Below are 115,343 nucleotides of genomic sequence, written 5' to 3'. Positions count from 1 at the left end.
ATTTCTGCTACTAAACATCAACATAGTGTTAATATCACAGGTTTTGGTTCGTTTGGAATACAAAGCAGAAAATCAAGAGAAGGTCGTAATCCAAAAACAGGAGCAAAAATGACTATACCTGCTTATAAGCAACCTGTATTTAAAGCTGGAAGTAAACTTAAAGAAGCTTGTAATAATAAGTAACTTATATTTTTTTCCTATAGTACCGCAGTTAAGCCTGAGGTACAGTCGTGGGACTGTTAGCAGTCCTATAGCTTTAGTAGTATAATTATGCTTCAAGAATCATGGCATTAAAGGAAGCCTTAACTATATAGTTTATATGATAATTGAGCATCTAGAATTTAGTTTAAAACATAAAAAGCTACATAATAGCTGGCTTATTGAAGCAGAAAATATAGAGCAAGCTTTAAAAGATATAGAGAAATTTATATGTTCAAAGCTTTTAAAGAATAGTATTCCTCTTGAAAATAATCCAGATTATCATCTTATTGCTAGAGAAGTTTCTGCTACGTCTAATGCTAAGAATATCTCTATCGAGCAAATAAGAAAATTACAGGAGTTCTTAAGTAAAACCTCTGCAATTTCAGGCTGTAAGGTTGCCGTAATTTATTCGGCAGATCTTATGAATCTGAATGCTGCAAATTCATGTTTAAAGATTTTAGAAGACACCCCTAAAAATAGTTATATATTTCTAATTACTTCAAGAGCTTCAAGTATAATTTCTACCATCAGATCTAGATGTTTTAAAATTAGTACTAAATCGTCTGAAAGAATTTCTGAAGAAGAATTATATTATAAATTTATTCAGCCTATAGCAGATAATGAAAACTTAAATTCTAAATTAGAGTTTATTAAGCAATTTAATGCTAAAGATAGAGAGTTATGGTTAGATTTTACTGATAATATACTCTTATTAATGAATAGAATTCTAAAAAAATCTTCAAATATTGATGTTGAGTTTTCTGATTTAGAAAATAAAATATTTCATGCATTACCGAATCGTAACCTTTCTTATCTAATTCAAAAATTTGCTGACATAAAAAAGCTAATATATAATACAATCGATTATGATTTAGATTTAAAAGCTAGTTATATATTAGTGATGAGTGAGTTTTCTTAAGAAGATCATTCATCAAAGATGGAGTTACTAAGTACAGTGTTACCTATTACTTCTATATATTTAATATCATCTGTAGTAACTTCAATTGATACTTTAAAATTCCTAGTACAACTAATAATATCCGAGGTATTATTGTTAAGTAATTCACATATTAATAATACTGTATCTTGAACAGCTAGCTTTGCTATTTGATCGTTTATAGATTTAGGATTAGATTCGGGATTTATTATTTTTTTCAAATTTTTAATAAGTTTTCTTTACTTAGTTATTTGCAAGTTCTTTAGATTCTTGTTTTTTGGTAATTTCAGCAATTTAATATTTTTGTAAATTTTTATCTCATTTTAAGACATTTTTGCATAATATTGCTTTAATTTATAAGGTTTTTTAAAATATATATTTTTTAGCATAAAACTAATATGTTGTATAAAAGTCACAAATATTGTTGTTGCTAAAATGCAAAGAGAGAAATATATTAGACAAAGACTTTATTTAATTATTTATCTTTATGTTTAAAACTTTAACACAAAATTTAACGAAGATTTTTGATCGGCTAGTAAGCTCAGGGCTTTTAACTGAAGAGCAAATAGATGCTGCTTTAAGAGATATAAGAGTTGCTCTTTTAGAGTCGGATGTTGCTCTGCCTGTAATAAAAAATTTCGTAGCAGAAGTTAAACAAAAAGCCTTAGGACAGGAAGTTATCAAATCCGTTTCACCCGGGCAGATGATAATTAAAATTATTCATGAAGAGATGATAAATATTTTATCCTCTAGTGAAGATGAGATAAAACTAAATTTAAATGCAAAACCGCCGGTAAATCTTTTAATGGTAGGCTTGCAAGGTAGCGGTAAAACTACAGCAAGTGGTAAGCTAGCGTTGCGTCTTAAAAATCAGAATAAAAAAGTTTTATTAGTCTCTCTTGATACTTATAGACCGGCAGCACAAGAGCAGCTAGAAATACTTGCAAATTCGGTAAAAATTAATTCACTGCCGATTATTAAAGGTGAAAAGCCTCTTGATATAGTTAAAAGAGCAATGGCTGAAGCCAGATTATCGGCATATGATGTAGTTATTTATGATACTGCCGGAAGAACGCAAATTGATCAAGAAATGATGAATGAGGCGATAGCTATTAAGAAGCTAGTAGAGCCAACCGAAACGTTGTTAGTAATCGACAGCATGACAGGGCAAGATGCGGTAGTTACGGCTAGTAGCTTTAATGAGCAGCTAGAAATTTCAGGATTAATTTTGTCAAGAATTGATGGTGACTCTAAGGGTGGTGCGGCATTAAGCGTAAAATATATTACGCAAAGACCAATTAAGTTTTTAAGCAGTGGCGAGAAACTAACCGATTTAGAAGAGTTCGATGCTAAACGTATAGCGTCTAGAATACTTGATATGGGGGATATTATCTCTTTCGTTGAAAAAGCAGCAAGTATAGTAGATAGAGAACAAGCAGAAAAAACAGCAGCTAAATTAAAAAAAGGTAAGTTTGATTTAAATGATTACCTACAACAAATGAAAAGTATAAAAAAGATGGGTGGTTTTGGTAGTATACTTAGTATGCTTCCTGGTAGCGGTAAGATTATGGATCAGATAGATCAATCGAAGTTAAACAGTAAAATAATCGAGCATCAAGAAGCAATCATTTTATCTATGACCCCAAAGGAAAGAAGAAATCCCGATATTATTAATGCTTCTCGCAGAAAACGTATAGCTTTGGGTGCTGGAACTACAGTACAGAAAGTAAATATTCTATTAAAACAATTCAAGCAAATAAGTGACATGATGAAAAAAGCAAGCAACATGAATCCTAAAAACTTGCTTCGCAGTGGACTTGGAAAGTTGTTTTCCTAAAAGCAAATCACCACTTTTAATTAAAAAAATAATATTATTATACCATTAGTAGAAATACATATAATTCCTTTTATATTAACAGTGTATCAATAATTAAGTGTCTACAAAGCCTAAGCACGACGAAATTATCCGAAGTGCGTTTGAGAATCCAATAGTTGCCAAAGAATTTTTTGAGATGCACTTATACTCGATGAACTTCAAAAATTGGCGTTGTCGTTCTATAAGATCTGCGGTACTCACGTATTAAGTAACTGCTTCCGTTCCTCGCCTTATAAACTCCTAGCTCTTTTTCAAATAAAACGAGTATACAGCTGATCTTTTGCCTAAATTCGCTAAAATTGATATCGGTATTGATCATATAGAACTAATTTTATACTACACTTTGACCAAGATTAAGCAAAGTGATATAATAGAAGTAGAAAAACTACTTAAATCAAAATTAAATCCTAAAAAAAGAGAAAACGTTATGAAAAGTATAGCTCACCACTGGATGCAACAAGGTAAAGAAGAAGCAAGAGAAGAAGCAAAAGCTATTATGGCAGAGAAAATGCAGGAAGAGAAGATTGCTATAGCTAGAAATTTAATTAAAGCAGGTCTAAAAATTGATTTAATTGCTACCTCAACTGGTTTAAATGAAGACGAAATCAAAAAACTTAAATAAGCCAATCGTCAAAATTAAATCCTAAAAAAAGAGAGAACATTATGGGAAGCATAACTCATCATTGGATACAACAAGGTAGAAAAGAAGAAAAAATTATTATGGCAAAAGAAATGATGAAAGAAAGACTTACCTTAGAGTCGGTTATAAAAATTACGAAATTATCTAAAGCAGAAATTGAGTAGTTAAAGTAAGTTATATTTATGAAAGAAGTTAAGGCGAATGATTTAAGCATATATATTCATTGGTCTTTTTGTTTGTCTAAATGTCCTTATTGTGATTTTAATTCCCATATAGCGAATAGTATAGATGATGATAATTGGCTTAAATCTTATGAGAAAGAAATAGAATATTTTAAAGATATTATTCAAAATAAATATATAAAATCTATTTTTTTCGGCGGAGGCACTCCTTCTTTGATGAATCCTAAAATTGTTGAGGGAATAATAAATAAAATTAGTGAACTCGCAAGAATAGATAAGCAAACTGAAATAACACTAGAGGCTAACCCAACTTCATTTGAGACAGAAAAATTTAAGGCGTTTAAAGCCGCCGGTATTAATCGTGTTTCGATTGGAGTACAATCTTTAAGAGAGGATGACTTAAAAAAGCTTGGCAGAACTCATGATTCATTGCAGGCTATTAAAACGATTGAATCCGCTAATAAAATTTTTTCTAGAGTTTCGTTTGATCTGATATATGCTCGTAGCGGTCAGGAATTAAAAGATTGGCAGCAAGAACTAAAGCAAGCAATGGAACTTGTTACGGGGCATATTTCTCTTTATCAGCTTACCATTGAAAAAGGTACACCGTTTTATAAGTTGTTTCATGATGGTAATTTGATCCTTCCAAGTTCTGATATAGCAGCTGAAATGTATGAGTGGACGAATGATTATCTAGAATCTCAAAATTATTTTAGATATGAAATATCTAATTATGCTAGAAAAGGACAAGAATGTGTGCATAATTTAACCTATTGGAATTATAATGATTATTTAGGTATAGGTCCTGGTGCTCACAGTAGAATAATTGAAAATCCTAGTTCAGTATCGGCAATTATGATGTGGCATAAGCCGGAAAAATGGTTAGAAGCAGTTAATAATAAAAATAATGGTATTCAAACTAATTCTAAGTTAACCAAGCAAGAGATAATTGAAGAAATTTTGATGATGGGATTACGCCTTAAAAATGGCATAAATATTTCTGCATTGGAGCAGAAAATAGATGCAAAATTAGAGAATATTTTAGATATTAGCAGCCTTAACCACTATCAAGAATTAGATTTAATTAGGTTAGATGAAAATATCTATCTAACCTATAAGGGTTTAATGCTGCATAGTTATATAGTTCCAAGGCTTTTACAAATCTGAAATAGAGAGTATACTCGTTTTATTTGAAAAATTGGCTATGTAGTATTTGCAAATCCTCAGATGCTCACGTACTTATTGTATGCTCCGCTCCTCGTCTTACAGACTCCATGCTCTTTTCCAAATTGATACTATCGTCTATCCAACTCTTCATTTATTAGATGTATACCTTTAATACTTCAAGATTTAGCAAGCCAAATTTCGGGATTCGTCTTTGCTCACGTAGTCTATCTACGTTCCGCAGACTCACCGCTTATTTGACTTACCAACTTTTGAAGTATTTGCGGTATATACTAACTCTGTACTCTCCTTATTTTCTTAGTTAATCGTTAAGTTGCTTTTCTATCCATTTTTTATGTTTTTGTTCATCCTTAAAACCCTGTTCTAAAACCTTTTCTGCATCATGCCATTTATCAGCATGATTATTTAGCCTTTCATAAGCAGTGTTAGTATCTTCTTCATTTGAAAGCATAGCATGTAATATAGCTCTATCGCCAATCTGTGTAGCAAGTACTACTTTGCCTTTTGTTAGCCATTGTTTACTGCTAGGACCATTTACTTTTTCTTCTTTATGTTTTAATAACAGTTCATTTAATTCTTTTACATGTCTTTCGTGATCTTCCTTAAACCTTTGTAATTGTATTTTATAATTCTCATCGGTAATTCTATTAATGGTCATATGCTTCTATAGCATCATAATCAAGTTCAATCAGTTCCTTTATTGCATCTACAAAATTATTTTGGATTCCTACTAAAGTTGTCATTTTATCCTCCTTAATTATTTTATTGCAACTATAAGGTTACACCTTAATATTTTTCAAGTCAAGGTTAAAAAACAACAGTTAAACAAAATTTTTATATGTAAATAAAAAATAGTTTTTATTTAATAATAATAACGATTTATAATTATTTATTTTTATAATATTTTTAGATATCAACTCCTTAACAATTCATTAATACTAACTTTAGCTCTCGTATTTTTATCAACCTGTTTTACGATAACAGCACAATAAAGTCCTGGTTTATCTGTTTCTTTATTAGGTAATACTCCTGGCACTACTACAGAGTAGGGAGGTACTCTACCATAGATAATCTCACCACTATCTCTATAAACTATTTTTGTAGAAGCTCCGATAAAGACACCCATACTAACTACCGCTCCTTCTTCTACTATAACCCCTTCAGCAATTTCCGATCTTGCCCCAATAAAACAATTATCTTCAATAATAACAGGCTTTGCTTGAAGTGGTTCAAGCACGCCACCGATTCCAGTACCGCCTGAAATATGGCAATTTTTACCGATTTGAGCACATGAACCAATAGTAGCCCATGTATCAATCATTGTTCCCTCATCTATATAAGCACCGATATTGATAAAAGACGGCATAATGACAACATTTTTAGCAATATATGTGCCGGTTCTAACAAACGATCCTGGGACTTTGCGTATGCCGGCTTCTTTAAACTTGTCAAGCTCAGCATCAAAAGGAAATTTAGGGGCAACTTTGTCATACCAACTATTATAATTATTATTATAAAGCTGTGATTCAGTCGTCATAAAATATAAAAGAATTGCTTTTTTTACCCATTCATTAACTTGCCAACTATTTTCTTGTCTTTCACAAACACGAATAGTACCTTTATTTAGGCTTTCTATAACATCGTGCAGTATTTTTTTTAATGCTGAAAGTTTTACGGAGTCTTGTAATAGCTTGTCCTTTATTTGCCAAGCTTCTTCAATTTCTTTGATATATGGGAGCATAATTTTTAACTGTTATATTGCTAAAAATCATAAATAACTTTATCATGAAGTCAAATATAAAAAAATTTACTATGTATATTAGTTGTCCTAATTGTCAAACAAAATTTATTGTCTCAAATAATCAAATAGGTATTAACGGACGACGTGTTAAATGCTCTAAATGTAGGCATATCTGGTATCAAAAATTAGATTATAATACCAGTAAATTAAGTGATTTTGATGAAGATAAATTCGAAGCCGTTAAAACACCTGTTAAAAATGGATATGGTAATCAATTTTCTGCAAACGTACCAGTGATTTTGCCATATATTCCACCTAAGCGAAAATATAACGTCTTTCCATTCTTGTGGACTAGCTTTATAATTTTTTGTTTAGCTATATTACTGCTAGATAGCTTTAAATACTTGAGCAAGTATGATCAGCTAAAAATAGAGGAAATTAAATTAGGAAGTTCGCATAATGCTGGTACTATAAAAATGTTTTATAAAATATCTAATAACTCTGATTATTTAATATCTAATCCTTTAATTAAAGTTAGGGCGATGGATCATAATAATAGAGTTCTGGATGAATATGTATCTATTACAAAGCTCAAAGCAAAAATCCCTCCAAAGCAAGATACGTATGTAGAAATGGAAATCAAAGGGCTTCCAGCTGCTGCAAAATATATTGATGTTACTGTGGGAAATAAGCTTGGGTTGTTATTAACGCCAGTTTAGGATAAGGAGGTCTGAGGATAAGCAAGTAGTGTTAGAAATTTTTTAGATTTATTGAAATTAAAAGCATTTACGCAAGAAAGTATATGAACTAAGAAATTAATAGGGGAGCGATGTCTTGAATGTTCAAGGTTCATGCTGTTTTTTAGTACATTAAATACTGATTCAATTATTGATCTGCTTTTTAAGAGTATTTTATCTTCTATATCTAATAAATGATTTTTCATATCCTTGCGAATCCCAGTAAATAACCGTAGCCCACGACTAAATAATTTAGCGGACATTTCCTTAGAAATATAAGCCTTGTCTCCAAATAATTTACCCCATAATCCTTTGGTAATTGAGTCTACAGCAGATAAATCACTAGCATTACCCTTTGTTATTTTAATTGCCATAATCTGACCTTTATTATTAATTACAATATGTAATTTAAATCCCATAAACCATCCGTAACTACTCATACCTATTTTAGCAATGCCACTAAACACTTTATTATTATTTGTACGTTTTGCATGACATATCGATAATTTGGTTGAATCAACAAAATATATACCAGTCTCATCTCCTGTAAATAATTGTAACATTATAGTTAAAGGTAATACTAATCTTGGCCACAACTGGATTATCCGACTGTAACTAGGAAGACTAAAATATCCTCTATATTTACATGATAGATGATATAAATAATAATTCTTAAAATCTTTGCATGGAGATATATAAAAATATAATACTATAGTTATATAGTTCTGAAAGCCTTAAACTCCCTGATCTCCTACGCTTCCTAACGCTGGGTATTAATTTGCTTTCTTCCCATTCTTCGTAAACTTTACAATAATTATCTATTATACAAAATAGAGTTATGATACATCTTTTCATTGTTGAGTGCATATTTTTTTGATTCAAAATCTATGTAACTCAACACTCCTCTCTTGTAAATACCCTGCTTTATTATCTTTATTCCTTACACTCTTATCCTAAACTGGCGTTTAAAGAACTGTGGCAGTATTTATATAAAACACAATTTACTTCTGCTATTAACCCACCAATTAAATACCTGACATAATAGTTGCAAATACTAAAATATAATGTTAGAATGAAATAATGCTAAAAAAAGAAGATTTTAGGACATTATCAACGAGTGCACAAGCAGCTTTAAGAAAAGTTGCATTAAGAGCAATTGATAAAGGAGAAAAACAATCAGATGTATCAAATCTTATAGGAGTAACACGTCAGACTATTAGTAACTGGGTTAACAAAAGAAGAAGAGGTGATAAATATGCAATAACTGGCAAGTCTAGAGGAAGAAAGACAGGAGAGAAAAGAATAGTTAACCACCCTGCATTGCAAATGCAGGGCTTAAGATTATGGCATCAATGCCTTAGCTATAGCTAGTTTTCAACTTGAAAGTTTCCAAACTTATCATCTCTCGATTCATGTTTATCAATATAATCCTTGATCATTTGGTCAGTCACATTGCCTGTGGTTCTGACAAAATATCCAACAGCCCATAAGTGTTTACCCCAATACTGTTTCCGTAATTCTGGAAATTCCTGCTGAATCTTCCTTGAACTCTTTCCTTTTAGATACTGTACCACCTTACTAATACTTTGATAAGGTGGCACAGATACATAGATATGTACGTGATTTGAAGCTATCTTCCCTCTTAATATCTCTACTCCATTATCCTTACATATCTCTTGGGTTAGGTCCTTGACTCTCCTACCAATATCACCAACCAATATATTATATCGATATTTAGTCACCCATACTATATGATAAGTGCAATCGTAAACTGTGTGGCTTATCTTCTTGTAATACTGCATCTCTACATTCTATATGTTAAAACGACGCACTGCAAGTGCGGGGTTTTTCTCCCAAATTTGGGACAATAAATGAAATGCTGGGTAAAAAAATACAAGATTATATAAATCACTCTAGACCAGAAGATCACAATATCAAATCTGCACTATGGTCAAGAAAAGCTATTAATGCCCTGATTAAAAAATGCTGTGGTTTCTTTTTGCCATTAAGTACGATTGGAGAATATTTAAGAAGATGGGGATATACTGCACAAAAACCAAAGAAATTAGCTTATGAGCAACAGCCAAAACAAGTTCAAGTATGGCTAGATGAAGAATATCCCGCAATAGTAAAACAAGCACAAATGGAACAAGCTGAAATACACTGGTGTGATGAAGTGGGTATAAAATCAGAATGTCAGGTGTTACAGAGCTATTCTTTAAAAGGCAAAACACCCGTAGTTATTCATAAATCAAAACGATTTACTATAAATATGATATCAACTGTTACGAACAATGGTAAACTAAGGTTCATGTTATATGAAGATACACTAAAAACAGATATATTTATAGAATTTCTAAGAAGATTAGTGAAATCTGCAAGAAGGAAGATCTTTTTAATATTAGACAATTTAAAAGTACATCATAGTAAAAAAGTATACAGCTGGACAAATAAGCATAAAGATAAAATTTCTTTGTTTTTTTTTGCCTCCTTATACTCCACAACATAATCCAGATGAATACTTAAATAATGACTTAAAAAGAAATGTAAATAGAAAACATATACCTCTTACAAAAGATGAGTTAAAATACAATCTTAAATCTTATTTACGTTGCTTACAGAACAATCCTAAACATATACAAAAATTGTTCCAAGCCGATGATGTTAAATATGCCTCTTAAGTCAGGTATTTAATTGGTGGGTTAATAGATATCAAAACATACAGTAGAGTTATTAATAGATTAGTTCGTTTAGAATATGGAATTTATGGTGATTATAAAAATATACAAGGAAAATTATATGAGCTAAGATTTTTCTTTGGCAGGGGTTATAGAATATATTTTACTGAAAAAAATAACGAAATTATACTTTTGTTAAATGCAGGTGATAAAGAGATACACAAAGTAAAGATATTAAAAAAGCCTTAGAAATAATGGAAGAGATTTATAAATAAAGGGTTTAGATGGAAAAATTTACAGATTATTTAAAAGAAAAATTACAAAATGAAGAAACATTGGTAGCTTATATTAATGAGGCTTTAGAGCAATATTCTCTAGACCATAATAAGGAGTTATTTCTTGTTACTTTAAAAGAAGCTATTATAGCAAAAGGAGGAGTCGCCAAAATATCTAGAGAGGCTCATATAAATAGGCAGCATTTATATAAAATGTTATCTAGTAAAGGAAACCCAAGTTTTGATAATGTTGGAACTTTATTGAGTGTTTTGGGATTACAATTGAAAGTAGAGGTCTGCACACTTTAAATGTAATATTCCCAAATATCTAAATTAGTAACTTTAACAAGCCTTAGAAAATAGATAGTAATATTTTTTTTATGCAACAAGCGGCATAAATTTAAGGGGAATATTGCTTTTAGATTATATCTAATTTCTTTAATAATTTTTCTTCGTCTATTTCATTAAATTTTTTTGCCATTTTTACTAATTCTTGCTCGTTTGTTAAATTGGCATTTCTAACCAAATATTTTTTGATATTTTTATATTTTGCTGATTCTACTGAATTCCATGTCAAATTAAGAAAAATAAGAGTTGTATTTGCTTTTAAAGCTTTCTCGATCTCGCTTGCTCCTGTTTTATCTATATCGTTATTCCCAAGGTCAAGACCAATAAGAGTTTTATTAAGCTTAAGCAGTTTCGCAAGCTCTATAGCTCCGTCTGTACTTATATTATTACCAAACAAATCAAGCTGGATAATATTATTATCGCTTGCTAGCAATTTAGAGATTTCTTTAACATCTTTATCAGTTAATCTTTTTTTCGAAAGATTAAGAATATCACCGCCTTTTTTTAAATTTATTGCTTCTTCTGTAAAATCTTTTTCTTCTAAAAACTTTATTAAATTATCCATATATTTTGAGTTATATTATTATATTTACATCTTTTTTGTTATTAATTTAAATTTTAAATTGCATCCGTTAAATTCCTATTCTTGAAGCTATTATAGCTATTTATATTGTATTTGCAATGATATTAATATAATTTTTTCTACTTTTGGTTTGCAGTTGAATAGAATATCAAAAATTATAAATTATCTTATAAATAGTGAGATAAAACAGGAAACTAAAAAAGACTTACAAATAAAGAATTTAGGGGGAAGTTTACAAGTTAAAAGTGGAGATCTTCTATGTACTTTAACATGTGGTACCCGCGGCCGGACTTGAACCGGCAAGAGCTTACGCTCCACGGATTTTAAGTCCGTTATGTCTACCATTCCATCACGCGGGCAATTAAAAATACAATACTGTATTTTGCTAAGTGGACAGATTAATGAAAAAAAGAAAAAAAAGCAAGCACTTTTATTTATTAATTACATAATAATAAAAGTCTAATGTAGGCAAATCAAATTCTGCCTATAATATATTAACTAAAATAGTGACAAAATAGTAATAATATGATATAATTAACCTTAGAAAGTAATACTTTCTTTTGCATGTTATTGACAAATGCCGCAAGGTAAGATAGTTTTGCATAGTGAATTTTTTATTAATCTTAATATTAAATGTAAGTCTGACTTTAATTTTTTATTAAGCATAATTTAAATTCCAATAAGCAATTTCTATCTAAAAAGGTTTTTATGACTACAAATATAGTAGGTAAAGTTAAATGGTTTAATCCGACGAAAAATTTTGGATTTATTGAACAGGAAAATGGCGGCAAAGATGTGTTTGTACACAGATCTGCCGTAGATGCAGCAGGTCTTGCAGGTCTTAACGAAGGACAAGATGTAATTTTTGATCTTGAAGACAAGAATGGTAAAATTTCTGCAGTTAACCTCAGAATTAAATAAATATATTTGTACCAAAAACAGCTATCCAAAGTTTTCAAATTTTGGATAGCCTCGTCACCTTTTACAACAAAATATTAGATATTTTGTTTTGTCTTATAATAACCTTATACATGTCTTAAGCATTGGAATGGTTTAATGCTTAAAAGTAAAAAAATATCATAATTATGGTAATATTAACAAATAATTTTAAAGCTAATTAAAATCTTTATTTGCTGTAAATTATAAGATTTTTTTGAAATAGGTTCGCTATTACTTCGAATCAATTAAGGCTATTTTGTTAATATGCTATAGATAATTTAATGGCTGCTATTAGTGTATTCTTATAATACAAAAATAGTAAAGTCATTATTTTTTGCTGTGAGTTATTTTTATACAATCAATAATGTGCATATTTTAACTTAAACTTTATTGGATTATATAATGAAAAATTTTAATTTACCTGAAGAATTAACTACTACGCTTGAAGCGATGAAGATAACAGAGCCAACCGAAATACAAAAGCAATCGATTCCGGTTGCTATTGCAGGTTCTGATATACTTGCTTCTAGCCAAACTGGTTCAGGCAAGACTTTAGCTTACTTGTTACCAGTAATTAATGCATTTATTAAAGATAAAACTACTACTTTAATATTAGTACCGACAAGAGAGCTTGCAACACAAATCTGTTCTACCTTAAATAAAGTAACTACATCTTTCAAAATAAATAATGCAGTTTTGATAGGTGGTGAACCTATGCCTAAGCAATTTACGCAATTAAAGAAAAATCCTAAAGTAATTATAGGAACTCCTGGGCGTATTATTGATCATTTAAATCGTGGAAGCTTAAAAATTGATCGTATAGGTATAACTGTGCTTGACGAAATGGATAGAATGCTAGACATGGGCATGAAAGAGCAGTTAGAAGAAATCAATAAATTCTTGCCCGAAAAAAGACAAGTTTTAATGTTTTCTGCTACTATGCCAAAACATATTATTTCTCTTTCACAAAAATATTTAAATAATCCTGTACGTATTACAGTTGGTGCTACTAATAAAGCAGCAGCAGAAATAAAACAAGAGTCAGTACATATTACAGATAAAGAAAAATTTACTGAATTAAATAAGCAGCTTGGTGATAGAGAGGGATCGGTAATTATTTTTGTAAAAACAAAACGTTCTGCTGATCAATTAGCTAAAATGTTAAGATATGAAAATCATAAAGCAGAAGCTATACATGGCGATTTAAGTCAGCGTCAACGTGATAGAGTAATTTTATCATTCCGTAAGTCAAACCATAGAATAATGGTAGCAACTGATGTGGCTGCTCGTGGGCTTGATATTCCGCATACTCAACACGTAATTAATTATGATTTACCGATGTGTCCGGAAGATTACCTGCACAGAATAGGTAGAACTGGTAGAGCTGGTGCTAAAGGTAATGCATTATCATTTATTTCACCTGATGATGTTGTTAGATGGCGTGCTATTGATCGTTTAATAAATCAAGGCGAATCTACTCCTAGAAAAAGCTTTAGAAGTAACAAAAATAATCGTAAAAGATCATTTGGTAATAATAGAAGAGGCGATAACTCTAATAAAAGATTCGGTGCTGGCAATAAAAGAAGTTCTGAGAGTAATAGTAATAATTACAGTCAAAAAAGAAGTAAAGTATCTTAAGAGGAAAGTATGTCATCCCGCGACTTGTTTGCGGGATCTTGCAGACCATGAGATGCTGTGATCAAGGAATGAGCATGACGTTTCCAATCAATGCAATGGCACATAATTATAGGAGGATAAATTCATAATTTCTAATTTTTCACGATTACAAAATATATATAGTATTTTATTTATATTATTTATTTCGCTCCCTGGTGGTTTAATTTATTTACTTACCGGTTCGACGCTTTCTTTTTGGCTTCGAGAATCCGGTTTTGATAAAATTACCATCGGTCTTTTTAGTCTGGTTAACTTCATTCACATATTTAAATTTCTATGGGGACCGCTACTTGAAAAAATAAGCTTTATACCCTCAAATAGTCGTGGATATAAATATTGTTTAATCTTTTCACTGCTTAGCTATATTTGTTGCGTATATATTCTAACTGGCTTTAATCTCACTACTAATTTTATATCTTTCTCTTTGTGTTTGATAATTCTGGCATTTTTTTCCTCTATTTATGACATGCTTTTACAATCTTCCCAAATGCTACTTATTAATAATAAAAATTGGGGAATAAGTGAGGCAGCTTGCACTAGTGGGTTCAGAATCGGCATACTCATATCAGGTTCTGGTGCATTATATTTATCAACTATCATATCTTGGCAAGAAGTTTATCGTGTAATGGCGATTTTATGTGTACCATCATTATTACTAATTATTTTCTATCCGCTAAAGTTTAAAGAAAAAATAGCCGTTAATGATTTTGATAGATTTTGGCACGCTTTTTATGATTTTATCAAAAAACCTAAATGGCTAATAATTGTTGGCTTTATGCTTCTATATCGCTTGCAGGATAACTTTCTTTCGGTTATGCCAAATATGTTTTATCTTGATATCGGCTATACGAAAAAAGATTTAGCTCTTGGATATAAGGCTTTTGGTATGTGTGCTACTATAGCTGGAGGATTTATAGGTGGTTTTCTATGCCGAAAATATGAATATGCTTATATCTTTAGAAGAGTATTAGTTTATCATGCTTTATCTAGTATAACTTTTTTATTGCTCTATTCTTATAGTCAAACTATTACAACTCTTTATATAGCAGTGTTTCTTCAGGAATTTACCAAAGGGTTAACTATGTCGCCGTTTTTTTCTTACCAATTAAGATGTTGTAGCTCTAAATATTGCATAACGCAGATCGCCTTGATTACTTCTATTGCTTATATTAGCACTGTATTGTTTGGTAGTATTTCCGGTTACGCCGCTACTTATTTAGGTTGGGGATACTTTTTTGCTATTGCAGGCTTCTGCTTTATACCGGCATATATTCTAATCAGATATTTACCTAGAGTATAACTTTGTTAAAAATTCTTTTTTTGCTTTTCTACTAGGGTATAAAGTTTTAAGGAAAATAGTACCGTCATCTTCTTTTACATAAGGTACTACATATACTTGATCAGTTATTCTAACATAGAAAATTTTTTGTCCCTTATATTTAGCTTGATTATAATGTAATCTAATTCCTAACAGGTTACCGTCATTAAGTGACTGAATTATCTCGTCAAAGCCTATATTCCGCTCAAGTAATAATTTAGCATTTTTTTCATGATTATATCTAAATTTGGGCATAGTATTTTAGAGTTTAGTAGCGTCTGAGTGAATTAGCATGTTAAGATAAGTTTGATAAGGCAAGCCGTGCTTAGAAGCTTTGATTTTTATTGCTTCGATATCATGTTCTGCAACCCTAATAGTAATAGATCGCTTGTTATTAAGATGTGCCTTTGCAGCTTTTCGAAGCAAAGCTATTTCATTTTTATCATCAAATTTTTGATGCTTTTCAAAATTATCTTCAATATCTTGTTCGTAAGAATCTAATTTACTGCTCATATATTTACCCTACTTATATATATTATCATTTTATATTATGTAAATACTTTGTCAATACTTAAAATTTATTGCTCACATATTATATTGTAAAAATAGCCCTAGTAAGTTATAATAACAAGCAAATTTATTAAAGTAATTTTACTATGTTTATTCAAACTGAAGATACCCCAAATCCTGATGCGATAAAGTTTTTTCCTGGACAGGAAATAAGTACTCAGCCTATATTTTTTAGTGAGCGTGCTGAAGTAAAAGGAAAAAGCAAACTTGCAGAATCGCTATTTAATATCAATAATGTTAAATCAATATTTTTTGGTAGTGATTTTATAACTGTTACTAAAGAAGCTGAAAGTGATTGGCAAGTGATAAAGCCAGAAGTTTTAATGGTTATTATGGATCATTTCGTTGCGGGCTTTCCAGTATTTGAAGAAAGTGCTAAAGTAGATGATGTAAACCTTGAGGGGTTTTCAGACATAGAGAAGCAAATTATCGAGATTATTGAGACAAGAGTTCGTCCCTCTGTTGCACAAGATGGGGGTGATATAATTTATAAAGGTTTTGAAAATGGTGTAGTAAAGTTAGCATTACGTGGTGCATGTCTTGGCTGCCCTAGCTCTACTATTACCTTAAAAAACGGTATTGAATCGATGCTGAAACATTTCGTACCGGAAGTTATAGAAGTTGAAGCTGTTGAAGAGGAGTAAATTTCTTTTCTTTGAAGAATCGTATTTATACGATTCTTCAAAGAAACTTTAAAATAATGAATATTCAAGGTGGAAAGCGGTTCCCACCTTGAATATAAATTTAGTTTTATCTATTCTTCTTTTGCGTCATTAATTGTATCATCTTGACTCCAAATAACGTACTGTAACTTAACATCTTTTGGAGCATAAACTACGATAGGTAATTTGCTGTTATACCTTATAAATGCTTTATCACCCAAATATACATTTACAGGCTGCATAGTTGCTTTTACACCCGGGCATCCCATTAATGTAGTAATAGGATGGTCACCAACTTGATCTATTACGTAATAATTATATCCCCATCCATCTAAAGTTTTTTCCTCTAGCTTACCGCCAAACCTCATATTATTACAATCTTTCATTGCCTCTTTTGTAGCTTGTAATTTTACTTTTAAATTTTCCTCATTAGACTTGTTAGGTAAATGAATTACATAACGTTTTTGATCGCTGAGAGGTTCAGGGTAGGGTACAATATCCTTTAGTGATCTATTATTATCGGCTAATAAATTAATGCTGAAAAAACATAATATAAAGAATAGTGCAATTTTATTGTCCCAAATTTGGGAGAAAAACCCCGCACTTGCAGTGCGTCGTTTTAACATATAGAATGTAGAGATGCAGTATTACAAGAAGATAAGCCACACAGTTTACGATTGCACTTATCATATTGTCATTGTCAAATAAAAAGGGACCACTAAATTACGTAAAAAAGGGACCACTTTATTTAAAATTTTTTATGTCATATTACCTCCAGATTTATAGTTATTAATACGATAACTTTTACCTGTGATGTTTAGTATATGTGCATGATGTACTACTCGATCAATAATTGCATGAGTTAATAACTCATCAGCAAATATTTCATTCCATCTTTCAAAATCCTTGTTTGTGGTGATAATGGTAGATTTATTTTCATATCGTTTAGCAATAATATTAAAAAAATCATCTACTGAATGTTTTGGTAATTGCTTAAAACCTAACTCATCAAGAATTAATAAGTCAAATGATAAGAGTAATTTAACTTTTTTGTGATAGCTATTATCTGCTCTTGCAATATGTAAATTATAAAGCATATCCGATACCGTAGTAAAATATACAGAGTATTCTCGTGTTAAAGCTTTTAATGCTAATCCAATAGCAAGATGAGTTTTGCCAGTTCCAGAATTACCTATGAATATGACATTGCCCTTAGTATTAATATAATCACAAGTAGATAAATCACTTATTACTTTGGTATCAATACTTGGTTGGAACTGAAAATCAAAGTCTTCTAAATTTTTAGTTACCGGTAATTTAGCAGCATTTTTACGACGACGGTAATTATTATACTTACGGTGAGATTTTTCATCTTCACATAATAGTGAGAGAAATTCTTTAAATCCTAGTTTATTATTTTGAGCATAAATAATCCTTTCATTTAAGCTATTGACTATACCTGATAATCTAAAACTACGTAGGTCATTAAGCAAGTTCTGCATTCTGACCTCCAAACTCTGGCAATGGTAAGTTTACTGCATTACTATTTAAGATATTCTTAATTTTAGAGTAAGAACTTATACCGTAATGTAATGCTCTATGACAGGCTTTATCTATTAACTCATCATTGTAAACCTTACGTAAAGAAATAATACCTCTGGCACAACGTTGCCAATCATTTACTCGTGTTTGTTGTAATAACTCTAATAATAAACTGCAATTATTGCCTATCTGCTGCATTTGTTGTTGATAATGTTCGCTATATTCTATAAAACCTGGGCATAGACGTTTATATTTGGCATAATGAGACGGATTAGTGGTAAATATTCCTTTGCCATCTACTCTAACGTGCCTTGCTATTAAATCATTTTGTATAGAAAATATTTGAACAAGGTTTGGTGATAATTGTACCAATACTTCACTGTATATATATTTTGCTGGTACGGAATAATAATTATTATCTATGGTGATATGACAATCTTTTGCTACTTTTCGATTATGCCACGATGATAAATCAAACGTTTCTAATGGTAAGGGCATTAAATTATTACTTTCTTCTTGCTCAAATAGTTCCTGAGGAATTTTTTTAGTAGTACCATGTATTCGGTTATTTGCTTTATTTAACCAGTTTGCAAGATCGTGTATTAATTCTTCATATCTATGAAATTTACGTCCAGCAAAAAAATTATTTTTGACATACTTTATGCCTGATTCTACTTTGCCTTTTTCTTGAGGTTGATATATACGACAAGGAGAAAGTAAAATCCCATAATGATCAGCTAAACGTTTGTATTCCTTCTGATATACAGGCTCATAGAAATTGCTATCTACCACCCCAGCTTTAAGATTATCAAGTTTTATTACTTTTGGACTACCAGCAAAATAATTAAATGCATTGATATGACATTGTATCCATGTTTTACAACTTTGATCAAACACTACTTCATAATAATCAAGGCGACTATAGCTTAAACGCATATTAAACACATATGCTTTAACTCTACGCCCTTGGGCATTATACTGTAAGCCTATGTCACCAAAATCTACTTGTGCTTCCTCTCCTGCTAAAGTATGAAAACGAATGCAACTGTTATTCTGAATCTTATATTTTTTGATATAACGGGTTAGCGAACCATAACTTTTTGTATAACCTTGAATTTTTAACTCTTCAAAAATTCTTATGTAACTTAGATTCTTTTCTAATAACTCAATTATAGCTAACACGGGAAGGTTTGTACCATTGCTGCTGTTATTGCATCACGAAAATCTTTAAAGTTTTTAATAATTTTTCTCAGGTAATTTTTAAAATTAGCCCAACAGTGTTCGATAGAATTTAAATCTGGAGAATAGACCGGTAGATAAATAAGAGTACAACCCGCTTTTTCTATTAATTCCTTTACCAACAGTGACTTATGAATACTCGCATTATCCATTATTACAAATTGTCCAGGTTTGAGTGATGGGCATAATAGCTCACCTACCCACTGATTAAATAATTGCTTATCAATATAACCGGAATGCTCTAATGGAGCAATTAATTCTTTGGTGCCCTCATTATAACCAGCAACTATATTTACTCTCTCAGTAGCAAAACCTCCTTGCTCTGCGTAAGATCTGGCTCCTCTCTCTGACCATCCGTACAACATGGTTATATTATTACTTACCCCCATTTCATCACAATACACAAGTTTGTCAGATGCTATTTTATCAATATATTCTACAAATTGTTTTCTGGCTTCTTCATTCCTGCCTTTGTATTTTGGCTCTTTTTTTTATATGTAATCTTCATTCTATGAAGCGTGTCATAAAATGTGCTCATTGGTAGCTCGGGTGCTACTGCATCTCTTATATCTATAGCTCGGCTATCAGGATTCTTTGCTAAAAATTCAATTATATGCTCCTTATTAGTAAACCTAGCATCACGTCCACTTTGCATATGTTGTCTTGAGCTGTAGTCTCCATTTTCTTTATAACGTCTAATCCAATTTGATATCGTATGACGCTCTATACCCAATAAGTCTGATATTGCTTTTATTCTATATTTAGAAGTATTGTGCAGACTGATTACCCTATCTCTTAAATCCTGACTGTATGCTTTCATCTCTACCATAATTAAAAGCTTTATCTTATATGATTCTAAGGAATAATGCTAGTCGCGTTAGCTATATTTGTTCGTGCCAAGAATCCAGTGCTGAAGATCGTTCATAGGGTGCAGGATATTCTGTACCAGACTCTACGTAACGATTTATTATTTTTCTTACTGTTTTACGGTCTATCCTTGTTAGTTTGGCAATATTTCTTTGACTGTTGCCTTGCTTATAAAGGGTGATAATTGTTGTGTACATATTTATTCTTATCATTGTATCACTAGATATTTATTTTAATTAATTATCTAGTGAATATTGCACATTATAACCTTATTAGGTTACACCAAATTCTCTGGTCCCTTTTTCGTGCAATTTAGTGGTCCCCTTTACTTTAGCAATGACATCATATAGTATGGGTGACTAAATATCGATATAATATATTGGTTGGTGATATTGGTAGGAGAGTCAAGGACCTAACCCAAGAGATATGTAAGGATAATGGAGTAGAGATATTAAGAGGGAAGATAGCTTCAAATCACGTACATATCTATGTATCTGTGCCACCTTATCAAAGTATTAGTAAGGTGGTACAGTATCTAAAAGGAAAGAGTTCAAGGAAGATTCAGCAGGAATTTCCAGAATTACGGAAACAGTATTGGGGTAAACACTTATGGGCTGTTGGATATTTTGTCAGAACCACAGGCAATGTGACTGACCAAATGATCAAGGATTATATTGATAAACATGAATCGAGAGATGATAAGTTTGGAAACTTTCAAGTTGAAAACTAGCTATAGCTAAGGCATTGATGCCATAATCTTAAGCCCTGCATTTGCAATGCAGGGTGGTTAACTTGTCATAGTTAGTACCTCAATCTATGATGTCAAAAGTATGCTGATAAATTTCATTAATTGGGAGACCTATAGCATTAATATCAAATTTAAGTGACGGTTCAACTTTACTGCTTGCATTATGAATTCTAAAATTAATACTGAAACCCCGATTAAACACTATAGTTTTAGAATAAATTCCTCCATTTTTAGTATTTATAGTATTAATACAACTAGGATAGTTAGTTTTTTTAGTGCTAAGGGTATTATTAAAATTATATGCTTGAATAATAGTTTTATTTGAGTTGTAAGATATTATTTTATAAAAATCATATCGTCCTATTAAATAAGATACTAAATCTTTACAAACATTTCTAGTTTTTTCTTCATTAATAGAGCAAAGCCTTATGATCTCATTAGACCAAGCGTTAAGTATAGGCCAATAATATTTGTCAACCTTATCAGGTAAATCTTCCCATAAAGCAGTCTTATTTGAAAAAGTTCTAATTTGCCTTAAATCTTCAAACAACGGCTTTATAATTTTCCAATATTCAGTACTACATCCATTATCATCAAGACCCCATCTTTTTACAAAGTCAATTGAACCAGAAAGTCTAGAATGCTTTAATGCTTGATGGTTTGTTTTACAAGATATTCCTATAGTAATATTTTTAGCTTTAATCAGAATATCTCTAACATCTCCTTTTGCTCCCGCTGAACCATTATTAAATTCAATTATTCCACCATATTCAATTGTTAAAGACTTTGTTTCTTTTTTATAATGTGATCAATAGATATTTGAGCTGCTTTGATAAACTCTAATTGTTTTTTAAAGCTAATGGAATTATAAGCTTTTTGAGCGACATTTGAAGCAGTATCATTTTTAATTGTAAATCCTGTTAATTTAGATATTTCAGATATAACTGCCCATTCAAAGGCTAATCCATTATTAGTTTGTATTGACATCAATTATATATAATTATTTAAAGTAAATAATTATATTACAAAGATAATACAAAAATACAACTCAAAGTTTAATCGTTTCTAATAGTAACTAAATCTTTTTTTATTGCTTTAGCTATATGATATGCAAGTTCAACCGGAACAGCATTGCCTATCATCTTATAACCATCTTTAATATTAGTATAAATAAATTTATAATCATCAGGGAATGTTTGGATTCTTGCACATTCACGTATGGTCAAACGACGATATTTATGTTCTTGTCCTTTAACAAATTCTCGTTTTTCTTGACCGGCAATTTTAATCATTTTTGGTGCTTGTGGATGAAAAGGAATATGTCTATAAGTAGCAAGAATTGTAAAAGATTGCTCGTCCCAATTTCTAACACGGTTTCTTGACATAAAAATAGGAGAGTAACCTAGTTCTAAAAATTCATGATTATCTATTGTATTAACCGCTCCAATTTCTAAATGAGCTAAATCACCTATAGCTTGATCTAACGTAATTTTAGTTTTTAGAGTTTCGGGAAATTGAAATTTTTTATTTAATGATTGATGATAACCAACAATAAAAACTCGTTCCCGATCTTGTGGTACTCCATAATCACTTGCTTTTAATAATTTCCAGCTTATTTCATACCCTTCTTTTTGGAACATTTCTATTATATTCATAAAAGATTTTATATTTCTTGAATGAATTATGCCGTGAACATTTTCTGCCACAAAGAATTTAGGTCTTGTATGACGGATGACTCTAATTTGTTCATGAAATAACATGCCTCTGGGATCTTGTAATCCACGTTTTGCTCCTGCTTCTGACCATGATTGACAAGGTGGACCACCGATCACTCCTGTGATTTTATTAGGTATTTCTTGGTTTGGTACATTTAAAATAGAACGTTTGTCAAGTTGAGTATCAGGAAAATAGTTTTGATAAGACGGAGTAATAGTTTTATCATATTCATTTGCCCAAATAGTTTTAAAGCCTATATCCATCCCACCAGCACCTGCAAATAATGAAATTAATGTAAAATTAGATGTACCTTTCATTCCAATTAGTTTTAGTTTTAATCCCTTTTCTTTCTTAGGAAAGCTGGTATATCGTGAATGTCAGATTCTTTAGTCTCTTCATCGGACATACCAACTACAACATTTTTTCGTTCCGGGATTTGATTATTATTCTGTGTTCGCAGAGATCCCCACATCCTTACAAAGAAAGATGATTTAGGAGTTTCTCCAACATCATTAGTAAGACTTACCCTTGGTTCCATATCATCGTTGGTTGGATTAGGATTTTGGTCTAGAGAGTCAGCAATTTCTGCTTCGTCGTTACTATAGCTGTTAAAATTAGGAATTTCTTCAATATGAACAGGTTGATCTCCTTGAGTAGATTGAGCTCTAAGTTTTGTATCCTCATCTTCTTCGGTAGATAAATCGGTAGCACTAGAATTAACAGGTTTATAAAGTGGTATTTTATCTGCATCAATGCCTGTTGCAACAACTGAAACTCTAATAATCCCTTTTAGCTCAGGATTAAATGTTGAACCAAAAATAATATTAGCATCTTTATTATTTACTTCTTCTCTAATTCTATTAGCAGCGTTATCGACTTCAAATAAAGTCATATCTGGTCCGCCTGTAATATTAATTAATACACCTCTAGCACCGCACATTGAACTATGATCAAGTAATGGATTAGAGATTGCAGATTCTGCTGCTTTAGTAGCTCTATCTTCACCACTAGCCTCGCCTGTACCCATCATAGCTTTGCCCATTTCACTCATAACAGCTTTAATATCAGCAAAGTCAAGGTTGATAAGACCTGGCATAATCATTAAATCCGTGACACCTCTGACCCCTGCGTGCAGTACATCATCTGCCATTTTAAAAGCATCAGCAAAAGTAGTTTGCTCGTTGGCAATACGAAATAAGTTTTGATTTGGTATCACGATTAAAGTATCAACAAATTGTTGTAAATCTATAATTCCTTTATCGGCAGTTTTCATACGATGCCCGCCCTCAAAATGAAAAGGCTTAGTTACTACTCCAACTGTTAAAATTCCAAGTTCCTTAGCAATTCGTGCAATAACTGGTGCAGAGCCAGTACCAGTACCGCCGCCCATACCTGCCGTAATAAACACCATGTTACTATTTTCTAGATAATTGCGAATTTCGTTTTCTGATTCTTGTGCAGCTTCTGCTCCAACTTCAGGGGCAGCTCCAGCACCAAGACCTCTAGTTGTGGAGACGCCCAGCTGTATTTTGTTTTCACAGCGAGAATATTCTAATGATTGTGCATCAGTATTAGCTACTACAAAATTAGCTCCTTGTAGGTTAGCACCAATCATATTATTTACTGCATTACTACCTGCACCCCCAACGCCAAAAACTGTAATACGCGGTTTTAATATTATATTTTCTGGTGCTTTTATGTTTATTAAAGCCATGATAATCGTTTATTTATATTATTATGATTTAAGTATAATAGAAGATTTAGAAATTTCCATAATCTTTTAAGAAAATTTATGAATGCTACCAGTCAAGATTAGTTTTTGCAGCAAGTTCTATCGCTTGTTCTATAGTAAAATCTTGACCTAAAGGAAAAACAGCATAAGGATTTTCTATATTTCCGTTAAATCCTAGTTCTCCTAAAACTAAAGCTGATGCATCACAAGAAAAATCACTAGCCTCACCTTTTACGCTATTCGCAGCATCGTTAAGGGCGAGATTTGTAGGCCATTGATACCATATTGTAGTATGTGGGTTATATAATTCTTTAACACCTGAAACGCCATATTTTTCAATTTGCTTAGCTATTTTCAAGGCATTTTCGTCTTGTGCTTCAATTTTGGGCTTAAGTGTTTCGAGAGTATTGCTTGCTCTTTCAAGTGGATGCTTGTGATATTCATTAAATGTATCAACTACTTTATTGTGCAAATCACATATTGCTTCATAATCTTTCTTGACCTTATCATTTTCATCAAAACGCTTAATATTTATATCAATCCATCTATCAGGTCCGGTAACTACTATTTCATTCTTAAAATTTAATGTGATATTTTTTGTGTTATAAGCTATATCTGCTAATTTAGCGGAGATTTTTGGTAAATCCAGAAAGTTATATACACCATGGTACAATGTAACATGGCATTTATTATGTTTATGCTCAAGACCTTGCGGTCCTAGTTGTTTAGCAAGTTTTGTATTTATATCTGTAAATTTTTGTGCTACTTCAGAGCTTGGTAAGATAGCTATCGCATATTCAACATAAGGATCTGTCATTAATTAACTCCATATAACATTATATCTTTAATGTAATAGGTTTTATTTAGATTAGCAACTTTTGTTTGAAATGTTTAATGGTGGAACACCATTATGATGTTATTGTGTGGATCGAAAGTCGTCTTCAATTTAGCGTTGTTGTATGGCTTGAAAAATACCCACTATGTCATTCCAGAGTGAGTCTTGCTTGCGTGGATACCAAATCGTCTGAGCTACGCGACTGCAAGGAGCGTGACAATCCAGAAAAAATAATAAAAAATGTTATAAAGTTAGCATTTTTTTACTTCCTTGCTTCGTCAATTACTTCGTAATTTCCTCGCAATGACGACTCTCGATCCACGCAACAATGCCTGCCGTGGCTTGGGAACTAGGTCCAGAAAAATAACTAAAAATATCAATATTATTGATATTTTTAACTGGATCCCGTGAATAAATCACGGGATGACAGGGCTGTAATGCCGACTCTCGATCCATAAAAAAGATAACCATTATTGTAGTATATTCTGAGTTTTTTTAATTCATCTTCTACTTTCGTCTCTAAGTTCTTTTATAGTATATAGTGCTAGTGTTTTATCTTTATTAAATTCCATTATTTGTTCAACTATATCTTCTGTTTTTATTTTGGGTTTTTTAGTTATTGGTGAAAGTACAGCAACCAGTGTATTATGCTTACAAATAGTAATTTGTTCTCTTCCTTTTATATTTCTAGTAAATGAAAAGTTAATAGACGAAGTTTTATTTGAAAAAGAGCTAGGAGTCTGTAGACTGAGGAACGGAGTGTACAAAAGTACATGAGTACCGAAAGGGCTACAAAGACGACTCAGCCAATTTTTCAAATAAAACGAGTATACACGTTGTATTAGATTAGAAAAATGTGTTTTTGCTTCTAACAGATTAATTTGATTAGATAAATTTTGCTTCATATAAGTGATATTATAAATAGACTAGCTTATACTAGCCTATTTATGATACCTTGTAAAGAGAAATTAATGTTGTTTATACAACCTAAGATTGTCTAACCATTTTTTCAGGTACTACTATTTTGTTAAATTCTTCTTCCGATAAAAGATTAAGTTTTTTTGCGGCTTCTTTTAAAGTAATTTCGTGCTTATGAGCTTCTTTAGCAATTTTGGCGGCATTATCATAGCCAATATGCGGATTAAGAGCGGTGACAAGCATTAAAGATTTATCACGTAAATCGTTAATACGGGTTATATTAGGCTCTATCCCGTCCACACAGTGAGTGACAAAGCTATTTGCGGCATCCGATAGTAGCTCGATAGATTGCAAAATATTATATATTATTACTGGTTTAAAGACGTTAAGTTCAAGATGTCCGTTTGAGCCGGCAATAGTAACTGTAACATGATTTCCCATAACTTGAGTGCAAACCATTGTTAAAGCTTCGACTTGTGTAGGGTTTACCTTACCTGGCATAATTGAAGAACCAGGCTCATTTTCTGGTAAATGCAACTCACCAAGACCACATCTTGGACCTGATCCGAGCAATCTTATATCATTGGCTATTTTCATCAAACTAACGGCTATAGTATTAAGAGTGCCAGAAAATTCTACAAGTGCATCATGGCTAGCCAAGCTTTCAAATTTATTAGGTGCTGTTTTAAAAGGTTGTTTTGTAAATTCTGCTACTTTTTCAGCAAATTTTATATCGAATCCTTTACGTGAATTGATGCCTGTTCCAACTGCTGTTCCTCCTTGGGCAAGTAGATAAACTTTTTTTAATGCGTCTTCTATTCTTTCTAAAGCATATTCTATTTGTGTAATATATCCGGAAAATTCTTGCTTAAGTGTTAGAGGAGTTGCGTCTTGTAAATGGGTGCGTCCAATTTTTATAATGCTGTCCCAATCTTTCGATTTATCTTGTAAAGCTGTGAGTAAATTATTTAAAGCCGGTATTAGCTTTTCTTTAGTTGCAAGCACGGTTGCTATATGCATAGCCGTTGGGAATGAATCATTTGATGATTGTCCTTTATTGACATGATCATTAGGATGTACAGGAGATTTACCACCTTTCATGCCGGTTAACTCCTCATTTGCAATAGAGGCGATTACCTCATTCATATTCATATTTGTTTGCGTTCCAGAGCCTGTTTGCCAAACTACTAAAGGAAAATTATTGCTAAATTCACCATTCAAAATTCTGCTTGCAGCTTTATCTATACTTTCAGCTATTTTAGGTTCTAGATCACCAAATTCGAGGTTAACTTTTGCAGCACATTTTTTTAATATAGCAAGGGAGCGGATTAGAATTTCTGGCATTTTTTGTTTGCCTATTTTGAAATTTTCTAATGATCTTTGTGTTTGTGCTCCCCAATAAAATTTGTCTTCTATTTGAATTTCCCCAAAAGAGTCGCTTTCTGTTCTATAGTTTGTCATAAATCGTTAAATGTTATATAATTATTTATTTTATTCATAAAATGATCACTGATGGCATTTAAATCTAATTGCTCGGATAATTTAGCAAAACTATAGTATAATTTGTCTTTAATGGAAGCTTTTTTTAGATTTTTGGCAATAAAACCGATTGTGTTTTCTATCATGATTAAAACTATAAAATTTTTGCCAATTTTCGTCATGTGCTTGTTCGGGTGATTGAGGGTAATCTGTATGTAACGGTTTAGCAATTACTGCTTTGCCTTGATATACTTCAAATAGTGTATCACTAATTAATTTTTCATGTTTTAAATTATTAATTACTTTGTCGAGAAAATTACTTAGAACAATATTTGTAATTTCTCTTTCTTTATACTCATCTAAGAATATATTAAGTTGCTTTTCAAAGCTCTTAAACGCCAGTTTAGGATAAGAGTGTAAGGAATAAAGATAATAAAGCAGGGTATTTACAAGAGAGGAGTGTTGAGTTACATAGATTTTGAATCAAAAAAATATGCACTCAACAATGAAAAGATGTATCATAACTCTATTTTGTATAATAGATAATTATTGTAAAGTTTACGAAGAATGGGAAGAAAGCAAATTAATACCCAGCGTTAGGAAGCGTAGGAGATCAGGGAGTTTAAGGCTTTCAGAACTATATAACTATAGTATTATATTTTTATATATCTCCATGCAAAGATTTTAAGAATTATTATTTATATCATCTATCATGTAAATATAGAGGATATTTTAGTCTTCCTAGTTACAGTCGGATAATCCAGTTGTGGCCAAGATTAGTATTACCTTTAACTATAATGTTACAATTATTTACAGGAGATGAGACTGGTATATATTTTGTTGATTCAACCAAATTATCGATATGTCATGCAAAACGTACAAATAATAATAAAGTGTTTAGTGGCATTGCTAAAATAGGTATGAGTAGTTACGGATGGTTTATGGGATTTAAATTACATATTGTAATTAATAATAAAGGTCAGATTATGGCAATTAAAATAACAAAGGGTAATGCTAGTGATTTATCTGCTGTAGACTCAATTACCAAAGGATTATGGGGTAAATTATTTGGAGACAAGGCTTATATTTCTAAGGAAATGTCCGCTAAATTATTTAGTCGTGGGCTACGGTTATTTACTGGGATTCGCAAGGATATGAAAAATCATTTATTAGATATAGAAGATAAAATACTCTTAAAAAGCAGATCAATAATTGAATCAGTATTTAATGTACTAAAAAACAGCATGAACCTTGAACATTCAAGACATCGCTCCCCTATTAATTTCTTAGTTCATATACTTTCTTGCGTAAATGCTTTTAATTTCAATAAATCTAAAAAATTTCTAACACTACTTGCTTATCCTCAGACCTCCTTATCCTAAACTGGCGTCTTAATAATTTGTTTGTTTTGTAATATATTTTGTGACATAACGCTACCGATTAGAACTAAATTAATAATAGTAACGTGATAGAATAAATCTTATCTAATACTGAAAAAATAAAGAACAATGATAACGCAAATAGTAGTTTACGTTATCATTTTAATAAACATATATTTAAGTAGACTAAATATTTATAAGGAAGTAAATAAAAAACAATATTTGATTTGTTAAAAATATTTCAACTTTGTTAATGATCCCATAGTGAGTGAAAAATTATAGAAGCGGCATTTGATACATTAAGGCTTTCTACTTTATCAGAAATAGGAATTTTGGCTAAATGATCACAATTTTCTTGAACCAATCTTCGCATGCCTTTATCTTCCGAGCCGAATATTAAAGCTATTTTATCTGAAATTAATTTATCGGTAAAATAATCATTGGCTTCCCCAGTTAGCCCTATAACCCAAAAACCATGTTTTTTTAGGTAATTTATACAAGAGTTTAGATTGGTTACTTTAATAATTTTTATTAATTCTAAAGTTCCACAAGCTGCTTTAGCTATAGTGCCATTTTCATTAGGTGAATTATCTAGTGGTAAGATTATAGCATCTATATTAAAAGCTGCTGCACTTCGAATAATTGCCCCAATATTTTGTGGATCAGTTATTTGATCAAGAATTGCAATCTTACATTTTGGATTTTTTATGTTGATATCTTCTATATTATAGGAAAAAATTGGCTTAACTTTAGCAGCTATTCCTTGATGGGTTTGGTTTTCTAACAATTTAGATAAAACATCATTATTAACAATTTTATAAGGCTTGGAGCTTATTAATTTTTTATTTGTATCAAAGATCATTTGAGTGCATAAAATATCCTCAATTTGACGTTTTGGATTGTTAAGAGCTGAAAATACAGGATGTTTGCCATAAATATAGTAGTAATTTTTAGAATCCAGCTTTTTATTTTGCATGTTATTGAAAACCTTTGGTAATTTGTTCTTGACAGAAACTACTATTTATTATAGAAAGTTACAACTAAATAAATGTGCAAGCTGCTATTTGTTTATTTGATGATTCGGCGAGAAGTTTTATTAAGTCCTAATACTAATTTATATTGTCTTTTAAAGTGAATTAGTCTATTTAATACAGTAAAGTTCTTTAGGAGGGGTGGTCGAGTGGTCAATGGCAGCAGACTGTAAATCTGCCCGCGTAAGCGTTCGAAGGTTCGAATCCTTCTCCCTCCACCACTTGAATGGTTCAGGGAAGCATATCATTTTTTAAACTTATCATTTTATATTATAAATTATATTTAAAAATAAAATATAATCGTGTATAATTGTAAGTCTGAATAAAATTGGTGTTAGTTGCGGGTGTAGCTCAATGGTAGAGTTCCAGCCTTCCAAGCTGGCTGTGTGGGTTCGATTCCCATCACCCGCTCCATTAAATATAGTGGTGACAAATAAATTTAGCAAAAAACGCACTTTAAATTAACTTGTATTAAACTTAAAAAATTGTAAGAGAGTAAAAATATGGCAAAAGCAAAGTTTGAAAGAACCAAACCGCATGTTAATATCGGTACTATCGGTCACGTGGATCATGGGAAAACTTCTTTGACAGCAGCAATAACAATGGTGCTTGGAAAAGATAATAAAGATATCAAAGTTAAAAAATATGATGAAATTGATGCCGCTCCTGAGGAAAAGGAAAGAGGTATAACAATATCAACTGCTCACGTAGAATATGAGACTAAGAGTAGGCACTATGCACACGTAGACTGCCCAGGACATGCTGACTATGTAAAGAACATGATCACAGGTGCTGCTCAAATGGACGGTGCTATACTAGTTGTTTCTGCTGCTGATGGTCCAATGCCACAAACTAGAGAACATATATTATTAGCAAAGCAAGTTGGCGTACCTAAAATGGTAGTGTTCTTAAACAAAGTTGATATGGTTGATGATCCTGATCTACTAGAATTAGTGGAAATGGAAGTAAGAGAATTATTATCAAAATATGATTTCCCTGGTGATGAGATACCAATAATTAGAGGTTCTGCTCTTCAAGCTTTAGAAGGAAAGCCTGAAGGTGAGAAAGCTATTCATGAATTAATGGATGCAGTAGATAGTTATATACCACAACCTACTAGAGAAACTGAAAAGCCTTTCTTAATGCCTATCGAGGATGTGTTCTCTATTTCAGGAAGAGGAACAGTTGTAACAGGTAGAATTGAAGCTGGTAAAGTTAAAGTGGGTGAAGCTGTTGAAATAGTTGGAATAAAAGCAACTCAAACTTCTACATGTACCGGTGTTGAAATGTTTAGAAAGCTTCTTGATAGTGGTGAGGCTGGGGATAATGTTGGTATATTATTACGTGGTATAGATAGAGAAGCTGTACAAAGAGGACAAGTTCTTGCAAAACCTAGTAGTATAACACCTCACGATGAATTTGAAGCTGAAGTATACGTGCTTAGTAAAGATGAAGGTGGACGTCATACTCCATTTACCAATAACTATCGTCCACAATTCTATTTTAGAACAACAGACGTTACAGGTACAATAGAATTACCGGCTGATAAACAAATGGTTATGCCTGGTGATAATGCTACTTTCAAAGTTAAGTTAATTTCTCCTATTGCTATGCAGCAAGGTTTAAAATTCTCGATTCGTGAAGGTGGTAGAACAGTAGGTGCTGGTGTAGTTTCTAAAGTAATTAATTAGTCTATTTTATAAATACCTATTATTTTTTAATAATAGGTATTTATGTTTTAAGATGTAAAAACATCTTGCTGTTTATAATTAAGGTTTGTTAAATGAAAAATAAAATCAAAATTCGTTTAAAGTCATTTGATCATCGTAGTCTTGATCAGGCTACTAAAGAGATAGTTAGTGCTGTTAAAAGAACATTTGCTAATATTAGTGGTCCTATTCCTTTACCTAGAAAAATTCAAAGATTTACCGTAAATAGATCTCCCCACGTCCATATAAAATCAAGGGAGCAATACGAAATTAGAACACAAAAAAGATTATTGGTTATAGATGATCCAAATCCAGCAGTTGTTGACGCTTTAAGTAAAGTTGATTTAGCAGCAGGTGTTGATGTAGTGATTGAATTAGAGAGTGGGGAGTAATGAGAACCGGAATAATTGCTCAAAAAGTTGGGATGACTAGTGTTTTTAATAATAATGGGAAGAGAGTTCCATTAACACTAGTGAAAGTTGATGATTGCCAAGTAGTAGGACATAAAATTGCTGAAAAACATGGTTATAATGCTTTAGTTATAGGAATAAAAGATAAAAAAATATCTAGAGTAACTAAGCCTATGAAGCAAGTTTTTGCTAATGCTAAAGTGTCTCCTAAAACTAAATTAAAAGAATTTAGAATCTCTGAAGATAACTTTATCGATATAGCAGCAAGTTTAGAAGTAGATCATTTTACGGCAGGACAATTTATAGATGTAACAGCTACTACTATAGGTAAAGGATTTGCTGGTAGTATGAAGAGACATAATTTTAGAGGGCTTGAAGCTTCTCACGGTGTTTCAATATCACATCGTTCACACGGTTCTACTGGTCAAAGACAAGATCCAGGAAAAGTCTTTAAAGGTAAAAAAATGGCTGGACATATGGGGTGTAGTCAAGTTACTATCCAAAATTTAAAAATATTTGCAATCGATAAAGAGCAAGGGCTTATTATGATTCAGGGAAGTATACCGGGACATAAAGGTTCATATATTTCAATAAAAGATGCAATAAAAAAGATTTCAATAACTGCATAAAAATAACTATTTGTATAAAAGATTTTATATAAGACTGTATAGGTTGAAAAAAAATGAAAACTAAAATGTTAAATCTTGCTAATGAAGAAGTTGGTGAGATTAGTTTAAACGAAGATATATTTGCTGTAGAGTTTATTAGGGATGATATAATAAAGCAAGTTGTTGATTGGCAACGAGCTAAAGCAATGTCTGGTACACATAAAACTAAAACTGTATCAGAAGTATCCGGTACTACAAAAAAACCTTTTAAGCAAAAAGGTACAGGGAATGCAAGACAAGGTTCTTTAAGATCTGTACAGATGCGTGGAGGTGGTGTAATTCATGGTCCTGTAGTACGTAGCCATGCAACTAAATTACCTAAAAAAGTACGAAAACTTGGTTTAATTCATGCTTTATCCGAAAAATTTTCTGAAGGAAAATTACTAGTCATAGATTCTTTAAAATTAGAAACGCCTAAAACCTCTAATCTTGTTAATATATTAAATAAGTTTCAAGGTAAAAGCTTCTTTGTAATAGATGGCAATGAAGTGGATGTTAATTTTTCTTTAGCAGCACAAAATATTTATAATACAGTAGTTGTTCCGCAAATAGGTGCAAATGTCTATGACATAATAAGACACGAATATGTATTGTTATCACAAGAAGCAGTGAATGTTTTAGAAGAGAGGTTAAAATGAGTTCTTATAAATATTACGATTTAATTAGAAGACCTGTTATTACAGAAAAAACTACGCTTCTTTCAGAACAAAATAAATACACTTTTTATGTAGATAAACTTGCTGAGAAGCTTGTCGTTAAAAAAGCCATAGAAGAAATATTTAAAGTAAAAGTAAAAAAAGTAAATATCTTAAATGTCAAAGGTAAGAAAAAGAGATTTAAGGGAGTTATCGGACGTCAAGTTGATAGAAAAAAAGCTGTGGTAACATTAGAAAAAGATCATAATATTGATTTTGCCGGAGGAATTAAATAAATGGCTTTAAAAAGTTTTAATCCAATTACCCCTTCTTTGAGAGAGTTAGTTCAAGTTGATAGAACTAGTTTATGGAAAGGTAGACCTTTTAAGGCTCTAACTAAAGGGATATCTAAAACAGGTGGAAGAAATAATCAGGGTAGAATCACTTCTTGGCAAAGAGGTGGAGGTCATAAAAGACTATATCGTGTTATTGACTTTAAAAGAAATAAATTAGATATTTCTGCTATAGTTGAAAGAATAGAATATGATCCTAACAGAACTGCTTTTATTGCTTTAATTAAATATGAAGATGGTGAGCATGCTTATATTCTAGCTCCACAAAAATTAGTAGTAGGAGATAAGATAATATCAAGCAAAGATGCAGATATAAAAATTGGTAATTGTTTGCCTTTAAGATATATCCCTATCGGTACTACTTTACATAATGTTGAAATGAAAGTTGGTAAAGGTGGTCAAATTGCAAGATCAGCAGGTACGTCGGTAGATTTAGTAGGTAAAGATTCAGGATATGCACAAATTAAATTAAAGTCAGGTGAATTTAGATTAGTACCTTTAGATTGTATGGCTACGATAGGTACAGTATCTAATCCTGATCAAAAAAATATTAACTTAGGTAAAGCTGGTAGAAATAGATGGCTTGGTTGGAGACCTCATGTAAGAGGTGTGGCAATGAACCCTGTAGATCACCCGCATGGTGGTGGTGAGGGTAAAACCTCTGGTGGGCGTCATCCAGTTACTCCTTGGGGATTCCCGACGAAAGGTAAAAAGACGCGTAAAAATAAGCGTACTTCTAAGTTTATTATAAAGAAAAGAAAATAAATTTTTAAATTAATTAGGTATTAATTATGGCACGTTCGGTGTGGAAAGGGCCTTTCGTAGATGGTTATTTAATAAAAAAAGTTCAAAAATTAATGGAATCTGGTAAGTCAGAAATGATTAAAACCTGGTCTAGAAGATCAACCATTTTGCCTATTTTTGTTGGTTTTACGTTTTCTGTTCACAATGGAAATAAATTTATTCCAGTTTCTGTAAATGAAGAAATGGTTGGTAGAAAACTAGGGGAATTCTCTCCTACTAGAACATTTCATGGGCATGGAGCAGATAAAAAAGTTAAAAGAAAATAAAATCATATGGTACAGGAAAACAAAAATTTTGCCACGGCAAAAGCTAAATCAATTAGAGTTAGTCCAAGGAAATTAAACTTAGTTGCAGCTTTCATTAGAAACATGAAAGTTTCTGAAGCATTAGTGCAATTAACTTTTTCGCCAAAAAGAATTTCAAAAGTTGTAAAAGCTTGTCTGCAATCTGCTGTAGCAAATGCTGAAAATAATCTAGGTTTAGATATAGATAGATTAGTTATAACTAACGCAACAGTAGGCAAGGCTTTAGTAATGAAAAGAGTTATGCCAAGAGCAAAAGGAAGAGCTACTAGAATAAATAAGTTTTTTAGTAATCTTTATATAACTGTTACAGAAAAAGAGGATAATTAAGATGGGGCAGAAAGTTTGTGCACATGGTTTTAGGGTTGGACCGACTTTAATTAAAGGTTGGGATTCTGTATTTTATGCAGAAAAGCAGTATAAAACTCTTTTTATACAAGATTTAAAGATTAGAGAATTAGTTAATAAAAGTTTTACTCAAGCTCAAGTTAGCAGAATTTTAATTGAACGCCCTTCTAACAAAAGTATTATTATCAATATTAATGCAAAAAAACCGAATATAATTATCGGTAAAAACGGTAGTGAAATTGATAAGCTAAAAAAAGCCATTGAAAAAATGACTTCTTTAAGTGAAGTTTATATAAATATTCATGAAGTTAGAAAGTTTAATATAGATGCAGCTATAGTAGCTCAGACAATAGCATCGCAGCTTGAAAAAAGAGTATCCTTTAGAAAAGCAATGAAGACAGCAATTCAAGCTTCATTTAAACAAGGTGGACAAGGCATAAGAGTTAGTTGCTCAGGACGTCTTGGTGGAGCTGAGATTGCTAGAACAGAATGGTATATAGAAGGGAGAATGCCATTGCATACTTTAAGAGCAGATATTGATTATTCGACTGCAGAAGCTATAACTACTTATGGGGTTATAGGAGTTAAAGTTTGGATTTACAAAGGCGAGTATACCGAAAATAAAAGATATAATTAATTTTTAAGTATTAAAATGTTAGCTCCAAAAAAACAAAAATTTAGAAAAGCTCATAAAGGTAGAGTTGTTTCAAAATCAAAAGCAGGTACAACACTTGACTTTGGATCATTTGGTTTAAAATCTATAGATGGTTGGCGTGTTACTGCTAGACAAATAGAAGCAGGAAGAAAAGCGGCTACTAGATGTATGAAACGTCAAGGAAGATTATGGATACGAATCTTTCCTGATCTTCCGGTTTCTAAGAAGCCTGCTGAAGTAAGAATGGGTAAAGGTAAAGGAAATCCTGAATTTTTTGCAGTAAGGGTATCACCTGGAAGAATTATGTTTGAAATTGAAGGGGTTGAGGAAGATGTTGCAGTTAAAGCTTTAGAGCTTGCAAGTGCAAAATTACCTGTTAGAACAAGGATAGTGAGGCGTTATGAATGATTTAAAATCATTAAGAAGTGAATTAACAAGTAAAACAATTGAAGATCTTTTTAAGCATCTTAATCTTTTAAAAAAAGAACTATTTAATTTAAGATTTCAGCAAACTTTGGGTGAATTAAAAAATACTAGTAGGTTTTCATTAGTTAAAAAGTCTATAGCACGTATTAAAACTGAATTAACAAAAAGATCTAGTAGTGGAGAGTAATTAAAATGCCTAAAAGAGTCCTACAAGGAGTAGTTATAAGTTCAAAAGCTGATAAAACAGTTACAGTAAAAGTAGAAAGAAGATTTAAGCATCCTATTTATAAAAAATTTATAAAAGTATCTAAAAAATACGCAGCTCATGATCCAAATAACAAGTTTCAAGAAGGCGATAAAGTTAATATAATTGAAAGTCATCCTATTTCAAAAACTAAAACATGGGTAGTAATAAATGAAGAGTAAAGGTTTTATCCTTTGACTTTATTGGGAAAATTGTTTATTTTGTCTTTCGTGAATAAAATTGGAAGTGATATATGATTCAAATGCAAAGCATTTTGGAAGTGGCAGATAATTCCGGTGCCAAAAAAGTTATGTGTATTAAAGTTCTAGGTGGCTCCCATCATATGGTAGCAAAGCTAGGCGATGTTATAGTTGTATCTATTAAGGAAGCTATACCTGGTGGTAAAGTAAAAAAAGGTGACGTTTATAAAGGCGTTATTGTCCGCACAAAAACAGGGGTTGTAAGAGCTGACGGTAGTACAATAAAGTTTGACAAAAACGCATTAGTGCTTTTAAACAAACAAGATGAGCCTATAGGTACTAGGGTTTTTGGTCCTGTGACAAGAGAACTTAGAGCAAAAAAATATGTTAGAATTATGTCGCTCGCAGAGGAAGTGTTATAAATGATAAAATTAAAAGTAAAAAAAGGTGATGAAGTTATTATTATTACTGGAAAATACAAAGGGAAAAAAGGAAAAATATTAAAGGTTTTTCCTGAGCAAAATAAAATAGTTGTTTCAGGAATAAATTTAGTTAAAAAACATACTAAACCTACCCAAGTAAGCGAAGGCGGCATAATAACTAAAGAATTACCTATAGATATTTCAAATGTTGCACATGTTGATCCTAAAACTGGTAATCCTACTAAGGTAGCTTTTAAATTTTTAGAAGATGGTTCTAAAGTTAGAATAGCAAAAAAATCCGGAGAAATTATTGGTAAGGAAGGCAAATAATGTTAAGATTTAAAGAACTATATCAAAAGGAAATTATTAGCAATTTGCAAAAGGAATTTTCTTATAAAAATAAACATGAAATTCCAGCTATTGAAAAAATTGTTATAAATATGGGTGTAGGGGAAGCAATAGCTGATTCAAAAGTGATTGATAAAGCAGTAAATGATTTAACTTTAATCTCTGGTCAAAAACCTTTTGTAACTTCAGCAAGAAAATCTATTGCAACATTTAAGTTACGTGATGGTATGAAAATAGGTTGCAAAGTTACTTTACGTAAAGATAGAATGTATGATTTCTTAGAAAGGTTAGTAATTGTTGCATTACCTCGTGTTAAAGAGTTTCGTGGTTTTTCTTACAAAAGTTTTGATGGTAAAGGTAATTTTACTTTTGGACTAAAAGAACAGATAGTTTTTCCTGAGATTAATTACGATAAAATTGACACTATAAGAGGAATGGATATTACAATCGTTACATCTGCTAAAACAGATAAAGAAGGTAAATCCTTGTTATCAGGATTCAATTTACCTTTTTATAATTAAGTTTAAGGTATATAATGGCAAAAGTAAGTTCTATAAAGAAGAATGAAAAAAGAAAAAAATTATCACAAAGCTTACATAATAAGCGTGAGAAATTAAAAAATAAAATTTACGATAAGAATATTTCATTAGAAGAGCGTTTTTCTTTGGTAATGTCATTAGCACAATTATCTAGAAATTCATCAGTCACTAGAATTAGAAATAGATGTGAGCTTACAGGTAGACCAAGAGGGGTTATAAGAAAATTTGGCATATCAAGAAATAAACTCAGAGAATTAAGTGGCAGAGGTTTAGTTCCAGGGATAATTAAGTCAAGTTGGTAAAAATAATAGGTGAATAAATATGTCAATGACAGATAATGTAGCAGATATGTTAACTAGAATTAGAAATGCTTATAAAAGCAAACTAATAAATGTTTCTTTTCCTAGTTCTAAAATTAAAACTTCAATTTTAGAAGTGCTACAAAAAGAAGGTTATATAAAAAATTATACAAGTACTCCAAAAGGTAACATTAGCTATACTGAGGTAACCTTAAAATATTCTGCTAATGGTGATGCTTCTATATGCGAGATTCATAGAGTGTCAAAGCCAGGAAAAAGGGTGTATTCTGCAATTAAGGACTTAAAAGGATACTATAATAATATGGGAATATATATTCTATCTACTCCTTATGGTGTTATGTCTGATAGAGAAGCTCATATTAAAAATGTTGGCGGTGAAGTAATTTGTAAAGTATTTTAAGGTAAAAAAATGTCACGCGTTGGAAAGTTACCGATTATTATACCTGAAGGTGTAAAAGTCGGGTTAAATGATTTAGAAGTAAAAATATCAGGACCTAAAGGTGAGTTATCAAAAAGCTTTAAAGGTAGCATAGGAATTTCATTAGCAGAAAATAAGCTTTTAGTAAAGCCATTATCTTCAAGTAAAAGTGCACGTGCTATGTGGGGTACAGCTAGAAGCATAATATCAAATATGGTTACCGGAGTTAAAGAAGGCTTTAAGTTAAAGCTTGAAATTAATGGCGTAGGGTATAGGGCAATGATGAAAGGTAAGTATTTAAATCTAATGCTTGCTAAAAGTCATAATACAAAAATTGAAATACCTTCACATATTAAAGTTGAAGTACCTAAGCAGAATATAATTATTCTTGAGGGTACAGATAAAGAAAAATTAGGGCAATTTGCTTCAATTATTATAAAACAAAGACCACCTGAACCTTATAAAGGAAAAGGAATTAAATTTGAAGATCAATTTATACCACGCAAAGAAGGTAAGAAAAATTAATTTAAGAGTTAAATATGCGTAGTGCTAAGCTAAAATTTGAAAAGAGAAGAAGTAGAATAAGACATAAAATAGCTAAAACAGCTAATAGAGCTAGATTGTCAATATTTAAATCAGGTAGACATATTTATGCACAGATTATTGATGATACTAAATCAGTAACAATTGCTTCTGCTTCAACTTTAGACGAAAAGATTAAAAAATTAAAAAAATCTCATTGTAATGTTGAAAATGCTACAAAAATAGGTGAATTAATAGCTGAGAAAGCTGTATCTTGTGGTGTAGAAGAGGTAGTATTTGATAGAAGTGGATATAAGTATCATGGTGTTGTAAAAGCTCTTGCTGATGCTGCTAGAAAAAAAATAAGATTTTAGTTTAAGGTTTAAAATATGTCTAAAGTTAGAAAAAACGAAGAAGCTTTAAGTGAAGTTTTAGTTGATGTAAATAGAGTTACAAAAGTAGTAAAAGGTGGTAGAAGATTTGCTTTTTCTGCTTATGTAGTAGTCGGTGATAAAGCTGGAAGAGTTGGAGCAGGTCACGGTAAAGCAAAAGAAGTAAATGAAGCAAGAGAAAAAGCAAAACAAGCTGCTAAAAAGAAAATGATGAAAGTATCTTTATATCAAAATAGAACAATTCATCACGATGTTATAGGCAGAAGTGGAGCAGCTAAGGTGGTCTTAAGAAGAGCTAAAGCAGGTACAGGCGTTATAGCAGGGGGGTCTATGAGAGCAATTTTTGATTCTTTAGGTGTTCATGATATTGTTGCTAAGTCGATAGGCTCAACAAATGTTTATACAATGATAGCTGCAACGTTTGATGCATTAAAAAAACTTTCGTCCCCAAAATCTATTGCTGCAAGAAGAGATAAAAAAATGAATGAAATTTTTATAAAATCTTCTGATATCCAAGTTAATGAATAATATTTTAAGGTAAGATGTATACGCTATGAATAATAAAAATTTAATTAATGATGTAAAAGTTACTCAAGTTAAAAGCAGTATAGGTCGTAAATATGATCAAAAATTAACATTAATTGGGCTTGGTTTAAATAAAATTAATAAATCTGTTGTTCTTAAAAATACTGATTCAGTTCAAGGTATGCTCAAAAAAGTAGGGCATTTATTAAAAATAGAAAATGTGTAATTAGAGTTCTTCAATGAAATTAAATGAATTATATAATAATATAGGTGCTAAAAAAAATAAGAAAAGAGTAGCACGTGGTATTGGTAGTGGAAAAGGAAAAACTGCTGGAAGAGGTGTTAAAGGTCAAAAATCTAGAGCAGGTGTTGCAATAAAAGGCTTTGAAGGTGGTCAAACTCCAATGATTAAGAGGCTGCCTAAGAGGGGCTTTAATTGTATCTCATCTAAAAAATATAATATTATTAATATTTATAATATTGAAGCAGCAATAGCAGAAGAGCGTTTAAATGCTAATGATGTTATTAATAAGGAAAAATTAATAGAAATTGGTTTAATTAATAAAAGTAATAAAAAGTTAGTAAAATTGTTATCTATTTGCAGTGATGATTTCAATTATCCTTTATCGTTTAAATTAGATTCTTATTCTTCTAAAGCTAAAGAAATAGTTGAAAAAGCAGGCGGAAAATTATTATAATTTATGAACCAAAATTTCTCTAAAAAATCTAGCAATGATTTAATTAATCGTATTATTTTTACTATTTTTGTTCTTATAATATGCAGATTTGGTTCGTTTATACCTATTGCAGGTATAGATGCTATTGCTTTAGGTAGTATTGCTGAAAAAAATCAGTCAGGGATACTTGGTATGTTTAATATGCTGTCAGGTGGTTCACTAGGCAGAATGTCCATTTTTGCTTTAGCGATTATGCCATATATAACAGCATCAATAATTATCCAGCTAATGTCTGTAGCATATAAGCCTTTAGAAAATTTGAAAAAAGAAGGAGAAGCGGGTAAAAGGAAAATAAATCAATTATCTAGATATTTAACAGTCTTGCTTGCTTCACTTCAAGCTTATGGTGTTGCAGTAAGTTTAGAGTCAATTGTAACAAATACTGGACCTGTAGTAATTATACCAGGGCTTTTCTTTAAAATTACAACAGTAATTACTTTAGTGGTAGGTACGATGCTACTAATGTGGTTAGGTGAACAAATTACACAACGTGGTATAGGTAATGGTACATCTTTAATTATATTTATAGGTATAATTTCCGGTGTGCCTAGTGCTATTATTAGTATGTTTGAACTATCAAGAAAAGGTGCATTATCACCTTTAGTTGCAATTGCTGTTTGTGCAGGAGTAGTTGTATTAATATCTGTAATAATTTTCTTTGAGAAAGCACAAAGAAAATTATTGGTTCAGTATCCTAAAAGGCAAGTAGGAAATAAAATTTATGGTGGTGATTCAACATATATGCCACTTAAGTTAAATACTTCTGGGGTAATTCCTCCGATATTCGCTAGTTCAATTTTATTATTCCCGGCTACACTGGCTAATTTTTCAAGTAGTAATTCTGAAATAATGAATATGCTTACTTATTATTTGGGTCACGGGAAGCCTATATATATATTATTGTATGTAGCATTGATAATGTTTTTTAGCTTTTTTTATACCGCAATAGTATTTAATTCTGAAGAAACTGCTAATAATTTAAGAAAATACGGTGCTTATATTCCTGGTAAAAGACCAGGAAAAAATACATCTGAATATTTTGATTATATACTTACTAGGCTTACGGTTGTAGGTGGTATATATCTAAGTATAATATGTATAATACCTGAGTTATTAATGAATAAATATGTTATTTCTCTTTCTTTAGGTGGTACAAGTTTTTTAATTGTAGTAAATGTAGTACTTGATACGTTGACTCAAATTCAAACTTACTTATTTAGTAGTAAATATGAAAGTTTAATGAAAAAAGTAAAATTAAAAATGAGTTAGAAGTGATAATAATTTTTTTAGGTCCTCCCGGTGCTGGAAAAGGAACTCAAGGAAAAAAAATAGCTGAAAAAATTCATTTACCACATATAGCAATTGGCGATATATTTAGATCAATTATTAAAACATCAAGTAAGGATGCTGAAGTAATTAATAGTTATGTTGAGCAAGGAAAGCTTATCCCTGATGAAATAGTTAATCATATAATTAAAAATTTTTTATCATCTTCTGATTATAAAAAAGGTTATATATTAGATGGATATCCTCGTAATTTAGAACAAGCTAAGTTTTTTGAATCATTTGTTACAGAAAAAATAAAAGTAATATATTTAAATGTTTCAGATGAATTACTAATTAAAAGAATTTTAGGCAGATATAGTTGTAAAAATTGCGGAAAAATATATAATGATTATTTTTTAAAGCCTAAGATTGATAAAATATGTGATATTTGTAAATCAAGCGTATTCGAATATAGAAAAGATGATAATGAAGAAGTAATAAAAGAAAGAATTAATATATTTAAGACTGAAACTTATCCATTAATACAGCATTATAAAAACAATGATGATTTTTATATGATTGATGGAAATAAAAATGAAGAGCAAATAGAAGATCATATAGAGAAAGTACTAAAAATAAATTGACTTTAGTAAAGATTTTTATATTATTTTCTAGTTACCAGTAAAATTTTGGAGAATATTTGTGGCAAGAATTGCGAGTGTTAACATTCCCGATAATAAACGTTTAGTAGTAAGCTTGACTTATATTTATGGTCTTGGGACTACTATGGCAAAAACAATTTGTAAAAAAGCAAAAATATTAGAAGATAAGAAAGTTAAAGATCTTACTGATCAAGAACTAATAAGCTTACGTAATATTATCAAAAATGAATATAAAGTTGAAGGTGATTTAAGAAGAGAAGTAACGCTTAATATTAAAAAGAAAAAAGATATTAGAAGTTATCAAGGGCTTAGACATATACGTAAGCTACCTGTAAGAGGTCAGAATACTCATTCTAATGCTAGAACTAGAAAAGGTAAAGCTGTTGCAATAGCCGGAAAGAAAAAAGCTGTAAAATAATAGTTAAAGTAGAGTATAAACATAATGAATCAGACGGTTAAAGCTAAAAAAAAGAAAAAAACTATCACACTAGGTGTGGTACATATTAGAGCATCGTTTAATAATACTATTGTAACATTTACTGATGTTCAGGGTAATGCAATATCTTCTGCATCAGCCGGAGCTAATGGGTTTAAGGGAGCAAAAAAAGCTACACCTTATGCAGCTCAGATAACAATTGATAAAGCAGCTGAAAAAGCAAAAGAATACGGTCTAAAAACTATTTCTATTAGAATTGGAGGACCTGGTGCTCAGCGTGAATCTGCAATGAGAGCTTTATTTGGGCAAAATTTTGTAGTTACATCAATTTTAGATGTATCATCAATTGCTCATAATGGAGTAAAAGCACCAAAAAGAAGAAGAGTATAAGAAGCATAGGTATTAAATGTTATCGTTAAGTAAAAACTGGAACGCTTTAATAAAAACAGATAAAGTATCTTATGAGAGCTTCCCTGAGACTAATAATAAATCTAAGATTATAGTTGAGCCTTTAGAAAGGGGATTTGGTTTGACTCTAGGTAATGCTATGAGAAGAGTTTTACTTTCTTCTCTACAAGGAGCAGCGGTTACCTCTATAAAAATTCCTGGAATAGAGCATGAATTTTCTTCTATACCAGGTGTAAAAGAGGATATATCAGAGATAATTTTGAATGTTAAAGGCATAGAAATCAAAATGCACGTTGCAGAAAAACGTGTTATAAGATTAAAAGCAACAGGACCTGGTGCTATAACGGCTGGTATGATTGAAGCCGGACATGACGTAGAAATATTAAATCCTGATCATGTAATTTGCAATTTAGCTAAGAATAAACAATTTGAAATGGAATTAACTTGCAAAGTTGGTAAGGGGTACACACTTAGTACAAACAATAATGAGGATAATAACTTACCGATTGGTGAAATAGCTATAGATGCTTTATTTAATCCTGTAAAAAGTGTTACTTATAAAGTAGAAAATACAAGGATAGGTCAGGTCACTGACTATGATAAGTTAATTATGTTTGTTGAAACTAATGGTGATATATTACCTGAAATGGCGGTAGGCTTAGCTGCTCGTATTTTGCAAGAACAGCTTCAATTATTTATTTCTTTTGAAGAACAAGAAGAAGATAAACAAGTTAAAACAGATGCATTACCATTTTCTCCTTATCTACTTAAACGAGTTGATGAATTGGAATTATCAGTTAGATCAGCAAATTGTTTAAAAAATGATAATATAATTTATATAGGTGATTTGGTAAAAAGAACTGAAGCTGATATGCTAAGAACTCCAAATTTTGGTAGAAAGTCCCTAAATGAGATTAAGGAAATACTTGCAAAATTTGGTTTGAGATTTGGTATGGACGTACCAGATTGGCCGCCAGAAAATATACATGAATTATCTAAACGTTACGAAGATTCTTATAATTAAGGACAATAGAGATGCGACATAAAATTAAAGGTAGAAAATTAAATGTAACAAGTAGCCATAGAAAAGCAATGCTTGCTAATATGGCAGTATCACTTGTTACTCATGAGCAAATAAAAACTACTTTGCCAAAAGCTAAAGAATTAAGACCTTATATCGAAGTTCTAGTTACTAAGGCTAAGGATAATAACTTAGCAGCAAGAAGAAATATTCTATCAAAAATAAAAGATAAAAAAGCAATCGAGAAGCTTATAGATGTTTTAGGTGTTAGATACAAAGATAGACCAGGTGGATATACTAGAATAGTAAAAGCCGGATTTCGCTATGGTGATTTAGCTCCAATCGCATATATTGAATTTGTAGATAGAGATATTAATGCTAAAGGAAATATACCTCAAGATAATAGCAAAGAAGATATTAAAAGTAATAAAGGGACTAAATAATGGCTAATCATTCTTCAGCAAAGAAAGCTGCAAGACAAACAGTAAAAAAAACCTTAGTTAATAAAAGAAGAGCTAGTGCAATAAAAACTTTTGTGAAAAAGGTTTTACATGAAATTAATCAAGGTAATAAAGAAGAAGCTAACTCAGCTTTAGTAATTGCACAATCTAAGATAATGCAAGGTGTGAAAAAAAATATAATTAAGTTAAATACTGCATCAAGAAAAATCAGTAAATTATCAAAAAAAATAAAAACTATGAACTAAATTTAAATCATAAAAATAATTATATTATTTTTTAATTTTAGTTTTTATTTAATAAATTTATTCTTCATTGTATTTTATCTAATTAACTTTAAGTTAATAATATAGGGCGATTAGCTCAGTTGGTAGAGCATCTCGTTTACACCGAGAGGGTCGGCAGTTCGAGTCTGTCATCGCCCACCATATTATAATCAGCTTTCTAACACATCCTTACCTTATATATATTTTTTATATGCTGGCTTTATGCTGGTTTTCCCTCAATAAAATGGAGGAACTATGAATAAAATAGTTGTTCCTTTTTCTTTGTCAGAGTCTTCCAACGATACAATTTTTTACGATATAGTAGGGAATTTTATACCGCCTGAATGGAAAAGTTTTAAGTAAAACCGCAAGGCAAATTTTATCACTTGTGGTTTCACGAATGCCTACATAGAAGATAAAGCTGAAGAAATAAATAGTAATGGTATAAGTTTATCAAATTAATTACAGGAAACTTATTATTTCTTTGAAAAGATATTATATCTTTCTTAGCGTCGTGTGAGACAGTGTTTAGTAGAGCTTGAGAAAAGTGGCTATTAAAGTTGCTTTAATTAATATGACTGAACAATCTACTAAGTATCGTAATATTTTAAGTATTAAGCTTGTAAAAAATTTTGTACCCTACCCGAAAAAATTTCAATAATACTGTCATTGCTAAAGTAAAGGGGACCACTAAATTGCACGAAAAAGGGACCAGAGAATTTGGTGTAACCTAATAAGGTTATAATGTGCAATATTCACTAGATAATTAATTAAAATAAATATCTAGTGATACAATGATAAGAATAAATATGTACACAACAATTATCACCCTTTATAAGCAAGGCAACAGTCAAAGAAATATTGCCAAACTAACAAGGATAGACCGTAAAACAGTAAGAAAAATAATAAATCGTTACGTAGAGTCTGGTACAGAATATCCTGCACCCTATGAACGATCTTCAGCACTGGATTCTTGGCACGAACAAATAATTGAGTTATTAGAAAAGAATCTAAGTTACATAAGAATTTTTGAAGAGTTAAAAATTCAAGGTTATACAAAAAGTTATGGTTCGCTAACCCGTTATATCAAAAAATATAAGATTCAGAATAACAGTTGCATTCGTTTTCATACTTTAGCAGGAGAGGAAGCACAAGTAGATTTTGGTGACATAGGCTTACAGTATAATGCCCAAGGGCGTAGAGTTAAAGCATATGTGTTTAATATGCGTTTAAGCTATAGTCGCCTTGATTATTATGAAGTAGTGTTTGATCAAAGTTGTAAAACATGGATACAATGTCATATCAATGCATTTAATTATTTTGCTGGTAGTCCAAAAGTAATAAAACTTGATAATCTTAAAGCTGGGGTGGTAGATAGCAATTTCTATGAGCCTGTATATCAGAAGGAATACAAACGTTTAGCTGATCATTATGGGATTTTACTTTCTCCTTGTCGTATATATCAACCTCAAGAAAAAGGCAAAGTAGAATCAGGCATAAAGTATGTCAAAAATAATTTTTTTGCTGGACGTAAATTTCATAGATATGAAGAATTAATACACGATCTTGCAAACTGGTTAAATAAAGCAAATAACCGAATACATGGTACTACTAAAAAAATTCCTCAGGAACTATTTGAGCAAGAAGAAAGTAATAATTTAATGCCCTTACCATTAGAAACGTTTGATTTATCATCGTGGCATAATCGAAAAGTAGCAAAAGATTGTCATATCACCATAGATAATAATTATTATTCCGTACCAGCAAAATATATATACAGTGAAGTATTGGTACAATTATCACCAAACCTTGTTCAAATATTTTCTATACAAAATGATTTAATAGCAAGGCACGTTAGAGTAGATGGCAAAGGAATATTTACCACTAATCCGTCTCATTATGCCAAATATAAACGTCTATGCCCAGGTTTTATAGAATATAGCGAACATTATCAACAACAAATGCAGCAGATAGGCAATAATTGCAGTTTATTATTAGAGTTATTACAACAAACACGAGTAAATGATTGGCAACGTTGTGCCAGAGGTATTATTTCTTTACGTAAGGTTTACAATGATGAGTTAATAGATAAAGCCTGTCATAGAGCATTACATTACGGTATAAGTTCTTACTCTAAAATTAAGAATATCTTAAATAGTAATGCAGTAAACTTACCATTGCCAGAGTTTGGAGGTCAGAATGCAGAACTTGCTTAATGACCTACGTAGTTTTAGATTATCAGGTATAGTCAATAGCTTAAATGAAAGGATTATTTATGCTCAAAATAATAAACTAGGATTTAAAGAATTTCTCTCACTATTATGTGAAGATGAAAAATCTCACCGTAAGGATAATAATTACCGTCGTCGTAAAAATGCTGCTAAATTACCGGTAACTAAAAATTTAGAAGACTTTGATTTTCAGTTCCAACCAAGTATTGATACCAAAGTAATAAGTGATTTATCTACTTGTGATTATATTAATACTAAGGGCAATGTCATATTCATAGGTAATTCTGGAACTGGCAAAACTCATCTTGCTATTGGATTAGCATTAAAAGCTTTAACACGAGAATACTCTGTATATTTTACTACGGTATCGGATATGCTTTATAATTTACATATTGCAAGAGCAGATAATAGCTATCACAAAAAAGTTAAATTACTCTTATCATTTGACTTATTAATTCTTGATGAGTTAGGTTTTAAGCAATTACCAAAACATTCAGTAGATGATTTTTTTAATATTATTGCTAAACGATATGAAAATAAATCTACCATTATCACCACAAACAAGGATTTTGAAAGATGGAATGAAATATTTGCTGATGAGTTATTAACTCATGCAATTATTGATCGAGTAGTACATCATGCACATATACTAAACATCACAGGTAAAAGTTATCGTATTAATAACTATAAATCTGGAGGTAATATGACATAAAAAATTTTAAATAAAGTGGTCCCTTTTTTACGTAATTTAGTGGTCCCTTTTTATTTGACAATGACAGTAAAGCAAGTATCTGAGATCAAGCTAAATCAAGGAATAAGAGTTTAGAGTGTAGTGTAATAATATTTTATCAAGTTAAAAAATATAAATATATGAGTGAACAGGGAAACCTGCTGGGTGATCCAGATAAAGGCACAAAGAAAGCTAAGCATGATAAGATATTTCGTAAGGCACTAGAGAATCCTCTAGTTGCCCATGAGTTCTTTAATGCACATTTGCCCGCAAATATTAAAAGTTTAATAGATTTTCCTAGTTTAGCAATGGAAAATACCACTTTTGTAGAAAGCTCTTTAAAAGATTCTATCTCTGATGTTTTATTCTCATGCAAATTTGATAAACAAGACGGATACTTATTTTTGCTTGTCGAGCATCAATCAAAAGCAGATCATTTTATGGCTTTTAGGCTTTTTAAATATATGATTAATATTTGTGAGCGATATTTAATACAAAATCCTAAAGCTAAGACTTTACCATTAATATACCCGATGATATTTTACAATGGTCAGGAGAAATACAATGTTGCAAGGAATTTGTGGGATTTATTTGCCAATAACAAATTAGCAAGAGAATTATGGATTAATGATTATCAGTTAGTGAATGTCCATGAAATTCCTGATGAAGAGTTTAAACAAAGGATATGGTCAGGGATATTAGAATTTTTTCTCAAGCATATACATGAGAGAGAGTTATTAAAAAGATGGCAAGAAATATCGGATATATTACCGGAATTAACCAAAATAACGATAGGTTATGATTATCTAGAAATGATATTATATTATACTTTGACAAAGATAGAGCAAGCTGATAAAATAAAGCTAAAGAATTTATTATCAACAAAGTTGAATCCGGAAATAGGAACAAGGCTTATGAGAAGTTTAGCAGAGCATTGGCAACAAGAAGGAAAAGAGTTAGGTATTCTTGAAGGCTTACAAGTTGGTGAAGCTAAAGGTATCCAAATTGGTGAAGCTAAAGGTATCCAAATTGGTGAAGCTAAAGGTATCCAAATTGGAAAAGCTGAAGGAAAAGCTGAAGGAAAAGCTGAGGAAAGAGTTGAAATAGCAAAAAAACTATTATCCCAAGGTTGTAATATTGCTTTAATTTCTAGTGTAACTGGTCTTGATGAAGCTTTTATTAGTTCTTTAGAGTAAACATATTTCTTGTAAAATTTACTCTGCTGTTTGAAAAATCATTTATAAAAATTCTGAAATAACAAAAAAGTTTTTTATACGCAGCTTACCTCTAAAACTCGTAATACTAAATTAGCGATTTAAAGGGGCATTATAATAGGATTTTTCTTTATAAGGTATATCCCTATCAAACAATTGAAATCTTTTAAAAATGCCATTAAAATGGTTTTATATTTTTAGATTTAAATCATAGTTTGTAAATTCATTGGTAATTTAGTAATCGGGAAATTACCCACAAGTTTTACATAACAGGTAAGATCTTCTAGATTCATAATTTCAGATGGCATTACTAATAATTTTCTTTTCTCTAAGCTGTGCATATTTACTCCATCACGCATGGAGTTAGCACCATAAGAGAGATTCTCTTGAGTTTCAATAATTTCTTGCTCACCAAGCATTAAAGCTGATTTATGTGCTGTTTGTTGATCACTTACCCGAAAAATAAATTTGCTACCAAATAGATCAAGCATTGAAGCTGCTCCTGCATTACCATATATTTCCTCTAATTGATGAATATTCTGCATACCTGCAACAACGCAGCCACCATATTTCCTGCTTTCAGCTAAAGCTATAGGGAGTGAAGATATCTTTTGTAAAGCTGGTAGTTCATCAATCACAAACCACATATTACTATGAGTATTATTGATATTTCTATTCATTAATGCTTTTATCGCTATGCTAATCCATGCAGCAATAAGTGGTCGAAGCATTACTCTTTGATTAGGAGTACTAGTTATAAATAACCAACCTTTGTCCGCAGTAAACCACTTTCTAATACTAAACTCACCTTTAGGCTTTAAATGTTGTAGAGCTTCAATATTTTTACTAATAGTTGCTTGAATACCTGAAGAAGTCTCAGGTGCACCACTACTAATTATACCGGCTACTGCACTGTTTTTAAAGATCCTAACAAATTCTTTATTATTTGCATAAAGAATAGTATTTATTAGCTTTTTGATGTCTTTACTATCCTGATATAATCTTAATCCTTCAGCTAATACTAGCTCAGCACTTTTAGCAAAAAAATCATCTAATTTTGGATTATAATTACTAAAGTTACTTGCCATATCATTATAATCCCAAATTTCATGACAATCATTCCATGGTAGCCATGCTGAACTATTCTCTTGCAAAGGATTGAGTAACTTATCACATTTTGGATCAAAAAATCGATCAGTAAAGCTACCTGTTAAATCAACAATAATTGCTCTACCACACTCTTTTCTAATCTGAGGTAATAGCTCATTTATCATATTGGTTTTACCGCTACCTGTAGTACCGGTAATAAGAATATGTCTTCTCTCACTATCTTTAACCAATGGTAATCCAGAAAAGCAAATATTAGCAGCTTGTTTGTTTTTATAAAGCATTTTTGCTAAAGTACCTGCTTCGACAAAATCTGCTCCCCTGATCTTATCTTGAATAACAGCTTTTTTACCTCGATACATAAAAAAGATGATAGCAGTAAACAGACCAATAGTAAAAGTAATAATACCTTCTTGCCAAGCTGAATGCAATAAAAATTGCCCAAATTGATTGATATTATGTGAATGCGGTGTAACATGCCAAAATTTATGAACAAATTCTTCAGCATTACGGTAAACCCAAGCTTTTTGTTCTAAATAATAGAATTTAATGCCTATTTGGCTTATAGGGTAAAAATGCTCTCCTATGGCAAGTTTTAATTGTACGTATCGCTCTATGATAAAATAATATAGACTTATCAAGGATAATTTTTGATATGTACGCCACATTAACCAAACTATAGTAAATACCAATCCAACTATTAAAGCATTAATACTGCCTTGCCCGAGCATTCTCATCTGATGAGCAAAGATTTGTGAACCACGAGTAAAATTATTTTGATTTTGTGGTTGCATAGAATTATAAATTATCTTGCATTATCTTTAATTTTTCTTCAAACTCACCAGCCATAAGATCATTACCTAATTTTCTTAAAACTTTAATTATTGCTGTATATTCTTCTATAAGATTAGGTTTATATTTAATAGCTAAATTAAAATTTTCTTTAGCTTCTTTTTCTTTTCTCATACTAATTAAAGTAATCCCTTTTTCTAAGTAACTTTCAGCATAATCAGATTTATACTTAATAGCTAAATCATAGCTCTTAATTGCTTCTTCATATTTACCTAATTTTCTAAGAGCTATACCTTTTTCTAAATACGTTGCAATATAATTAGGATCATATTTAATTGCTAAATCACAGTTTGTTATTGCTTCCTGATATTTTTTTAATATGTTTAAAGAGATAGCTTTATTGTAGTATGCTTCTACACAATTGGGTTGATATTTAATGGCTATATTACAGGTTTCAATTGCTTCTTGATATTTGCCTAAGTTTATTAAAGCTGCACCTTTGTTGTTATAAGCATCTGCATAATCTGGTTTATATTTAATAGCTAAATCATAGTTTTCTATCGCTTCTTGATGTTGCCATAAAGACATCAAAGATATTCCCTTATTATAATAAGCTTCTGGATATCTAGGGTTATATTTTAAAGCAAGATCAAAATTTTCAATTGCTTTTTGGTATTTTCCTAGGATATTTAATGAATTTCCTTTATTATTATAAGCTTCTGTAAAATTGGGTTTATATTTAATAGCTAAATCATAAGAAAGTATCGCCTTTTCATACTGCATTAGTTTCCTATAAGAAATTCCTCTATTATTATATGCATTTGCAAAACTAGGATTGTATTTGATTGCTAAATCATAATTCTCAATGGCTTTTTGATACTGATTAGATTCATCTAATACTATTCCTTTGTAATTGTAAGCATCTGCATAATCAGGTTTATATTTAATCGCTAAGTTGTAGTTTGTAATAGCTTCTTCACATTTACTTAATTTATAAAGAGATTTTCCAATATTAAAATACTCTTCTGCTAAAATATTGGGATCTTGAATCTTGCTTTGTGGATCTATTGGTTGTGGTTTTTTATTAACAATACTAGTGGTATTTTCTGCAAAAGCACTACTAAAAAATATTAATGGTAAGATAAATATGAATGCTAATTTTTTGATATTTTGTATAGATTTCTTTTTAATTATTTTCATTTTTATAGCCTGGTAGTTTAATATTTCTTTTCTTTATCGCCTTATCGCTAATGCCAATATTATCTGCTATTTGCTGGCCAGTTCTTATAATCGTTGATTTAGGAGTTTTATTAAATTCATCTTCAATCTGTACCTTCTTAGCTTTTACTTTATCAGATAATTGCTTTAGAATCTTTACTTTTTCTACTTCATTATTATCTGCACTTTGAATAAGCATTTGTTCTATGCTTTTATCATAAACATCATTTTTTCTGTCATCAATACTACTAATAGCCGCTTGATCATTTAATCGTTGTTTATTTTTATCAAAACTTGATCGTAAGCTTTCTTTAGGTGGAATATTGACTCTACTTACAGAGCTTAAGTTTTGAGGTATAGTATTATTAATTTTAGCTATGTTTAAAGCTATTTGTTCAGCCTCTTTTTGATGAATACTGGCCCACGCCGCTGCTTGCTCTTTACTGTTCACTCCAGGGATATCTTGTTCAACTATTGCATTTAATACTGGTTCGTTTAAATTACGATCAATAGCAGCGGAGTTTTGAGACACGTAATTCATATTATAGCTTAATTGCTCGATATTTTGTTTAGTTCTTGCTATTTCTTGCCCTACAGATTGTTGCTCAGAAAAATTACTATTTAGATTATTACTAAGTGACTGCAGATCACTATTTGTGTGACTTAATCTGCCATCCTTAGTAGCACTCTTAATCTTAGATAATGCTTCATTATATGATTGTTGTTGGTTAATTGATTTTCCCTGATCTTGTTCATTTCTATTATCTGTTCCAACTGTTACTCCTCCTATACTAGGTACATTTAAACCTATATTTGTATTAGTACCAGTTCCTTTTCTATTGCTACTACCTGTATGATCAGTAGCAGATGTGCTGTCTGAATTCATCTGCTGCAAGGCTAGATACTGGCTATCAGTAATACCGATGGATTTTGCCTCTTCATAGCTTAATCTCTTGCCTATTTCAGTTGCTATAGAATTTCCTGTAGTAGTTAAATCACTATATCTATCATTTAATGAGTCAAGATAACTTTGTGAGCTCATAAACTGAGATTGATAACTATCCTGCAACAATTTAGAAGAGCGGTAATTGTTAACAAGTGAGTCTACTGCTTGAGTCAGTACTTGTCTACCACTATCAGTACTGGTCACTCTCATTCCTCCATCATCAATAATTCCTCCTGCTAATTGCAGAGTTGGGGTAAGATTTTGCTGGGCAATTGTTCTATTACCGATGTTGTAATTATCCATAGATAGGTTATTATCAGCAATATTAGCCCCAATGCTACTCGCAACCGGTACCGGAGAAAATTGATTGGCCAAAGTAGTAGTTGCATGGGCACACGCCTTTAATACTGCCCAGGATAACATCGGAACTGAAGCTGCTAGCATCTGAAATGTTGCAAATTCATGCAACAGCATTTCTGAAAAACTCCCCTGCGATAAGATATTTAAACCGGTAAGGTGACTCACGCCCTTACCGGCTAGGCTAATCATCCCTAAACAATGAATCACGGTAAAAAATACCGGCCAGCTAGTTACCCAAATAATCAAGGTTATCCAGGTCTTAAAGATAGTATAACCGCCCGGCAGCATCGACATTGGAAATACTACGAAAATGAGACAAATTACTAAGGCAAAAAATACTGATTGTAAGATAGGCATTATATTTGCTGCCATTTCTCCTGCAACCAAGTAAGAAAATGATTGCTGAAATAATCCGCGGGTAGCATTCATACTAACTAACTGAGGATATATTCTAGAAAGTGAGAATTTTTCTCGCAAGTCATCATAAGCTTCACGATTAGCATTAAGCAACATTGCTTGCCTCATCCACTGATGAATATCTGTTTGTTCTTTTTTTAGATATTTTAGAGTGTCAGAGGTCATAGTTTTTAATCTGCTAGATAATATCTCTTGCCTATCAGAGGTAATCCCTATGATATTTGCAAATTGAGTCAACAAGCCATCATTTAATTCTTTATTAACAGCTGCCTTAATTAGAGGAGTTACCTGCCTGCAGGTTTTAAAAGAAATAGCAGAATTACTTGGATCTTTATAATAAATACCAAAATTATTGGGCATATTTTGCTCGATAAAAGCAATGATGTCACTTGCTCTTTGTGCTTCGGCTTTTTTGCCTAAAATATTGCCGATGATATAAGGTTTCATAAAACATTGTCTTAAGAATTCTTTTGCGTTGGTTAAAGTTACTGGATCTTCTATTTGAATATCTTTGATTTTACCAATAGCTTTTGCCCCAAACATAATCCCATTCTTCCTGCTTGATAACCCTTCATCAGGTGGTAGTAAATGCTTTTCTAGCGTTTCTGATAAGGAATAACTTATTTTTGATGATATAGAGGCAAATAAAGCAACTCCTATTGGAATATTATCAATTTTAACAGGAGCCTGCATTGATATTTCATCCTTAAGCCATACATTTGCTTTTGGAGCAAATAAAAAGATAAAAATAAATAAGGATGGAAAAAACCACTCCATGGCAAAAATACCAATATTACCTCTAAAAATAGCACGAGTTGCTGCCCAAATTCCACCAATTGTCAAAGCAAATTTACCTACTGGTGTAAAATACTCACTGTGGGATGCAAATACTCTTCCTATACCATTAAAAATTTGCCATAATATATCTCCTCCACCAAATGTATGTATTACGTAATCTGCCATATGCTTTTTATATTTTTATCTTCTTTGCTTATTTTTGTACCTGCTTATCTTCTTACTCATCTAATTTTAATTTATAATTAATTTTTTAAGCCCTCTCTTTAGCTATTAAATGTTGTTCTATTAATCTTGCTCTTCTATCAATCTGATCACTACTTGTTAGCATATTACTCCATTTCTCTTGAGCAAAAAGTTGCACTCGATCTAAAGCTTTTAAGTAAGCAGTTAAATGATGATCTGCTACTTGCTTTGATCTGAGCATGGTAACTGCTTTACGTACTTCTGAGATTACCTCCTTTAAATGCTGCAACAAGCTGTAACTAGCCACTAATTCTGAGGAGCTATCTAAAATAGTTACTCCTGATATTGCTTCTAAAGTAATATAGTCATAAATTGGAAATGCTTCCCCTATTGAAGATAGGAAAGATATGTCTGCATTACTAAACTCATTGTTGCTTGCCAGTTTACTCTTTAATTCATCTAGCTTGGTTTTAGCCTTGCCTTGATATGATTGATCTGGAGCAATAGTAATATTGTGTCTTATTACTGGATTTAAACAATGAATATTATCACAAGTATAAATTGAGGCAGATTCACCGCCTTTTAAATGAGCAATCCAGCTCTTTTCATCTTGAGCAAGTGATGCAAAGAAATAGACATTATTATCTCGAACTATTATAGTTCCCGTCATTGACATAATGGCATTTCTCATATTTTCAGGAATCCCTGCTTTTTCTGCTGCTTTGGTAAAGATATTATAATTATCTAGCATTAGCTCTGGATCTTTATTTTGGATATTCGCTAAAGCTTGTTTCTGCTCTAAATCACTACGACATTTTTTACCGGCAGCAAAATAATCAAAGCCAGAGCTGGATTGTAAATCCTTGCAAACTGATTCTCTCATGGCTGAATCTTTAGGCAAAATGGAAGCGAAAATAGCTTTAGTCATTTCACAATCGCCCTTAGCAAATTGATTCATTTCCATAGCAAGATTTCTTAAATCTTTCAGGGCATTTTCTATTTGCGGAGCAAAGGTCTTAAGGCCCAATGAAAATGCATAAGCTTTTGCTTGCGTACCAATATTTTTCATTAGCTGTACTAGCTCATCTCCTGAAATAATCGAAAAACTGCCAAGGTAAGAATCAATACCACTACAGCTCATGGTCAGTGTTGGCGGAGTTATAGAGATCGGATTAAAAGCTGTTTTATTTGTCCGCATTGATAGTCCTCCTGCCGCATAATAGCCGGCAGCTTGAGATTGATATGCACCAGGTTTCGTTACATTAACACTCATCCCTTCAAATACATCCTTTAAGTCCCAGGCGTAAGAGTTATAAGAGTCTATCAATAATGCAGAAATTATAACAAGATAAGTAATAATACTACTGTAACCCTTACTCATGCCTTACCTCTGCAGAACCTAAGTTATAATAGTGCTGATCTATTGTTAAAATATTGTCAATGATCTTATCTTCACTAACAATGCTTCTTACAATTGGATATATTTGCCTGCCATCACTTGCTATTAAATACAACACTGGTACAATATTTTCAGGATTTAATTTTTTTAGTAATCCTGTGTCTTTAACCGTTGTAACATCCTGAAACTTCTCTTCATTTCCACCAACAAAAATTAACTGAAAACCATATTTATTAGCAAATTGTTTAACAATAGGAGCAAAAGCTTTGCAATAAGCACAGTTAGTAGCTATCTGTAAAATTAATCCCCAATTCTTTGCTAATTTTTTCAGTTTATAATCATTTTCTTGTCCTTGTTTTTCCTCATACAATCTTTTATGTAAAGAATTGGTCGGTTCATTAATATTACTCAGCTGATGATCTAATATCGTTGCTAGTTGCCACATAGTAGCAAATTTATGTGCTTTCTCCATAATCTGCTTTTGCAGTCTTTGAGCTATGATGATATTTTCAAGAGTGGGATCATCTAAGGCTTTACGCTTAGCCCTATTAAATTCTTTCTTTAAAGCTTCTATCCTTTGATCATAAGGCTCAAGTTCTGGCTCTTGCTTTTTTTTATCTTGAGAAAATTTTAATATTTCTAGCGTGTAAGCATGATCCTCGTTATACCATAAAAACCCTTGAGGTTGTTGCCAAAACTGATTATTTACATTAAACCTGATCATTTCATTTTTATTACTACTATCTAACTCCATAGTACCAGCAAATGCATGATTTGACCAATCATTGATTAATAACCATAAATTAATTACTAGTAATGTAATGGCTAGTAATGATTTATTTGCTATGTTTACCAGCCACTTCATTATTTTAATAGGATAAATTTGAATCAGTATGATTATTATTAAATCTTTGTTGTTGCATTATAGGCATCTGGTTTTTTAGTTGCTGTGGAAAATTCTTATACATTTTACTTTTAGCATGATCAAGTAAATCACTAAATAGCTCCTCTAAATCAAACTTAGAAAAATCTATTCTTTGCAGCTCTTCTACTGTAAACCCCCTGCAATTAGCATGTTGTGCCGTGCCAAAACTAATAGATAATTGTTTTTTGCCTTGTTCCTGAAATACTCGTGCAAGTTTTGAATTAAAACAACAATAAGTAGATTTTTTGGTAAGACATGTCTTAAATATTTTATCTTTCTTAGCACAATATGTACCAACATAGTAGCACTGACCTTTTGCTTTTTTTAAGGCTAAGGCTTTTTCTTCTGCACTGCACCTACTTAATCCTAAATCCTTACCCCAACCTTTAAATCCAGAACAACAATTAAGAAAATTACCGATATTTGTTTTATGACAACTATCACTTGTACCTTTAAAAACCATAATCGGATTTGTTTGCATATCTTTTTTCATTTCATTTAACATTGCAAGATACCCAACATTCCCCATATCAGTATTAGGTATAAGAGTTGCAGTATGACAATCCCCTCCTAAACAAAACATCCTAGCTCCGGCAAGAGAAGAGCTGAGTTCTTTTTTCTCAATGTAACAACTATAATTTCGACTCCATTGCACACAGATACTAGCAGATTGTTTAACGCAATTACTGCTTGCAAGTTCACAACCTTGCTGCTTTAAATAATTACACCCATCTTTTGGCTCACTACTACATTGATAGTTAATTTGCTCTCGAAAGCATGGGCGATTAACCCGATATTGATCATAAAATATCTTCTCTCCTCTTTCTAAACATACCGTACCTAGCTCATGACATTCATTATGCTCTATTAATGATTCTAATTCTTCTGGATAAAGAAGCCAATATTCTCCTTTTTCCTTAAATTCTTTTTCCTTTTCTCTAAATCTATATTTAAAATTATATTTATCCCACTTTACCTCATGTCTTCTACATTCAGTTAAATTTCCGCTGCCCCTTGGATTAATACCAATTTCTTCACTAATTTGTTCTAAATTTACTCCTAGCTTTTGGGCAATAATACTTCTTACTTCATTTTGAGTGCCAATATCGCTACGCATATGCATACCATTGCGTTTCTTTTTCCAATGAACCGGATATAGCAAGTGGTAATGTAATCTACATATCTCCTCTCCAGATATATCAATAGTTCTATCTTGCCATGCTCCCCATTTATCTATTAATTCTGTTTCTAAATATAGCTTCCTCATTATATCAACCGTAAAATCTACCCCTTCAATACAACTCTTAGCAATTTTTGTTTTGGTAATTGTTTCACTATTAGAAAAACTATCTCCTTCTGTATGTCTTAAAGGATCTGCCTCAATTTTAACTGAATTAATAATCAAAGGGTTTTTAGGATTAATGTCATATTCTTGAGAAGCATCTATTTTTTTAAGCTCACTTTGTTGTAGTAATTGACCTGCTGAACTATTATTTAACATTTGACCGCCTTGCTTTGTTAAATCTTGATCACTCATATTACTTAAATTTGAACCATTTACATCTTTATCAAATATTACTTTATTGCCCATTTGATCAGGATTACCAAGCCTAATACTGTTTTCATATTGTTTAGCCCTATTATAACTATCGTGAATGTTAGCAATCACATTAAAACTAAACAATACAATAATCATTTATAAAAACGTGAACCTCATGAATTTTCTTTGTTCATAATTTCTAAAGCATCATGTAATGACATGTGACCAGTTAGTCTTTTTACTCCCTTGTCTTCACTATTCACTATTATTGCTGGTACAGCAGTAATTTGATATTTCTCAAATAGATTTGGATCAATATCAAAACTAATACCAATTTCATCGGCTTTTGCTTTAGTCTCGACAAAAGAATTATTTTTTAGACCTCGCATTACAAGTTTTGCTCCTGCTCGTTCTGCTTCAACATAATAACTCTTTAATGCTGCATCAGGCATTGAAAATGAGATAAAAATGTAGATTTGATTATATGTTTTAGGCTGTATTATCTTCTGTAATAATTTTTCTTGTTCTGCCAAAGCATTTGTGCTACCTAAAATTAGTAAACTAGTTAAAATTATTGTTTTTAGGTTAAATTGCATATTTTTCTGTATCTTGTCATATCATTATAGCCTTAAAGTCGGGTAATGAAAGAAAGTTACCTTTCTTCCATCCCCTAAGAACCGTACAGGATACTTTCGCATCATACGGCTGTGTGTCCAGAGAAACTGGTATGTTCAGTAGGAGGTAACCCTACTAGATTAAAAGTTAGAGATCTATAGCTAGGATAGCAGCATGGCGAGAAATCAAGATGTTGGAACCTATCGACAAACTTACCTATAGGGTAAGAGCGAATTATCAGGCCGCAGCGAGAGCGAACACATAGGTGGCCCCGAAAGTGCGAAGCCCCGAAGGCCGAACTAGCGACCGTAGAGTGAAGGCAATATGTTCAATTGAAAACTAACTGATACAATTGGACACTTCGGCGGGGTGGGAGTGGCAGCATGATAATAAGGACATATTAAGTGACTGGAGAAGTCCTACTCATCCCAGGAAGAAAGCTCTTGGAGCAAGGTAAATTCTATAACTAGCAAAACTAGGAAATGAATTGAAGATGAGAGGATGGCGGATGGGTGTGTATTAGCAATGAAGCAGAGTAATGCCTGTGGAGCGAAGACACCCTACTGATAACATTATTCCAACAACTGTCATTGTCAAATAAAAAGGGACCACTAAATTACGTAAAAAAGGGACCACTTTATTTAAAATTTTTTATGTCATATTACCTCCAGATTTATAGTTATTAATACGATAACTTTTACCTGTGATGTTTAGTATATGTGCATGATGTACTACTCGATCAATAATTGCATGAGTTAATAACTCATCAGCAAATATTTCATTCCATCTTTCAAAATCCTTGTTTGTGGTGATAATGGTAGATTTATTTTCATATCGTTTAGCAATAATATTAAAAAAATCATCTACTGAATGTTTTGGTAATTGCTTAAAACCTAACTCATCAAGAATTAATAAGTCAAATGATAAGAGTAATTTAACTTTTTTGTGATAGCTATTATCTGCTCTTGCAATATGTAAATTATAAAGCATATCCGATACCGTAGTAAAATATACAGAGTATTCTCGTGTTAAAGCTTTTAATGCTAATCCAATAGCAAGATGAGTTTTGCCAGTTCCAGAATTACCTATGAATATGACATTGCCCTTAGTATTAATATAATCACAAGTAGATAAATCACTTATTACTTTGGTATCAATACTTGGTTGGAACTGAAAATCAAAGTCTTCTAAATTTTTAGTTACCGGTAATTTAGCAGCATTTTTACGACGACGGTAATTATTATCCTTACGGTGAGATTTTTCATCTTCACATAATAGTGAGAGAAATTCTTTAAATCCTAGTTTATTATTTTGAGCATAAATAATCCTTTCATTTAAGCTATTGACTATACCTGATAATCTAAAACTACGTAGGTCATTAAGCAAGTTCTGCATTCTGACCTCCAAACTCTGGCAATGGTAAGTTTACTGCATTACTATTTAAGATATTCTTAATTTTAGAGTAAGAACTTATACCGTAATGTAATGCTCTATGACAGGCTTTATCTATTAACTCATCATTGTAAACCTTACGTAAAGAAATAATACCTCTGGCACAACGTTGCCAATCATTTACTCGTGTTTGTTGTAATAACTCTAATAATAAACTGCAATTATTGCCTATCTGCTGCATTTGTTGTTGATAATGTTCGCTATATTCTATAAAACCTGGGCATAGACGTTTATATTTGGCATAATGAGACGGATTAGTGGTAAATATTCCTTTGCCATCTACTCTAACGTGCCTTGCTATTAAATCATTTTGTATAGAAAATATTTGAACAAGGTTTGGTGATAATTGTACCAATACTTCACTGTATATATATTTTGCTGGTACGGAATAATAATTATTATCTATGGTGATATGACAATCTTTTGCTACTTTTCGATTATGCCACGATGATAAATCAAACGTTTCTAATGGTAAGGGCATTAAATTATTACTTTCTTCTTGCTCAAATAGTTCCTGAGGAATTTTTTTAGTAGTACCATGTATTCGGTTATTTGCTTTATTTAACCAGTTTGCAAGATCGTGTATTAATTCTTCATATCTATGAAATTTACGTCCAGCAAAAAAATTATTTTTGACATACTTTATGCCTGATTCTACTTTGCCTTTTTCTTGAGGTTGATATATACGACAAGGAGAAAGTAAAATCCCATAATGATCAGCTAAACGTTTGTATTCCTTCTGATATACAGGCTCATAGAAATTGCTATCTACCACCCCAGCTTTAAGATTATCAAGTTTTATTACTTTTGGACTACCAGCAAAATAATTAAATGCATTGATATGACATTGTATCCATGTTTTACAACTTTGATCAAACACTACTTCATAATAATCAAGGCGACTATAGCTTAAACGCATATTAAACACATATGCTTTAACTCTACGCCCTTGGGCATTATACTGTAAGCCTATGTCACCAAAATCTACTTGTGCTTCCTCTCCTGCTAAAGTATGAAAACGAATGCAACTGTTATTCTGAATCTTATATTTTTTGATATAACGGGTTAGCGAACCATAACTTTTTGTATAACCTTGAATTTTTAACTCTTCAAAAATTCTTATGTAACTTAGATTCTTTTCTAATAACTCAATTATTTGTTCGTGCCAAGAATCCAGTGCTGAAGATCGTTCATAGGGTGCAGGATATTCTGTACCAGACTCTACGTAACGATTTATTATTTTTCTTACTGTTTTACGGTCTATCCTTGTTAGTTTGGCAATATTTCTTTGACTGTTGCCTTGCTTATAAAGGGTGATAATTGTTGTGTACATATTTATTCTTATCATTGTATCACTAGATATTTATTTTAATTAATTATCTAGTGAATATTGCACATTATAACCTTATTAGGTTACACCAAATTCTCTGGTCCCTTTTTCGTGCAATTTAGTGGTCCCCTTTACTTTAGCAATGACAAACAACAAGGGAGGTGAAAGACGAATGATAAAAACGTCTATAGAATTACAAGACCTGAGAAGGAAAATATACATCAAAGCTAAAGCTGAAAAGCAATGGCGATTTTGGGGATTATATGTTCATGTATGTAAGATAGAAACACTAAGAGAAGCCTACAAGCTAGCTAAGCATAATAAGGGGGCACCTGGAATAGATGGTGTTACCTTTGAAATGATAGAGTTAGCGGGGGTTGAACAATTTCTAGAAAACATACAAACAGAATTACAAGCCAGAACCTATTATCCTGAAAGGAAAAGGGTCAAGGTAATTCCTAAAGATAATGGGAATAAAGTGAGGAAGTTATCCATACCAACTATCAAAGATAGAGTGGTAGAAGGAGCACTAAAGCTCATTTTAGAACCAATATTTGAAGCTGACTTCCAACCTGGATCATATGGATATCGCCCTAAACGGACTGCAGCTGCGGCTATAGAAAAAGTTACAGTAGCAGCAATTAAGGAGAAGACAAGAGTAATAGATGTAGATTTACGCTCTTACTTTGACACGATTGCTCACCTTGAGCTATTTAACAAGATAGCAGAGCGTGTAAATGACAAAGATGTTATGAAGCTACTAAAATTGATAGTCAAAGCAGGTGGAAAAAGAGGCATATCTCAAGGCGGGCCACTATCACCGCATTTAAGCAATATTTACTTAAATGAAGTAGATAAAATGCTAGAAAGAGCAAAGGAAGTGAGTAAGCTAAGAGATGGCTATGACCATATAGAGTACGTTAGATGGGCTGATGATCTGATCATACTATTAACCCACCAATTAAATACCTGACATAATAGTTGCAAATACTAAAATATAATGTTAGAATGAAATAATGCTAAAAAAAGAAGATTTTAGGACATTATCAACGAGTGCACAAGCAGCTTTAAGAAAAGTTGCATTAAGAGCAATTGATAAAGGAGAAAAACAATCAGATGTATCAAATCTTATAGGAGTAACACGTCAGACTATTAGTAACTGGGTTAACAAAAGAAGAAGAGGTGATAAATATGCAATAACTGGCAAGTCTAGAGGAAGAAAGACAGGAGAGAAAAGAATAATAAATGAAATGCTGGGTAAAAAAATACAAGATTATATAAATCACTCTAGACCAGAAGATCACAATATCAAATCTGCACTATGGTCAAGAAAAGCTATTAATGCCCTGATTAAAAAATGCTGTGGTTTCTTTTTGCCATTAAGTACGATTGGAGAATATTTAAGAAGATGGGGATATACTGTGTCATTGCTAAAGTAAAGGGGACCACTAAATTGCACGAAAAAGGGACCAGAGAATTTGGTGTAACCTAATAAGGTTATAATGTGCAATATTCACTAGATAATTAATTAAAATAAATATCTAGTGATACAATGATAAGAATAAATATGTACACAACAATTATCACCCTTTATAAGCAAGGCAACAGTCAAAGAAATATTGCCAAACTAACAAGGATAGACCGTAAAACAGTAAGAAAAATAATAAATCGTTACGTAGAGTCTGGTACAGAATATCCTGCACCCTATGAACGATCTTCAGCACTGGATTCTTGGCACGAACAAATAATTGAGTTATTAGAAAAGAATCTAAGTTACATAAGAATTTTTGAAGAGTTAAAAATTCAAGGTTATACAAAAAGTTATGGTTCGCTAACCCGTTATATCAAAAAATATAAGATTCAGAATAACAGTTGCATTCGTTTTCATACTTTAGCAGGAGAGGAAGCACAAGTAGATTTTGGTGACATAGGCTTACAGTATAATGCCCAAGGGCGTAGAGTTAAAGCATATGTGTTTAATATGCGTTTAAGCTATAGTCGCCTTGATTATTATGAAGTAGTGTTTGATCAAAGTTGTAAAACATGGATACAATGTCATATCAATGCATTTAATTATTTTGCTGGTAGTCCAAAAGTAATAAAACTTGATAATCTTAAAGCTGGGGTGGTAGATAGCAATTTCTATGAGCCTGTATATCAGAAGGAATACAAACGTTTAGCTGATCATTATGGGATTTTACTTTCTCCTTGTCGTATATATCAACCTCAAGAAAAAGGCAAAGTAGAATCAGGCATAAAGTATGTCAAAAATAATTTTTTTGCTGGACGTAAATTTCATAGATATGAAGAATTAATACACGATCTTGCAAACTGGTTAAATAAAGCAAATAACCGAATACATGGTACTACTAAAAAAATTCCTCAGGAACTATTTGAGCAAGAAGAAAGTAATAATTTAATGCCCTTACCATTAGAAACGTTTGATTTATCATCGTGGCATAATCGAAAAGTAGCAAAAGATTGTCATATCACCATAGATAATAATTATTATTCCGTACCAGCAAAATATATATACAGTGAAGTATTGGTACAATTATCACCAAACCTTGTTCAAATATTTTCTATACAAAATGATTTAATAGCAAGGCACGTTAGAGTAGATGGCAAAGGAATATTTACCACTAATCCGTCTCATTATGCCAAATATAAACGTCTATGCCCAGGTTTTATAGAATATAGCGAACATTATCAACAACAAATGCAGCAGATAGGCAATAATTGCAGTTTATTATTAGAGTTATTACAACAAACACGAGTAAATGATTGGCAACGTTGTGCCAGAGGTATTATTTCTTTACGTAAGGTTTACAATGATGAGTTAATAGATAAAGCCTGTCATAGAGCATTACATTACGGTATAAGTTCTTACTCTAAAATTAAGAATATCTTAAATAGTAATGCAGTAAACTTACCATTGCCAGAGTTTGGAGGTCAGAATGCAGAACTTGCTTAATGACCTACGTAGTTTTAGATTATCAGGTATAGTCAATAGCTTAAATGAAAGGATTATTTATGCTCAAAATAATAAACTAGGATTTAAAGAATTTCTCTCACTATTATGTGAAGATGAAAAATCTCACCGTAAGGATAATAATTACCGTCGTCGTAAAAATGCTGCTAAATTACCGGTAACTAAAAATTTAGAAGACTTTGATTTTCAGTTCCAACCAAGTATTGATACCAAAGTAATAAGTGATTTATCTACTTGTGATTATATTAATACTAAGGGCAATGTCATATTCATAGGTAATTCTGGAACTGGCAAAACTCATCTTGCTATTGGATTAGCATTAAAAGCTTTAACACGAGAATACTCTGTATATTTTACTACGGTATCGGATATGCTTTATAATTTACATATTGCAAGAGCAGATAATAGCTATCACAAAAAAGTTAAATTACTCTTATCATTTGACTTATTAATTCTTGATGAGTTAGGTTTTAAGCAATTACCAAAACATTCAGTAGATGATTTTTTTAATATTATTGCTAAACGATATGAAAATAAATCTACCATTATCACCACAAACAAGGATTTTGAAAGATGGAATGAAATATTTGCTGATGAGTTATTAACTCATGCAATTATTGATCGAGTAGTACATCATGCACATATACTAAACATCACAGGTAAAAGTTATCGTATTAATAACTATAAATCTGGAGGTAATATGACATAAAAAATTTTAAATAAAGTGGTCCCTTTTTTACGTAATTTAGTGGTCCCTTTTTATTTGACAATGACAATACTGCACAAAAACCAAAGAAATTAGCTTATGAGCAACAGCCAAAACAAGTTCAAGTATGGCTAGATGAAGAATATCCCGCAATAGTAAAACAAGCACAAATGGAACAAGCTGAAATACACTGGTGTGATGAAGTGGGTATAAAATCAGAATGTCAGGTGTTACAGAGCTATTCTTTAAAAGGCAAAACACCCGTAGTTATTCATAAATCAAAACGATTTACTATAAATATGATATCAACTGTTACGAACAATGGTAAACTAAGGTTCATGTTATATGAAGATACACTAAAAACAGATATATTTATAGAATTTCTAAGAAGATTAGTGAAATCTGCAAGAAGGAAGATCTTTTTAATATTAGACAATTTAAAAGTACATCATAGTAAAAAAGTATACAGCTGGACAAATAAGCATAAAGATAAAATTTCTTTGTTTTTTTTGCCTCCTTATACTCCACAACATAATCCAGATGAATACTTAAATAATGACTTAAAAAGAAATGTAAATAGAAAACATATACCTCTTACAAAAGATGAGTTAAAATACAATCTTAAATCTTATTTACGTTGCTTACAGAACAATCCTAAACATATACAAAAATTGTTCCAAGCCGATGATGTTAAATATGCCTCTTAAGTCAGGTATTTAATTGGTGGGTTAATAATTGATGGCTATAGAAAATGGCAGTGGTTAGAGAGAGCAATCAATATAAGGCTAAGACAAGAATTGTTGAAAATAAAGGTTGAACTAAACGAAGAGAAGATAAAGACAGTTGATCTAAAGAATGGTGAAACATTTAGCTTTTTGGGATTTGATTTTAGACGAGCGAAAACTAAGCAAGGTAAAATTGGAATCCAGAAGACGCCTAGAATGAGAGCGCGAACTGCCCTGCTAGCAAAACTAAAAGAGATATTCCGCAAGTTTATATCGCAACCAGTTGATAGAATAACATACCTTATCAACCCGATATTACGAGGTTGGATAAACTACTTTAGGATTGGTAACTCTAGCCGTTGTTTTGGATATGTAAGAGACTGGGTAGAGAAGAAAGTAAGACGCCATTTAATGAAATCACGAGGATTGAAAGGCTTCGGCTGGGAAAGGTGGAGTAGGAGAGATTTGTATGAGAAGATGGGGTTATATAACGATTACCAAATTCGATATTACAGACCTTTGAAAGCAATAACAGCGGATAGGTCATAGGCAATGATAAGAAGTTATCAGGAAAGCGTAATACGGGAAATCTGTACGTTACGTTTGACGAGGCGGGTGATGGAAACGGGAGCTACTGACTTACCGCGCCATTGCTCGACCCTACCAAGCCTCTTAAAGCCCAATTTATTTAGAACCAGCTTCAACATTGAATCTCCGATTATGGATCTGTTTATGGCAATTGATGTGTAGCATCATCAAATTTGAGCTCCTATTATCACCACCTTTTGATTTTGGGATAACATGATGTATATCCCAATCTGTTTCTAATGTGATGATTTGCGTGCAATTCGGACACTTACCTTTTTGCTTATTCCATAGATTTAATAATTTTCTGTTATCTGATAAAGATTCATACATTTTATGTTTTAATCTTTTTTCAAAATAATCATCCCATTTCTTATCATATGGATTAGCTTCGGACAAAATCTTTACATGTCGCTTAATAGGCAGTTTAGCTGGGTCAATAAGCTTATAAGTAATTGGTTCTTCCCCTAATTTTGGCTTGTCAGCTATACAAGCAAATCTCCAAGCATCACCTCTTATAAACTTAAAATACTTATTCTTAACCCAGTTACTACTCTTATTTGGATGCCGACGTTTAGACCATCGCCACACAATCTTAAATATCTCGTGCCTTAATTTACTGAAACTCTCTGTAGCAACTATATGTCTATGATATAAAGTCCAACCCCTGATAATAGGGTTGAGCATAGTTATCAATAAAACTTGTTTGATCATCTTATTATCTTTAGCAATTTTCCTTATCTTTCTTATGACATTTTGTAAGTTGTTTTTAGATGGCTTGATAAGAAACTTGCCATTATATTTCCGTACATTCTGTCCTAAGAAATCAAAGCCTTGATCAATATGAGTAATTTTGGTTTTAGTACTAGATAGCTTCAATCCTCGCTCTTGCAAGAATTGCTCTACAATAGGTAAAACAAGATTCTCTAATTGTTCCTTGGATCGACCTGTGATAATAAAATCATCAGCATAGATAATATAGTTGATCTTATGAGCCGGTTTTCTTGAGGATATTTTCATCGGAAACTTTTCAGCTAGTAACTTACCCAATCCACTTAGAGTCATATTCGCAAGTAATGCTGAAGCGATGCCACCTTGCGGAGTGCCAGATTCAGTAGGGTAGATATTACCAGCTTCCATATATCCAGCTTTTAGCCATTTTCTTAATATGGTTTTATCCATTGGAATATTATCTAGAAGCCATTGATGACTAATATTATCATAACATCCTTCAATATCAGCTTCCAGTATCCATTGAGCAGCACATTTCCTAGAAAGGACTATATAACACTGTTCTATGGCATCTGCAGCTGATCTTTCTGCTCTAAACCCATACGAATGTCTATCTGCTGTTGTTTCTGCAACTGGTTCTAATGCTAGCTTATAAAGAGCTTGCATAGCTCTATCTTTCATAGTAGGTATACCAAGTGGTCTCTTACCATTCACCTTTGGTATATAAATCCTTCTAAGAGGGGATGGATTATAACCATGTTGCCTCAAGTTTATTATTGTCTGAGATTTAAGATCAGGTGTATGCCAAATTTCTTGATCTACACCCGCAGTTCTTTTTCCTCGATTCTCAGTCACTCTTCTAACTGCAAGAGCTTTGCCGCTAAAAGAATGGGTTAATAGTCGTTGTAAAGCTTTAACTTTACCCCATCTACCTTCCTGTATTGCTTTTACGATACGCATCTGATGACTTCTAATAACTCTGTTACATCGACTCCAGTTAATACTGTGCCAACTCACATTGCTGTCAGTAGATGCACTAGCTACAATTTGATTTGTAACCACCATTTGCTTTTCTCCTTTAAAAGTTTCATCAAATTCTCTCGTAATAAGAGACCATAACGGAAGTCTGCCCGCTTTCGCGTAGGGTAATGTTACAACCCTTATCTGCCTCATTACAAAACAGCCTTCGCTTTCTCCGTCTCTCCTCTACCTGCATCCCTATCAGCTTACCTTACAGCTTACTTTCCCAGTCCAGGAAGAAATACAGGCTTACTGTGTTCTATATATATGACATAGATAGGTTAGGTTCTACCTTTCTGCCGGTGATCATAAAGTCTACGTATCGTGAGCCTATAGCACAATAACCAGATCACTTATCCTTTTGGACAGAGCTTATCAGCATCTTTAGCTCCTTACGACTGTAACGACATTTATCAGTAGTTCACATATGTTAACCATACCATCTAAGCCTAGCCTCTAACCACATGATGCTTGCAGTTTAATCTTTACCTCACAGCTTAGATTCTCTTTAAAAGCCGAGTACATTGTCCTGGTAGCTTCAAACAAAGAATTACTTCAATGCATGTACCAGTAGGCTACTGTTGGTAGAACAACAGGTTTAATCAATTTTCATAGTTAAACAATCATATATATAACCTCACATCGCCCAGAGGCAGCAGGCTCTTTTCCTCCAAATCAAATAACCAAAATCCTCACCTTTAACCGGGAATTCGCGTGCACCCTGCCAGGTAGTTTCAGTCTCACCAATTTTTTTACAAGAATAAACTTCTGGTATAGGATAGGTCATCTGCAGTCTATATTGGCTCTTCTTGATTATTGGCATTGGATATTTACCGCATAATCCGCTACTCCCAATATATCCCCATAATAACAACTCCCTATGTAACTTAGCCATAAATTTAGCCACTATTAATGCAGAAGTTCCAACTCCGCCATTATAAGAGCTAGTTGTACCGGTAAAGGGATAAAGAGAACCTTGACATCCCCCGCACCAAAACATCGTATCATTTGAGAGGTTACCAGAACTACAGCTCACACAATCAGCTATGCAGGCACTTTGAGCTGCAATATTGCCAAATAATAAACTTTCAGGATTTAATATAGCAGCCTTGTTATCATCTCCCCATAATGGATCAAATTCAGTTAAATATGCGATATCTACTTGTGACATCTCTAAACAGGCAAAATCAAGTAATATTTCAAGCCAGTAAATCACTGGATAAATATACCAATGAACATGATAAAAGCTACTTCCCTCTATATCATCCTTAACACCTTTTTGCATGCTAGTACCAAGATTAATGCCTCCAAGGCTTACCATACACATCGGAGATTTAGTTACATCCACCAGTCTTACCGGCTCCCAGAATCCAATTGGAATTCCTGGCACTGGCATCGGAATTGAAGGCTTAGGGCAAAAACAAACAATTTGCCTTGGGTTATTAGTATCAGCCATAGAACTTGACACAATTTTTACTCCTCCGATAGTAATTGGAAATAAACATTTCCAGCAAACATCAGTGATTGGATTTACAAACCTGCCTACGCAGCCAATTGATGCATAACTATAATTACCAAGCAAAATAATTATAATAAACATTATTAACTTCATTATTACTTGTATATTTCAGAAGTTATTAAATCTGTATTTGCTTGTACCTTTGCTTGCTCTGCTATCATATTATTTTTCTCACCTGCTATTAAATACACTACTTCTCCACTAGGCTTTACTATTGCGTGCACCCTACCTTGTAATACATTTTCGATTATCTTTTCTAAATTTTTCTTTGCTTCTGGTAATTGCCACTTCTTCATAGATTACCTCCGGATTTGATCAGTTGTTATTCACACCTTAATTTTTACTCAAATACTATAATATTTCAATTAATCTTGATTTCACTAATCTTTAATAAAATCCCTTCTTGTTCTATTATAACTGGAATAGCTTTTATCTTAAAACGAGTAGTTAGAACGCCACCTTGATCAAAAAATATTTGCTTGTTTAATTCTTGCCCAAGCTCTATAGGGTTTCCTTTAGTAAGTACTAATTTTCCTATTTGTGATTTAGACCACTTAACCTGCTGCTCATCATCTCCATCAATAAATATTAATGGTTCTCCCCAGCTTACTTTTTCTAAAGGATTGACACTTGTGCCAGCTTTTACTATGATCTTTCCCGCTTGATCTTTTATATCTGTCTTTTGTATAAAGCTCGGATCATAGTGCCAATTTCGGTTTATGCTTGTTTTTGCTAAAGCTAAGATAGCAGTTGGTCTAGAGATTTTCTGTTTTACTTTATTTTTAAATTCTTCCTGCATTTTCTCTAAAACGCCATTTTGTTTTGCTATTTTGAGCCTCGCCATAATGACCTCTAATAATGACTCTTCAATAATTGGAAATACATGACCTTGTACTTCATAATCTTTAATTTCTATTTTAGAATTATTATCTATGCTTATGTCTAAATTATTATTGTGTGCATTTACATAACTTACCTTCAATATAATCATAAATAAAACAAAGGAGTTTATGGCAATAATTTTTATGTCTAAATACCTTCTCATATTTTCTAATCACTTTAAGCCAAGCCTCGCTCTTCCATGATACTATTAATTGCATCCGTTGCATTTAAGCCTTGAATCATTCTATCCTCTATAGCTTGGTAATCCCTAGCATTAGTAGATGTTAGCATCAGAGTAAATGGATCTAACATTAACCTTGCTACTACTCCGTTAACACTTGGTCCATAAATCGCTGCTTCACTATAATGCGGTGGATTTGAATGAATAGACTGCAGTAAATTTAGCTTCCAGTCCTCATCGACAAAACCTGCAAGTTTGGGGTTGGCTCTCATTGCTTTAAAGCTCTCAGGATTTTGCTTGAGAATAACTTTATGTGATGAATTCTCAAAAGCTTTTTCAGCAGCTGATCCTGCTTCCCTAAAGTAATCAGTTAATTGCTGAGTAGCAAGGGTTATTGAGCCGTTGTATTTTCTAGCTATTCTTCCGGCTTCTTCAATAAATTCTCCAGATCTCTTGCCGGATAGTAATTTCCATGCTTCATCAATCATGATTAGAAACGGACGCTTCCTATCACCTTTAACCATTGCTTGGTTAATATGCACAATCATGATTTGCACGATCACTGCAAGTAGTGCCGGGCTACTACGAAGATGATCAGTTTCAATTACTACTATATCTGAGCTTAAGGATAATTTTGCCTTACCACTAAAAAACTTGCCATATTGCCCATCACGGGTAAATGGAAATAGCATATTACCAAGTTCTTGCGAGTAAGACTCTTCTCTTTTAAGCAACCAATCTGCTATGTCAGTGATCTCAGCTCTTGCTCCTTTTGCTTGCCACACAGCTATTAAGGCTTTTTGCAGCATTGGTTGCTGCAAATCATTAGTTCCATACTGAGGAGCTGCCATGGTTGCTAGAATCGATGGAAAACTTGCTAGAAAATCTGCTTGTGCTTCAATTGAGTCTTCGCTGCCGCCTGCTGGAATTTCTGAGAATGGATTAATTGATATCGGATTTTTTACATCAAATTCAATATAATTACCGCCCAGTAGCAAACAGGTTCTTTTAAATGATCTACCATAATCAAGAACAAATACTTTGCCGCCAGTGCCTAAGACTGATAGCATTAGTTCTTGCATAAATACTGATTTACCGGATCCTGGTACTCCTGCTATACAAAGATTAAAATTTTCATTGGGAGCTGCAGCTGTGCTATATAAATTTGAACCAATTAATGCTGAACCAAAGGGCGACCAATACATTATCTGTCCTCTTCTACCGGTAAGCAGCATGCCAGGAGAGCTTAAATCCCCTTTCCATTCACCAATAATAGGCAGTAACACCTTACTTTCTGAAGCAATAGTCCTTATGCCTCTACCAAGATTTGATAATGCTACGCCAACTCCCCTAGTCTTTTTATTAAATATGTTATTGAATCTATTAAATTTACCTACTAAAGAATTTGGTGCTGCTTCAACTAACTGCATCGGCAAACTAGCAAGTACCACCGCTAAATGATCATATTTACAAGGGACAAAATACCAGCCACTTCGACGAAGCTGTGAGCAAAACTGTGATGCTGCTTGTTTGGCTTTATTCTTCTGATCCCACATAATGACATTTAAGTGGATATTTACTACTCTATCACCATTTTGTAAGCACGATACTGCTCCTGCTAAATCTTGTGCCTCGTACTGCAGATTAGGAAAGAATTTCTCCATCCCGGCATTAATATTTCTCTCTAAAGCTTCTCTTTTGGTAATAGCAGATGTTTTAGCCACTAACTGATTTGGTATAATCTGCAAACCAAAATGAATTAAAAAATTTGATCTAATATATTCATCACGTCTTAGCTCATTACCTAAAAATAAATCCATGGCTGATAAACTCCACTCAGAAGGTCTTTTTCCCGCCTCTAGAGCGATAAATATTTGATTATCATTAAGACTTACATAATCTTCCTTTTCATATAAAGAAAAATTACCGGGTAAAATCTGCTCAGATAATATTTCATAAGGGTTAATTTCAGGATGCTCTTCTTCTCTCCAGCCAAATATTAAACGGACAAATTTTAATAGCAATGTTGCCTCAACATTATAAGTAGTAAGACCAATTGATTTAAATGTATCTTGCAATACTTCTCTTCTTCGTATCATCTCATTAATATCAATCGTCAGCGTCGGAATAGTTACTGAAATTAATAAAACGACATCTTTGATATTTCCCTCTTCCTTTGCTTTTTGCTCTAAAAATTTTGTTCTTCTACTGCTAAGCTCAGCAAAGATGCTGCCCTTTCTATGTAATTGCCAGTTATCTAGATATTCTCTTATATGATCAGAGCCAATCATCAATATTTGAAAACTACTGCCTGCCGGTAAATTCTCATCACTTTTTAAAAATTCAGCTATCTCTCCTTGAGCTTGCAAGCTTGTTCCAACCAGCGGCCAGCCAAGCAGGACAAATCCTACTGAAGCCCTATTAAAAAACAAGCTACTCTCCTCATCATATGATTCATAAACAAAATGTTTAGATAGTCTTTCCCGAGCAAAATCTTTATCAATTCCTGATGTCATTATTATACCTTCCAGAGCATCTAGCAAAGCATCTCGATTTAAAATTAGGCTTATCATTATTATTATTTGGATTAAACATATCAAAATCAGCCATTTTATTTACTTCATATAATGATTTACATTTTAGTCCTTGGGGCAGCGGGCAATCAAAATCGCTTCTATATGGCATCAATTTACAACTAGCAACGCTAAAGCTTAACATTAATAACAACAGCAGATTAATTACTATATTATTCATTAAAAATTACCCGGATATTGTTGTTCTGATTGCAAATCAATATCTGTCATTTCATCAGTCCCATTATCCTTAATAAAACGTTCTTGCAATTTAGTTTTTGCCTTAGTAAAACTTGTTACTTTATTACCGGTATAATTTTGATAATTACTATAATTTGCTGCCTTTTGCGAATAATCAGTAGTAGTTGGCGGTAGTACTCTATCTACTTTAGCAGCCTCTTTATTCTCTCTTAAATCAAAACCTTTTCTAAATACTACATCTATTACTCTACCTGAAGCTACAACAATTACCGGACTCATACTTTCTGCCCGTTTAATTGCAAAATCAGCAAGTTTTTCTAAAGCATTACCGGTACCGGCATAAACACCAGCTTTAAGAGAATCCTGAGCTTTTAAGGAATTTTGCTGACCGGTAATCGGTGACACCGGAAATATGCTATTTGTTGACTGGTTCTGAAAAAATTGTGCTATCCCGCCAAGTATGCCGTTAAGTACCGCCATCCTTGCGACATCTGATGATCTATCAACAACTATCCCTTTAATGCCGGGTCTACCATCTTCTCCTATTAACCAGCCTTCTACCGGTTTTTCAATTATCTTGCCGTTACGATTTAATAAAGATACCGTCTCTAACCGGCATTTAGCCCGCTCTGATGAAATATCCCCAGTGCAAGAACCAATTAAAATTGCTTCTTTGATTTGCTCCGTTTTATATCCTTTAGAAAAAATAGCTGTATCAACAAGCCTTATCATTATTGGCTCAGGTGAAGCTGCATGATTAGTGCCGGTTCCAACCACCACTCCGGTAAGCAGCACCCCTCTTGCAAAGCTGCCGGTAGTAATATAATCTTTAACGTCTTTTTTTATCCTTAAGTCAGCTCTTTTTACATAACCAAGTAATCTTTTTACTGGAGCAGTAGGAGCAGCAACAATGCTTTGCTCAAGGTTATTATCTAGTAAATCTTCTATTTTTTGATTATTATTAAAATCATTGCCATCATATAATATAGTTTCTTCATGAGGCTTCTCTAATGATTCTAACTTTTGACTAAAATCATCAATTTTAGTTTTAGTTTCTAAATATTTATTCTCTATTAGCTTTTCCAAATGATTCTGCATGTTTTTAACTTCATTTAATATTTCTGCAGTCCATTTTGCCCTTGGATCTATGGCCTTTTCTATTCCGGATATTTCCCTTGATTGTCTATCTTCTTGTAGAGCCCTAGAAGTTTTTACCTCACTTTCTGACAATCCATAAAATACCAAAACCATTATCACGCCTATGCAAGCTAAAGTTACTAATGGTCTGTTTTTAATTATCTCTATGAGTTCTGATAATCTTTTACTAAATGTAGATGGTAATTTATGATCCTCTACTGTACTTTGTAATTCTTCCTGCTTATTGAACTCTTGATCCATTGCTTTTAATCAATATCCTAATTATCTAACTGATTTTCATCCCACTAGAGACCCACTCTAAATAAAACCCTAAAATAATACCAATAGCTACAATTGCTCCGGCAAGTCTTAAATTACCCCTGACTACTGCCCAGATTGAGGACAAAATCGTTGCCCCTGATATCCCGATAGTTTTCAGTTTACCGGTAGAGAGCCCACCAATGCGATCTAACTGTCCTTCTAATGTTTCTCCTAAAGCTACTTCAGATAGTATTACATTTACACAAAAAATTAATAATACTGGCAATAAAGGATATATTATTCTTAAATATTGTTTATTATTTTCTTTTTCTATTACATTTTTGTTTTTTACATTCATGATGCTTCTCTTTTTTGTTATTAGTTAACTTTGTTACTTCTTTTTCTAAATCAAACTTAATAAGTCTAATTGGTGTTGGTTTAGTTTTAGTAAAATTCAGCATTAAATCTTGAATCGTACCATTTTCTCCAATTAGAGTTAGGTAAAGTTTACTGCTATTTTGCTGTGGTAAAATAAATAAACAGCCTGAATCATGTACTACTATTTCTGCAGCTTCCCTAGGGTGAATAAAGATATCATTAATCTTTTCTCCTTCGATATTAATCCTAGTTGGAGCGTCTTTTGCTATTTGCAGCTCTAACAAAGAATCAGCATGTAACATATAATGTGTCCCATAAGCATTACTACTAAAGCTTGCAAGCATTATGCCAACAAAAACTACTAAGATCTGCAATTCTGACTTCAAACTCTTCATTGCTTATTTACCTCTTCTTCTTTAATACCAGTAAGTAACAACAAATGATTAGCTCCTCGCTTGTAAGTTAATAAATAAGTTTTATCAGCTGCTATATGCTTATTTTCTCCAAACCAATAACGAAATGTGCCGTTAATTAATACTCCATCCGCAATGACTTTTACTTTTTTAGGAAAAAATACTGATGAAACATTAGATCCTTTAACAAAATCTAAATGTTCTTTAAAAAACTTATCTAATTGCTCTGTATTACTAGATACCACCTTCATATCCGCTATTTGCCTCTCTACTCCTTCTGGCGAAGTAGTAAATAATTCTTTCATTACAAACACTGCCCATTCTTTAAGATAGGTCTCATGATAGCTTTTGGATGATACTATCATCCGACGATCCGGCTCTATTGCCGGAATTAATAACCATTTTTCTTCCGTGCTAACTGTTTTAATCATCCCAAGAAGACTCGTAACTGCAAGCAGCAATGTGATAAACAATAATCTCTGATTATACTTAACTAGCTGCTGAATAGAGCTTTGCTTAAATAAATGATCCATTACTTACCTACCTTTTTCCCAAGCAAATTAGGATAAGAAGTAGGAGCATATAGCCATTTCTTAGCGACTAAATAACTCTTAAGTACAAAATATTCCGATAATTTCTTAAACTTCTTAAATGTATAGCAAAGTACAATACCAGCTATAATGCATATCATCCCAAGCTTAGCATGTCCGCTATTTAGTAACACTATCCCAGGTACTATACCAAGTAAGATAACTAACCACTCATCTAAGCTTAAGGCCATATATTTTAGTGGAGTAGAGAGTGACCAATATAATCTTTGATTAGCACAATTATTATTCATATTAATTAAGTGATATTTCCATTAATAGATAAGTTTTGCTAGTCATGACATTAACATCCTAATTTTTACATTGCCAGTGGAGTTTTAAGCCATAATAAAAAAAGCTGTAATTCATCTAAAACTGTGCCTATCTGGAGATGAATTCTATAGCTATATAAATGCATTTGTTGATAATTAGTAGTAAATTTGCTAATATTAATGAAATAAATTATTGGTGAGTTGTGTATGTTTAGAAGTGATGTAGAGTTAAAATTAGAATGTTTAAAACTTGCTATTCAGTCCTGCTGTAGTTATGACGCTGTGGATCTTGCAAAACAATATTATCGTTTCCTTATAGAAAATAGTGAAAATGTGCCGGTTCAATTCCTTTTTAATAATAAAGCTAATTTAAATTAACCATTAATTCTAATTACTTATTTTAGAGTTAGTACGTTTCCAGAATTGTAACTGCTCTAGGGCTTCATCAGACCAAATGACTTTCAACTTTTATTACCTTCTTTTTTCTTCTTTACCTTCAAAAGGTATTCTGTAATATCTTCAGCAGGTACGCCACTATCATAATTCATCCACCACCCATCTTCAGCATTTTCTATTTGTACAATATCTGCTTTAGTAGTTGATAAAATATAATCTTTAATATCATTTATTATATTAGCTTTAAAAAATTCCTGTATCTGTTCTTTAGTAATAGTATTATCTGCATTCTCTATAGCTTCATACCAAATAGAATGTTTATGTGTTAAATGACGTAAATAAGCAGCTGAATGTTCACCATAAAAAGAATATACTTTGTGAAGTAATTTTTTTGTTGCTAAGTCATAAATAGCAAAGTCTATTTCTCCGGGCAAAGGAATTACATTATCTCTAAAGCTGCCAAATATTGAGCGTAAAGCCGGTACTACCGGCCCATGTTTCCAAGCCTTGATCTCTTCTTCAAACAACACTTTATCAAATAAAGCAAGATGAATGCCTTGAGCAAAATATATTAATTTCTGCAGCTTTAACTGGGTTATACTATCCCCTGCTTCTCTATCAACTAATACTAAAAAATAATTAGCTACATCAAAACAGCTAAGTACTTTAGCTTTTTCTTTAGTATTCATAATTATAAAATTCTTCATTGTTGTAAAATCTTCAAAAACTCAATAATTCTTAAGAGTATAGAAGAAGCAAAAAAGGAATTTCCAAGCTTGTTGCAACGATTGCTTTACCACTTCCTCTTTTGGCCTCTCTGTTCTTATAGAACTCACTTAATACAGGAATTATTATAACATCAATATATCAATTAACATATATTTAAGATTTTATATTTATAATAGTATTTACGGCTCTTTGCATATATTCTCGAGCAGTATCATTGGCAAGTCTAGTATACACTGCTGTTGATCTTGGATCTCTATGATTTAGAAGCTGTCCTATTACATATTGATTTGCTCCGGTCATTGCCATCCAGCTTGGTATTGTTCTCCTTAAATCATGGATCCTTAAATTTTCTATTCCTGCCTTTTTACAAATCCTCTTCCACGCTTTCTTTGGTTCCTGCAGGTGACCACTACTGCTGGTCTCACTTGGAAATACCCACATGCTAGTAGATTGCTCTTTCCTGGCTTTTAATATTTCTACTGCCTGATCTAGTAAAGGTAAACGGTGAGGATCACCATTTTTAGTTTCTGGAAGATATAATTGTTTATCAGCAAAACTCACCTGTTCCCAACGCATAGTAAGTAAATTATCCTTACGAACTGATGTATACAAAGCTATTAAGAAAAAGTCTTGCATTACCTGGTTTTGCTCGTCTGCTATTGCTGTAAAAAATCGTGGTATTTCTTCCCTAGTTAAATACCTATCTCTAGATTGTTCCTTGTGCTTCTTTATGCCAATAACTGGATTTATTGTAAGCAATTCCCATTCTATTGCTTTACTAAATACAGGACTCAAAACTTCAAGAAATCTATTATTAACCCACCAATTAAATACCTGACTTAAGAGGCATATTTAACATCATCGGCTTGGAACAATTTTTGTATATGTTTAGGATTGTTCTGTAAGCAACGTAAATAAGATTTAAGATTGTATTTTAACTCATCTTTTGTAAGAGGTATATGTTTTCTATTTACATTTCTTTTTAAGTCATTATTTAAGTATTCATCTGGATTATGTTGTGGAGTATAAGGAGGCAAAAAAAACAAAGAAATTTTATCTTTATGCTTATTTGTCCAGCTGTATACTTTTTTACTATGATGTACTTTTAAATTGTCTAATATTAAAAAGATCTTCCTTCTTGCAGATTTCACTAATCTTCTTAGAAATTCTATAAATATATCTGTTTTTAGTGTATCTTCATATAACATGAACCTTAGTTTACCATTGTTCGTAACAGTTGATATCATATTTATAGTAAATCGTTTTGATTTATGAATAACTACGGGTGTTTTGCCTTTTAAAGAATAGCTCTGTAACACCTGACATTCTGATTTTATACCCACTTCATCACACCAGTGTATTTCAGCTTGTTCCATTTGTGCTTGTTTTACTATTGCGGGATATTCTTCATCTAGCCATACTTGAACTTGTTTTGGCTGTTGCTCATAAGCTAATTTCTTTGGTTTTTGTGCAGTATATCCCCATCTTCTTAAATATTCTCCAATCGTACTTAATGGCAAAAAGAAACCACAGCATTTTTTAATCAGGGCATTAATAGCTTTTCTTGACCATAGTGCAGATTTGATATTGTGATCTTCTGGTCTAGAGTGATTTATATAATCTTGTATTTTTTTACCCAGCATTTCATTTATTATTCTTTTCTCTCCTGTCTTTCTTCCTCTAGACTTGCCAGTTATTGCATATTTATCACCTCTTCTTCTTTTGTTAACCCAGTTACTAATAGTCTGACGTGTTACTCCTATAAGATTTGATACATCTGATTGTTTTTCTCCTTTATCAATTGCTCTTAATGCAACTTTTCTTAAAGCTGCTTGTGCACTCGTTGATAATGTCCTAAAATCTTCTTTTTTTAGCATTATTTCATTCTAACATTATATTTTAGTATTTGCAACTATTATGTCAGGTATTTAATTGGTGGGTTAATAGGTCAAAATATTTCTGATATTTATCGTTATTCTGCATCCTAACTTTCTTATATTATATTAATCTTTCTTGACATTGGACCAAAAATATTGTATAAACTTTCGCATCTTCAGAATGTAACAAAACAGTATATAGTCTCTAAATTTTTTAGAGAAAATAACTTTTCATAAAATCTCGAAGTGCTTAAGTTTTTTTTTTGTCCCTAGGGCTTTATAATGCTAAGTACCTCATCATCGCGACCGTTTAAAAGCAAATTTAGAGCCGCTTTTTGGTCTATTCATAATTACGAACTCGGAAAATTTATTCCGATGAGTGCCTTAATGTTTTGCATTTTATTCAATCAGAATATTTTACGCATATTAAAAGATAGTATCTTAATTTCTGAAATTAGTGCAGAGATAGCTGGTTTTGCTAAAGTTTATTGTGTTACACCTGCAGCTGCTTTATTTGTAATTATTTATGCTAAAATGATTAATCATCTCACTTTTGAGAAGATTTTTTATTATTTAACTGCATTTTTTATCGGTTTCTTTGTTTTATTTGCTTTTGTTATCTACCCTAATATTCATGTTTTTCATGTACATCCGGACCATCTAGCTGATTGGATGGAACGTTACCCGCATTTTAAATGGTATATATCATTAATAGGCAATTGGGGTTATATAGTATATTACAGCCTTGCCGAACTTTGGCCTAATATTTTTTACGTACTATTATTTTGGCAATTCGCCAATGAGCTTACCACTACTGAAGAAGCTAAGAGATTCTATACGCTTTTCTCGTTATTCGGTAATTCATCTTTAATATTAGTCGGCTTCTTAATGATGAATTTATCATCTGAAGAAACTATTGTGAAGCATTTTATAAATATTTCTGACAGCAAAATCACTTTAGTACAAATATCAACTATTTTGGTTACAATCGTTGCAGTTATATGTTGTCTACTAATTCGTTTTATTAGCAGAAATGTTTTTACTAATCCTTTATTTTACTCTAAGGCAAAAAGTGGGCGATCAACTTCCGAGCGTATGGGGATCATTAAGAGCTTTAAATATATTGCAAAATCTAAATATTTATGGCTACTTTTAATCTGCTCGGCAGCATTTGGTTTTGCTATTAATTTGGTTGAAGCCGTATGGAAAGCAAAAATTAAGGAGTTATATCCAACTGTTAATACTTATGCTGAATTCAATAGTCTGTACATACTTTGGACCGGCGTTGCCATTATGGTTATGACTATTATCGGCAATAATGTTATGCGTATGCATAACTGGTTTGTTGCGGCTGTAATCTCACCTGTAATAATAATGGTTACCGGAGTTCTGTTCTTTGTGCTTATTGTATTTGATCAAAAAATCCTCTCATTATTTGATGGGGCAATTTTAATGTCACCTCTTGCACTCGCCGTATCTATCGGCGGAATCCAGAATATTTTAGCCAAAGGAACAAAATATTCTATATGGGATACTTCAAGAGAAATGCTATATATCCCTCTTGATCAAGAGTTAAAAACAAAAGGTAAAGCTGCTGTTGACGTGATAAGTGCAAAAGTTGGTAAATCATCAAGTGGGCTTGTACAATCTATTATATTTACCATAATCCCAACTGCAACTTTTACCTCTATTTCACCTGTTCTAATGGTGGTGTTTACTTTCGTATGTCTTGCTTGGATTTATGCGGTGAGAAAGATATATTTTGAATATCAAAAAATCGCATAGACTCGTTTTATTTGAAAAATTGGCTATGTTGTCTTTTGCTGATAATCCTCACGTACTTTTTGTACGCTGCGGTTATCAGCTTCAAGACGCCTTGCTCTTTTCCAAATAAAACTTCGTCTACTGTTCTCAATTGTAATGGCTTCGGTACTTCTTGCTTTTGATCCTCACGTATTAACGTATACGCTGCGGTCAAAAGCTCCGAGGTATCTCGCCCTTTTTCAAATTAAACTTTGTATGTCGATGAACTTCAAAAATTGGTGTCGTCTTCTTTGTCATCCCGCGAGCTTGTAGCAGGATCCAGTTAAAAATGCTATGCATTTTACTGGATTGCTTCGTCAATTACTTCGTAATTTCCTTAGCTCAGACGGAAAAAATCGATCCCTGCAACAAGACAGTTTTGGTTTTCTATAATTGTTTATCTAAATTGCAGTTAAAAGCTTACAAAATCAGATTGACTTATTTAAAGTTTTGTATTGTCATCCCGTGGCTTGTCCACGGGATCCAGTACTTAAAAAGCCTAAATACAGCAAATTTTAAAATTAAAAGCTCGATTTTTCTCGCTTTTTTCTGGATCCCGTGGACAAGCCACGGGATGACAACAAATGGCATAGATGCTTATTATACTCTAATTCGTAGTTTATTCAAATCGCCATGCAATAAGATTATACTTATAATTGATAAACAATTGCTAAAATCCTATTTAGGTTTATTTCGTTCTATTATTCTCGGTACTTTATCATATCTCAAGTTAATTAAAATTTTCATCTATGATGAAAATGATTTCGCTCTAGATATAAAAGCCTTAAAAAGTAATGAAAATTACTTCTGGTCTTATAAAATCAATTATTTTAAAAAGCTGATTAATGGGGAGTAATTAGTTTTGCCAGCATGGATCGAAAAACGCCCTCGGTGTCATGCCGTGGCTTGGGAACTAGATCCAGAAAATAATAAAAAATACTAATTTTATTAGTATTTTTAACTGGATCCTGTGAATAAATCACGGGGGATGACAGGGGGAGAATGATCCACGCGGGCAATGCCTTCCTGCGGAAGCGGGAATCCAGAAAAATAAATATAAAAGCAGCAAGTTTTTAAAATTAAAAGCTTAGGTATCTCGCTTTATGCTGGATTCCAGCTTCGGCATTGTTGCGTGGATTGAGAGTCGTCATTGCGAGGAAATTACGAAGTAATTGACGAAGCAATCCAGTAAAAAATGCTAACTCTATAACATTTTTTATTATTTTTTTCTGGATTGCCACGCTCCTTGCAGTCGCTCGCAATGACGATTTGGTATCCACGCAACAATGCCTCCCGCTTCCGCGGGAATGACATAAAAACTATCTGGTCTTATTGGTCAAGCAACTAGATGACTACCCTAGTGTGCTTTTTGATCCACGCAGGCAATGCAAAAAGTAAGGTGATGTTTATTTATAACTTATAAATCCCAGAGAATTCAGGGAGTTTACTGTTTCAAATAATGGTAATCCCATAACATTTGAATAAGAGCCGGAAATAAATGAAATGAAAGCTTCGGCGTAACCAGAGATTTTACATCCTCCAGCTTTATCAATCCCCTCATCTAGCGAGCAATAAAAATTTAGCTCTTCTTCGCTTAATCTTTTAAATTTAAGGACTGTTTGGACTATTTTCTGCCTAGTAACCAACTGATCTTTATCTTTTTTGATGATGCACAAACCGGTATAAACACGATGACGACGTCCGGATAATATATTCATACAATATCTTACTTCTTCAGGGCTACTTGCTTTTGGCAATATTCTTCTTCCAAGTGCCGTTACAGTATCTGCTGCTATGATAATAGCAGAATCTTCTATTTGAGAGGCAACTTTTGTAGCTTTTTCGTAAGCAAGCCTTGTCGCTAAATGATTTGGTGATTCACGTAGATTAGGCGTTTCGTCTATATCTGCTGGAATAATTTGTGCAGGTATAATTTTAATTCTTTTAAGAAGCTCAACCCTTGCAGGTGACTGTGATGCTAGTATTATAGGTAGGTTTTTTGATCGATATTGCATGCTTAAGATTGGTGACGAAGAATTACACGTCCCTTAGTTAAATCGTAAGGAGTCATTTCTACTGTAACTTTATCACCCAATAATATTCTAATACGATTTTTACGCATTCTACCAGCGGTGTGAGCAATAATTACATGACCATTTTCCAACTTCACTCTAAAAGTAGCGTTAGGTGCAAGCTCAATTACTGTACCCGTAAACTGAATGAGATCGTCTTTTGACATTAATTTATATTTATAAATGGTCGGGGCGGAGAGATTCGAACTCCCGACCCTCTGGTCCCAAACCAGATGCGCTACCAGGCTGCGCTACGCCCCGAGAGTTAATTTCTTATATTATATACTCCATTATTCGCAACAAATCAATTTGTTTATTTAAAAATATGTAAATATTAGCTTATTTAACAATAAAAACAGTAATTACTACCTTATCCACTCGACATCTTACTAAGTATAGATTAACTCATGTTAATAAAATTTTAACTATGGTTAAAATTAATTATATTTAAGCGAAAAAATTAAATTTTATTTAGGTTTTATGAAGTTATTACAAAAAATCTACAAAATTTAATTTTCTTTAATAAAAGAAAAACAATTATAAGTTGTTAATTGATTCTATAACTTCCTTTTAAATTCTAGCTTTATTTATGTATTTGTTACATATAATTAATAATTTTCAATTAAAAGTAGTGTGTTTTTTATAGAACAAATTTATGCACTAGGAAAATTTTATTGTTTTAACAATTATTAATTATTTCTGCTATTCCTTTTTTATTATTAATATTAATTAAAATACAGAGTAAAAATATTAATTTTATTATTAACCATTTCTAAGGTTAAACATAACAAAAACATTAACATTTTTATATTATCTTTTGCACGAAGTATTTACCAATCTTCACGCAATACAGAACAATATTTGCTGAGAAAATACAGATCTCAAATTTTAATTTAAAGATTAAGCAAACTTTAGGAGACGTTATGTCAAGTCAAAAAAATAACATAAAGGATTTCGTAAAAAAGGCACTAGTCAGTACCTCTATGGCTGCAACAATGCTCACAGCAGAAAGTGCTTTCGGTACATCAACGTTAATAAATCGTGATGTGACAGGAAGTACTGCAGATTTAAACAGCGGGGCGGGACTTGATGCAGGAGCACCACTTCTCCCTGGTCAAATGCTTACAGTTACAATACAGTCCAACATCAATGTTAACACGCCCACGGTTAACGGAACATATCTAAGTGCTTCAGGTACTGTTATGACCTTTACAAATCCAAATACAACAATTGATGCTATTCAAAGCTCAAATGGTAACCCAAACGCATTAAGTATGGTTATAACGCCAGGAGTACACGTTACCCTGACAGGTGTAGGGTATCCCGCTGATCCAGATGCAAAAGATGCTTCTGGGAACTCAAATCCTTTTGCTGGTACTGCAACTAATCAAAGTGATATCGCAAGTATAGATTTCCAAAACGGTAATGGAATAATTGAGATGAATGCCAAAACTTCTGGCTTAATGGATTTTGCTACCGGCACTACACCTACTATTATTGCTAATGCTGCGGATGCTACTACAATAATCGGGGCTGGTACTACTATACAGGTAAAAGACAAAACTTGGACTAGTATGGGGACAATTGATATTGCTCCAGCTTTAACAGCAACAATAGGAACAGGATATAAATATATTAACGGCTTAACTGGTGATGTTAACGTATATCCAGTCGGGCAAACTTTTATATTTCGAGGTCAAACTTCTTCAGTTGATTTTAGTAATGAAAGCAGTCAAAGCTATGCATTTGTATCCGGTAAACCTATAGCACCTATCACTGATAACAGTGGAACAATAACAGACAGCTATGGGGCAGCAGCCTTTCACGTTTCTACCTCAGAAACAACTATTGCTGTAAATATCGGACTTAGCAATAAGCAAAGACTAAATACTTTTATTACTGATGGTAAGAATATAACAACTATTACCGGTACTATTTTTGCTCAAACTATTGGAATTAATCAAAACCCTTCAGACATGCCTGCCGGTACTACACAGCTTAAATGGCAAACACCGATTGATACCGGAGCAGGAGGGGTAATAAAATTTGGTAGTTCTAGTATTTCAGAGTTCCAAGCAGCTATAACCTCTAATATGGATTTTAATGGAACGGGTGCAACAGCAATAATAGATTCCGAAGTTAATATAACGGGTAATATAATTAATTCCGTAGCAGGAGGAACTCAGAACTTGAATTTCGCTGGAGATAATACAGTTACCGGTAGCGTAGGGGGAAATGTTACAGGAAGTAATCCTATTTATGCGTTAAATATTCAAGGTGATAATAATACACTAGTTGATCTTCAGGGAGATGTGACTGTTGAAAATTTTAATTTTACTAGTGATGGTATGGCTGATGTAGGCGGAACATTAACTGCTATATCAGGAGTAAATTTTAATAACCAAAAAGGAACACTTATATTTGATGGGACAGGAGGATCTTATGTTTTTTCAAGCCCTGTTATTAGCCAATCAGCTGGTGGAATAACAGTAGCTACTAATCTTACAGTAACTGACCCTAGTATTGCTGACATTGGAGTTACTCAAATAGGATCAACAACGCTTCCTGGAGCACTGACTTACGCAATTAATCAACCAAATCTTACTCTTTTGGCAAATGGTAGTAAACTTACTTTTGCTCAAGCTAATTCTAGTCTAACTTTTGATGCTCCTACTCAACAAACTGTAGCCTTTGGTGATAGTATAGATGGTTTTACTGATGGTACTAGTAACATGGTCTTAAATGGTACTCAACCTTTAACTATTCAAGGAACTACCAATGATAAAACTATAGGGGCTACTAAAAAATTTAATAATTTAAATGTTATAGGAAATGTTACAGCTTCAGGTGGAGCAAGTCTAATTAATATTGGTGGCTTTACATCTCTTACTATCGCCGGGAATAGTAATCTTACAGATCAGGGTGTTACCTCGTCAAATATTGCTTCTATAATTATTGGTGACAGTAGTGGTGCTTCAGGCTATATACTTACTCCAACAGAAAATTTTAACCTTGCTTCAGACGGTCTGAAATTTGGTAATACCAATTCTCTATTAACTATTCAAAGTAATGGTGATGTAACAGCCAATTTAAATGGGGATTTAGATCCAGGCATCTCAGGCGGTGGTGCAATTTCATTAAATTCAACTGGTGGCACTTTAACAATAACAAACGCAAATAATTTAGGTATAGCAGGCTCTGGCAATCTTTTAAACACTATGGAATTTAAAGGGACAGGTAATATTACTGTAAATCCAACTATTAATACTGCAAATCCTATTACTACACTTTTAGATGGTCAATTAATACTCGGAAATGTCAATACTAGTATTAATTTTGCTGCTGCAACTAATCTCACAGTAAATAATGTTATTGGAACAACTGATTTTAAAGGTCAAACAGGTATAGTAAATATTAATAATAATGGAATAGTTGGCATTGTCACAAGTAGTATAGCTGGGACTCCTGCAGGTACTGTTAATTTTGTAGGAGCAGGAACAAGTACTGCCATTACTAATGTTACGGCAGTTAATTTTCAGGGTGCAGGTCTAGTTACCTTAACTTCGCCTTCCGATGCTGGTAATTTTACTGTTACAGCCTCAGGAGTACAAATTAATACAGCTGATGCCCCTGCTAATCTTACTACTCCTACTACCGGTATCGTTGCTGCTGGAGATGGAGCAGTGTTTGCTACTATTAACGGAAATGCTTCTGTTAATACCGGTTCAATAACTGGTAGTATAAGCAAGGATGCTACTATTACCGCTACTGGACAAATTACTGGTAATACTGGCGGTAATGCAAGCGTAGGTGTAAATGGACAAATTATCGGTAATATAGGAGGTACTGCTACATATACGGGTGCAGGAACTATTAATACTACAACTATTGGCGGTCAAACCGATTTTGCAGGAAATGAGGGTAAATTAAATGTTAATGATGGAGGTAATTTAGGAATTATTACAAGTAGTATAGTTGGGACTCCGGCAGGTACTGTTAATTTTGCAGGAGCAGGAACAACCACAGCAATTACAAATGTTACAGCAGTTAATTTTAATGGTGCTGGCACAGTTAATATAACTTCTCCATCTGGTCCAAGCACTTTTACAGTCAATAATGCAGATGCACAAGTTAATACAGCTGCATCGCCTGCTGCTCTTACCGGTACAGTTGCTGCTGGAGATGGAGCAGTGTTTGCTACTATTACCGGACCTGCTTCTGTTAATGCTGGTTCAATAACTGGTAGTATAAACGGGGATGCAACTATTACCGCTACTGGACAAATTACTGGTAACGTTGATGGTAATGCAACTGTAAACGCTGGTCAGCTTACAGGTGATGTAACTGGTAATACAACTGTAACTACAGGTCAAATGACTGGTAATACTGGCGGTAATGCAAGCGTAGGTGTAAATGGACAAATTACCGGTAATATAGGAGGTACTGCTACATATACAGGTGCAGGAACTATTACTGCTACAACTATTGGCGGTCAGACTGACTTAGCAGGATTTGCTGGTGTATTAAATGTTAATGCAAATGGAACAGTAGGAAATGTTATAAGCAGTAATGGTGTAGTTGGAGAAGCTATGTTAGGGGATAGTGTAACAACTGGTGACATTATTAACGTTGCTACTGTTAATTTTGCAGGAGCTGGAACAATTAATTCTATTCAGAACGCAGGAGCAGTTAATTTTAATGGACCTGGTCTAGTTACTTTGACTAATGCTTCTAGTGCCGGAACTTTTACTATCGCTCAAGGTGGAACAGTCGTTAATGATGGTAACGGAGTTACCGGTGATGTAGTTGCAGGTGACGGTGAATTTAATTCTAATATTGATGGAAATGCTTCTGTTAATGATGGAACAATAACGGGTGGTGTAAGCCAAAATGCAACTATTACAGGTGATGGACAAATTAATGGTAGTGTTGGTGGTAATGCAGCTGTAAATGCTGGTGTCATTGCTAAAGTAAAGGGGACCACTAAATTGCACGAAAAAGGGACCAGAGAATTTGGTGTAACCTAATAAGGTTATAATGTGCAATATTCACTAGATAATTAATTAAAATAAATATCTAGTGATACAATGATAAGAATAAATATGTACACAACAATTATCACCCTTTATAAGCAAGGCAACAGTCAAAGAAATATTGCCAAACTAACAAGGATAGACCGTAAAACAGTAAGAAAAATAATAAATCGTTACGTAGAGTCTGGTACAGAATATCCTGCACCCTATGAACGATCTTCAGCACTGGATTCTTGGCACGAACAAATAATTGAGTTATTAGAAAAGAATCTAAGTTACATAAGAATTTTTGAAGAGTTAAAAATTCAAGGTTATACAAAAAGTTATGGTTCGCTAACCCGTTATATCAAAAAATATAAGATTCAGAATAACAGTTGCATTCGTTTTCATACTTTAGCAGGAGAGGAAGCACAAGTAGATTTTGGTGACATAGGCTTACAGTATAATGCCCAAGGGCGTAGAGTTAAAGCATATGTGTTTAATATGCGTTTAAGCTATAGTCGCCTTGATTATTATGAAGTAGTGTTTGATCAAAGTTGTAAAACATGGATACAATGTCATATCAATGCATTTAATTATTTTGCTGGTAGTCCAAAAGTAATAAAACTTGATAATCTTAAAGCTGGGGTGGTAGATAGCAATTTCTATGAGCCTGTATATCAGAAGGAATACAAACGTTTAGCTGATCATTATGGGATTTTACTTTCTCCTTGTCGTATATATCAACCTCAAGAAAAAGGCAAAGTAGAATCAGGCATAAAGTATGTCAAAAATAATTTTTTTGCTGGACGTAAATTTCATAGATATGAAGAATTAATACACGATCTTGCAAACTGGTTAAATAAAGCAAATAACCGAATACATGGTACTACTAAAAAAATTCCTCAGGAACTATTTGAGCAAGAAGAAAGTAATAATTTAATGCCCTTACCATTAGAAACGTTTGATTTGTCATCGTGGCATAATCGAAAAGTAGCAAAAGATTGTCATATCACCATAGATAATAATTATTATTCCGTACCAGCAAAATATATATACAGTGAAGTATTGGTACAATTATCACCAAACCTTGTTCAAATATTTTCTATACAAAATGATTTAATAGCAAGGCACGTTAGAGTAGATGGCAAAGGAATATTTACCACTAATCCGTCTCATTATGCCAAATATAAACGTCTATGCCCAGGTTTTATAGAATATAGCGAACATTATCAACAACAAATGCAGCAGATAGGCAATAATTGCAGTTTATTATTAGAGTTATTACAACAAACACGAGTAAATGATTGGCAACGTTGTGCCAGAGGTATTATTTCTTTACGTAAGGTTTACAATGATGAGTTAATAGATAAAGCCTGTCATAGAGCATTACATTACGGTATAAGTTCTTACTCTAAAATTAAGAATATCTTAAATAGTAATGCAGTAAACTTACCATTGCCAGAGTTTGGAGGTCAGAATGCAGAACTTGCTTAATGACCTACGTAGTTTTAGATTATCAGGTATAGTCAATAGCTTAAATGAAAGGATTATTTATGCTCAAAATAATAAACTAGGATTTAAAGAATTTCTCTCACTATTATGTGAAGATGAAAAATCTCACCGTAAGTATAATAATTACCGTCGTCGTAAAAATGCTGCTAAATTACCGGTAACTAAAAATTTAGAAGACTTTGATTTTCAGTTCCAACCAAGTATTGATACCAAAGTAATAAGTGATTTATCTACTTGTGATTATATTAATACTAAGGGCAATGTCATATTCATAGGTAATTCTGGAACTGGCAAAACTCATCTTGCTATTGGATTAGCATTAAAAGCTTTAACACGAGAATACTCTGTATATTTTACTACGGTATCGGATATGCTTTATAATTTACATATTGCAAGAGCAGATAATAGCTATCACAAAAAAGTTAAATTACTCTTATCATTTGACTTATTAATTCTTGATGAGTTAGGTTTTAAGCAATTACCAAAACATTCAGTAGATGATTTTTTTAATATTATTGCTAAACGATATGAAAATAAATCTACCATTATCACCACAAACAAGGATTTTGAAAGATGGAATGAAATATTTGCTGATGAGTTATTAACTCATGCAATTATTGATCGAGTAGTACATCATGCACATATACTAAACATCACAGGTAAAAGTTATCGTATTAATAACTATAAATCTGGAGGTAATATGACATAAAAAATTTTAAATAAAGTGGTCCCTTTTTTACGTAATTTAGTGGTCCCTTTTTATTTGACAATGACAATAATACCGGACAGTTATAAAAAAAATGTTATATTTTATTCAGGTGTAGGTGACCTTATATATCATTCTTAGCAACGGCGGGAATCTAGAAAATAAACATAAAAGCAGCAAGTTTTTAAAATTAAAAGCTTAGGTATCTCGCTTTATGCTGAGGATTCCCGCTTCTGCGGGAAGAATTTGTTGCGTGGATCGGTTTTTCCGTCTGAGCTAAGGAAATTACGAAGTAATTGTACGTACGCAATCCAGCTAAAAAATGCTAATTTATAGCATTTTTTATTGTTTTTCTTGGATTGCCGCACTCGCTTCGCTCATTCGCAATGACGATTTGGTATCCATGCAATAAAGCCTCCACGGGAATAACATTAGAGTCATGCAACAACGCCGGCTTGTCCGTGGGATCTTGTGTCACAGACTGTATCCTAAGATCCCGCAATCGAGTTGCGGGATGACATAGAATAAAAACTGTCCGGTACTATTAAAAAATTTCACCTACACAATATAATAGATAATAATAAATCTAGATATGAAGAAGCTGATTTTGAAAATGATATTTTTAATAAAGAAAATTTAAGTAACGAAAATATCAACGATTTGGGTAACACGCTAATTTCTAAAAGTAAAAATGAAAGTTTAGAGCCAAAGGTAATAAATCATGCTAATTCTTCAGGTGTTATGAAGAAACAGAAGAATTTTACCCATTGATCGAGGAAGATGTCAAATGGCTAAAATCAAGGTCAGGTTGTGATTTTAACTTAAGATTTATGAATAAATTATTATTAAAACTTACTTATAACAAGCCTAATAATCGTTTAGCACAAAAGAAAAATTGTTAAATTATATGGCTAAAGCTTTAATAAATGAAAAACGTGACACTGTTACGGCTAATAGTGAAGATTTTAGCTTTGAATATGACCATAAAACAGAAAAAATAGAAATATATTTTAACAACGATAAATTAATTGTAAAACAAGAGCAAGAAGTAAGTGTTGAAAGTTACATTGAAACGGCACTAATTGGATTTGACGATATATGGCATAAAGTTAGGGAGTATTTAATATATTTTTGTGATAAAATGGTTGATATAGCTTGGTTTAGTAGGCTAGAATTAGTGACAAAGGACTAGATAAATAATAAAATTTTTCTTAAACCAAAAATGGCGTTTATAGGTAGTAGAATTACCGCCGACTATTTTTTCACTTAAGGAAAGTTTAACTATAGCTATAAATTGATTAAAGTTTGAAGTTTAATATAAATACAATTATTAGTTGCATCGCTAGTTTTTAATAAAAATTCTTTTTGTTAATTATTATTTTGAATTAGTTAATTAACGTAGCACCAAATTAATATTATTTTGTTAGTCATATTAAGGTATATAAGCTAGTTTATTTTTGCCACACAAAGTTTAAAAAATATTTATTATTGCAATTTCTCACTTTTAATTTTAAGTAGAAACTGAAAATTCTTTAATAAATTTAAATGTAACTTTTATGGAAGATTTAAGCCGTTGGAAAGAAAAGTTTGAAAGCTGTGTTTATGCTAAAAAACTACTTGATAAACTCGAATATTTAAATACCAGAGTGAATAACCCTATAGATATCCTCGAAGTCAAAAAGGGTATTTATTATGCCCGAAAGTATCATGGCTTACAAATGCGTAAGTCAGGTGATCCTTATTATTCTCACCCAATCGAAGTGGCAATTATGCTTGCAGAGTTTACAGCAATGGAAGTACCTAAGCTTTACAATGCTGTAATGATACAAGCAGCACTACTTCATGATACTATTGAAGATACAGAACTTACGAAAGAAATGATTGCTGAAATCTTTGGGGAAGAAGTTGCACGACACGTTGAGGGCTTAACCAGAGTTAAACTTGATGGTAAAATTACAGCCGCAGAAAGCTTAAACTTATTAGTTAAACAAAAAAGATACGATACAGCATTAATAAAACTTTTTGATCGTATCCATAATCTACAAACTCTTGGAGCAAAATCACCTGAAAAAATTAAAAAAATTATAACAGAAAGTTTAAATGTATTTATAACAATTAGTATGCACTTAGAAATACCTACACTAGTACAGAAATTAATCCAACTATGCTATACACATTTATCAATACAAAACCAACAAAAAGAATTATTTATAGAGGATAATTCCCAGCTTCTTTTTCTACCTTTTCAAAATGAGATAAACCAATTGCAAAACCAGTTGCTACTAAAGCAAAAACAATAAATAGTCCCCAATAATTTAAAAACCTAGTTAAATAAACAAGACCAAAGGACACTACTACATACATTATAGCTCTTGATAAAGCATATGTAAGAGTAGCTGAAGTAAAGCGTTTAAAAACTGGAAAATGTTTATAAAAAATTGGAGCCGCAGGCATACTATCTGAGACAAATAAAATAACTATGCTCTGTAGGATAAACAATTCGGTAGGGCTTGTCATATGACTTAAAAAATAAGGAATAGCTACTGTAAAGATTATGAATGCCCAAAATTTTACTTTTAAGATTTTTAATGGGTAAACCCAATAGCTTAAAAATGTTAATATTATAAAGCCACATAAATTTACTAATGAAATAAAGAAATTATGATTAATAACCTGTGCTGGGGTATAATTAAAAACACGCTCTAATACTTCACCACAATAAACATATATAAAGTAAAACATTACTGGCCAACAACATTCTATTAAAAAATATGCTAGAAAATTTTTGTTTAAAAGTTTAGCACTTATTATAGGATTATTTTTTATAATAGATAAATCTTGATTTGCAATTTCTAAGGTTTTTTTTAATTGACGTTTAGCGTCTGCAAATTCTGGAGTTTCTCGAAGACTCTTTCTAGCTGTTGTACCTACAAGTGCTATTGCCGCTCCTATCCAAAAAACGGCACGCCAACTAAAACCTTGAGAAGTTACTAATGATGCAACCCCAAGTGCCGTAGTTCCTCCTAATGTTGCAAATACTGATACTACTGCAACAGCTACGTATCTAATTGGCGGAGAAGATGAAATATATGATATCTCTTACTAATTCCTAAAAATAATCAAATCTAACTTTAGCTGTATAGTGGATGTTATTTGGGCAGGCTTTGTTGCGTGGATCAAAAAACGCCTTGGGTCATGCCGTGGCTTGGGAACTAGATCCAGAAAATAATAAAAAATACTAATTTTATTAGTATTTTTAACTGGGTCCCGCTACAAGCTCGCGGGATGACAACTAGAAAATTGATCTACGCAGGCAAGCCTTACGGGCTTTGTTGTATGGCTCAATTTTCCCGTCATTGCGAGGAAAAACTGTAAGTTTTGACTAAGCAATCCAGTTTAAAAATGCTATAAATTAGCATTTTTTATTATTTTTTCTAGATTGCTGCACTCACTTCGTTCATTCGCAATGACGTTTCCCGAGTCATGCAACAAAGCTGAACAAACAACTAGATAACATGGAATCTACATAATCCCAGCTAGGTTAGGTATTTTATAAAAGTTCAACCAAAAATTGAAAAAGCATAATTATGCCAAGTCCATCAAAACAATCTCAACAACCACTAAAAGTTTTAAAAAAATCTTTTAAAGATTACAAAGATTTAAAAATAAATACCATGCTAAGTCAAGCTATGGAAATACTTAAAGATAATATATATAGACTAGCTACTAGCCCAAATCCAGAAATTAATAATAATATATCTCCGGAACATTTAGAACATATAAAAGCTTTAAATCAATTAGCAATAATTGCTACCACTAGACCCTATAGTGCTGTACTCGAATATACTGATAAAGGTAATTCAAAAATATTAATTTCTCCATCTGATAAAATTGATGAAAAGAATTTCAAAGAATCTTATAAATTATTTTCGAATTATCATGAAGATCCTAATCCGACTAGTAAATATAATTTATATGAACATTTATATAAGACAAAGCATCCATATATAAATAAATTACTAAATGATTATAAAAGATTTTTCATTGCCAGTAATGAGGATGATGTAAAAATCAAAGAGGTTCAAGAACTAATAGATAAATTTGTATTATCTCAAACCTTAGATGATACAGATATATTAGATAGATTCAAAAAATTTGTAATATGGTGTGATAACGATAGAAATATATTTACTCCTACTGAATATACAAAAAAATTAGTACAAAAATATGATGTTAATAAGGACATTAAAATATTACCAAGTACTAAGAACCTTCCGCATGTTGAAATGTATGGGATATCTGAGATAACAAAAACTATAAAAAATAAATCATCAGAAATATTAAAAATAAATATAGGTTTAGCACCTAATAATATGTATACACCTTCTACTTGTGCGGGGTGTACTGCAGAAATTGAAGCCATATATCATGATAAAGTGCAAGCTTTTGTTTATGCTACCAGCCCATATAATTTACCTGTAGAAAAGAAGTATAAATTATCCGATAACGTATTAAATAGTAAAAATCCTAAAGTATGGAAATCTATATTAGAGTCTAAATATCTAAATGAATTACAAGAATGGGTAGATTATTTTATAAAAGAATTAGCTCCATTACCGGAAGCTGAGGACTTATTAAATAAATTAAGTGATTTTAAAAAAGATATAGGCGAAGCAATTGAAGGGGCTATTGATGCCTATAATGAATTACACCCAAAAGATATAGACTCACTTACTGATTCTCTTGAAAAAATAACAACTAAGACAGTTGCAGCTTGTGGTAGCAAACAAAAATGTTCTGTTGACCCTTGTAAAAACGTTAAACCTCTATATCAACCCTTACCTGATAATGAACATATTATTAATCAGTATTTAGATTATGCTTTTATAGTAGCAACCAAGCAAGGTCGTAACTTAAAATATATGACAAATCTTAGTAAGCTGCTAGATGAAACAAAAGAAAACTATAGTAAGGTTGAGCAAAGAAAACTTGATTTATTATTAAGAAAAGCCTCTAATTTTAGAAAGAAATATATAGATGACAATAGTTTAAAAGCAATAAGTAAAAAGTATTTCCCTAAACAATTACCTGCATTATACAGTAATGGAGAGCATACTATATTATTGTTTAAAGAAAATAATCAATATAAATTATATAGCAAATCCATAAATTATAATGAAATATTTACGCTTAAGGCTGATCTAACATATCCGGAATTAAGTAGTTTTATTGAACAATTCTTTTCAGTTAATAGTATTAATCCTCACTATAATTGTTATGTATTAACAAAGCCTTTACCCGAAAATGCAATTAATCAATTAAAGCTAAAGCCCCATCAAATTAGCACAGATTATCAAGAGTTATTGAAAGGTAAAGTGCCAGGTATAAAAAACTTTTCAGAAAAAGAAATTTTAGATTTATCAGGCTATAATTTCCAAAATAAAGATATAAAAAAATTAACAAAGATAAATCTTAATAAAGTTAAAACACTTATCCTTGATAATAACAACATAGGAATAAATGGTCTTGAAGCAATATTATATTCAGGGAATTTTCCGAATTTAAAAGAATTAAGTATTCGTAATAATAAATTGGATATTAAAGATGCCTCATCATTAATCAATTTAAATAAATTACCTATCTTAGATATAAGCCAAAATAAATTTAGCTTACAAGCAATTGAACAATTTTCTTTATTAGAAAATTCCAAAATACAAATAGTAACAGGGAAAGACTATGATCAATTAAAATATCAAATAGGGCAGTATGGTGGGTATGATAAATATTTAGAAAGCGTACATATTCAAGAAATTATGCCTAATATGCATAGTAAGCAGTATGGAAAGGCTTTAGGAAATAAATTATTAAATGCAGCAGGTCATATACAATTAATAAACTCTCTGCATAGTATTAGCCAAATATGCGTCCAAGATGATGCAACTAAAGAATGTATGTTGGGTTTGGCGGGATTTAGCTACTCATTCTTATCGCAACCTATAGAAAATATAGCAATTAAATATACTGTTAAATCCCTAAACAATGCTGGTAATATTGCAAGTAAATTCAGCCGTTTCAAATCTATAAAACCGGAATTTATAATTAAAGTAGGAGCAGGAAAATATGCTGTAAAATTTGCAAAAGGTGCTGCTGGTGCTATAGCAGGAGTATTTGATATTGTAGATATAACCCTAGCATCAGTAAAATTAAACGAGTGTCTATCAACAATAGATAATAAATGTAGTGATAAAGAAATAAGAGACTCTATAGCTTCCATAACTTTTTCATCTATATCTTTTATGTGGTATAGTTTTTATTGCTAATCCTATCGCAGGTATTGTAGTCGGTACTGTATTAATGATTGGGCAGGGTATATATAACGGTGTTAGTAATATTATAGAATATGAAGAAAAGTACGACACAACTCATAATGAAAATTGGAGTATTTTTTGGCGTAGTTTTTTATCATATCCAATGCATAAGGATATAACAGAATTAGCTGCTCGTAAAGAATATATAGATAAATTGACAGAGCAAGCATTCGCAAATTTCCGAGCTTTATCCAATAATACTGATATCGTAGCTTATGGATTTGGGTTAGGTGAAATATTTTTAGAGACAGTTAAAGTTAAAAAAACTGTTACACCAGGACCGCTTGTTAAACCAAATCTTATAAGCAAAAATTATAGAGAGGTAGAAGTTGAAGAAACAAATACTAAGCTTTGTTCTTCTTCCTCCGTAATTGATATGAGTAAACCTCATAATAAAAAATATAGCTTATCGAGATTCTTACCTAAAAAGCTTCCACAAACTGATATTATTTGTTTACCAAAGAAAACAAACAATAATTATGAATATTCAGAAGAAAGTAATAATTCAGAAGATAGTAAATATTATTGTGAAAATGCTGTAGTAATTCAGTCGCAAGCAAATAGTTTTTCTAAAAACCCAAGCATTATTTATGATTTAGGATATATAAACTCAGGCTATATTATCGGTAGTAATAAGTGGAATAATATTTTTTATATTCATGAAAGTAATAGTGCATTAAGAGGTGGTGAAAATATTACTAATCATTTTGTTTTTTTAGGAAAAAATTTTACAGGTAGAATTAAATTTGCATATAACTCAACTAATATTATAGATACCTCGAAATTGTCAAATGAAGATATTAAAATTTCTTGGAATTCTACAGTACCGATATCCGGCTTGATGAATATAAGGTTTGCTAATGAAAAATCTACAATATGGGCAGAACAAATAGATGAAAAGATAAAAATAAATATATATGGAAGTAGAAATAATACTGATACTGTTATTTGTAATACTGAAGACGTAGCTTCAAAATCCAAACTTCAAAGTCCTATATTAGTTAATACAGGCGGTGCTAATAATCCATTTTATCCTGATAAAATAAAGAATTGTAATGATGTTGTAGTTTATCCAAATACTAACGTTTCAGGAGAGGTGGGAAAATATCTTTTTTATATTAAAACTAACGGATTTGGTAATTATAATACAAAATCAGAAATTGATGTAAAAGGAAATGTAACAGTTACGTTTCCTGATATCGTATTATTATAAAGATTGTCAGAAAATCTATTATTCTAAGGAAGATGATATCTTATATTTTGATATCAGTCCTTGGAGCAGTAATAAGGTTTTTACTTTAAAACTTAAAAATTATCAAAATAATAATTATATATTATTCGATAAATATGGTACTCATGTTGTTCCTAAATTATCTGATAATGAAATAGTTAATCGTTTTGAGTTAAATGCACGTTATCCAAATCAAGATGATAAGCGTATAGTGCAAGAATTACAAAATCTATCACAATACCAAAAATATTTAAAGAAAATTACTAGCTCTAAGGAAGGGTATAAAATTCTAACAGTAATGGAAATACCGTTTTTCTCTCCTGATATAGAAGATTATAACAAAATATTACAGCTTGATAGTGATAATAAGAAGAATATAATTTTAGGTTCTGACGGGAAAGATATTATAAGTTTAAACAAGCAGGTAATTTACGTTCAGGGTAATGAGAAAGGCGATATATATATAGCAGAATTTTTATTATGGTATTCTAAATTTTATATTAATAACAAAGCAACCGACCAAGAATTAGATGTGCTGTATATACCTTATAGTATAAGTAGTATGGAAATAGCTAATATAAGCAATAGTTTAAAATTAAAAATAACAAATCAAGAGAAAAATAGTATTAAGATTGTTGATGTTTTAGACTATTTTAAAGGAGCAGAATATCAGCATTTAATGTTATTAGATGAAGAATATAATGGATTTATTCCATTTAATACTCCAAAAACAGGGTTAATATTAGCCCCTTTCTATAGAGCAAGTAATACTAAAAACGTATTTTTAGTATCATCCGATACAAAATTAGCAGTTATTGAAGACACTAATTATGAAATATATCGTAAAGATTATGATTTAATATTTTTAACTACTAATAAAATTATCGATTTACAAGCAAGTATAGTGTTAAAAGATTTTTACTCTGATCATAAATCATGGAAAAATTTTAAGCTCTATAAATATAACAAAGCTATAGATTATAAAAACCCTATAGAATTACCTCATATTAATCAGGATATTTTAACTCTAGATCATAAAAACCTAAATAGTTCTGATATATTTACAGTATATAATTTTGATTTTACTCATGATGAGGAAATATTTCATAATATAGAAGATATATATACTGATTCGCATCCAACTCCAGAAGAGAATAAAAAAATTGGAATAGTGAGATTCTGGAATATTAACCCAAAAGATATAACAGTTGAGAGACAAAGTGAAGATATGGTTTTAAAACATGTAAATGGTTACGAACTTATTATATCAAAAGTATATTCCGACACTTATGCCTCACATATTGATATATTTGAATTTTGGGGATTAGAAGGGTTATTAGAACCAATAATTATTTATCATAATAGCGATTATTCGTTCCAATTTCAATTATTACAAGCTGGAATGATGTATGAGGCATATATAAATATAAATAAGCTTGGTAATAAAGCAAATTGTTTAGATATAAATGAATTAAAATATTTAATAGCATTAGAAAATATTAAAGATGTTTCTACTGCTAAAGCTTTAGGTTTTGCTTCGTTATTAGAGCAAATGCAATATTTACAAAATTATAATCTCATTCCAAATGATCTAATAAAATTAAAAGATTGTATTAATGATAAATTATTAAGCCAATATAAATTTATCTTACATGAAAGCTTATCGCTTAAACCTATCTCTAAAGAAAAAGTAGCAGAATATAGAGAAGTTATAGAACAAATTCCATTCAGCTCTACATCTGTAATGGAATTCATAGATAACCTAATTCAAGAAGTAGATAATACTATACCTCAAACTGCACACCATATAAGACACAATAATTACCATAAAACAGAATTTAATATAGATGAAGCTAGTTATCATGCAGAATTTTTAACCTCAGCTGCTAGTAGAAGTACCTCGTTTATTAATAATATAATAGGATCGATAAGAGAAGGGATAAATAGTATTGCCAATATTTACGAGTCCGAGCAACAGCCTCAAAATAATATTTTTGTTGGTGAAAAATATGTATCACTTAATGAGAACAATATAGCCTCTTTATCTAATTCTTTTATTATGCCAGAAGATAATGGTTGGAAGCAATATAATTTTTATCAAGGATGTCCTGATGTAGATAGCCCTTTTAAGCAGCATATATAGCTAACACGGGAAGGTTTGTACCATTGCTGCTGTTATTGCATCACGAAAATCTTTAAAGTTTTTAATAATTTTTCTCAGGTAATTTTTAAAATTAGCCCAACAGTGTTCGATAGAATTTAAATCTGGAGAATAGACCGGTAGATAAATAAGAGTACAACCCGCTTTTTCTATTAATTCCTTTACCAACAGTGACTTATGAATACTCGCATTATCCATTATTACAAATTGTCCAGGTTTGAGTGATGGGCATAATAGCTCACCTACCCACTGATTAAATAATTGCTTATCAATATAACCGGAATGCTCTAATGGAGCAATTAATTCTTTGGTGCCCTCATTATAACCAGCAACTATATTTACTCTCTCAGTAGCAAAACCTCCTTGCTCTGCGTAAGATCTGGCTCCTCTCTCTGACCATCCGTACAACATGGTTATATTATTACTTACCCCCATTTCATCACAATACACAAGTTTGTCAGATGCTATTTTATCAATATATTCTACAAATTGTTTTCTGGCTTCTTCATTCCTGCCTTTGTATTTTGGCTCTTTTTTTTATATGTAATCTTCATTCTATGAAGCGTGTCATAAAATGTGCTCATTGGTAGCTCGGGTGCTACTGCATCTCTTATATCTATAGCTCGGCTATCAGGATTCTTTGCTAAAAATTCAATTATATGCTCCTTATTAGTAAACCTAGCATCACGTCCACTTTGCATATGTTGTCTTGAGCTGTAGTCTCCATTTTCTTTATAACGTCTAATCCAATTTGATATCGTATGACGCTCTATACCCAATAAGTCTGATATTGCTTTTATTCTATATTTAGAAGTATTGTGCAGACTGATTACCCTATCTCTTAAATCCTGACTGTATGCTTTCATCTCTACCATAATTAAAAGCTTTATCTTATATGATTCTAAGGAATAATGCTAGTCGCGTTAGCTATAGTAAGCAATATTGATGGGCAAAATGAAGTAAATATGGTTATTCGTAGTCATAGCTTTGGTAAGTGTGCTAATGTTTATCATAATACGCATATTAAAGAATTACCTATTTGGGCTAGAGTTTGTAAAAAACCCAAAAATTTAGCGGAAATATTATCTTTGCCTTATGATAGCAATAAGCATATTAATGTATTAAATCAAAATGCTAGTACTGTAATACAAATAGGTAATAGTTGCGAAATAATAAAAAATACGTTTGGCTTTTTAGGTAACGATAACCCAAGCCTAAAAGTTATTATACCTATTACTGGTACAGTAGTTTATGTAGCTTCACTACTTCCGTCGGTTAACTTATATAATTTACCTATTCATTTAATTCCATCTATTATTTCTTCTATTAAAGATTATATGGAAGATAAGAGTAGTATGAATAGAGCTATTACTGCCGGTAAAGTAGCTATAGTAGGTTTAGCTGCTGTTAACCCCTTAACCCAGCTTGCTTTTTCTGCTTATACTATAGGTAGTGCCATATATTCTAAACTGCCTAAGGATTCCGGTACAAAGCTTACAATTGCTAGTGGTGGAGCAGTAGCTATAATAACTAGCGATATATCTTCCATAGTTGATGTAAGTAAGGAAATAGTAGATATAAATAAAGGGCTTAATAATTTACAATTTATTTCCACAACTTTAAATACTTGTAAAATGGTATTTCCATATCTTAAATCTTTGTATAATAAAATTACCAAAACTGATAATGTATCAGAAGATTTATGGGCTGATGGGCTTTGTAATTTAATCAAAAATATACAAAAGTTTCCGCTATCTTCACAAGATCAAAATTCTTTAAATGAAATATCAAAAAATCTTCCTACTGAATTGCCGGAAATAAAAACTACATGGACGGAATTATTAGAGATAAAGAGTAAATATGAAGAGCATCAATATGATAAACCAGAATTTTTAGGGGATTGTGGTATATATCAATAATATTTCTAATCGAATAGCGGATTATGTAATAATTCGCTATTCGCATTTAGGTTCTGTACACTTTTGTAATTGATTTTCTATTTTGAGGTATTTTTTAGCGAAAATTAATAAGATTTTTGATAGGATGTTATTCAATAGGATGTTATTCATATTTCAAAAAAATCTTAAATTTGCAGCAAAAAATAACCAAAATTAAATCTTTTTATAAAGGTGTACAGAGCCTAGTAAGGTTTACAATTTATTCAAGAAAATTATTTGTCTTGTGAACTAAGCTCTTTCATTTTTTTGCTTTCAGGTAATAAATAGTTTTCTGTTGAAATCACTTTCTTACCGGTTTTATTTTCCAAAGCAACTCTAGCGTTTTTATAGCTAACACGGGAAGGTTTGTACCATTGCTGCTGTTATTGCATCACGAAAATCTTTAAAGTTTTTAATAATTTTTCTCAGGTAATTTTTAAAATTAGCCCAACAGTGTTCGATAGAATTTAAATCTGGAGAATAGACCGGTAGATAAATAAGAGTACAACCCGCTTTTTCTATTAATTCCTTTACCAACAGTGACTTATGAATACTCGCATTATCCATTATTACAAATTGTCCAGGTTTGAGTGATGGGCATAATAGCTCACCTACCCACTGATTAAATAATTGCTTATCAATATAACCGGAATGCTCTAATGGAGCAATTAATTCTTTGGTGCCCTCATTATAACCAGCAACTATATTTACTCTCTCAGTAGCAAAACCTCCTTGCTCTGCGTAAGATCTGGCTCCTCTCTCTGACCATCCGTACAACATGGTTATATTATTACTTACCCCCATTTCATCACAATACACAAGTTTGTCAGATGCTATTTTATCAATATATTCTACAAATTGTTTTCTGGCTTCTTCATTCCTGCCTTTGTATTTTGGCTCTTTTTTTTATATGTAATCTTCATTCTATGAAGCGTGTCATAAAATGTGCTCATTGGTAGCTCGGGTGCTACTACATCTCTTATATCTATAGCTCGGCTATCAGGATTCTTTGCTAAAAATTCAATTATATGCTCCTTATTAGTAAACCTAGCATCACGTCCACTTTGCATATGTTGTCTTGAGCTGTAGTCTCCATTTTCTTTATAACGTCTAATCCAATTTGATATCGTATGACGCTCTATACCCAATAAGTCTGATATTGCTTTTATTCTATATTTAGAAGTATTGTGCAGACTGATTACCCTATCTCTTAAATCCTGACTGTATGCTTTCATCTCTACCATAATTAAAAGCTTTATCTTATATGATTCTAAGGAATAATGCTAGTCGCGTTAGCTATAGCTATACCTCCACCTATCTTACTTGCAGCCTTATTTTCTTCCATCCCTGTTGCATTATTAGATTCGGCTATTTGACGGGTAGATAACTCAGCAAGAGCAGTAAAAATTAATTCTGCCTCATTCATGTGATCACGTAAATTTTGATTTTTTAAACTTTTTATATTCTTATGCTCTTTAACACTTATATCTGCCCACTCTTGATGAATAATATTAGTTAATATTGCAAATTCATTCTCTTTTGTTACCTCATGATTTTTCCAGTAATCAGTTAATTTGTTACGTGTTTCCTGACCCATCATACGTTGCTGAATCCACTTTTCACTACGACCATGTCGTTTCCAATTTTCCCTCGCTCTATCAACAGATTTTTCTGGATCAGAGATCTCTTGAATTCTTTCGTAACCTACTTTAGCAAGCCATCTTTTGAATGGTTCTGCTTTTGGCGAAGGAATAGATTGTATAATACGCAGTAATGATTCGGTATTTGCACAATCTGTTAGCCTCATTTTGCCATCAGGTGCTTTCAATTTCAACTCGTGACAAAATGTCACGACTTCGCTTTTTTCTTCAATTAGCCTCTGTTTAAGCTTACGCCAATATGCACCGGCATCAGCACTATCAGTTAATGCTCCCACTACATCAATTACAGAAAACCACCATTCGTTATTATGTAAAATTCTTCTAATATTTTTATCTTTAAAAGCTACTAACTTATTAAGTTCATCGTTATTATTCATTGCATTTCATATTAATTTTTTTGAATTATAAATATTCTAAATAAATTTTACAACTAATATTAAAAATAAAAATAGTAATAATAAAAAATAACTAATGGTTTTTAGTAAAATATAAGAAAAATAATAAAACTTAATTGTTAATTGACTTTTTTAAGGAGTTAAGTATAAATTGTAATTGAAATAGCTATAAGGCTATTTTGGGATTTAGCAATCTCTTGTAACGTGGTGGGTATCTACCATTAAATGATACTATCCTCGGCTTTATTACGGTCGGGGTGTCAATAGCTATGTCCAGGGTTTAAAGTGTATACTTTAAACCTAAAGGCTATTGTAAACTGTCGTTACGGTTTTGCTAACTCCCCGGCCACCAAAGGTTTATTCGTTGGTGGTTTATTAATCGGGAGTCCATCAAATGTCAAATCAAAATCAAAAAAACATTCGTAATATTACTTTAGAATTCATTGAAAAAGAAGTAAATATTCTAAAAGATGAAGTTGCGTATTTATTAGAAAATCCTACAGCAGAAAAAAATTTTGAAAAAATAGAACAACGTTTAGAGGAATTAGAGAGAATATTTTACAAAACTTTTTGATATTTTTTACTATAGTAAAAGAAGAGAGTAGCCATGAATAATAGCTTTAAGTTGCTTTAAAAATAGAATTTTGCTAATCTTGATAATAAAATTTGTTACTTAAGGTTATGATTACCACATATTTAAAAGAAAATAATGCTATAGTAAAAAAAGAAGAGTATATTGTTAATGAATCAACTTTATGGATTGATTTATTTAATATTACAAATGAAGAAAGAGAAGAGATAAAGAATTCATTAAATATAGATATACCAACATTAAAAGATATATCACAAATTGAAATTTCAGAAAGATTATATACGGAAAATGATGCGTTATATTTAACTATTACAGAACTTATTAATAAAGAGAAGAAATTTCCAGAAACACATTCTATAGTATTTATCTTACATAAATCTTATTTAATAACTGTTCGTTATGTAGAGTTAACCTCTTTCAATGATTGTATTAATAAATTTGCTAAACAGTTGAATTATAAATATACAGCAGAGCATATGTTTTTTATGTTACTTCGTAATATGGTAACAGGCTTATCAAATGTTGTGCAATCTGTTAGTATGGATATTGATGATTATGGGCGTTTAATACTTGATAATAATTTAAATGATTTACGAATAGATCATAAAAGAATACTAAAAAAAATAGGACAGAAAGGTGATTTACTTTCAAAAAGTCGTGAATGTTTGTTTTCCCTTACTATGGTTATTCAATATATCTTAAAATCTCCGCAAATAAGTCAAAATAAAGCGTCTAAAGATTTGTTAGATACTTTACTTCGTGATGTGGATTCAATAATTAACTTTTCACAATTTATATCTAGTGAGATTGCAAGAACTTTAGACGCAGCGTTAGGTATGATTGCTATTGAGCAGAATAATATGGTTAAGCTTTTCTCATTAGTGACTATATTTTTCTTGCCACCTACTTTAATAGCCAGTATTTACGGCATGAATTTCACTGTGATGCCTGAGCTTCAATCGCCTTACGGCTACCCTATAGCCTTGTTTTTAATGGTCATATCTATAGCCGTTACCTATAAATATTTTAAGAAGAAAAAGTGGTTATAAAAAATAATATTTGTGACCATTATAACGAGTATGTTGATTTGGTCATGACTATTATAATATGCTTGTTATAATAGTCAAACTAAACTCTCATATATTCGTTAAGTTAGTATGCCCATTTACTTGAGCGTTCATAACCAATCCAAAGCCCATCAACATTGATGCCATCATTGTACCGCCATAAGAAATAAATGGCAGTGGCACTCCTACTACAGGTACTAATCCCATGACCATAGCCATATTGATAAATACGTGACTAAATAGCGTGGCAGTTATACCTATGACCATTAATTTGCTAAAAACAGTGCGGCAATTGACGCCAATTAATAAGGAAAGAGTTATAAGTGAGAAATATAACACAAGTAAAAACATACCGCCTAAAAAGCCGAACTCTTCGGCAAAAGTGGCAAAAATAAAATCGGTTTGATGTTCAGGCAAGAAATCTAAATGACTTTGACTACCTTGATTTAATCCAAGCCCAAAAAAGCCCCCTGAGCCTATAGCGATTTTAGATTGTATAATATTATAGCTAGCTCCTAGCGGATCACGTTCCGGATCTAAAAAAACCATCACACGTTTTTTTTGGTAATCATACAACATATTCCAAGCGATAGGTAAGCTAACAAGGGCTGTAACTCCAAGTATTATAAAATATTTTATTCTAAAACCTACTGCAAAAAATATAATGCTAGAGACAATTAAAGTAATCATACCTGTACCAAGATCCGGTTCTCTAATTATTAAAAAAGCTGGAACTAATACTCCTATAATTGGTATAATTACTTTATGAAGTTTACTTAGATCATCCACTGTTAGTGAGTGAAAATATCGGGCTAACATCAATACTATGGCAATTTTTATCGGCTCGGAAGGTTGAAGCTTTACTATCCCAATATCTATCCATCTTTTTCCGCCCATTGCTGTTGAGCCAAAAAGCTCTACGGCAACTAATAAAGCGAGTACGCAAAAATAGAAAATATAAGATAATCTAAAGATAATCCGTAAATCAATTAAAGCAATGATTATAGCTATAGGCATGAATATACAAAAATTCACAATTTGTTTAAGTGCCCAAGGTTGCAGATTGCTATTTGCAGCAGAATAAAGAACAATAAACCCAATAGAACAAATTAGGCTAATGAGTAGGATTAAAGTAAGTGGTAATCTTTTTATTTGTTCAAAATAATTTTTATGCATCATTTCCTAGTATCAAAATATTATGTTCATACATAAAATAAGGTAAATTATAAAGTAATTTATGTATATCATAAATAATAATTTTGTTATCAACTAGTCCAAGTTCAATTGATTCAGGGTATTTAGAATGTAAAGATCCTATAATTTCATCTTTAAAATTACAATTTTTTGTATTTAATTTATATAAGATAGAAAAACCTGCTTTATTTAAAATAAAAGGACTAGCATTATTAGATAATAATTCTTCTATAAAAAAGAAATTATTTTTACATATTGCATAATGTAAAGCAGTATTACCTGTCATTGCTAAAGTAAAGGGGACCACTAAATTGCACGAAAAAGGGACCAGAGAATTTGGTGTAACCTAATAAGGTTATAATGTGCAATATTCACTAGATAATTAATTAAAATAAATATCTAGTGATACAATGATAAGAATAAATATGTACACAACAATTATCACCCTTTATAAGCAAGGCAACAGTCAAAGAAATATTGCCAAACTAACAAGGATAGACCGTAAAACAGTAAGAAAAATAATAAATCGTTACGTAGAGTCTGGTACAGAATATCCTGCACCCTATGAACGATCTTCAGCACTGGATTCTTGGCACGAACAAATAATTGAGTTATTAGAAAAGAATCTAAGTTACATAAGAATTTTTGAAGAGTTAAAAATTCAAGGTTATACAAAAAGTTATGGTTCGCTAACCCGTTATATCAAAAAATATAAGATTCAGAATAACAGTTGCATTCGTTTTCATACTTTAGCAGGAGAGGAAGCACAAGTAGATTTTGGTGACATAGGCTTACAGTATAATGCCCAAGGGCGTAGAGTTAAAGCATATGTGTTTAATATGCGTTTAAGCTATAGTCGCCTTGATTATTATGAAGTAGTGTTTGATCAAAGTTGTAAAACATGGATACAATGTCATATCAATGCATTTAATTATTTTGCTGGTAGTCCAAAAGTAATAAAACTTGATAATCTTAAAGCTGGGGTGGTAGATAGCAATTTCTATGAGCCTGTATATCAGAAGGAATACAAACGTTTAGCTGATCATTATGGGATTTTACTTTCTCCTTGTCGTATATATCAACCTCAAGAAAAAGGCAAAGTAGAATCAGGCATAAAGTATGTCAAAAATAATTTTTTTGCTGGACGTAAATTTCATAGATATGAAGAATTAATACACGATCTTGCAAACTGGTTAAATAAAGCAAATAACCGAATACATGGTACTACTAAAAAAATTCCTCAGGAACTATTTGAGCAAGAAGAAAGTAATAATTTAATGCCCTTACCATTAGAAACGTTTGATTTATCATCGTGGCATAATCGAAAAGTAGCAAAAGATTGTCATATCACCATAGATAATAATTATTATTCCGTACCAGCAAAATATATATACAGTGAAGTATTGGTACAATTATCACCAAACCTTGTTCAAATATTTTCTATACAAAATGATTTAATAGCAAGGCACGTTAGAGTAGATGGCAAAGGAATATTTACCACTAATCCGTCTCATTATGCCAAATATAAACGTCTATGCCCAGGTTTTATAGAATATAGCGAACATTATCAACAACAAATGCAGCAGATAGGCAATAATTGCAGTTTATTATTAGAGTTATTACAACAAACACGAGTAAATGATTGGCAACGTTGTGCCAGAGGTATTATTTCTTTACGTAAGGTTTACAATGATGAGTTAATAGATAAAGCCTGTCATAGAGCATTACATTACGGTATAAGTTCTTACTCTAAAATTAAGAATATCTTAAATAGTAATGCAGTAAACTTACCATTGCCAGAGTTTGGAGGTCAGAATGCAGAACTTGCTTAATGACCTACGTAGTTTTAGATTATCAGGTATAGTCAATAGCTTAAATGAAAGGATTATTTATGCTCAAAATAATAAACTAGGATTTAAAGAATTTCTCTCACTATTATGTGAAGATGAAAAATCTCACCGTAAGGATAATAATTACCGTCGTCGTAAAAATGCTGCTAAATTACCGGTAACTAAAAATTTAGAAGACTTTGATTTTCAGTTCCAACCAAGTATTGATACCAAAGTAATAAGTGATTTATCTACTTGTGATTATATTAATACTAAGGGCAATGTCATATTCATAGGTAATTCTGGAACTGGCAAAACTCATCTTGCTATTGGATTAGCATTAAAAGCTTTAACACGAGAATACTCTGTATATTTTACTACGGTATCGGATATGCTTTATAATTTACATATTGCAAGAGCAGATAATAGCTATCACAAAAAAGTTAAATTACTCTTATCATTTGACTTATTAATTCTTGATGAGTTAGGTTTTAAGCAATTACCAAAACATTCAGTAGATGATTTTTTTAATATTATTGCTAAACGATATGAAAATAAATCTACCATTATCACCACAAACAAGGATTTTGAAAGATGGAATGAAATATTTGCTGATGAGTTATTAACTCATGCAATTATTGATCGAGTAGTACATCATGCACATATACTAAACATCACAGGTAAAAGTTATCGTATTAATAACTATAAATCTGGAGGTAATATGACATAAAAAATTTTAAATAAAGTGGTCCCTTTTTTACGTAATTTAGTGGTCCCTTTTTATTTGACAATGACAGTATTACCTTTATTATCTTGGATATTAACATCAATACCATATTCAAACAAAGTTTTTAAAATGCTATAATTGTTGCTTTTATAAAAAGAACCATTGATAGTGGTAAATTTAAGTTTATTTATTGTTTTAGCAAGATAATGTAGAACAGTAAAGCCAGTATTGTCTTGAATATTAACATTTACTTTTTCGATTTTAAGTATATAGCAAGTTATAAGAGGATTTAAATTTATTACTGCCCAATGTAATGCTGTTCTTCCAAATTCATCTTGCAAATTTGGGTTAATTATATTGGTTGTGTCATCTAATATTCTTATTAGAGCTAAATTATTATTAGCTCTAGCAGATAGTAATAAATCTTTACTAAGTTTATCGTCAAACATGTTTAACCCTATATAGGGTCATGCCATGGTGGTGGTGTGGATCAGTTTTTCCGTCATTGCGAGGAAATTACGAAGTAATTGACGAAGCAATCCAGTTAAAAAATGCTAATTTATAGCATTTTTTATTATTTTTTCTGGATTGCCACGCTCATTTCATTCGCTCGCAATGACGACTCTCGATCTACGCGGGCAATGCCTCCGCGGGAATGACATAAATCCTACTAAACCCCTACATTAAACATCTTAAAAATAAATACTAACTCTTCAGCTGTTTCTTTAAGATAGTCGAAACGACCGGCAGAACCTTTATGCCCCGTATCCATATTTGTTTTTAACAATAAGGGGTTATTATCAGTTTTGTACTCACGTAATTTTGCTACCCATTTTGCCGGTTCCCAATACCCTACACGTGGGTCTGATATACCGCAAGTAACAAATAGAGCAGGGTAGCTTTGCGGTTTCACGTTATCATAAGGCGAATAGGATTTGATATAGTCAAAATATTCTTTTTCCTTTGGATTACCCCATTCATTATATTCTAAAAGAGTTAATGGCAGAGTCTCATCAAGCATGGTATTAAGGACATCGACAAATGGCACGTGTGCGACGGCTACTTTATAGAGTTCAGGTTTTTCATTAAGAACATAGCCGATTAACATACCGCCGGCACTACCACCCATTATTACTATATTATTCGCACTTGTATATTTTTCTTTAATTAAAGTTTCTGAGCAAACTATAAAATCTTCAAAAGTTCTTTTTTTATTTAAGAATTTAGCAGCCTTATACCAATCATGCCCAAGATCATCGCCACCTCTAATATGAGCAACTGCGTAAACAAAACCGCGATCGCTAAGTGTTACTGCCATATTTCTAAAGTTTACCGGCATTGCGATACCATAAGCTCCATAACCCATTAAATATAAAGGATTTGAGCCGTCTTTTTTGAATAGAGATTTTTTATAAAAGAGGGTGATGGGAATTTTAACGCCCTCATTATCTGCAAATATTCGCTCTACTTTATACTCATCAGGATTAAAGCCGGATGGTATTTGCTGCTCTTTCAATATCGTTAGCTTATCGCTATCAAAATCGTAATTGTAAGTGGTACTCGGTCTTGCAAGAGAAGAGTAGTTTAAGCGTATATCGTCTTCATCGAAATTAGTAGAATAGCCGTTTGTTTGGAAGCTTTCGTCGGGGAAAGCAACAATTTTCTCTAAAGAGTCGCTAAATCGTTTTATTTTGACAAGTGGTAAGCCATTATCACGATAATTTAAAATAAGATAATTTTCTGTTATATCAAAATCTTTCAAATATTTATCTTGCTCTTCCTTAATATAATCATTATGCCAATCATCATTTTGGAAGTTATCTACCGGAACTTTGACTATACGGAAGTTTTTAGCTTTATAATTAGTTTTGATATAAAAATAATCCCCATGATGAGCTACGTCATAAAATATATGACTCTCTAGAGGTCGTACTAATTTTGGCGTAAAACTCTCATCATGCATAGAAATAGCATAAATTTCATTTTCATTATGATCGCCTGAATTGATAAATAAATATTTGCGGCTACTAGATTTCTCACCGCTAACAAAGTGAGCGGAGTTCTTTACTTCAAATATAAGCTTGTCGTTTGTTGCGTCCTCGCCTAAACGATGAAACATTACTTTATCCCAGCGTTGATTTTCATTAATAGTAATATAGAAAAAGCCGTTTAATTTCTCATGCCAGATTATAGTAGGGGCTACTTCTTTGACTATATCAGCTAAATATTTTTGTTCTTTAAGATCATATATTTTGATGTCATATTTTTCGCTGCCGGTGAAATTAACACTATAAGCCATTAAATTTTGATCAGGTGACATTGCAACTTCACCAACATCAGTAAAGCCGGTATTTAAAAGATTAACATCTAATATTATTTCTTCACGGGCATCCATATTTTGATGTTTTCGGCAATATATTGGATAGTTTTTATTTGCTTCTACTCGATGGTAATAGTAATAATCATTTTTCTTAGTGTATTTGGATGTATCATCTAGCTTAATCCGTCCTTTTAATTCTTCAAAAATCTTTTCCTTATCATTTTGTAAATCGGCAAAAAAATGCTCAGTATATTCATTCTCAGCTTTTAAATGATCTAGAATTTTATTATCTTGTACATCTGACCATTTAGGATCACGTAGCCAATGGTAATAATCATTGTTATGGTTTTGTTTGTCAGCAATTGGTGGTTTCATATGTCAAATTTGTTTGTTATGGATTGGTTTTTTCGTCATTGCGAGAAGAAACTGTAAGTTTCGACGAAGCAATCTCGTTATTATTTCCTGAGATTGCCACGCTCCTTTGCAGTCGCTCGCAATGACGACTACAGTACTAAAATCAAGCTAATTAACATCAATACTATAATAAATATAGCAGTTTGACCATTATGCCAAGCAGATATTTTACTTAAAGTATCTTGCCAGAAAGCTTTAAAATTGAAATATTCATCTTCCTCTATTTCATCACTTTTTGCTTCTTTATATTTGGTGATACAGAAGTAAATAATTTTTTGTATATAGCGGTATAAATCAAGGTTAATATTTTTTGTTAAAATACGTGGTGATGAGCGGAGTAGCAAAGCTAAGAATAGTGCAATTAAGATAATTGATAAGCTATTACTTACACCAGAAATTTGAACAGGGTAAAATGTGCATATTACTAGAGTGATAAGGCAGGAAGAGAGGTATAGTAAATAAACTGGCGTCATTGCGAGGAAAAACTGTAAGTTTTGACGAAGCAATCTCAGGATAATAAAATGAGATTGCCACGCTCCTTGTAGTCGCTCGCAATGACGTGTTACCTCTTTATTACTCACTTGCAATAATGCTAATACCCCCTCAAAAACCAAGCCAAATAATATAGTGCAGGTTGCTATTTTAAAGAAAATCATAATGTAGTTTTCGTTTAAAGCATTTGCTAGTTCTAATTTTATATAAGAAGAATTAATAGGAAGTATAGAGCCATATATTAATATGGTAAGTACAAATCCAATTAATAAAATAGGATTATATTTAGTAGTTTTAAGGTCTCGATAATTTTTAATGTTGTTTGAATCTTCTATAATAGCAAAATATAAAGCAAATACCCCGTTATATAATATATGCATGAATATAAAAATCGGAATAAGATATAATATTCTAGGAGAGTTTATCCCTATGGCCGTTAAAATAAAACCAAGCTGTGAAACGGTGAGGTAACATATTAGCCTTCTGAGGTTTTTTTCTATTAAAGCAAATATTAAACCATAGATTATCATAGCTAGACCGAAAAACTTAAGTGTCTCAAGACCGCTAAATAATTTAAATATGGTGATTAATGCAATTTTAGTAGTGAAGCTAAGTAGGTAAATCATACCGCTACTTGAAGCTTTAGGATAACAATTAACTACCCACCCATTGAAGAAAATAATTGAGGCATTTATTAAGCAGCCTGCAAGTATTAATATTGCCGATAATTCAGAATTATATATTGCTGTTGTTAATGGAGTAAAAGCTACATTAGCTGTTTTATCAATTAACAAGCTCATGCCAACTAGAATTAATCCGCTGCTAAATAAATGGGTTAGGAAATATTGCCTAGTATGTTTTACACTACGACTTCCTATAAAAATAATTATGCAGG

123 protein-coding genes, 5 tRNA genes and 8 pseudogenes (2 of these 136 only partly in view) are annotated in these 115,343 nt (G+C 31.8%); 74 read left to right on the top strand and 62 right to left on the bottom strand.

What is annotated here, in order from left to right; translation table 11 throughout:
- Both AAGD54_RS07155 and AAGD54_RS07150 read left to right on the top strand, forming a co-directional pair.
- Positions 1-183 carry the 3' portion of an HU family DNA-binding protein gene (locus AAGD54_RS07155; RefSeq protein WP_179852190.1) on the top strand. 123 nt of this gene lie to the left of the window's left edge, so only the last 183 of its 306 coding nucleotides appear in the window; its start codon lies beyond the left edge, outside the window; the stop codon is at positions 181-183.
- Between the two features lie 136 nt (positions 184-319).
- Entirely contained in the window at positions 320-1,120 is an 801-nt protein-coding gene (locus AAGD54_RS07150) for a DNA polymerase III subunit delta' (protein WP_341788371.1), read from the top strand.
- 5 nt (positions 1,121-1,125) lie between these two features.
- Here AAGD54_RS07150 and AAGD54_RS07145 read toward each other — a convergent pair whose 3' ends face one another.
- Complete coding sequence (locus tag AAGD54_RS07145; RefSeq protein WP_341788370.1) at positions 1,126-1,359, bottom strand: hypothetical protein; 234 nt, start codon at positions 1,357-1,359, stop codon at positions 1,126-1,128.
- 266 nt (positions 1,360-1,625) lie between these two features.
- On the opposite strand from AAGD54_RS07145, the gene ffh reads away from it, so the two are divergent.
- The 4 genes from ffh (at position 1,626) to hemW (ending at position 5,003) form a co-directional block, all read left to right on the top strand.
- Positions 1,626-2,975, top strand: a complete 1,350-nt coding sequence (gene ffh, locus AAGD54_RS07140; RefSeq protein ID WP_341794472.1) for a signal recognition particle protein — start codon at positions 1,626-1,628, stop codon at positions 2,973-2,975.
- A 382-nt stretch (positions 2,976-3,357) separates the two neighbouring features.
- Entirely contained in the window at positions 3,358-3,636 is a 279-nt protein-coding gene (locus tag AAGD54_RS07135) for a transposase (protein WP_341794471.1), read from the top strand.
- Between the two features lie 41 nt (positions 3,637-3,677).
- Entirely contained in the window at positions 3,678-3,818 is a 141-nt protein-coding gene (locus AAGD54_RS07130) for a hypothetical protein (protein WP_341788367.1), read from the top strand.
- Between the two features lie 18 nt (positions 3,819-3,836).
- Positions 3,837-5,003: a radical SAM family heme chaperone HemW gene (gene hemW, locus AAGD54_RS07125; RefSeq protein ID WP_341788366.1), complete on the top strand. Its 1,167-nt coding sequence runs from the start codon at positions 3,837-3,839 to the stop codon at positions 5,001-5,003.
- Positions 5,004-5,322: 319 nt separating this feature from the next.
- Here hemW and AAGD54_RS07120 read toward each other — a convergent pair whose 3' ends face one another.
- Positions 5,323-5,679: a ferritin-like domain-containing protein gene (locus AAGD54_RS07120; RefSeq protein WP_341788365.1), complete on the bottom strand. Its 357-nt coding sequence runs from the start codon at positions 5,677-5,679 to the stop codon at positions 5,323-5,325.
- Positions 5,680-5,934: 255 nt separating this feature from the next.
- On the bottom strand, positions 5,935-6,762 hold the full coding sequence (gene dapD, locus AAGD54_RS07115; protein WP_341794470.1) for a 2,3,4,5-tetrahydropyridine-2,6-dicarboxylate N-succinyltransferase: 828 nt from the start codon (positions 6,760-6,762) through the stop codon (positions 5,935-5,937).
- Between the two features lie 71 nt (positions 6,763-6,833).
- Between dapD and AAGD54_RS07110 the strand changes: the two genes are divergently transcribed.
- A complete protein-coding gene (locus tag AAGD54_RS07110) occupies positions 6,834-7,481 on the top strand; it encodes an MJ0042-type zinc finger domain-containing protein (RefSeq protein WP_341795203.1) in 648 nt (215 codons plus the stop codon).
- Here AAGD54_RS07110 and AAGD54_RS07105 read toward each other — a convergent pair.
- Positions 7,478-8,194 carry an IS982 family transposase gene (locus AAGD54_RS07105; RefSeq protein WP_341795139.1) on the bottom strand — a complete coding sequence of 239 codons (717 nt, stop codon included), beginning with the start codon at positions 8,192-8,194 and terminating at the stop codon, positions 7,478-7,480. The two genes, AAGD54_RS07110 and AAGD54_RS07105, sit on opposite strands and share 4 nt — an antisense overlap.
- Before the next feature lie 385 nt (positions 8,195-8,579).
- Here AAGD54_RS07105 and AAGD54_RS07100 point away from each other — a divergent pair, with 385 nt between their 5' ends.
- Positions 8,580-8,870, top strand: a complete 291-nt coding sequence (locus tag AAGD54_RS07100) for a helix-turn-helix domain-containing protein (protein WP_341794469.1) — start codon at positions 8,580-8,582, stop codon at positions 8,868-8,870.
- Here the strand turns inward: AAGD54_RS07100 and tnpA (AAGD54_RS07095) are convergent.
- On the bottom strand, positions 8,867-9,301 hold the full coding sequence (gene tnpA, locus AAGD54_RS07095) for an IS200/IS605 family transposase (RefSeq protein WP_341794258.1): 435 nt from the start codon (positions 9,299-9,301) through the stop codon (positions 8,867-8,869). The genes AAGD54_RS07100 and tnpA (AAGD54_RS07095) overlap by 4 nt on opposite strands.
- 35 nt (positions 9,302-9,336) lie before the next feature.
- On the opposite strand from tnpA (AAGD54_RS07095), the gene AAGD54_RS07090 reads away from it, so the two are divergent.
- The 4 genes from AAGD54_RS07090 to AAGD54_RS07075 are packed head-to-tail and all read left to right on the top strand — an operon-like array spanning position 9,337 to position 10,761.
- Complete coding sequence (locus AAGD54_RS07090) at positions 9,337-10,008, top strand: IS630 family transposase (RefSeq protein WP_341794468.1); 672 nt, start codon at positions 9,337-9,339, stop codon at positions 10,006-10,008.
- Entirely contained in the window at positions 9,983-10,180 is a 198-nt protein-coding gene (locus AAGD54_RS07085) for a hypothetical protein (RefSeq protein ID WP_341794467.1), read from the top strand. The genes AAGD54_RS07090 and AAGD54_RS07085 overlap by 26 nt, the downstream gene beginning before the upstream one ends.
- Positions 10,181-10,192: 12 nt before the next feature.
- Positions 10,193-10,426: a type II toxin-antitoxin system RelE/ParE family toxin gene (locus AAGD54_RS07080; protein ID WP_341795202.1), complete on the top strand. Its 234-nt coding sequence runs from the start codon at positions 10,193-10,195 to the stop codon at positions 10,424-10,426.
- A gap of 35 nt (positions 10,427-10,461) precedes the next feature.
- Entirely contained in the window at positions 10,462-10,761 is a 300-nt protein-coding gene (locus AAGD54_RS07075) for a transcriptional regulator (protein WP_341788311.1), read from the top strand.
- 109 nt (positions 10,762-10,870) lie between these two features.
- On the opposite strand, the gene AAGD54_RS07070 is transcribed toward AAGD54_RS07075, so the two are convergent.
- Both AAGD54_RS07070 and AAGD54_RS07065 read right to left on the bottom strand, forming a co-directional pair.
- Positions 10,871-11,365 carry a hypothetical protein gene (locus AAGD54_RS07070; RefSeq protein ID WP_341794466.1) on the bottom strand — a complete coding sequence of 165 codons (495 nt, stop codon included), beginning with the start codon at positions 11,363-11,365 and terminating at the stop codon, positions 10,871-10,873.
- 291 nt (positions 11,366-11,656) lie between these two features.
- Positions 11,657-11,742, bottom strand: a tRNA-Leu gene (locus AAGD54_RS07065).
- A 349-nt stretch (positions 11,743-12,091) separates the two neighbouring features.
- On the opposite strand from AAGD54_RS07065, the gene AAGD54_RS07060 reads away from it, so the two are divergent.
- The 3 genes from AAGD54_RS07060 to AAGD54_RS07050 all read left to right on the top strand — a co-directional run bounded on the left by AAGD54_RS07060 (position 12,092) and on the right by AAGD54_RS07050 (position 15,299).
- Entirely contained in the window at positions 12,092-12,304 is a 213-nt protein-coding gene (locus AAGD54_RS07060) for a cold-shock protein (RefSeq protein WP_016948370.1), read from the top strand.
- A 420-nt stretch (positions 12,305-12,724) separates the two neighbouring features.
- The gene (locus AAGD54_RS07055; protein ID WP_341794465.1) at positions 12,725-13,960 is read left to right on the top strand and encodes a DEAD/DEAH box helicase; all 1,236 of its coding nucleotides are present in this window, start codon (positions 12,725-12,727) and stop codon (positions 13,958-13,960) included.
- 124 nt (positions 13,961-14,084) lie between these two features.
- Complete coding sequence (locus AAGD54_RS07050; protein ID WP_341795201.1) at positions 14,085-15,299, top strand: MFS transporter; 1,215 nt, start codon at positions 14,085-14,087, stop codon at positions 15,297-15,299.
- On the opposite strand, the gene AAGD54_RS07045 is transcribed toward AAGD54_RS07050, so the two are convergent.
- Together AAGD54_RS07045 and AAGD54_RS07040 are read right to left on the bottom strand one after the other, a co-directional pair.
- The gene (locus AAGD54_RS07045; protein ID WP_341788308.1) at positions 15,285-15,572 is read right to left on the bottom strand and encodes a hypothetical protein; all 288 of its coding nucleotides are present in this window, start codon (positions 15,570-15,572) and stop codon (positions 15,285-15,287) included. The two genes, AAGD54_RS07050 and AAGD54_RS07045, sit on opposite strands and share 15 nt — an antisense overlap.
- Positions 15,573-15,578: 6 nt before the next feature.
- Positions 15,579-15,830 carry a CopG family antitoxin gene (locus AAGD54_RS07040; RefSeq protein WP_016947847.1) on the bottom strand — a complete coding sequence of 84 codons (252 nt, stop codon included), beginning with the start codon at positions 15,828-15,830 and terminating at the stop codon, positions 15,579-15,581.
- A gap of 143 nt (positions 15,831-15,973) precedes the next feature.
- Here AAGD54_RS07040 and AAGD54_RS07035 point away from each other — a divergent pair, with 143 nt between their 5' ends.
- A complete protein-coding gene (locus AAGD54_RS07035) occupies positions 15,974-16,531 on the top strand; it encodes a NifU family protein (RefSeq protein ID WP_341788307.1) in 558 nt (185 codons plus the stop codon).
- Between the two features lie 110 nt (positions 16,532-16,641).
- Here AAGD54_RS07035 and eco read toward each other — a convergent pair whose 3' ends face one another.
- The 6 genes from eco to AAGD54_RS07005 all read right to left on the bottom strand — a co-directional run bounded on the left by eco (position 16,642) and on the right by AAGD54_RS07005 (position 20,394).
- Positions 16,642-17,175: a serine protease inhibitor ecotin gene (gene eco / locus AAGD54_RS07030; protein ID WP_341794464.1), complete on the bottom strand. Its 534-nt coding sequence runs from the start codon at positions 17,173-17,175 to the stop codon at positions 16,642-16,644.
- Positions 17,176-17,307: 132 nt separating this feature from the next.
- Entirely contained in the window at positions 17,308-18,051 is a 744-nt protein-coding gene (gene istB / locus AAGD54_RS07025) for an IS21-like element helper ATPase IstB (RefSeq protein WP_341794375.1), read from the bottom strand.
- Positions 18,035-19,273, bottom strand: a complete 1,239-nt coding sequence (istA, locus tag AAGD54_RS07020; RefSeq protein WP_341794463.1) for an IS21 family transposase — start codon at positions 19,271-19,273, stop codon at positions 18,035-18,037. The genes istB (AAGD54_RS07025) and istA (AAGD54_RS07020) overlap by 17 nt, the downstream gene beginning before the upstream one ends.
- Positions 19,267-19,761 carry an IS630 family transposase gene (locus AAGD54_RS07015; RefSeq protein ID WP_341795144.1) on the bottom strand — a complete coding sequence of 165 codons (495 nt, stop codon included), beginning with the start codon at positions 19,759-19,761 and terminating at the stop codon, positions 19,267-19,269. Before AAGD54_RS07015 ends, istA (AAGD54_RS07020) begins: the two co-directional genes overlap by 7 nt.
- 5 nt (positions 19,762-19,766) lie before the next feature.
- Positions 19,767-20,159, bottom strand: a complete 393-nt coding sequence (locus tag AAGD54_RS07010) for an IS630 transposase-related protein (protein WP_341794304.1) — start codon at positions 20,157-20,159, stop codon at positions 19,767-19,769.
- 52 nt (positions 20,160-20,211) lie between these two features.
- Positions 20,212-20,394, bottom strand: coding sequence for a helix-turn-helix domain-containing protein (locus tag AAGD54_RS07005; protein WP_341794462.1), 183 nt, complete (start codon positions 20,392-20,394; stop codon positions 20,212-20,214).
- Positions 20,395-20,543: 149 nt separating this feature from the next.
- Between AAGD54_RS07005 and tnpA (AAGD54_RS07000) the strand changes: the two genes are divergently transcribed.
- Positions 20,544-20,927, top strand: coding sequence for an IS200/IS605 family transposase (tnpA, locus tag AAGD54_RS07000; RefSeq protein WP_341795195.1), 384 nt, complete (start codon positions 20,544-20,546; stop codon positions 20,925-20,927).
- Between the two features lie 79 nt (positions 20,928-21,006).
- Here the strand turns inward: tnpA (AAGD54_RS07000) and AAGD54_RS06995 are convergent, their stop codons facing one another.
- The 10 genes and pseudogenes from AAGD54_RS06995 to AAGD54_RS06955 all read right to left on the bottom strand — a co-directional run bounded on the left by AAGD54_RS06995 (position 21,007) and on the right by AAGD54_RS06955 (position 28,027).
- A complete protein-coding gene (locus AAGD54_RS06995; protein WP_341789238.1) occupies positions 21,007-21,648 on the bottom strand; it encodes a HaeIII family restriction endonuclease in 642 nt (213 codons plus the stop codon).
- A gap of 74 nt (positions 21,649-21,722) precedes the next feature.
- Positions 21,723-21,932: a hypothetical protein gene (locus tag AAGD54_RS06990; protein ID WP_341788304.1), complete on the bottom strand. Its 210-nt coding sequence runs from the start codon at positions 21,930-21,932 to the stop codon at positions 21,723-21,725.
- Positions 21,933-22,000: 68 nt separating this feature from the next.
- Entirely contained in the window at positions 22,001-22,978 is a 978-nt protein-coding gene (locus tag AAGD54_RS06985; protein WP_341794461.1) for a DNA cytosine methyltransferase, read from the bottom strand.
- A 17-nt stretch (positions 22,979-22,995) separates the two neighbouring features.
- Positions 22,996-23,139: pseudogene (locus AAGD54_RS09475) on the bottom strand (cell division protein FtsZ); the annotation flags it as partial.
- A gap of 239 nt (positions 23,140-23,378) precedes the next feature.
- A pseudogene (ftsZ, locus tag AAGD54_RS06980) lies at positions 23,379-24,375 on the bottom strand (cell division protein FtsZ); the annotation flags it as partial.
- An 85-nt stretch (positions 24,376-24,460) separates the two neighbouring features.
- Positions 24,461-25,210: a hypothetical protein gene (locus AAGD54_RS06975; RefSeq protein ID WP_341788301.1), complete on the bottom strand. Its 750-nt coding sequence runs from the start codon at positions 25,208-25,210 to the stop codon at positions 24,461-24,463.
- A 518-nt stretch (positions 25,211-25,728) separates the two neighbouring features.
- Positions 25,729-25,935 carry a type II toxin-antitoxin system Phd/YefM family antitoxin gene (locus tag AAGD54_RS06970; protein ID WP_341795200.1) on the bottom strand — a complete coding sequence of 69 codons (207 nt, stop codon included), beginning with the start codon at positions 25,933-25,935 and terminating at the stop codon, positions 25,729-25,731.
- A 123-nt stretch (positions 25,936-26,058) separates the two neighbouring features.
- Positions 26,059-26,133 (bottom strand): annotated as a pseudogene (locus AAGD54_RS06965) (type II toxin-antitoxin system Phd/YefM family antitoxin); the annotation flags it as partial.
- Positions 26,134-26,215: 82 nt separating this feature from the next.
- Complete coding sequence (gene fumC, locus AAGD54_RS06960; RefSeq protein ID WP_341788300.1) at positions 26,216-27,607, bottom strand: class II fumarate hydratase; 1,392 nt, start codon at positions 27,605-27,607, stop codon at positions 26,216-26,218.
- A pseudogene (locus AAGD54_RS06955) lies at positions 27,604-28,027 on the bottom strand (hypothetical protein). The gene fumC and the pseudogene AAGD54_RS06955 overlap by 4 nt, the downstream one beginning before the upstream one ends.
- Before the next feature lie 239 nt (positions 28,028-28,266).
- Between AAGD54_RS06955 and AAGD54_RS06950 the strand changes: the two are divergent.
- Positions 28,267-29,007: an IS982 family transposase gene (locus AAGD54_RS06950; protein ID WP_341795150.1), complete on the top strand. Its 741-nt coding sequence runs from the start codon at positions 28,267-28,269 to the stop codon at positions 29,005-29,007.
- Positions 29,008-29,254: 247 nt separating this feature from the next.
- Here the strand turns inward: AAGD54_RS06950 and rlmB are convergent, their stop codons facing one another.
- The gene (rlmB, locus tag AAGD54_RS06945; protein WP_341788299.1) at positions 29,255-29,980 is read right to left on the bottom strand and encodes a 23S rRNA (guanosine(2251)-2'-O)-methyltransferase RlmB; all 726 of its coding nucleotides are present in this window, start codon (positions 29,978-29,980) and stop codon (positions 29,255-29,257) included.
- A gap of 190 nt (positions 29,981-30,170) precedes the next feature.
- Between rlmB and AAGD54_RS06940 the strand changes: the two genes are divergently transcribed.
- The 35 genes from AAGD54_RS06940 to AAGD54_RS06770 all read left to right on the top strand — a co-directional run bounded on the left by AAGD54_RS06940 (position 30,171) and on the right by AAGD54_RS06770 (position 49,686).
- A tRNA-Tyr gene (locus tag AAGD54_RS06940) sits at positions 30,171-30,256 on the top strand.
- A gap of 119 nt (positions 30,257-30,375) precedes the next feature.
- Positions 30,376-30,449, top strand: a tRNA-Gly gene (locus AAGD54_RS06935).
- Between the two features lie 89 nt (positions 30,450-30,538).
- Complete coding sequence (gene tuf / locus AAGD54_RS06930; RefSeq protein WP_341794459.1) at positions 30,539-31,726, top strand: elongation factor Tu; 1,188 nt, start codon at positions 30,539-30,541, stop codon at positions 31,724-31,726.
- A 92-nt stretch (positions 31,727-31,818) separates the two neighbouring features.
- Positions 31,819-32,136, top strand: coding sequence for a 30S ribosomal protein S10 (gene rpsJ, locus AAGD54_RS06925; RefSeq protein WP_341791124.1), 318 nt, complete (start codon positions 31,819-31,821; stop codon positions 32,134-32,136).
- Positions 32,136-32,783, top strand: coding sequence for a 50S ribosomal protein L3 (gene rplC / locus AAGD54_RS06920; protein ID WP_011477721.1), 648 nt, complete (start codon positions 32,136-32,138; stop codon positions 32,781-32,783). The genes rpsJ and rplC overlap by 1 nt, the downstream gene beginning before the upstream one ends.
- Before the next feature lie 53 nt (positions 32,784-32,836).
- Positions 32,837-33,460: a 50S ribosomal protein L4 gene (rplD, locus tag AAGD54_RS06915; RefSeq protein WP_341788296.1), complete on the top strand. Its 624-nt coding sequence runs from the start codon at positions 32,837-32,839 to the stop codon at positions 33,458-33,460.
- Positions 33,457-33,753, top strand: coding sequence for a 50S ribosomal protein L23 (rplW, locus tag AAGD54_RS06910; protein ID WP_341788295.1), 297 nt, complete (start codon positions 33,457-33,459; stop codon positions 33,751-33,753). The genes rplD and rplW overlap by 4 nt, the downstream gene beginning before the upstream one ends.
- The gene (rplB, locus tag AAGD54_RS06905; RefSeq protein WP_011477718.1) at positions 33,754-34,575 is read left to right on the top strand and encodes a 50S ribosomal protein L2; all 822 of its coding nucleotides are present in this window, start codon (positions 33,754-33,756) and stop codon (positions 34,573-34,575) included.
- Between the two features lie 26 nt (positions 34,576-34,601).
- Positions 34,602-34,880 (top strand): 30S ribosomal protein S19, encoded by a 279-nt coding sequence (rpsS, locus tag AAGD54_RS06900; RefSeq protein WP_011477717.1) that lies wholly within the window; start codon positions 34,602-34,604, stop codon positions 34,878-34,880.
- 6 nt (positions 34,881-34,886) lie between these two features.
- Positions 34,887-35,246 (top strand): 50S ribosomal protein L22, encoded by a 360-nt coding sequence (gene rplV / locus AAGD54_RS06895; RefSeq protein ID WP_011477716.1) that lies wholly within the window; start codon positions 34,887-34,889, stop codon positions 35,244-35,246.
- A 1-nt stretch (position 35,247) separates the two neighbouring features.
- Complete coding sequence (rpsC, locus tag AAGD54_RS06890; protein WP_011477715.1) at positions 35,248-35,901, top strand: 30S ribosomal protein S3; 654 nt, start codon at positions 35,248-35,250, stop codon at positions 35,899-35,901.
- Between the two features lie 15 nt (positions 35,902-35,916).
- The gene (gene rplP / locus AAGD54_RS06885; RefSeq protein ID WP_341794458.1) at positions 35,917-36,327 is read left to right on the top strand and encodes a 50S ribosomal protein L16; all 411 of its coding nucleotides are present in this window, start codon (positions 35,917-35,919) and stop codon (positions 36,325-36,327) included.
- A complete protein-coding gene (rpmC, locus tag AAGD54_RS06880; protein WP_341788291.1) occupies positions 36,320-36,532 on the top strand; it encodes a 50S ribosomal protein L29 in 213 nt (70 codons plus the stop codon). The genes rplP and rpmC overlap by 8 nt, the downstream gene beginning before the upstream one ends.
- A 5-nt stretch (positions 36,533-36,537) precedes the next feature.
- Entirely contained in the window at positions 36,538-36,771 is a 234-nt protein-coding gene (rpsQ, locus tag AAGD54_RS06875) for a 30S ribosomal protein S17 (RefSeq protein ID WP_341794457.1), read from the top strand.
- A 71-nt stretch (positions 36,772-36,842) separates the two neighbouring features.
- Positions 36,843-37,211, top strand: a complete 369-nt coding sequence (gene rplN, locus AAGD54_RS06870) for a 50S ribosomal protein L14 (protein ID WP_011477711.1) — start codon at positions 36,843-36,845, stop codon at positions 37,209-37,211.
- A complete protein-coding gene (gene rplX / locus AAGD54_RS06865) occupies positions 37,212-37,541 on the top strand; it encodes a 50S ribosomal protein L24 (protein ID WP_341794456.1) in 330 nt (109 codons plus the stop codon).
- A complete protein-coding gene (gene rplE / locus AAGD54_RS06860; RefSeq protein WP_016948267.1) occupies positions 37,541-38,080 on the top strand; it encodes a 50S ribosomal protein L5 in 540 nt (179 codons plus the stop codon). The genes rplX and rplE overlap by 1 nt, the downstream gene beginning before the upstream one ends.
- Positions 38,081-38,094: 14 nt before the next feature.
- On the top strand, positions 38,095-38,400 hold the full coding sequence (gene rpsN / locus AAGD54_RS06855; RefSeq protein ID WP_341794455.1) for a 30S ribosomal protein S14: 306 nt from the start codon (positions 38,095-38,097) through the stop codon (positions 38,398-38,400).
- A gap of 19 nt (positions 38,401-38,419) precedes the next feature.
- Positions 38,420-38,818: a 30S ribosomal protein S8 gene (rpsH, locus tag AAGD54_RS06850; protein WP_341794454.1), complete on the top strand. Its 399-nt coding sequence runs from the start codon at positions 38,420-38,422 to the stop codon at positions 38,816-38,818.
- A 9-nt stretch (positions 38,819-38,827) separates the two neighbouring features.
- On the top strand, positions 38,828-39,361 hold the full coding sequence (rplF, locus tag AAGD54_RS06845; protein ID WP_341794453.1) for a 50S ribosomal protein L6: 534 nt from the start codon (positions 38,828-38,830) through the stop codon (positions 39,359-39,361).
- Positions 39,362-39,375: 14 nt separating this feature from the next.
- Positions 39,376-39,732 (top strand): 50S ribosomal protein L18, encoded by a 357-nt coding sequence (rplR, locus tag AAGD54_RS06840; RefSeq protein ID WP_011477705.1) that lies wholly within the window; start codon positions 39,376-39,378, stop codon positions 39,730-39,732.
- A gap of 15 nt (positions 39,733-39,747) precedes the next feature.
- Positions 39,748-40,278, top strand: coding sequence for a 30S ribosomal protein S5 (gene rpsE, locus AAGD54_RS06835; RefSeq protein ID WP_011477704.1), 531 nt, complete (start codon positions 39,748-39,750; stop codon positions 40,276-40,278).
- A 25-nt stretch (positions 40,279-40,303) separates the two neighbouring features.
- Positions 40,304-40,501, top strand: a complete 198-nt coding sequence (gene rpmD / locus AAGD54_RS06830) for a 50S ribosomal protein L30 (RefSeq protein WP_341788285.1) — start codon at positions 40,304-40,306, stop codon at positions 40,499-40,501.
- A 13-nt stretch (positions 40,502-40,514) separates the two neighbouring features.
- A complete protein-coding gene (gene rplO, locus AAGD54_RS06825) occupies positions 40,515-40,973 on the top strand; it encodes a 50S ribosomal protein L15 (RefSeq protein WP_341788284.1) in 459 nt (152 codons plus the stop codon).
- Positions 40,974-40,976: 3 nt separating this feature from the next.
- The gene (secY, locus tag AAGD54_RS06820) at positions 40,977-42,281 is read left to right on the top strand and encodes a preprotein translocase subunit SecY (RefSeq protein WP_341794452.1); all 1,305 of its coding nucleotides are present in this window, start codon (positions 40,977-40,979) and stop codon (positions 42,279-42,281) included.
- A 2-nt stretch (positions 42,282-42,283) separates the two neighbouring features.
- The gene (locus AAGD54_RS06815) at positions 42,284-42,922 is read left to right on the top strand and encodes an adenylate kinase (protein ID WP_341794451.1); all 639 of its coding nucleotides are present in this window, start codon (positions 42,284-42,286) and stop codon (positions 42,920-42,922) included.
- A 58-nt stretch (positions 42,923-42,980) separates the two neighbouring features.
- Positions 42,981-43,358: a 30S ribosomal protein S13 gene (rpsM, locus tag AAGD54_RS06810; protein ID WP_341794450.1), complete on the top strand. Its 378-nt coding sequence runs from the start codon at positions 42,981-42,983 to the stop codon at positions 43,356-43,358.
- A gap of 24 nt (positions 43,359-43,382) precedes the next feature.
- Positions 43,383-43,766 carry a 30S ribosomal protein S11 gene (gene rpsK, locus AAGD54_RS06805; RefSeq protein ID WP_011477698.1) on the top strand — a complete coding sequence of 128 codons (384 nt, stop codon included), beginning with the start codon at positions 43,383-43,385 and terminating at the stop codon, positions 43,764-43,766.
- Positions 43,767-43,782: 16 nt separating this feature from the next.
- The gene (locus tag AAGD54_RS06800; RefSeq protein WP_341794449.1) at positions 43,783-44,808 is read left to right on the top strand and encodes a DNA-directed RNA polymerase subunit alpha; all 1,026 of its coding nucleotides are present in this window, start codon (positions 43,783-43,785) and stop codon (positions 44,806-44,808) included.
- An 11-nt stretch (positions 44,809-44,819) separates the two neighbouring features.
- Positions 44,820-45,248: a 50S ribosomal protein L17 gene (gene rplQ, locus AAGD54_RS06795; protein WP_011477696.1), complete on the top strand. Its 429-nt coding sequence runs from the start codon at positions 44,820-44,822 to the stop codon at positions 45,246-45,248.
- Positions 45,248-45,511: a 30S ribosomal protein S20 gene (gene rpsT / locus AAGD54_RS06790; RefSeq protein WP_011477695.1), complete on the top strand. Its 264-nt coding sequence runs from the start codon at positions 45,248-45,250 to the stop codon at positions 45,509-45,511. The genes rplQ and rpsT overlap by 1 nt, the downstream gene beginning before the upstream one ends.
- A gap of 104 nt (positions 45,512-45,615) precedes the next feature.
- A tRNA-Val gene (locus AAGD54_RS06785) sits at positions 45,616-45,691 on the top strand.
- 647 nt (positions 45,692-46,338) lie between these two features.
- Entirely contained in the window at positions 46,339-47,745 is a 1,407-nt protein-coding gene (gene istA, locus AAGD54_RS06780) for an IS21 family transposase (protein ID WP_341794291.1), read from the top strand.
- On the top strand, positions 47,729-48,472 hold the full coding sequence (gene istB / locus AAGD54_RS06775; RefSeq protein ID WP_341794290.1) for an IS21-like element helper ATPase IstB: 744 nt from the start codon (positions 47,729-47,731) through the stop codon (positions 48,470-48,472). Before istA (AAGD54_RS06780) ends, istB (AAGD54_RS06775) begins: the two co-directional genes overlap by 17 nt.
- A gap of 158 nt (positions 48,473-48,630) precedes the next feature.
- Positions 48,631-49,686 carry an Rpn family recombination-promoting nuclease/putative transposase gene (locus AAGD54_RS06770; protein ID WP_341794448.1) on the top strand — a complete coding sequence of 352 codons (1,056 nt, stop codon included), beginning with the start codon at positions 48,631-48,633 and terminating at the stop codon, positions 49,684-49,686.
- A 221-nt stretch (positions 49,687-49,907) separates the two neighbouring features.
- On the opposite strand, the gene AAGD54_RS06765 is transcribed toward AAGD54_RS06770, so the two are convergent.
- From AAGD54_RS06765 to istA (AAGD54_RS06725), 9 genes are all read right to left on the bottom strand, one after another.
- A complete protein-coding gene (locus tag AAGD54_RS06765; RefSeq protein ID WP_341794447.1) occupies positions 49,908-51,605 on the bottom strand; it encodes a type IV secretion system DNA-binding domain-containing protein in 1,698 nt (565 codons plus the stop codon).
- A gap of 4 nt (positions 51,606-51,609) precedes the next feature.
- Positions 51,610-52,803, bottom strand: a complete 1,194-nt coding sequence (locus AAGD54_RS06760) for a tetratricopeptide repeat protein (protein ID WP_341794446.1) — start codon at positions 52,801-52,803, stop codon at positions 51,610-51,612.
- Positions 52,790-55,507, bottom strand: a complete 2,718-nt coding sequence (locus AAGD54_RS06755; protein ID WP_341794445.1) for a conjugal transfer protein TraG N-terminal domain-containing protein — start codon at positions 55,505-55,507, stop codon at positions 52,790-52,792. Before AAGD54_RS06755 ends, AAGD54_RS06760 begins: the two co-directional genes overlap by 14 nt.
- An 85-nt stretch (positions 55,508-55,592) precedes the next feature.
- On the bottom strand, positions 55,593-56,906 hold the full coding sequence (locus AAGD54_RS06750; protein WP_341794444.1) for a conjugal transfer protein TraH: 1,314 nt from the start codon (positions 56,904-56,906) through the stop codon (positions 55,593-55,595).
- Positions 56,899-57,792 carry a conjugal transfer protein TraF gene (locus tag AAGD54_RS06745; RefSeq protein WP_341795199.1) on the bottom strand — a complete coding sequence of 298 codons (894 nt, stop codon included), beginning with the start codon at positions 57,790-57,792 and terminating at the stop codon, positions 56,899-56,901. The genes AAGD54_RS06750 and AAGD54_RS06745 overlap by 8 nt, the downstream gene beginning before the upstream one ends.
- A gap of 1 nt (position 57,793) precedes the next feature.
- Complete coding sequence (locus tag AAGD54_RS06740) at positions 57,794-59,545, bottom strand: conjugal transfer protein TraN (protein WP_341794443.1); 1,752 nt, start codon at positions 59,543-59,545, stop codon at positions 57,794-57,796.
- 17 nt (positions 59,546-59,562) lie between these two features.
- Positions 59,563-59,985, bottom strand: a complete 423-nt coding sequence (trbC, locus tag AAGD54_RS06735) for a type-F conjugative transfer system pilin assembly protein TrbC (protein ID WP_341794389.1) — start codon at positions 59,983-59,985, stop codon at positions 59,563-59,565.
- Between the two features lie 670 nt (positions 59,986-60,655).
- A complete protein-coding gene (gene istB / locus AAGD54_RS06730) occupies positions 60,656-61,399 on the bottom strand; it encodes an IS21-like element helper ATPase IstB (protein WP_341794290.1) in 744 nt (247 codons plus the stop codon).
- Positions 61,383-62,789 carry an IS21 family transposase gene (gene istA / locus AAGD54_RS06725; protein ID WP_341794291.1) on the bottom strand — a complete coding sequence of 469 codons (1,407 nt, stop codon included), beginning with the start codon at positions 62,787-62,789 and terminating at the stop codon, positions 61,383-61,385. The genes istB (AAGD54_RS06730) and istA (AAGD54_RS06725) overlap by 17 nt, the downstream gene beginning before the upstream one ends.
- Positions 62,790-62,958: 169 nt before the next feature.
- Here istA (AAGD54_RS06725) and AAGD54_RS06720 point away from each other — a divergent pair, with 169 nt between their 5' ends.
- The 6 genes and pseudogenes from AAGD54_RS06720 (at position 62,959) to AAGD54_RS06695 (ending at position 67,758) form a co-directional block, all read left to right on the top strand.
- Entirely contained in the window at positions 62,959-63,759 is an 801-nt protein-coding gene (locus AAGD54_RS06720) for a reverse transcriptase domain-containing protein (RefSeq protein WP_341794442.1), read from the top strand.
- 43 nt (positions 63,760-63,802) lie between these two features.
- Positions 63,803-64,225 carry a helix-turn-helix domain-containing protein gene (locus AAGD54_RS06715; protein ID WP_341794441.1) on the top strand — a complete coding sequence of 141 codons (423 nt, stop codon included), beginning with the start codon at positions 63,803-63,805 and terminating at the stop codon, positions 64,223-64,225.
- 128 nt (positions 64,226-64,353) lie between these two features.
- Positions 64,354-65,760, top strand: coding sequence for an IS21 family transposase (istA, locus tag AAGD54_RS06710; RefSeq protein WP_341794291.1), 1,407 nt, complete (start codon positions 64,354-64,356; stop codon positions 65,758-65,760).
- Positions 65,744-66,487, top strand: a complete 744-nt coding sequence (gene istB / locus AAGD54_RS06705) for an IS21-like element helper ATPase IstB (RefSeq protein ID WP_341794290.1) — start codon at positions 65,744-65,746, stop codon at positions 66,485-66,487. The genes istA (AAGD54_RS06710) and istB (AAGD54_RS06705) overlap by 17 nt, the downstream gene beginning before the upstream one ends.
- Positions 66,488-66,615: 128 nt before the next feature.
- Positions 66,616-67,191, top strand: a pseudogene (locus AAGD54_RS06700) (IS630 family transposase); the annotation flags it as partial.
- 90 nt (positions 67,192-67,281) lie between these two features.
- Positions 67,282-67,758, top strand: a complete 477-nt coding sequence (locus AAGD54_RS06695) for a group II intron maturase-specific domain-containing protein (protein WP_341794440.1) — start codon at positions 67,282-67,284, stop codon at positions 67,756-67,758.
- A gap of 135 nt (positions 67,759-67,893) precedes the next feature.
- On the opposite strand, the gene ltrA is transcribed toward AAGD54_RS06695, so the two are convergent.
- From ltrA to AAGD54_RS06645, 10 genes are all read right to left on the bottom strand, one after another.
- Positions 67,894-69,591, bottom strand: coding sequence for a group II intron reverse transcriptase/maturase (gene ltrA, locus AAGD54_RS06690; RefSeq protein ID WP_410526060.1), 1,698 nt, complete (start codon positions 69,589-69,591; stop codon positions 67,894-67,896).
- 592 nt (positions 69,592-70,183) lie between these two features.
- Positions 70,184-71,158, bottom strand: a complete 975-nt coding sequence (gene traU / locus AAGD54_RS06685; protein WP_341794387.1) for a conjugal transfer pilus assembly protein TraU — start codon at positions 71,156-71,158, stop codon at positions 70,184-70,186.
- A 2-nt stretch (positions 71,159-71,160) separates the two neighbouring features.
- Positions 71,161-71,361: a type II toxin-antitoxin system Phd/YefM family antitoxin gene (locus AAGD54_RS06680; RefSeq protein ID WP_341794386.1), complete on the bottom strand. Its 201-nt coding sequence runs from the start codon at positions 71,359-71,361 to the stop codon at positions 71,161-71,163.
- Between the two features lie 65 nt (positions 71,362-71,426).
- Positions 71,427-72,110 (bottom strand): type-F conjugative transfer system protein TraW, encoded by a 684-nt coding sequence (traW, locus tag AAGD54_RS06675; protein ID WP_341794385.1) that lies wholly within the window; start codon positions 72,108-72,110, stop codon positions 71,427-71,429.
- A gap of 14 nt (positions 72,111-72,124) precedes the next feature.
- Positions 72,125-74,644: a TraC family protein gene (locus AAGD54_RS06670; protein ID WP_341794439.1), complete on the bottom strand. Its 2,520-nt coding sequence runs from the start codon at positions 74,642-74,644 to the stop codon at positions 72,125-72,127.
- 237 nt (positions 74,645-74,881) lie between these two features.
- A complete protein-coding gene (locus AAGD54_RS06665) occupies positions 74,882-76,300 on the bottom strand; it encodes a TraB/VirB10 family protein (protein ID WP_341794438.1) in 1,419 nt (472 codons plus the stop codon).
- A 25-nt stretch (positions 76,301-76,325) separates the two neighbouring features.
- Positions 76,326-76,658: a hypothetical protein gene (locus AAGD54_RS06660; protein WP_341794437.1), complete on the bottom strand. Its 333-nt coding sequence runs from the start codon at positions 76,656-76,658 to the stop codon at positions 76,326-76,328.
- A complete protein-coding gene (locus AAGD54_RS06655; protein WP_341794436.1) occupies positions 76,618-77,073 on the bottom strand; it encodes a hypothetical protein in 456 nt (151 codons plus the stop codon). The genes AAGD54_RS06660 and AAGD54_RS06655 overlap by 41 nt, the downstream gene beginning before the upstream one ends.
- The gene (locus AAGD54_RS06650; protein ID WP_341794435.1) at positions 77,070-77,624 is read right to left on the bottom strand and encodes a TraE/TraK family type IV conjugative transfer system protein; all 555 of its coding nucleotides are present in this window, start codon (positions 77,622-77,624) and stop codon (positions 77,070-77,072) included. Before AAGD54_RS06650 ends, AAGD54_RS06655 begins: the two co-directional genes overlap by 4 nt.
- Positions 77,624-77,932 (bottom strand): hypothetical protein, encoded by a 309-nt coding sequence (locus tag AAGD54_RS06645; RefSeq protein ID WP_341794434.1) that lies wholly within the window; start codon positions 77,930-77,932, stop codon positions 77,624-77,626. The genes AAGD54_RS06650 and AAGD54_RS06645 overlap by 1 nt, the downstream gene beginning before the upstream one ends.
- Before the next feature lie 225 nt (positions 77,933-78,157).
- On the opposite strand from AAGD54_RS06645, the gene AAGD54_RS06640 reads away from it, so the two are divergent.
- Entirely contained in the window at positions 78,158-78,328 is a 171-nt protein-coding gene (locus tag AAGD54_RS06640; RefSeq protein WP_253308684.1) for a hypothetical protein, read from the top strand.
- Positions 78,329-78,411: 83 nt separating this feature from the next.
- On the opposite strand, the gene AAGD54_RS06635 is transcribed toward AAGD54_RS06640, so the two are convergent.
- From AAGD54_RS06635 to AAGD54_RS06625, 3 genes and pseudogenes are all read right to left on the bottom strand, one after another.
- Complete coding sequence (locus AAGD54_RS06635) at positions 78,412-79,035, bottom strand: Panacea domain-containing protein (protein ID WP_341794433.1); 624 nt, start codon at positions 79,033-79,035, stop codon at positions 78,412-78,414.
- A gap of 193 nt (positions 79,036-79,228) precedes the next feature.
- Positions 79,229-79,888, bottom strand: a pseudogene (locus AAGD54_RS06630) (site-specific integrase); the annotation flags it as partial.
- Between the two features lie 26 nt (positions 79,889-79,914).
- Positions 79,915-80,952, bottom strand: coding sequence for an IS630 family transposase (locus AAGD54_RS06625; RefSeq protein WP_341794233.1), 1,038 nt, complete (start codon positions 80,950-80,952; stop codon positions 79,915-79,917).
- Between the two features lie 282 nt (positions 80,953-81,234).
- On the opposite strand from AAGD54_RS06625, the gene tlc5 reads away from it, so the two are divergent.
- A complete protein-coding gene (gene tlc5 / locus AAGD54_RS06620) occupies positions 81,235-82,737 on the top strand; it encodes a GTP/GDP exchange transporter Tlc5 (RefSeq protein ID WP_341794432.1) in 1,503 nt (500 codons plus the stop codon).
- Positions 82,738-84,161: 1,424 nt separating this feature from the next.
- On the opposite strand, the gene AAGD54_RS06615 is transcribed toward tlc5, so the two are convergent.
- The 3 genes from AAGD54_RS06615 to AAGD54_RS06605 all read right to left on the bottom strand — a co-directional run bounded on the left by AAGD54_RS06615 (position 84,162) and on the right by AAGD54_RS06605 (position 85,088).
- The gene (locus AAGD54_RS06615; protein ID WP_341788719.1) at positions 84,162-84,770 is read right to left on the bottom strand and encodes a nucleoside triphosphate pyrophosphatase; all 609 of its coding nucleotides are present in this window, start codon (positions 84,768-84,770) and stop codon (positions 84,162-84,164) included.
- A 2-nt stretch (positions 84,771-84,772) separates the two neighbouring features.
- Positions 84,773-84,994 carry a translation initiation factor IF-1 gene (gene infA / locus AAGD54_RS06610; RefSeq protein WP_011476840.1) on the bottom strand — a complete coding sequence of 74 codons (222 nt, stop codon included), beginning with the start codon at positions 84,992-84,994 and terminating at the stop codon, positions 84,773-84,775.
- Positions 84,995-85,011: 17 nt separating this feature from the next.
- A tRNA-Pro gene (locus AAGD54_RS06605) sits at positions 85,012-85,088 on the bottom strand.
- A gap of 662 nt (positions 85,089-85,750) precedes the next feature.
- Between AAGD54_RS06605 and AAGD54_RS06600 the strand changes: the two genes are divergently transcribed.
- The 5 genes from AAGD54_RS06600 to AAGD54_RS06580 all read left to right on the top strand — a co-directional run bounded on the left by AAGD54_RS06600 (position 85,751) and on the right by AAGD54_RS06580 (position 94,360).
- Positions 85,751-89,854 (top strand): hypothetical protein, encoded by a 4,104-nt coding sequence (locus AAGD54_RS06600; protein ID WP_341794431.1) that lies wholly within the window; start codon positions 85,751-85,753, stop codon positions 89,852-89,854.
- A gap of 75 nt (positions 89,855-89,929) precedes the next feature.
- Positions 89,930-91,336: an IS21 family transposase gene (istA, locus tag AAGD54_RS06595; RefSeq protein ID WP_341794291.1), complete on the top strand. Its 1,407-nt coding sequence runs from the start codon at positions 89,930-89,932 to the stop codon at positions 91,334-91,336.
- Complete coding sequence (istB, locus tag AAGD54_RS06590; RefSeq protein WP_341794375.1) at positions 91,320-92,063, top strand: IS21-like element helper ATPase IstB; 744 nt, start codon at positions 91,320-91,322, stop codon at positions 92,061-92,063. Before istA (AAGD54_RS06595) ends, istB (AAGD54_RS06590) begins: the two co-directional genes overlap by 17 nt.
- Positions 92,064-92,967: 904 nt before the next feature.
- Positions 92,968-93,252 (top strand): hypothetical protein, encoded by a 285-nt coding sequence (locus AAGD54_RS06585; protein WP_341788279.1) that lies wholly within the window; start codon positions 92,968-92,970, stop codon positions 93,250-93,252.
- Between the two features lie 364 nt (positions 93,253-93,616).
- Positions 93,617-94,360, top strand: coding sequence for an HD domain-containing protein (locus AAGD54_RS06580; RefSeq protein ID WP_341788278.1), 744 nt, complete (start codon positions 93,617-93,619; stop codon positions 94,358-94,360).
- Here the strand turns inward: AAGD54_RS06580 and AAGD54_RS06575 are convergent.
- Complete coding sequence (locus AAGD54_RS06575; RefSeq protein ID WP_341788277.1) at positions 94,269-94,802, bottom strand: hypothetical protein; 534 nt, start codon at positions 94,800-94,802, stop codon at positions 94,269-94,271. The two genes, AAGD54_RS06580 and AAGD54_RS06575, sit on opposite strands and share 92 nt — an antisense overlap.
- A gap of 845 nt (positions 94,803-95,647) precedes the next feature.
- On the opposite strand from AAGD54_RS06575, the gene AAGD54_RS06570 reads away from it, so the two are divergent.
- The 3 genes from AAGD54_RS06570 to AAGD54_RS06560 all read left to right on the top strand — a co-directional run bounded on the left by AAGD54_RS06570 (position 95,648) and on the right by AAGD54_RS06560 (position 101,802).
- A complete protein-coding gene (locus AAGD54_RS06570; protein ID WP_341794430.1) occupies positions 95,648-98,380 on the top strand; it encodes a leucine-rich repeat domain-containing protein in 2,733 nt (910 codons plus the stop codon).
- 34 nt (positions 98,381-98,414) lie between these two features.
- Entirely contained in the window at positions 98,415-99,641 is a 1,227-nt protein-coding gene (locus AAGD54_RS06565; RefSeq protein ID WP_341794429.1) for a hypothetical protein, read from the top strand.
- 229 nt (positions 99,642-99,870) lie between these two features.
- Entirely contained in the window at positions 99,871-101,802 is a 1,932-nt protein-coding gene (locus tag AAGD54_RS06560; RefSeq protein WP_341794428.1) for a hypothetical protein, read from the top strand.
- On the opposite strand, the gene AAGD54_RS06555 is transcribed toward AAGD54_RS06560, so the two are convergent.
- Both AAGD54_RS06555 and AAGD54_RS06550 read right to left on the bottom strand, forming a co-directional pair.
- Positions 101,803-102,297: an IS630 family transposase gene (locus tag AAGD54_RS06555; RefSeq protein ID WP_341795144.1), complete on the bottom strand. Its 495-nt coding sequence runs from the start codon at positions 102,295-102,297 to the stop codon at positions 101,803-101,805. It abuts the gene before it with no gap.
- A gap of 5 nt (positions 102,298-102,302) precedes the next feature.
- Complete coding sequence (locus tag AAGD54_RS06550; protein ID WP_341794304.1) at positions 102,303-102,695, bottom strand: IS630 transposase-related protein; 393 nt, start codon at positions 102,693-102,695, stop codon at positions 102,303-102,305.
- Positions 102,696-102,731: 36 nt separating this feature from the next.
- On the opposite strand from AAGD54_RS06550, the gene AAGD54_RS06545 reads away from it, so the two are divergent.
- Positions 102,732-103,739 (top strand): hypothetical protein, encoded by a 1,008-nt coding sequence (locus AAGD54_RS06545; protein WP_341794427.1) that lies wholly within the window; start codon positions 102,732-102,734, stop codon positions 103,737-103,739.
- 369 nt (positions 103,740-104,108) lie between these two features.
- Here AAGD54_RS06545 and AAGD54_RS06540 read toward each other — a convergent pair whose 3' ends face one another.
- The 3 genes from AAGD54_RS06540 to AAGD54_RS06530 are packed head-to-tail and all read right to left on the bottom strand — an operon-like array spanning position 104,109 to position 105,795.
- Positions 104,109-104,603 (bottom strand): IS630 family transposase, encoded by a 495-nt coding sequence (locus tag AAGD54_RS06540; RefSeq protein ID WP_341795144.1) that lies wholly within the window; start codon positions 104,601-104,603, stop codon positions 104,109-104,111.
- Positions 104,604-104,608: 5 nt separating this feature from the next.
- Positions 104,609-105,001, bottom strand: a complete 393-nt coding sequence (locus AAGD54_RS06535; RefSeq protein WP_341794381.1) for an IS630 transposase-related protein — start codon at positions 104,999-105,001, stop codon at positions 104,609-104,611.
- Positions 105,002-105,027: 26 nt separating this feature from the next.
- Positions 105,028-105,795, bottom strand: a complete 768-nt coding sequence (locus AAGD54_RS06530; protein WP_341794426.1) for a Bro-N domain-containing protein — start codon at positions 105,793-105,795, stop codon at positions 105,028-105,030.
- Positions 105,796-106,207: 412 nt separating this feature from the next.
- Between AAGD54_RS06530 and AAGD54_RS06525 the strand changes: the two genes are divergently transcribed.
- Both AAGD54_RS06525 and AAGD54_RS06520 read left to right on the top strand, forming a co-directional pair.
- Positions 106,208-106,387, top strand: a complete 180-nt coding sequence (locus AAGD54_RS06525) for a hypothetical protein (RefSeq protein ID WP_341788270.1) — start codon at positions 106,208-106,210, stop codon at positions 106,385-106,387.
- Positions 106,388-106,494: 107 nt separating this feature from the next.
- A complete protein-coding gene (locus AAGD54_RS06520) occupies positions 106,495-107,454 on the top strand; it encodes a magnesium transporter CorA family protein (RefSeq protein ID WP_341794425.1) in 960 nt (319 codons plus the stop codon).
- Positions 107,455-107,541: 87 nt separating this feature from the next.
- On the opposite strand, the gene rodA is transcribed toward AAGD54_RS06520, so the two are convergent.
- A complete protein-coding gene (gene rodA / locus AAGD54_RS06515) occupies positions 107,542-108,648 on the bottom strand; it encodes a rod shape-determining protein RodA (RefSeq protein ID WP_016948032.1) in 1,107 nt (368 codons plus the stop codon).
- Positions 108,641-108,946: pseudogene (locus tag AAGD54_RS06510) on the bottom strand (ankyrin repeat domain-containing protein); the annotation flags it as partial. The gene rodA and the pseudogene AAGD54_RS06510, both read right to left, overlap by 8 nt.
- A gap of 145 nt (positions 108,947-109,091) precedes the next feature.
- Here AAGD54_RS06510 and istA (AAGD54_RS06505) point away from each other — a divergent pair.
- Positions 109,092-110,498: an IS21 family transposase gene (gene istA, locus AAGD54_RS06505; RefSeq protein ID WP_341794291.1), complete on the top strand. Its 1,407-nt coding sequence runs from the start codon at positions 109,092-109,094 to the stop codon at positions 110,496-110,498.
- Complete coding sequence (gene istB, locus AAGD54_RS06500) at positions 110,482-111,225, top strand: IS21-like element helper ATPase IstB (protein WP_341794290.1); 744 nt, start codon at positions 110,482-110,484, stop codon at positions 111,223-111,225. Before istA (AAGD54_RS06505) ends, istB (AAGD54_RS06500) begins: the two co-directional genes overlap by 17 nt.
- A 59-nt stretch (positions 111,226-111,284) precedes the next feature.
- On the opposite strand, the pseudogene AAGD54_RS06495 reads toward istB (AAGD54_RS06500), so the two are convergent.
- The 3 genes and pseudogenes from AAGD54_RS06495 to AAGD54_RS06485 form a co-directional block, all read right to left on the bottom strand.
- Positions 111,285-111,671, bottom strand: a pseudogene (locus tag AAGD54_RS06495) (ankyrin repeat domain-containing protein); the annotation flags it as partial.
- 221 nt (positions 111,672-111,892) lie between these two features.
- Positions 111,893-113,917: a S9 family peptidase gene (locus AAGD54_RS06490; RefSeq protein WP_341794424.1), complete on the bottom strand. Its 2,025-nt coding sequence runs from the start codon at positions 113,915-113,917 to the stop codon at positions 111,893-111,895.
- A 128-nt stretch (positions 113,918-114,045) separates the two neighbouring features.
- Positions 114,046-115,343: the 3' portion of a proton-conducting transporter membrane subunit gene (locus tag AAGD54_RS06485; protein WP_341794423.1), read on the bottom strand. 250 nt of this gene lie beyond the right edge of the window; 1,298 of the gene's 1,548 nt are visible here — the last part of the coding sequence; its start codon lies beyond the right edge, outside the window; it ends in the stop codon at positions 114,046-114,048.

Origin of the sequence: Rickettsia endosymbiont of Rhinocyllus conicus, assembly GCF_964026465.1 — a bacterium.
Taxonomy (GTDB): Bacteria; Pseudomonadota; Alphaproteobacteria; order Rickettsiales; family Rickettsiaceae; genus Rickettsia.
The sequence above is the reverse complement of the archived record's forward strand: the minus strand, read 5'-3'. Positions and strand labels throughout refer to the sequence as shown.

Excerpts from the sequence above, each read along its gene's own strand:
- AAGD54_RS07150 (WP_341788371.1), top strand. The coding sequence starts at position 320 with ATGATAATTGAGCATCTAGAATTTAGTTTAAAACATAAAAAGCTACAT.
- AAGD54_RS06765 (WP_341794447.1), bottom strand. The coding sequence starts at position 51,605 with ATGCAACCACAAAATCAAAATAATTTTACTCGTGGTTCACAAATCTTT.
- rpmC (WP_341788291.1), top strand. The coding sequence starts at position 36,320 with ATGAATGATTTAAAATCATTAAGAAGTGAATTAACAAGTAAAACAATT.
- tnpA (WP_341794258.1), bottom strand. The coding sequence starts at position 9,301 with ATGCAGTATTACAAGAAGATAAGCCACACAGTTTACGATTGCACTTAT.
- AAGD54_RS07100 (WP_341794469.1), top strand. The coding sequence starts at position 8,580 with ATGCTAAAAAAAGAAGATTTTAGGACATTATCAACGAGTGCACAAGCA.
- rplO (WP_341788284.1), top strand. The coding sequence starts at position 40,515 with ATGAAATTAAATGAATTATATAATAATATAGGTGCTAAAAAAAATAAG.
- rpsQ (WP_341794457.1), top strand. The coding sequence starts at position 36,538 with ATGCCTAAAAGAGTCCTACAAGGAGTAGTTATAAGTTCAAAAGCTGAT.
- AAGD54_RS06755 (WP_341794445.1), bottom strand. The coding sequence starts at position 55,507 with ATGGCAGATTACGTAATACATACATTTGGTGGAGGAGATATATTATGG.
- istA (WP_341794291.1), top strand. The coding sequence starts at position 46,339 with ATGTACACAACAATTATCACCCTTTATAAGCAAGGCAACAGTCAAAGA.
- AAGD54_RS06550 (WP_341794304.1), bottom strand. The coding sequence starts at position 102,695 with ATGGTAGAGATGAAAGCATACAGTCAGGATTTAAGAGATAGGGTAATC.
- tuf (WP_341794459.1), top strand. The coding sequence starts at position 30,539 with ATGGCAAAAGCAAAGTTTGAAAGAACCAAACCGCATGTTAATATCGGT.
- AAGD54_RS06520 (WP_341794425.1), top strand. The coding sequence starts at position 106,495 with ATGATTACCACATATTTAAAAGAAAATAATGCTATAGTAAAAAAAGAA.
- fumC (WP_341788300.1), bottom strand. The coding sequence starts at position 27,607 with ATGACAAACTATAGAACAGAAAGCGACTCTTTTGGGGAAATTCAAATA.
- istB (WP_341794375.1), top strand. The coding sequence starts at position 91,320 with ATGCAGAACTTGCTTAATGACCTACGTAGTTTTAGATTATCAGGTATA.
- traW (WP_341794385.1), bottom strand. The coding sequence starts at position 72,110 with ATGAGAAGGTATTTAGACATAAAAATTATTGCCATAAACTCCTTTGTT.
- AAGD54_RS07060 (WP_016948370.1), top strand. The coding sequence starts at position 12,092 with ATGACTACAAATATAGTAGGTAAAGTTAAATGGTTTAATCCGACGAAA.
- rpmD (WP_341788285.1), top strand. The coding sequence starts at position 40,304 with ATGAATAATAAAAATTTAATTAATGATGTAAAAGTTACTCAAGTTAAA.
- AAGD54_RS06655 (WP_341794436.1), bottom strand. The coding sequence starts at position 77,073 with ATGAAGAGTTTGAAGTCAGAATTGCAGATCTTAGTAGTTTTTGTTGGC.
- rpsE (WP_011477704.1), top strand. The coding sequence starts at position 39,748 with ATGTCTAAAGTTAGAAAAAACGAAGAAGCTTTAAGTGAAGTTTTAGTT.
- AAGD54_RS06585 (WP_341788279.1), top strand. The coding sequence starts at position 92,968 with ATGGCTAAAGCTTTAATAAATGAAAAACGTGACACTGTTACGGCTAAT.
- rpsJ (WP_341791124.1), top strand. The coding sequence starts at position 31,819 with ATGAAAAATAAAATCAAAATTCGTTTAAAGTCATTTGATCATCGTAGT.
- rplV (WP_011477716.1), top strand. The coding sequence starts at position 34,887 with ATGGTACAGGAAAACAAAAATTTTGCCACGGCAAAAGCTAAATCAATT.
- rpsN (WP_341794455.1), top strand. The coding sequence starts at position 38,095 with ATGGCAAAAGTAAGTTCTATAAAGAAGAATGAAAAAAGAAAAAAATTA.
- AAGD54_RS06530 (WP_341794426.1), bottom strand. The coding sequence starts at position 105,795 with ATGAATAATAACGATGAACTTAATAAGTTAGTAGCTTTTAAAGATAAA.
- AAGD54_RS06680 (WP_341794386.1), bottom strand. The coding sequence starts at position 71,361 with ATGAAGAAGTGGCAATTACCAGAAGCAAAGAAAAATTTAGAAAAGATA.
- infA (WP_011476840.1), bottom strand. The coding sequence starts at position 84,994 with ATGTCAAAAGACGATCTCATTCAGTTTACGGGTACAGTAATTGAGCTT.
- rplQ (WP_011477696.1), top strand. The coding sequence starts at position 44,820 with ATGCGACATAAAATTAAAGGTAGAAAATTAAATGTAACAAGTAGCCAT.
- AAGD54_RS06715 (WP_341794441.1), top strand. The coding sequence starts at position 63,803 with ATGCTAAAAAAAGAAGATTTTAGGACATTATCAACGAGTGCACAAGCA.
- AAGD54_RS06740 (WP_341794443.1), bottom strand. The coding sequence starts at position 59,545 with ATGATTATTGTATTGTTTAGTTTTAATGTGATTGCTAACATTCACGAT.
- AAGD54_RS07035 (WP_341788307.1), top strand. The coding sequence starts at position 15,974 with ATGTTTATTCAAACTGAAGATACCCCAAATCCTGATGCGATAAAGTTT.
- trbC (WP_341794389.1), bottom strand. The coding sequence starts at position 59,985 with ATGCAATTTAACCTAAAAACAATAATTTTAACTAGTTTACTAATTTTA.
- AAGD54_RS06635 (WP_341794433.1), bottom strand. The coding sequence starts at position 79,035 with ATGAATACTAAAGAAAAAGCTAAAGTACTTAGCTGTTTTGATGTAGCT.
- istA (WP_341794291.1), top strand. The coding sequence starts at position 64,354 with ATGTACACAACAATTATCACCCTTTATAAGCAAGGCAACAGTCAAAGA.
- hemW (WP_341788366.1), top strand. The coding sequence starts at position 3,837 with ATGAAAGAAGTTAAGGCGAATGATTTAAGCATATATATTCATTGGTCT.
- AAGD54_RS06750 (WP_341794444.1), bottom strand. The coding sequence starts at position 56,906 with ATGAGTAAGGGTTACAGTAGTATTATTACTTATCTTGTTATAATTTCT.
- AAGD54_RS06975 (WP_341788301.1), bottom strand. The coding sequence starts at position 25,210 with ATGACAGATCCTTATGTTGAATATGCGATAGCTATCTTACCAAGCTCT.
- AAGD54_RS06625 (WP_341794233.1), bottom strand. The coding sequence starts at position 80,952 with ATGCTAAAAAAAGAAGATTTTAGGACATTATCAACGAGTGCACAAGCA.
- AAGD54_RS06565 (WP_341794429.1), top strand. The coding sequence starts at position 98,415 with ATGATTGGGCAGGGTATATATAACGGTGTTAGTAATATTATAGAATAT.
- AAGD54_RS06615 (WP_341788719.1), bottom strand. The coding sequence starts at position 84,770 with ATGCAATATCGATCAAAAAACCTACCTATAATACTAGCATCACAGTCA.
- rpsT (WP_011477695.1), top strand. The coding sequence starts at position 45,248 with ATGGCTAATCATTCTTCAGCAAAGAAAGCTGCAAGACAAACAGTAAAA.
- rodA (WP_016948032.1), bottom strand. The coding sequence starts at position 108,648 with ATGCATAAAAATTATTTTGAACAAATAAAAAGATTACCACTTACTTTA.
- AAGD54_RS06645 (WP_341794434.1), bottom strand. The coding sequence starts at position 77,932 with ATGAATAATAATTGTGCTAATCAAAGATTATATTGGTCACTCTCTACT.
- secY (WP_341794452.1), top strand. The coding sequence starts at position 40,977 with ATGAACCAAAATTTCTCTAAAAAATCTAGCAATGATTTAATTAATCGT.
- eco (WP_341794464.1), bottom strand. The coding sequence starts at position 17,175 with ATGTTAAAACGACGCACTGCAAGTGCGGGGTTTTTCTCCCAAATTTGG.
- istA (WP_341794291.1), top strand. The coding sequence starts at position 89,930 with ATGTACACAACAATTATCACCCTTTATAAGCAAGGCAACAGTCAAAGA.
- traU (WP_341794387.1), bottom strand. The coding sequence starts at position 71,158 with ATGAAGTTAATAATGTTTATTATAATTATTTTGCTTGGTAATTATAGT.
- istB (WP_341794290.1), top strand. The coding sequence starts at position 65,744 with ATGCAGAACTTGCTTAATGACCTACGTAGTTTTAGATTATCAGGTATA.
- AAGD54_RS07075 (WP_341788311.1), top strand. The coding sequence starts at position 10,462 with ATGGAAAAATTTACAGATTATTTAAAAGAAAAATTACAAAATGAAGAA.
- AAGD54_RS06535 (WP_341794381.1), bottom strand. The coding sequence starts at position 105,001 with ATGGTAGAGATGAAAGCATACAGTCAGGATTTAAGAGATAGGGTAATC.
- rpsH (WP_341794454.1), top strand. The coding sequence starts at position 38,420 with ATGTCAATGACAGATAATGTAGCAGATATGTTAACTAGAATTAGAAAT.
- ffh (WP_341794472.1), top strand. The coding sequence starts at position 1,626 with ATGTTTAAAACTTTAACACAAAATTTAACGAAGATTTTTGATCGGCTA.
- rpsK (WP_011477698.1), top strand. The coding sequence starts at position 43,383 with ATGAATCAGACGGTTAAAGCTAAAAAAAAGAAAAAAACTATCACACTA.
- istB (WP_341794290.1), top strand. The coding sequence starts at position 47,729 with ATGCAGAACTTGCTTAATGACCTACGTAGTTTTAGATTATCAGGTATA.
- rlmB (WP_341788299.1), bottom strand. The coding sequence starts at position 29,980 with ATGCAAAATAAAAAGCTGGATTCTAAAAATTACTACTATATTTATGGC.
- AAGD54_RS07110 (WP_341795203.1), top strand. The coding sequence starts at position 6,834 with ATGTATATTAGTTGTCCTAATTGTCAAACAAAATTTATTGTCTCAAAT.
- AAGD54_RS07010 (WP_341794304.1), bottom strand. The coding sequence starts at position 20,159 with ATGGTAGAGATGAAAGCATACAGTCAGGATTTAAGAGATAGGGTAATC.
- AAGD54_RS07040 (WP_016947847.1), bottom strand. The coding sequence starts at position 15,830 with ATGAGCAGTAAATTAGATTCTTACGAACAAGATATTGAAGATAATTTT.
- AAGD54_RS06665 (WP_341794438.1), bottom strand. The coding sequence starts at position 76,300 with ATGGATCAAGAGTTCAATAAGCAGGAAGAATTACAAAGTACAGTAGAG.
- istA (WP_341794291.1), top strand. The coding sequence starts at position 109,092 with ATGTACACAACAATTATCACCCTTTATAAGCAAGGCAACAGTCAAAGA.
- tlc5 (WP_341794432.1), top strand. The coding sequence starts at position 81,235 with ATGCTAAGTACCTCATCATCGCGACCGTTTAAAAGCAAATTTAGAGCC.
- rplR (WP_011477705.1), top strand. The coding sequence starts at position 39,376 with ATGCGTAGTGCTAAGCTAAAATTTGAAAAGAGAAGAAGTAGAATAAGA.
- rplF (WP_341794453.1), top strand. The coding sequence starts at position 38,828 with ATGTCACGCGTTGGAAAGTTACCGATTATTATACCTGAAGGTGTAAAA.
- AAGD54_RS06570 (WP_341794430.1), top strand. The coding sequence starts at position 95,648 with ATGCCAAGTCCATCAAAACAATCTCAACAACCACTAAAAGTTTTAAAA.
- rpsS (WP_011477717.1), top strand. The coding sequence starts at position 34,602 with ATGGCACGTTCGGTGTGGAAAGGGCCTTTCGTAGATGGTTATTTAATA.
- AAGD54_RS06490 (WP_341794424.1), bottom strand. The coding sequence starts at position 113,917 with ATGAAACCACCAATTGCTGACAAACAAAACCATAACAATGATTATTAC.
- rpsC (WP_011477715.1), top strand. The coding sequence starts at position 35,248 with ATGGGGCAGAAAGTTTGTGCACATGGTTTTAGGGTTGGACCGACTTTA.
- rplW (WP_341788295.1), top strand. The coding sequence starts at position 33,457 with ATGAGTTCTTATAAATATTACGATTTAATTAGAAGACCTGTTATTACA.
- AAGD54_RS06650 (WP_341794435.1), bottom strand. The coding sequence starts at position 77,624 with ATGGATCATTTATTTAAGCAAAGCTCTATTCAGCAGCTAGTTAAGTAT.
- AAGD54_RS06600 (WP_341794431.1), top strand. The coding sequence starts at position 85,751 with ATGTCAAGTCAAAAAAATAACATAAAGGATTTCGTAAAAAAGGCACTA.
- dapD (WP_341794470.1), bottom strand. The coding sequence starts at position 6,762 with ATGCTCCCATATATCAAAGAAATTGAAGAAGCTTGGCAAATAAAGGAC.
- AAGD54_RS07120 (WP_341788365.1), bottom strand. The coding sequence starts at position 5,679 with ATGACCATTAATAGAATTACCGATGAGAATTATAAAATACAATTACAA.
- rplP (WP_341794458.1), top strand. The coding sequence starts at position 35,917 with ATGTTAGCTCCAAAAAAACAAAAATTTAGAAAAGCTCATAAAGGTAGA.
- istA (WP_341794291.1), bottom strand. The coding sequence starts at position 62,789 with ATGTACACAACAATTATCACCCTTTATAAGCAAGGCAACAGTCAAAGA.
- rplN (WP_011477711.1), top strand. The coding sequence starts at position 36,843 with ATGATTCAAATGCAAAGCATTTTGGAAGTGGCAGATAATTCCGGTGCC.
- rplE (WP_016948267.1), top strand. The coding sequence starts at position 37,541 with ATGTTAAGATTTAAAGAACTATATCAAAAGGAAATTATTAGCAATTTG.
- istB (WP_341794375.1), bottom strand. The coding sequence starts at position 18,051 with ATGCAGAACTTGCTTAATGACCTACGTAGTTTTAGATTATCAGGTATA.
- AAGD54_RS07130 (WP_341788367.1), top strand. The coding sequence starts at position 3,678 with ATGGGAAGCATAACTCATCATTGGATACAACAAGGTAGAAAAGAAGAA.
- AAGD54_RS06640 (WP_253308684.1), top strand. The coding sequence starts at position 78,158 with ATGTTTAGAAGTGATGTAGAGTTAAAATTAGAATGTTTAAAACTTGCT.
- AAGD54_RS07070 (WP_341794466.1), bottom strand. The coding sequence starts at position 11,365 with ATGGATAATTTAATAAAGTTTTTAGAAGAAAAAGATTTTACAGAAGAA.
- AAGD54_RS06990 (WP_341788304.1), bottom strand. The coding sequence starts at position 21,932 with ATGTCAATACAAACTAATAATGGATTAGCCTTTGAATGGGCAGTTATA.
- AAGD54_RS06720 (WP_341794442.1), top strand. The coding sequence starts at position 62,959 with ATGATAAAAACGTCTATAGAATTACAAGACCTGAGAAGGAAAATATAC.
- AAGD54_RS06670 (WP_341794439.1), bottom strand. The coding sequence starts at position 74,644 with ATGACATCAGGAATTGATAAAGATTTTGCTCGGGAAAGACTATCTAAA.
- rplD (WP_341788296.1), top strand. The coding sequence starts at position 32,837 with ATGAAAACTAAAATGTTAAATCTTGCTAATGAAGAAGTTGGTGAGATT.
- istB (WP_341794290.1), top strand. The coding sequence starts at position 110,482 with ATGCAGAACTTGCTTAATGACCTACGTAGTTTTAGATTATCAGGTATA.
- rplB (WP_011477718.1), top strand. The coding sequence starts at position 33,754 with ATGGCTTTAAAAAGTTTTAATCCAATTACCCCTTCTTTGAGAGAGTTA.
- rplX (WP_341794456.1), top strand. The coding sequence starts at position 37,212 with ATGATAAAATTAAAAGTAAAAAAAGGTGATGAAGTTATTATTATTACT.
- rplC (WP_011477721.1), top strand. The coding sequence starts at position 32,136 with ATGAGAACCGGAATAATTGCTCAAAAAGTTGGGATGACTAGTGTTTTT.
- AAGD54_RS06580 (WP_341788278.1), top strand. The coding sequence starts at position 93,617 with ATGGAAGATTTAAGCCGTTGGAAAGAAAAGTTTGAAAGCTGTGTTTAT.
- AAGD54_RS06545 (WP_341794427.1), top strand. The coding sequence starts at position 102,732 with ATGCTAGTCGCGTTAGCTATAGTAAGCAATATTGATGGGCAAAATGAA.
- AAGD54_RS06760 (WP_341794446.1), bottom strand. The coding sequence starts at position 52,803 with ATGAAAATAATTAAAAAGAAATCTATACAAAATATCAAAAAATTAGCA.
- ltrA (WP_410526060.1), bottom strand. The coding sequence starts at position 69,591 with ATGGTGGTTACAAATCAAATTGTAGCTAGTGCATCTACTGACAGCAAT.
- AAGD54_RS07005 (WP_341794462.1), bottom strand. The coding sequence starts at position 20,394 with ATGTACACAACAATTATCACCCTTTATAAGCAAGGCAACAGTCAAAGA.
- AAGD54_RS06770 (WP_341794448.1), top strand. The coding sequence starts at position 48,631 with ATGAGTGAACAGGGAAACCTGCTGGGTGATCCAGATAAAGGCACAAAG.
- AAGD54_RS06660 (WP_341794437.1), bottom strand. The coding sequence starts at position 76,658 with ATGAATGTAAAAAACAAAAATGTAATAGAAAAAGAAAATAATAAACAA.
- AAGD54_RS06985 (WP_341794461.1), bottom strand. The coding sequence starts at position 22,978 with ATGAAAGGTACATCTAATTTTACATTAATTTCATTATTTGCAGGTGCT.
- istB (WP_341794290.1), bottom strand. The coding sequence starts at position 61,399 with ATGCAGAACTTGCTTAATGACCTACGTAGTTTTAGATTATCAGGTATA.
- AAGD54_RS07055 (WP_341794465.1), top strand. The coding sequence starts at position 12,725 with ATGAAAAATTTTAATTTACCTGAAGAATTAACTACTACGCTTGAAGCG.
- AAGD54_RS06525 (WP_341788270.1), top strand. The coding sequence starts at position 106,208 with ATGTCAAATCAAAATCAAAAAAACATTCGTAATATTACTTTAGAATTC.
- AAGD54_RS06800 (WP_341794449.1), top strand. The coding sequence starts at position 43,783 with ATGTTATCGTTAAGTAAAAACTGGAACGCTTTAATAAAAACAGATAAA.
- AAGD54_RS06575 (WP_341788277.1), bottom strand. The coding sequence starts at position 94,802 with ATGTTTTACTTTATATATGTTTATTGTGGTGAAGTATTAGAGCGTGTT.
- AAGD54_RS07045 (WP_341788308.1), bottom strand. The coding sequence starts at position 15,572 with ATGCCCAAATTTAGATATAATCATGAAAAAAATGCTAAATTATTACTT.